At 47.6% G+C, this 105,257-nt stretch carries 83 protein-coding genes, 1 tRNA gene, 1 rRNA gene and 1 pseudogene; 58 read left to right on the top strand and 28 right to left on the bottom strand.

Features of this window, described 5'->3' with window-relative positions; genetic code table 11:
* From ACX93W_RS15315 to ACX93W_RS15305, 3 genes are all read left to right on the top strand, one after another.
* The coding region (locus ACX93W_RS15315; protein ID WP_459393247.1) for a cadherin-like beta sandwich domain-containing protein at positions 1-2,443 on the top strand (2,443 nt) is incomplete at its 5' end.
* 688 nt (positions 2,444-3,131) lie between these two features.
* On the top strand, positions 3,132-4,217 hold the full coding sequence (gene asd / locus ACX93W_RS15310; protein ID WP_459393246.1) for an aspartate-semialdehyde dehydrogenase: 1,086 nt from the start codon (positions 3,132-3,134) through the stop codon (positions 4,215-4,217).
* A gap of 231 nt (positions 4,218-4,448) precedes the next feature.
* Positions 4,449-5,159 carry a hypothetical protein gene (locus ACX93W_RS15305; protein ID WP_459393245.1) on the top strand — a complete coding sequence of 237 codons (711 nt, stop codon included), beginning with the start codon at positions 4,449-4,451 and terminating at the stop codon, positions 5,157-5,159.
* Between the two features lie 113 nt (positions 5,160-5,272).
* Here ACX93W_RS15305 and ACX93W_RS15300 read toward each other — a convergent pair whose 3' ends face one another.
* From ACX93W_RS15300 to ACX93W_RS15290, 3 genes are read right to left on the bottom strand one after another with little or no spacing between them, the layout of a single operon-like run.
* Positions 5,273-5,707 carry a sensor histidine kinase gene (locus ACX93W_RS15300; RefSeq protein WP_459393244.1) on the bottom strand — a complete coding sequence of 145 codons (435 nt, stop codon included), beginning with the start codon at positions 5,705-5,707 and terminating at the stop codon, positions 5,273-5,275.
* Complete coding sequence (locus tag ACX93W_RS15295) at positions 5,682-5,825, bottom strand: hypothetical protein (protein WP_459393243.1); 144 nt, start codon at positions 5,823-5,825, stop codon at positions 5,682-5,684. Before ACX93W_RS15295 ends, ACX93W_RS15300 begins: the two co-directional genes overlap by 26 nt.
* Positions 5,826-5,859: 34 nt before the next feature.
* Positions 5,860-6,000, bottom strand: a complete 141-nt coding sequence (locus tag ACX93W_RS15290) for a hypothetical protein (RefSeq protein ID WP_459393242.1) — start codon at positions 5,998-6,000, stop codon at positions 5,860-5,862.
* Positions 6,001-6,413: 413 nt separating this feature from the next.
* Between ACX93W_RS15290 and ACX93W_RS15285 the strand changes: the two genes are divergently transcribed.
* Positions 6,414-7,289, top strand: a complete 876-nt coding sequence (locus ACX93W_RS15285) for an ATP-binding cassette domain-containing protein (RefSeq protein ID WP_459393241.1) — start codon at positions 6,414-6,416, stop codon at positions 7,287-7,289.
* Entirely contained in the window at positions 7,286-7,993 is a 708-nt protein-coding gene (locus tag ACX93W_RS15280; protein WP_459393240.1) for a hypothetical protein, read from the top strand. The genes ACX93W_RS15285 and ACX93W_RS15280 overlap by 4 nt, the downstream gene beginning before the upstream one ends.
* A gap of 265 nt (positions 7,994-8,258) precedes the next feature.
* Here the strand turns inward: ACX93W_RS15280 and ACX93W_RS15275 are convergent, their stop codons facing one another.
* Positions 8,259-9,161 carry a LysR family transcriptional regulator gene (locus ACX93W_RS15275; protein ID WP_459393239.1) on the bottom strand — a complete coding sequence of 301 codons (903 nt, stop codon included), beginning with the start codon at positions 9,159-9,161 and terminating at the stop codon, positions 8,259-8,261.
* A 125-nt stretch (positions 9,162-9,286) separates the two neighbouring features.
* Between ACX93W_RS15275 and aroA the strand changes: the two genes are divergently transcribed.
* The 7 genes from aroA to ACX93W_RS15240 all read left to right on the top strand — a co-directional run bounded on the left by aroA (position 9,287) and on the right by ACX93W_RS15240 (position 16,268).
* On the top strand, positions 9,287-10,660 hold the full coding sequence (gene aroA / locus ACX93W_RS15270) for a 3-phosphoshikimate 1-carboxyvinyltransferase (protein WP_459393238.1): 1,374 nt from the start codon (positions 9,287-9,289) through the stop codon (positions 10,658-10,660).
* A 2-nt stretch (positions 10,661-10,662) separates the two neighbouring features.
* Entirely contained in the window at positions 10,663-11,718 is a 1,056-nt protein-coding gene (gene aroC, locus ACX93W_RS15265; protein WP_459393237.1) for a chorismate synthase, read from the top strand.
* Between the two features lie 1,369 nt (positions 11,719-13,087).
* On the top strand, positions 13,088-14,278 hold the full coding sequence (locus ACX93W_RS15260) for a GNAT family N-acetyltransferase (RefSeq protein ID WP_459393236.1): 1,191 nt from the start codon (positions 13,088-13,090) through the stop codon (positions 14,276-14,278).
* Between the two features lie 23 nt (positions 14,279-14,301).
* Positions 14,302-14,610 (top strand): YaeH family protein, encoded by a 309-nt coding sequence (locus ACX93W_RS15255; RefSeq protein WP_459393235.1) that lies wholly within the window; start codon positions 14,302-14,304, stop codon positions 14,608-14,610.
* A gap of 49 nt (positions 14,611-14,659) precedes the next feature.
* The gene (locus tag ACX93W_RS15250) at positions 14,660-15,313 is read left to right on the top strand and encodes a hypothetical protein (protein WP_459393234.1); all 654 of its coding nucleotides are present in this window, start codon (positions 14,660-14,662) and stop codon (positions 15,311-15,313) included.
* A 34-nt stretch (positions 15,314-15,347) separates the two neighbouring features.
* Positions 15,348-15,896, top strand: coding sequence for a hypothetical protein (locus tag ACX93W_RS15245; RefSeq protein ID WP_459393233.1), 549 nt, complete (start codon positions 15,348-15,350; stop codon positions 15,894-15,896).
* Between the two features lie 51 nt (positions 15,897-15,947).
* A complete protein-coding gene (locus tag ACX93W_RS15240) occupies positions 15,948-16,268 on the top strand; it encodes a cupin domain-containing protein (RefSeq protein ID WP_459393232.1) in 321 nt (106 codons plus the stop codon).
* Between the two features lie 118 nt (positions 16,269-16,386).
* On the opposite strand, the gene ACX93W_RS15235 is transcribed toward ACX93W_RS15240, so the two are convergent.
* The 3 genes from ACX93W_RS15235 to ACX93W_RS15225 are packed head-to-tail and all read right to left on the bottom strand — an operon-like array spanning position 16,387 to position 17,896.
* On the bottom strand, positions 16,387-17,148 hold the full coding sequence (locus ACX93W_RS15235; RefSeq protein ID WP_459393231.1) for a class I SAM-dependent methyltransferase: 762 nt from the start codon (positions 17,146-17,148) through the stop codon (positions 16,387-16,389).
* A 20-nt stretch (positions 17,149-17,168) separates the two neighbouring features.
* On the bottom strand, positions 17,169-17,519 hold the full coding sequence (locus tag ACX93W_RS15230; RefSeq protein ID WP_459393230.1) for a cupin domain-containing protein: 351 nt from the start codon (positions 17,517-17,519) through the stop codon (positions 17,169-17,171).
* A gap of 59 nt (positions 17,520-17,578) precedes the next feature.
* Positions 17,579-17,896 carry a cupin domain-containing protein gene (locus tag ACX93W_RS15225; protein WP_459393229.1) on the bottom strand — a complete coding sequence of 106 codons (318 nt, stop codon included), beginning with the start codon at positions 17,894-17,896 and terminating at the stop codon, positions 17,579-17,581.
* 100 nt (positions 17,897-17,996) lie between these two features.
* Here ACX93W_RS15225 and ACX93W_RS15220 point away from each other — a divergent pair, with 100 nt between their 5' ends.
* Positions 17,997-18,698: a Crp/Fnr family transcriptional regulator gene (locus ACX93W_RS15220; RefSeq protein WP_459393228.1), complete on the top strand. Its 702-nt coding sequence runs from the start codon at positions 17,997-17,999 to the stop codon at positions 18,696-18,698.
* Here ACX93W_RS15220 and ACX93W_RS15215 read toward each other — a convergent pair.
* On the bottom strand, positions 18,630-19,184 hold the full coding sequence (locus ACX93W_RS15215) for a hypothetical protein (protein WP_459393227.1): 555 nt from the start codon (positions 19,182-19,184) through the stop codon (positions 18,630-18,632). The genes ACX93W_RS15220 and ACX93W_RS15215 overlap by 69 nt on opposite strands.
* A 257-nt stretch (positions 19,185-19,441) precedes the next feature.
* On the opposite strand from ACX93W_RS15215, the gene ACX93W_RS15210 reads away from it, so the two are divergent.
* Positions 19,442-20,410 carry a radical SAM protein gene (locus ACX93W_RS15210; protein WP_459393226.1) on the top strand — a complete coding sequence of 323 codons (969 nt, stop codon included), beginning with the start codon at positions 19,442-19,444 and terminating at the stop codon, positions 20,408-20,410.
* A 73-nt stretch (positions 20,411-20,483) separates the two neighbouring features.
* Here the strand turns inward: ACX93W_RS15210 and nrdG are convergent, their stop codons facing one another.
* Both nrdG and ACX93W_RS15200 read right to left on the bottom strand, forming a co-directional pair.
* Positions 20,484-20,996, bottom strand: coding sequence for an anaerobic ribonucleoside-triphosphate reductase activating protein (gene nrdG / locus ACX93W_RS15205; protein ID WP_459393225.1), 513 nt, complete (start codon positions 20,994-20,996; stop codon positions 20,484-20,486).
* A complete protein-coding gene (locus ACX93W_RS15200; RefSeq protein WP_459393224.1) occupies positions 20,993-22,951 on the bottom strand; it encodes an anaerobic ribonucleoside triphosphate reductase in 1,959 nt (652 codons plus the stop codon). Before ACX93W_RS15200 ends, nrdG begins: the two co-directional genes overlap by 4 nt.
* A 325-nt stretch (positions 22,952-23,276) precedes the next feature.
* Between ACX93W_RS15200 and ACX93W_RS15195 the strand changes: the two genes are divergently transcribed.
* From ACX93W_RS15195 to ACX93W_RS15185, 3 genes are all read left to right on the top strand, one after another.
* A complete protein-coding gene (locus tag ACX93W_RS15195) occupies positions 23,277-24,272 on the top strand; it encodes a cell wall hydrolase (RefSeq protein ID WP_459393223.1) in 996 nt (331 codons plus the stop codon).
* Between the two features lie 147 nt (positions 24,273-24,419).
* Entirely contained in the window at positions 24,420-25,655 is a 1,236-nt protein-coding gene (locus ACX93W_RS15190) for an MDR family MFS transporter (RefSeq protein ID WP_459393222.1), read from the top strand.
* Between the two features lie 267 nt (positions 25,656-25,922).
* Positions 25,923-27,377 (top strand): DEAD/DEAH box helicase, encoded by a 1,455-nt coding sequence (locus ACX93W_RS15185; protein WP_459393221.1) that lies wholly within the window; start codon positions 25,923-25,925, stop codon positions 27,375-27,377.
* A gap of 240 nt (positions 27,378-27,617) precedes the next feature.
* On the opposite strand, the gene ACX93W_RS15180 is transcribed toward ACX93W_RS15185, so the two are convergent.
* The 4 genes from ACX93W_RS15180 to ACX93W_RS15165 all read right to left on the bottom strand — a co-directional run bounded on the left by ACX93W_RS15180 (position 27,618) and on the right by ACX93W_RS15165 (position 32,335).
* On the bottom strand, positions 27,618-28,148 hold the full coding sequence (locus tag ACX93W_RS15180; RefSeq protein ID WP_459393220.1) for a superoxide dismutase family protein: 531 nt from the start codon (positions 28,146-28,148) through the stop codon (positions 27,618-27,620).
* A 455-nt stretch (positions 28,149-28,603) separates the two neighbouring features.
* Positions 28,604-30,538 carry an AAA family ATPase gene (locus ACX93W_RS15175; RefSeq protein ID WP_459393219.1) on the bottom strand — a complete coding sequence of 645 codons (1,935 nt, stop codon included), beginning with the start codon at positions 30,536-30,538 and terminating at the stop codon, positions 28,604-28,606.
* A 488-nt stretch (positions 30,539-31,026) separates the two neighbouring features.
* Positions 31,027-31,100, bottom strand: a tRNA-Pro gene (locus tag ACX93W_RS15170).
* A gap of 125 nt (positions 31,101-31,225) precedes the next feature.
* Positions 31,226-32,335 (bottom strand): substrate-binding domain-containing protein, encoded by a 1,110-nt coding sequence (locus ACX93W_RS15165; RefSeq protein ID WP_459393218.1) that lies wholly within the window; start codon positions 32,333-32,335, stop codon positions 31,226-31,228.
* Positions 32,336-32,504: 169 nt separating this feature from the next.
* Here ACX93W_RS15165 and ACX93W_RS15160 point away from each other — a divergent pair, with 169 nt between their 5' ends.
* Together ACX93W_RS15160 and ACX93W_RS15155 are read left to right on the top strand one after the other, a co-directional pair.
* Positions 32,505-33,320 carry a polysaccharide deacetylase family protein gene (locus ACX93W_RS15160; protein WP_459393217.1) on the top strand — a complete coding sequence of 272 codons (816 nt, stop codon included), beginning with the start codon at positions 32,505-32,507 and terminating at the stop codon, positions 33,318-33,320.
* Positions 33,321-33,415: 95 nt separating this feature from the next.
* Positions 33,416-35,758 (top strand): ATP-dependent helicase, encoded by a 2,343-nt coding sequence (locus ACX93W_RS15155; RefSeq protein WP_459393216.1) that lies wholly within the window; start codon positions 33,416-33,418, stop codon positions 35,756-35,758.
* 59 nt (positions 35,759-35,817) lie between these two features.
* Here the strand turns inward: ACX93W_RS15155 and ACX93W_RS15150 are convergent, their stop codons facing one another.
* A complete protein-coding gene (locus tag ACX93W_RS15150; protein WP_459393215.1) occupies positions 35,818-36,918 on the bottom strand; it encodes a hypothetical protein in 1,101 nt (366 codons plus the stop codon).
* Positions 36,919-36,992: 74 nt separating this feature from the next.
* Positions 36,993-38,822: an arginine--tRNA ligase gene (argS, locus tag ACX93W_RS15145; RefSeq protein ID WP_459393214.1), complete on the bottom strand. Its 1,830-nt coding sequence runs from the start codon at positions 38,820-38,822 to the stop codon at positions 36,993-36,995.
* A 1,167-nt stretch (positions 38,823-39,989) separates the two neighbouring features.
* Here argS and ACX93W_RS15140 point away from each other — a divergent pair.
* The 14 genes from ACX93W_RS15140 to ACX93W_RS15075 all read left to right on the top strand — a co-directional run bounded on the left by ACX93W_RS15140 (position 39,990) and on the right by ACX93W_RS15075 (position 58,989).
* Entirely contained in the window at positions 39,990-40,880 is an 891-nt protein-coding gene (locus tag ACX93W_RS15140; protein ID WP_459393213.1) for a carbohydrate ABC transporter permease, read from the top strand.
* Between the two features lie 13 nt (positions 40,881-40,893).
* Positions 40,894-41,730: a carbohydrate ABC transporter permease gene (locus ACX93W_RS15135; RefSeq protein ID WP_459393212.1), complete on the top strand. Its 837-nt coding sequence runs from the start codon at positions 40,894-40,896 to the stop codon at positions 41,728-41,730.
* A gap of 28 nt (positions 41,731-41,758) precedes the next feature.
* Positions 41,759-43,522, top strand: a complete 1,764-nt coding sequence (locus ACX93W_RS15130) for a sensor histidine kinase (protein ID WP_459393211.1) — start codon at positions 41,759-41,761, stop codon at positions 43,520-43,522.
* Positions 43,519-45,153, top strand: coding sequence for a response regulator transcription factor (locus ACX93W_RS15125; RefSeq protein ID WP_459393210.1), 1,635 nt, complete (start codon positions 43,519-43,521; stop codon positions 45,151-45,153). The genes ACX93W_RS15130 and ACX93W_RS15125 overlap by 4 nt, the downstream gene beginning before the upstream one ends.
* Before the next feature lie 154 nt (positions 45,154-45,307).
* On the top strand, positions 45,308-46,708 hold the full coding sequence (locus ACX93W_RS15120) for an ABC transporter substrate-binding protein (RefSeq protein WP_459393209.1): 1,401 nt from the start codon (positions 45,308-45,310) through the stop codon (positions 46,706-46,708).
* A gap of 90 nt (positions 46,709-46,798) precedes the next feature.
* Entirely contained in the window at positions 46,799-48,793 is a 1,995-nt protein-coding gene (locus tag ACX93W_RS15115; RefSeq protein WP_459393208.1) for a heparinase II/III family protein, read from the top strand.
* A 32-nt stretch (positions 48,794-48,825) separates the two neighbouring features.
* Positions 48,826-51,342, top strand: a complete 2,517-nt coding sequence (locus tag ACX93W_RS15110; protein ID WP_459393207.1) for a hypothetical protein — start codon at positions 48,826-48,828, stop codon at positions 51,340-51,342.
* A gap of 26 nt (positions 51,343-51,368) precedes the next feature.
* Positions 51,369-51,689: a cupin domain-containing protein gene (locus ACX93W_RS15105; RefSeq protein WP_459393206.1), complete on the top strand. Its 321-nt coding sequence runs from the start codon at positions 51,369-51,371 to the stop codon at positions 51,687-51,689.
* A 239-nt stretch (positions 51,690-51,928) separates the two neighbouring features.
* Positions 51,929-52,681, top strand: a complete 753-nt coding sequence (locus tag ACX93W_RS15100) for a cache domain-containing protein (protein WP_459393205.1) — start codon at positions 51,929-51,931, stop codon at positions 52,679-52,681.
* Entirely contained in the window at positions 52,618-53,715 is a 1,098-nt protein-coding gene (locus tag ACX93W_RS15095; RefSeq protein ID WP_459393204.1) for a sensor histidine kinase, read from the top strand. The genes ACX93W_RS15100 and ACX93W_RS15095 overlap by 64 nt, the downstream gene beginning before the upstream one ends.
* Positions 53,690-55,150, top strand: coding sequence for a response regulator (locus ACX93W_RS15090; protein WP_459393203.1), 1,461 nt, complete (start codon positions 53,690-53,692; stop codon positions 55,148-55,150). Before ACX93W_RS15095 ends, ACX93W_RS15090 begins: the two co-directional genes overlap by 26 nt.
* 118 nt (positions 55,151-55,268) lie before the next feature.
* On the top strand, positions 55,269-56,993 hold the full coding sequence (locus tag ACX93W_RS15085) for an extracellular solute-binding protein (protein WP_459393202.1): 1,725 nt from the start codon (positions 55,269-55,271) through the stop codon (positions 56,991-56,993).
* Positions 56,994-57,072: 79 nt separating this feature from the next.
* On the top strand, positions 57,073-58,050 hold the full coding sequence (locus ACX93W_RS15080) for an ABC transporter permease (protein WP_459393201.1): 978 nt from the start codon (positions 57,073-57,075) through the stop codon (positions 58,048-58,050).
* 15 nt (positions 58,051-58,065) lie between these two features.
* Positions 58,066-58,989 carry a carbohydrate ABC transporter permease gene (locus ACX93W_RS15075; RefSeq protein WP_459393200.1) on the top strand — a complete coding sequence of 308 codons (924 nt, stop codon included), beginning with the start codon at positions 58,066-58,068 and terminating at the stop codon, positions 58,987-58,989.
* A 234-nt stretch (positions 58,990-59,223) separates the two neighbouring features.
* On the opposite strand, the gene ACX93W_RS15070 is transcribed toward ACX93W_RS15075, so the two are convergent.
* A complete protein-coding gene (locus tag ACX93W_RS15070) occupies positions 59,224-59,553 on the bottom strand; it encodes a hypothetical protein (protein WP_459393199.1) in 330 nt (109 codons plus the stop codon).
* A gap of 222 nt (positions 59,554-59,775) precedes the next feature.
* Between ACX93W_RS15070 and ACX93W_RS15065 the strand changes: the two genes are divergently transcribed.
* Positions 59,776-60,705: an RluA family pseudouridine synthase gene (locus ACX93W_RS15065; RefSeq protein ID WP_459393198.1), complete on the top strand. Its 930-nt coding sequence runs from the start codon at positions 59,776-59,778 to the stop codon at positions 60,703-60,705.
* A gap of 154 nt (positions 60,706-60,859) precedes the next feature.
* Here the strand turns inward: ACX93W_RS15065 and clpP are convergent, their stop codons facing one another.
* From clpP to ACX93W_RS15050, 3 genes are read right to left on the bottom strand one after another with little or no spacing between them, the layout of a single operon-like run.
* Positions 60,860-61,444 (bottom strand): ATP-dependent Clp endopeptidase proteolytic subunit ClpP, encoded by a 585-nt coding sequence (gene clpP, locus ACX93W_RS15060; protein ID WP_459393197.1) that lies wholly within the window; start codon positions 61,442-61,444, stop codon positions 60,860-60,862.
* A 19-nt stretch (positions 61,445-61,463) separates the two neighbouring features.
* Complete coding sequence (locus ACX93W_RS15055; RefSeq protein ID WP_459393196.1) at positions 61,464-61,976, bottom strand: hypothetical protein; 513 nt, start codon at positions 61,974-61,976, stop codon at positions 61,464-61,466.
* Positions 61,976-62,392, bottom strand: a complete 417-nt coding sequence (locus tag ACX93W_RS15050; RefSeq protein ID WP_459393195.1) for a MerR family transcriptional regulator — start codon at positions 62,390-62,392, stop codon at positions 61,976-61,978. Before ACX93W_RS15050 ends, ACX93W_RS15055 begins: the two co-directional genes overlap by 1 nt.
* A 244-nt stretch (positions 62,393-62,636) precedes the next feature.
* On the opposite strand from ACX93W_RS15050, the gene ACX93W_RS15045 reads away from it, so the two are divergent.
* Positions 62,637-64,250: a xylulokinase gene (locus tag ACX93W_RS15045; RefSeq protein ID WP_459393194.1), complete on the top strand. Its 1,614-nt coding sequence runs from the start codon at positions 62,637-62,639 to the stop codon at positions 64,248-64,250.
* A 170-nt stretch (positions 64,251-64,420) separates the two neighbouring features.
* Here ACX93W_RS15045 and ACX93W_RS15040 read toward each other — a convergent pair whose 3' ends face one another.
* Positions 64,421-65,476, bottom strand: a complete 1,056-nt coding sequence (locus ACX93W_RS15040) for a class I SAM-dependent methyltransferase (protein WP_459393193.1) — start codon at positions 65,474-65,476, stop codon at positions 64,421-64,423.
* Between the two features lie 479 nt (positions 65,477-65,955).
* Between ACX93W_RS15040 and ACX93W_RS15035 the strand changes: the two genes are divergently transcribed.
* The 3 genes from ACX93W_RS15035 (at position 65,956) to ACX93W_RS15025 (ending at position 75,864) form a co-directional block, all read left to right on the top strand.
* Positions 65,956-66,309: a BlaI/MecI/CopY family transcriptional regulator gene (locus ACX93W_RS15035; protein WP_459393356.1), complete on the top strand. Its 354-nt coding sequence runs from the start codon at positions 65,956-65,958 to the stop codon at positions 66,307-66,309.
* Between the two features lie 9 nt (positions 66,310-66,318).
* A complete protein-coding gene (locus tag ACX93W_RS15030; RefSeq protein WP_459393192.1) occupies positions 66,319-67,983 on the top strand; it encodes a M56 family metallopeptidase in 1,665 nt (554 codons plus the stop codon).
* 285 nt (positions 67,984-68,268) lie between these two features.
* Positions 68,269-75,864 (top strand): immunoglobulin-like domain-containing protein, encoded by a 7,596-nt coding sequence (locus ACX93W_RS15025; protein WP_459393191.1) that lies wholly within the window; start codon positions 68,269-68,271, stop codon positions 75,862-75,864.
* A gap of 297 nt (positions 75,865-76,161) precedes the next feature.
* Here the strand turns inward: ACX93W_RS15025 and ACX93W_RS15020 are convergent, their stop codons facing one another.
* Positions 76,162-78,036, bottom strand: a complete 1,875-nt coding sequence (locus ACX93W_RS15020; protein ID WP_459393190.1) for a stalk domain-containing protein — start codon at positions 78,034-78,036, stop codon at positions 76,162-76,164.
* A 47-nt stretch (positions 78,037-78,083) separates the two neighbouring features.
* Positions 78,084-78,632, bottom strand: a complete 549-nt coding sequence (locus tag ACX93W_RS15015) for a helix-turn-helix domain-containing protein (protein WP_459393189.1) — start codon at positions 78,630-78,632, stop codon at positions 78,084-78,086.
* Positions 78,633-78,906: 274 nt separating this feature from the next.
* On the opposite strand from ACX93W_RS15015, the pseudogene ACX93W_RS15010 reads away from it, so the two are divergent.
* The 7 genes and pseudogenes from ACX93W_RS15010 (at position 78,907) to ACX93W_RS14980 (ending at position 88,393) form a co-directional block, all read left to right on the top strand.
* Positions 78,907-79,150: pseudogene (locus ACX93W_RS15010) on the top strand (copper amine oxidase N-terminal domain-containing protein).
* Between the two features lie 564 nt (positions 79,151-79,714).
* Positions 79,715-81,328 carry a helix-turn-helix domain-containing protein gene (locus ACX93W_RS15005; protein ID WP_459393188.1) on the top strand — a complete coding sequence of 538 codons (1,614 nt, stop codon included), beginning with the start codon at positions 79,715-79,717 and terminating at the stop codon, positions 81,326-81,328.
* A gap of 94 nt (positions 81,329-81,422) precedes the next feature.
* The gene (locus ACX93W_RS15000; RefSeq protein WP_459393187.1) at positions 81,423-82,457 is read left to right on the top strand and encodes an ABC transporter substrate-binding protein; all 1,035 of its coding nucleotides are present in this window, start codon (positions 81,423-81,425) and stop codon (positions 82,455-82,457) included.
* Between the two features lie 30 nt (positions 82,458-82,487).
* Positions 82,488-85,976, top strand: coding sequence for an S-layer homology domain-containing protein (locus tag ACX93W_RS14995; RefSeq protein WP_459393186.1), 3,489 nt, complete (start codon positions 82,488-82,490; stop codon positions 85,974-85,976).
* A 339-nt stretch (positions 85,977-86,315) separates the two neighbouring features.
* Positions 86,316-87,317 (top strand): tRNA dihydrouridine synthase, encoded by a 1,002-nt coding sequence (locus ACX93W_RS14990; protein WP_459393185.1) that lies wholly within the window; start codon positions 86,316-86,318, stop codon positions 87,315-87,317.
* 170 nt (positions 87,318-87,487) lie between these two features.
* Entirely contained in the window at positions 87,488-88,015 is a 528-nt protein-coding gene (locus ACX93W_RS14985) for a hypothetical protein (RefSeq protein WP_459393184.1), read from the top strand.
* A gap of 99 nt (positions 88,016-88,114) precedes the next feature.
* Complete coding sequence (locus ACX93W_RS14980; RefSeq protein ID WP_459393183.1) at positions 88,115-88,393, top strand: hypothetical protein; 279 nt, start codon at positions 88,115-88,117, stop codon at positions 88,391-88,393.
* A gap of 125 nt (positions 88,394-88,518) precedes the next feature.
* On the opposite strand, the gene ACX93W_RS14975 is transcribed toward ACX93W_RS14980, so the two are convergent.
* Positions 88,519-88,863 carry a VOC family protein gene (locus tag ACX93W_RS14975; RefSeq protein ID WP_459393355.1) on the bottom strand — a complete coding sequence of 115 codons (345 nt, stop codon included), beginning with the start codon at positions 88,861-88,863 and terminating at the stop codon, positions 88,519-88,521.
* 241 nt (positions 88,864-89,104) lie between these two features.
* On the bottom strand, positions 89,105-89,377 hold the full coding sequence (locus ACX93W_RS14970) for a hypothetical protein (protein ID WP_459393182.1): 273 nt from the start codon (positions 89,375-89,377) through the stop codon (positions 89,105-89,107).
* A gap of 271 nt (positions 89,378-89,648) precedes the next feature.
* On the opposite strand from ACX93W_RS14970, the gene ACX93W_RS14965 reads away from it, so the two are divergent.
* The 5 genes from ACX93W_RS14965 to ACX93W_RS14945 all read left to right on the top strand — a co-directional run bounded on the left by ACX93W_RS14965 (position 89,649) and on the right by ACX93W_RS14945 (position 96,967).
* Positions 89,649-90,458, top strand: a complete 810-nt coding sequence (locus ACX93W_RS14965) for an alpha/beta hydrolase (protein WP_459393181.1) — start codon at positions 89,649-89,651, stop codon at positions 90,456-90,458.
* Positions 90,459-90,538: 80 nt separating this feature from the next.
* Entirely contained in the window at positions 90,539-91,066 is a 528-nt protein-coding gene (locus ACX93W_RS14960; protein ID WP_459393180.1) for a MarR family winged helix-turn-helix transcriptional regulator, read from the top strand.
* A 265-nt stretch (positions 91,067-91,331) separates the two neighbouring features.
* A complete protein-coding gene (gene yaaA, locus ACX93W_RS14955; RefSeq protein ID WP_459393179.1) occupies positions 91,332-92,084 on the top strand; it encodes a peroxide stress protein YaaA in 753 nt (250 codons plus the stop codon).
* 25 nt (positions 92,085-92,109) lie between these two features.
* Positions 92,110-92,835 carry a hypothetical protein gene (locus ACX93W_RS14950; RefSeq protein ID WP_459393178.1) on the top strand — a complete coding sequence of 242 codons (726 nt, stop codon included), beginning with the start codon at positions 92,110-92,112 and terminating at the stop codon, positions 92,833-92,835.
* Between the two features lie 436 nt (positions 92,836-93,271).
* The gene (locus ACX93W_RS14945) at positions 93,272-96,967 is read left to right on the top strand and encodes an S-layer homology domain-containing protein (protein WP_459393177.1); all 3,696 of its coding nucleotides are present in this window, start codon (positions 93,272-93,274) and stop codon (positions 96,965-96,967) included.
* 84 nt (positions 96,968-97,051) lie between these two features.
* On the opposite strand, the gene ACX93W_RS14940 is transcribed toward ACX93W_RS14945, so the two are convergent.
* Positions 97,052-97,699, bottom strand: coding sequence for a nitroreductase family protein (locus tag ACX93W_RS14940; RefSeq protein ID WP_459393176.1), 648 nt, complete (start codon positions 97,697-97,699; stop codon positions 97,052-97,054).
* Positions 97,700-97,898: 199 nt separating this feature from the next.
* Here ACX93W_RS14940 and ACX93W_RS14935 point away from each other — a divergent pair, with 199 nt between their 5' ends.
* The 3 genes from ACX93W_RS14935 to ACX93W_RS14925 all read left to right on the top strand — a co-directional run bounded on the left by ACX93W_RS14935 (position 97,899) and on the right by ACX93W_RS14925 (position 99,682).
* Positions 97,899-98,018, top strand: coding sequence for a MerR family transcriptional regulator (locus tag ACX93W_RS14935; protein ID WP_459393175.1), 120 nt, complete (start codon positions 97,899-97,901; stop codon positions 98,016-98,018).
* A 42-nt stretch (positions 98,019-98,060) separates the two neighbouring features.
* A complete protein-coding gene (locus ACX93W_RS14930; RefSeq protein WP_459393174.1) occupies positions 98,061-98,744 on the top strand; it encodes a Crp/Fnr family transcriptional regulator in 684 nt (227 codons plus the stop codon).
* 95 nt (positions 98,745-98,839) lie between these two features.
* Positions 98,840-99,682, top strand: a complete 843-nt coding sequence (locus ACX93W_RS14925; RefSeq protein WP_459393173.1) for a DNA alkylation repair protein — start codon at positions 98,840-98,842, stop codon at positions 99,680-99,682.
* Positions 99,683-99,765: 83 nt separating this feature from the next.
* Here the strand turns inward: ACX93W_RS14925 and ACX93W_RS14920 are convergent, their stop codons facing one another.
* Entirely contained in the window at positions 99,766-100,041 is a 276-nt protein-coding gene (locus tag ACX93W_RS14920) for a hypothetical protein (protein WP_459393172.1), read from the bottom strand.
* A 151-nt stretch (positions 100,042-100,192) separates the two neighbouring features.
* Here ACX93W_RS14920 and ACX93W_RS14915 point away from each other — a divergent pair, with 151 nt between their 5' ends.
* Positions 100,193-101,335 carry an Mbeg1-like protein gene (locus tag ACX93W_RS14915; RefSeq protein ID WP_459393171.1) on the top strand — a complete coding sequence of 381 codons (1,143 nt, stop codon included), beginning with the start codon at positions 100,193-100,195 and terminating at the stop codon, positions 101,333-101,335.
* Positions 101,336-101,424: 89 nt separating this feature from the next.
* Complete coding sequence (locus tag ACX93W_RS14910; RefSeq protein ID WP_459393170.1) at positions 101,425-102,132, top strand: DNA alkylation repair protein; 708 nt, start codon at positions 101,425-101,427, stop codon at positions 102,130-102,132.
* Positions 102,133-102,258: 126 nt separating this feature from the next.
* Here ACX93W_RS14910 and ACX93W_RS14905 read toward each other — a convergent pair whose 3' ends face one another.
* Positions 102,259-102,489, bottom strand: a complete 231-nt coding sequence (locus ACX93W_RS14905; RefSeq protein ID WP_459393169.1) for a helix-hairpin-helix domain-containing protein — start codon at positions 102,487-102,489, stop codon at positions 102,259-102,261.
* A 172-nt stretch (positions 102,490-102,661) separates the two neighbouring features.
* On the opposite strand from ACX93W_RS14905, the gene ACX93W_RS14900 reads away from it, so the two are divergent.
* The 3 genes from ACX93W_RS14900 to ACX93W_RS14890 form a co-directional block, all read left to right on the top strand.
* Positions 102,662-103,387, top strand: a complete 726-nt coding sequence (locus ACX93W_RS14900) for a hypothetical protein (protein WP_459393168.1) — start codon at positions 102,662-102,664, stop codon at positions 103,385-103,387.
* Between the two features lie 257 nt (positions 103,388-103,644).
* On the top strand, positions 103,645-104,757 hold the full coding sequence (locus tag ACX93W_RS14895; RefSeq protein ID WP_459393167.1) for a hypothetical protein: 1,113 nt from the start codon (positions 103,645-103,647) through the stop codon (positions 104,755-104,757).
* A gap of 398 nt (positions 104,758-105,155) precedes the next feature.
* Positions 105,156-105,257, top strand: a 16S ribosomal RNA gene (locus ACX93W_RS14890); the annotation flags it as partial.

Genomic DNA, 105,257 nt, shown 5'->3' with positions numbered 1-105,257 from the left:
GTTGACATTAACACCTTCGCCGAGTGCCCCGACCAACGGTAACGTTGTGGTAGGCATTGAGGCTTCTGTTGCTGGCGAGGCAGCAGGCAATAGCCTTGCCGAGCTTCGTGCAGCGAAGGGCGATCAAGCTGCCGCCTATTTCATCGGCGGTGGCGGCGAGGATGTTTTGAATACAGCAGAGTTCATAGCTGATGAAAACGGCACGTACACTGTTTATGCGCGCGATGCGGCTGGCAACGAAACGGTTGAGAGGATCACGATTTCAAACGTGGATCGAATGAAACCAACCCTGACGCTAACATCGGACTACACGGCTCCGACCAACGGCAACGTGACGATTTCCGTAAACGCATCGGATTCCGAGAGTGGACTTAGCACTGTACGTTGGTCCGCCGCTTCTCCAGAAACGGAGAACTCTTGGCCATCCGAAGAAGTGGAGGACGGAGTTTTTATTGCTACAGCCAATGGCCTTTATACAGTTATTGCTCATGATTACGCGGGCAACAGCACCGTTCAGCAAATTAATGTGATGAATATTTACCGGGATGAACCAGGACTGCAACTGAGCCTTGAGACGGAAGAACCAACAGGCGAGCGGGTTGCTGTTCTTGCGCAGGTCTCTTCTATCGGTGATGGCAATTCTATCGCGACTGTGGAATGGGCAGAGGGCGAGCAATCTATTGCATTCTTCAGCGGCGGAGCTGGTACCGATATAACGGAAGCCCGCCAATTTGATGCACAAACGAATGGCGTATACACCGTCTTCGCAAAAGATGCAGCTGGCAATGAAGCGGTCGCTACCATTGAAGTGGACAACATTCGTCGCGTCAACGCTGAGCTTGCGGTATTGACGCTGAGCGCCGACGGTCAGCCGGTGACCCTTTCTCCGGTATTCGATCCACAGCAGACGCATTATACGGCAGAGGTGACAAGCGAGGTTGCTTCTGTTCTGCTGATGGCCACGACGGATGATGCGGCGGCATCGGTGACGGTTGACGGCAAGGCGCTGCATGCAGGGGAGGAAGCACTCGTTTCGCTGAGTTACGGCGCCAATACCGTTAACATTGAAGCAACGGCGGAGCTGGCTTCGGTGAAACAGATTTATGAAATAGTCATTACGCGCGCAAGACCAGCGGTATCAGTACCAACTACGCGCAGCCCAATATTCGGATTAAAGTTAAACGGGCAAGAGGTAACGGGGCTTGCGGAATCAAGCATTGTTGATGCAAGCGGAGCGTTGCATTATGAGTTGAAGCTGGAGTCGGCCGGAGCTATTGTTTCTGCTGCCTCTGCCAGTGGCGATAATGTGCTGCGCGTTGAGTCGCCCTCAGGTGTGGCTCACAAAGCGGAGCAGGTGCTCTTTACGTTTCCGGCTGAAGTGCTCCAGCAACTCAAAGATTTGAAAATTAAGTTGGTTTTAAGCATAGGGGATACGGTATACGAAATGCCGCTTGATTTTTCTCAAAGCGTCTCAACCGGGTTGTCCGTTCAGTTAGCGGTGCCCGGAGAGACAGAGGTGGCAGATCGGCTGTTGGACCGGGCAAGCACCGGGCTGACCCGTAACTGGCATGTGGAGCGGGCAAGCGCTGCGGTATCCTTTGCAAGTGACGGCATAGAGGGCAAAGGCAGCCTGCTGCTTCCTTTGCCGGAGGCCCTTGATGCGGCCGGAGCACGCAAGCTGGCGGTTTACATGGAAGTTGAAAATGGAGAGAAGCGCCTGGTGGCCGGAAAGGTTCGCTTCGATGATCAGGGCAAAGTAATCGGCATTGCGATTGAGACGGAAGGCTCCGGCCAAGCCATCGTGCTGACAGCTGAACCTATTATCACTTCCCACGGCAACTATATGAATGGTTACGGCGATGGCCGTTTTGCGCCAGATCGGGAGGTCACTCGCGCCGAGCTTGCTGCATTATTGGCGAAGCTGTCGCCGGCCGGCCAGGCAGGGGCGGCAAACGGTGAAAGCTCAGCCTTTGGCGATGTGCCGCAGGAGCATTGGGCAGCTGAGGCAATTGCCAATGCGGCAGCATCCTCCTGGATGAACGGCGGACCTGATGGTTCGTTCCGACCGGAATCTTCTTTGACTCGCGCCGAGCTAGCGGTAGTCTTGGTCCGCTGGCGCGCTGTACAAGGTATGGAGCAGTCCAGCCGATTCCCGGATGCGGCGGAGCACTGGGCTGCCTCGGCGATTTCCATAGTATCGGAAAAAGGCTGGCTGACGGGCTATGAGGATGGCAGCTTCCGCCCGGATCGTCTAGTGACGCGGGCACAGGCTGTTGTCGTATTGAACCGGGTACTGGACCGTCCGAAGCTGACGGAGGGCGGCCGTGGCTGGCAGGATGTTCCGGCCTCGCATTGGGCCGCTGACGCCATACGTTCCGCGACACAGTCGTTCCGTGAAGAGGCTTATTTGAACGGCGACACCGAGGTCATAGCCACACAATAGCCATAACAATGCGGCGGCATAAAAACTTAAGCAAAATGGTAAGGACAGGCCGAGCAGCAAGCACCCTCTCCAAAAAAAGTGCTGGCAATATATGCTCGGCCGAATTTTCGAAAAATTGCTGAAAGACGATTGAATTTTCCCCTATGGCTTGCTATTATAAAAGCAATATGAAAAGGCAACGACGAGACGAGTAGGCGGATCAATTACATTGCAGAGAGCTCCGGTAGCTGCGAAGGAGCAGAGAATGACCCGCTGAAGAAAGACTATGAGCCGCGCATTGGAATTTCGGATTGGGTCGATCCCAGCCAGAAAGGATAGTGCGACGGGAGCTCCCGTTACAGAGCTAGAGTATAAGCTGTTTATTTTGCAGCCGTACTTGAAGAGGCGGATATGGCGACATATCTGCGAATCCGGGTGGTACCACGAGCATATCAATCTCGTCCCTGAGACTATTGTCTTGGGGGTGGGATTTTTTTTATTACGCAAGTACAGCAGTGGCGAGCCAAGCTTCCCTTTGAAGGCTGTTGGAATTGTGCGGTTTCCTTTGAAGCATGCTCCAAAAGCACACCTTTGACTGATTGCGACATTTTGACGGTGCCCTCGCAGGGAACCATTAAAGCATAAGCCGCATTTAATTAAGCAACGATAACAATAGGATAACCAGATTACGGAAAGGGAGAGAGCATTCATGACTGGAAAATTGAAAGCGGGTATTGTTGGAGGAACAGGCATGGTCGGACAGCGCTTCGTGGAGCTGCTGAACGGTCATCCCTGGTTTGAAGTAACGGCTATAGCGGCAAGCGCAAGCTCTGCAGGCAAAACGTACGAGGAATCGGTTAAAGGCAGATGGAAGCTGTCCACTCCGATACCTGAAGCTGTAAAAGGCATTATGGTGCAGGATGCTTCCAAAGTAGAGGAAGTGGCAAGTGGCGTCGACTTCGTCTTTTGTGCGGTAGATATGAAAAAAGATGAAATTAAAGCCTTGGAGGAAGCTTACGCCAAAACGGGCACGCCTGTTATTTCCAATAATTCGGCCCATCGCTGGACGCCGGACGTGCCGATGGTTGTTCCGGAAATTAATCCTGAACATATCGATGTCATCGAAGCGCAGCGCAAACGTTTGGGCACATCAACAGGGTTTATCGCGGTTAAGCCTAACTGCTCCATCCAAAGTTATGTTCCGGCGCTGAACGCCCTGCGTGATTTTAATCCGAAGGTTGTTGTGGCCTCCACCTACCAAGCAATTTCTGGCGCAGGCAAAAACTTTACTGACTGGCCGGATATGCTGGACAACGTTATTCCATACATTGGCGGCGAGGAAGAAAAAAGCGAGCAGGAGCCTCTGCGCATTTGGGGCAGCGTCGAAAACGGCGAAATCGTAAAAGCGGAAGGCCCGCTTATTACAACCCAATGCATCCGCGTTCCGGTAACGGACGGTCACCTGGCAACGGTATTTGTTTCCTTTGAAAACAAACCAAGCAAGGAAGAAATTCTGAAGCGTTGGCAAGAATACAAGGGACGTCCTCAGGAGCTGGAGCTGCCAAGCGCGCCGAAGCAGTTCATTACGTATTTTGAGGAAGAAAATCGTCCGCAAACCAAGCTGGACCGCGACATTGAGCACGGCATGGGCGTTTCCGCAGGCCGATTGCGCGAGGATTCCGTCTACGACTACAAATTCGTTGGTCTGTCGCACAACACGCTTCGCGGCGCTGCTGGCGGCGCGGTGCTGATCGCCGAACTGCTGAAGGCGGAAGGTTATATTGTAGCTAAGTAAGGAAGCTTGCCCGCTTGCTCTTCTGCAATAGCGGAGCAGAGGGATTGGTTCATGCAAAGAACTGTTGGCCCAAAGTCTGTGCTTTGGGTCGACAGTTCTTTTTTATGATGCAAGTTATTTCATAACAAATATTCAGTTATTATCCATCAAATCTTAATTTAGATGATTAATATACCGATAAGCGAATGAGAGGGATGTACAAATCGGAATAGAATGGGAGAAAAAGCAGTTATGGGAATTAAAAAAATTGCCCTAGTATTACTGGTAACAGTCATAGGCTTATTAACAGCATGTAGTACGGTGAATAAAGTGTCCGAAGGTGGAGACTTCAATCAGAAAACCTGGGGAATGACAATGAAAGAAGTCATTGAGGTTGAAGGTCAAAGCGGAAACAACGATTATTCATTAATGGAACGCGATGGTAAAAAAACAATCACCTTCCATAATGTTAGAATTGATGATCTTATGTGCGAGGTTAATTATACATTTACCAAAAGCGACGATTATCATTTAATTAATAACGGTGCAGATTACTATGAAGAGATATGGGAAGCCTTGAAGAAAGACGGAGCCAAGGCAGGAGAAAGCATTACGCTGGAAACCTATAAAGAAAAATACAATGAAATCAAAGAGGCGAGAAAGGAAAAATATGCTGTTTCGGAGCAGATTCATTTTAATGACTATGTTCTTACACAGGGCTATTTTCACTTTGAGAGTGCCGCGGATGAGCAAACGGATTCCATTCGGGATGGTTTAAAACAGAAATACGATAACAAGCAGAACTATTTAAATGTTGTATATGATGAGAGCAATCATGTTCATCAGTGGTGGACCAAGCGAACGCTTGTACAGTATTTGGACAACGGCCGAATGGTGTTCTATTATCCGAAGACTGAAGCGTTAGAGCCTTGGATTGTGGAAGCAGAGATAGAAATGAACTAAAATAACCCCCTAGGCAAAGTCCAAATAGCAATGTATACGCGGGATTCCAACAGATGCAGGTGTGCAAAAAAAGTCGGACACGTTTTCTTGTCCAACTTTTTATTTTGGGGGACTTATTGGACAACCTCGTTTGTTACAGACACGCCTTGATTGGGACTGCCAAATGTCAGGTTGAATTCGACGCAAGCACCGCCCTCTTCATTATTGCACGCGCGGATTGTCCCGCCATGCATCTCCGCCAGCTGTTTGGCAATATAGAGACCGCGACCGGAATGGGCATGACCGTCTTCCTGGGCGGAGCCGGCGCCTCTGTAGAGCTTGTCGAACAGATGGGGGAGATCCTCGTCGGCAAAGCCTTCCCCGGAATCGGTAACCGCGATGGTACAGCCATCCTTGCGCAAGCGGGCCTCTAGCGTAATGGTTCCGCCCGAAGGAGTATGGCGAATGGCGTTCAGGACGATATTGTCCAGAATCCGTTCCAGCTTGCCGATATCGACCCATCCTTTTGAAAAATGTGGACGGTCAGTCTCGTCGGTTTTGATGTTCAATAGAAGATTGATCCCTTTCCGCGATGGCCAAAGGCGTTTTGATATCGTGGGCGAGATTTTCCATCATATCCAGCCGCTCCTGCTCCATTCTCCATTGCGATAGCAAGGAGTTCTCCATCTCCCCTCAAGGTCGTGTTGATGCTGTCCCTCGGCTAGCCATAAATCGTGCCTGCTTTGATCTGCAGCGAAACGTTATCCACCACCCGCTGCTTGCCGTAGGTTTTGCTCAAGCCCTCCGTATGCAAAATAAATTTCTGTGTCATGGTTAGGGGTGTATCTGGAAACTCGCTCAAGGGCATCTATCACCGCCTTTTCGCCCCCTGCTGCGTTACTTTTCCTTGACTTACCCCCGGTAAGCCTTCGAAAAAGCGCCTTGCAGGGAACAAAAATTCGGCAATGTCTGCTCCCTGCGGAGTTTTCAGACACGCCTTAGTCAAACATCCTTTCCCGTTTTGGCGTATCTCTTTTGTATGTCATCCAATGTAGCGCACAATTTTCAAGAAGTTATAAAGGAGGCAAAACCTCCTGAATATTAACATGCGATAAACATTCATTGATTCGCCTATATTTTCAGCGGCTTATATGAGATGCTATATAAGTTGAACAAAAAATTTAGCGGAGAGAGCCGCCATGTGAAAGGTTCTTCCGATCGCTCCGCTTCTCCAGAACCATTCGCACTCTATAAAGAAAGATTGGAGCACGACTAATGTCCGACCTGTTGGTAGGCCTCAAAAACATACATAAGCGATATGGCGGATCTACGGTGTTATCGGAGGCAACTCTGGAGATTCGCAGGGGTGAATGTTTGCTGCTGAGGGGCGGCAACGGCCAAGGAAAAAGCACGCTGCTCAAGCTGCTCGCCGGATTGATCTCGCCAACCTCCGGTGAACGTATTGTTGCCGGACCGCCTCGGCCCGTGATTGGCTACGCACCGGACCGTTTGCCGGGACTTAATATGACTTCGGCGGAATATTTGCGGCATATGGGCCGCATCGCTGGCATGGAAGGCCATGCGCTTCAAACCCGGATTTCAGAGCTGCATGAGCGCTTCAAGCTGGATATGACTAACGCAACAAACATGCGTCATTACTCCAAAGGAATGCTGCAAAAAGTAAATATGATGCAGGCATCGCTGCGGGAGCCGGACCTGCTGCTGCTGGACGAGCCGTTCTCCGGCCTGGACAAGGAATCTGTGGAACATCTGCTGTCATCCTTGCATTCGGTTCAGATGAGGGGAACCGCAATTGTGGCGGCGGTGCACGGAAGCGTTCCTGTGGAGTCGCTCGTCTACCGGACAATTGTAGTTCGGAACGGGGAACTCTTCTCGAAATGGACTGAGGGTGATGAGGTTAAGGAAACAACGCAAAAAGGAATCCGCTATGAGGTGAAATGCAAGCTGGATGAGCACCAGGCGAGGCGTCTTGCGCTTTCTTATCCTTCGGTTAAGCTCGAGCTTGAAGGAGACGGAGGTTATTACGGTTTCATACCGGAATATGAATTAACGGGGTTTATAAAGGAGCTGGTGGAGAACAAAGGGGTTTTGCTTTTTGTTCAGCGGCTTGAAGGGGATGGGGAATCATGAAGGCGCTGCTTGCCTATCTGCATAAAAGCTTTATGACCTCTTACCGTTATGCGCCACCTATGTTTGTTTATCTGCTTGGCATTATTTTTGTCTATTCGGTCGTGCCTAACCCAGTGATGGGAAGTTATGCTTTTTCGGCTTCATTCTTATTTGTTGTGTCGATTGCGCTTGGTGCAGCCGTTATTGATCTGGAGAAGGCGAATCAGGAGCTTATTACTACCATGCATGCCGGAGGCTTAAGCAAGCTGAATGTAGCAAAGGTATTGTATAGCTGGTGCTTCTTGTTGCCGCTTGGCTGCTTTGCCGTAGCTTATCCCGCTTTGCTAAACAAATTCGACCGGGCTCCCACAATAGAAGAGCTGCTGATGGCAACGGGCTATCATGCCGCGGCCGCTTGGCTGGGGATATCCATTGCCTGCTGGTTTACGGTGAAGCTGTTCGCTTCAAGAGTGCAGTCCCTGATGCTGCTGGCCGCAGTTATCGCCTGCTCCCTCGGGGCGAAGGGACTTGAAAATGTGCTGCCGCAAGGCTGGAGCGCCGTGCTGCATGTACTTCCTCCGATACGGCATTCCATCTACGCCATGATAAACTACGACAGCGTGTCCTGGGCGGTGAAGCTTTGGGCAATGATCGGCTGTTTGCTGTACGGATTGGTTTCGGCGCTGTTGTTCACAGTATTAATGAATAAGCGCAAGCTGAACTGATGCAGATATATAGACGGCTATCCGAAAAGTAGTCTTTCACCACATCTACTTAAAAAAGCAAACGCCAAGAACGCTTATAATACAGCATTCCAGGTGTTTGCTTTTTGTTTGAATATGATCGAAAAGGACTCCAGAAGGCCCCTTATTCATATCCTTCTATAACCTATGACTCCTGATGTCCCTGCAACTCGGTTCCCTTAGCGTTTCATGTCCGGCTTGTATTGATGGAATCCATGGACATGTTCCAGTTGCCTGTTCACCGGGATCAGACCATGTTTTTCGAGCTTCCTTCAATCAGCAATCGGACAAAATCCTCCGCCGCCAGCGACAGCTTCAGATCGCGTCTAATGGCGAACCCGATGTTTCGCGGCGGAAGCGGCTCCGCCAGCTCCAGCTCCAGCAATTTGCCGGATTCAATTTCGGCTTCCACGAAGGAGCGGTTAATGAGAGCAATGCCGTAACCCAGCATGGCAAATTCGGCAAGCAGGTCGAGGCTTCCCAGCTCGATATCCGCTTCAACCTCAATGCCTTGCTCCGCAAACCACTGCTCCACAAAACGCCGCGTGCTGCTGCCTGCCGACAACAAGAGCAGCGGCAGCATGGCCAGTTCTTCTCTGCCGATCGGCCTTCCCTTGAGCGATGCGTATTTTTCAGCTCCGGCTACAAAGCAATAATCCTGAACGGCCAGCATTCTGACCTCCAGGGAGGGGTCTTCAAGCGGCAAATGCACGATGGCGCAATGAATTTCGCCGTCCAGAAGGCGCTCCGTCAGTTCAGGCGTCTTGCCGTGGGACAGGCGAATATGAATGCCGGGGTACTCCTTGTGAAAGACGTTTAGATAAGGCAGCAAATGATGTTTAATCAGATAGTCGCTTGCTCCGATTCGCACTTCTCCGCGCTGCAGCTTCTTCATCCCGTCGACATGGCGCTGTCCCGATTCCAAAATCGAAAAGGCCTGCTCCACATAATCCAGCAGAACAGCTCCTTCTTCCGTCAGTTCCACGCCTTTAGGCATCCGGTGAAAAAGCTTGACGTCCATCTCTTCCTCCAATTGTTTGATTGCGTGGCTGACCGATGGCTGCGTCAGATGCATATCCTTGGCGGCTTTGGTGAAATTGCCCTGCCGCGCCGTATGCAGAAAAATCCGGTACCACTCTAAATGAACCAATGTGCTCGCCTCCTTTTGGCATAGACAGTTTCTATTGATATCCGAAGATATATTGATTTAATTTATTTCACTCCCCCTATTATAATGAAGGCAACAAAAGGTTTCAACGGAAAGAGGGATTGCAAATGGAAAGCAATCATATTGAGAGGGATATGGAAAGCCGATCGCCGTGGTCGCTGCATGGGGATAAAAGCGTAATAATCCTAAAGCCTCCCGGGAGTAGGGGGGAGGCGGCATTAACGTTGTCCGGCAGCAAAAGCTTAACCAACCGCGCTTTGATCATTGCGGCATTGGCGGAGGGAACCTCCGTGATCGAGGGCATTTTGCGAAGCGATGATTCCTTCTGGTGCATCGATGCTCTGACACGGCTTGGCATCAAGCTGGAGATTGAAGGGAATACCGTTACGGTAGAGGGCGGCGGAGGCCTTTTTCCGATGGTAGCGGGTGAGCTTTATATGGGAGCGGCGGGCACCGTTGCCCGTTTTCTGCCGGGAGCTCTTGCGGTTCAACCCGCTGGTTCATGGAAAGTGACAGGGGGAGCTGCGCTGGCGCGAAGACCTCTTTCCCCGCTGCTGGATGCGTTGTCAGGTCTCGGCGCGGAGATAGAGGCTTTGAAGGAAGGCGGAAGCTTGCCATATGTGCTGAAGGCCCATGGTCTTCAAGGCGGCTCGGTCACTCTGCCGGGCGACACGTCGAGCCAGTTTATTAGCGGTCTGGCCATTGCGGCTCCATATGCGCGCGAACCACTGACGATTGCTATAAAAGACGAGGTAGTCCAGCAGCAATATGTAGAGATGACCCTGGATATGATGTCGGCTTTTGGCGTTGTTCCCCAGGTTACGAACGGCGGGCAAGCGTTGGTTATTCCCAACGGTGCATACAAGGGACGTTCCGTCGTGCTGGAGCCCGATATTTCCGCTTGCTGTTACTTCTGGGCAATAGCCGCGTTGACGGGCGGCAAGGTCAGAATCGAAGGCATTCATGCAGCGTCAACCCGCCAGCCGGATATTGAACTGCTGGGATTTCTTGAGCTGATGGGCTGCATCGTCAATGCTGGAGAAGATTTTGTGGAGGTTCAAGGACCGGATGTGCTGCGCGGGGGATTTCAAGCCAATATGAAAAGCTGCTCGGATCAAACCTTGACTCTTGCAGTGCTTTCGGTTTTCGCCGATGCTCCGGTCTCATTGATAGGCGCGGCCCATATCCGGCATCACGAATGCGACCGGATTTCCGCCATTTGCAAGGAGCTCGGCAAGTTGTCCATTACCGTGGAGGAGAAGCCGGACGGCTTGACGATTCACCCCGGAACTCCCGTTCCGGCTAAGCTGGACCCGCATGATGATCATCGCATGGCGATGGCTTTATCTTTGTTATCATCCAGGATCGACGGCATTTCCATTGCCAACCCCGGCTGCGTCTCCAAAACGTTGCCGGACTATTACGAACGGCTGCAGCAGCTTGGATTCGGCATTACTTTTGAGACATGGGGAGGCTGTTAAAAATGGCAGGAAGCACATTTGGCGAAGCATTCAGAATTTCAACGTTTGGTGAATCCCACGGAGAAGCGGTTGGCGTTATCGTCGATGGCGCAACTCCCGGGGTGGAGCTGGATGAGTCCTATATTCAAGTACAGATGGACCGGAGAAAACCGGGGCAATCCTCGGTAACGACTCCGCGCAAGGAATACGACAAGGTGAAAATTGTTTCCGGCATCTTTCAAGGGAAAACGACGGGAACGCCTCTGATGATTATTTTGTACAATCATGATATGAAGCCGGAGGCTTATCAGGATATTCATGAGGCGTTCCGGCCGGGCCATGCGGATTATTCCTACACGCAAAAATACGGAATCCGCGATTACCGGGGCAGCGGCCGTGCATCCGGCCGGGAAACGGCGGGCAGGGTAGCCGGCGGCGCTGTTGCCAGAAAGCTGTTGGAGCGACGGGGCGTTCAAGTGCTGGCGTATACTTCGGCTATTGGAGGTATCGCTTGCCAGACTTTTGATGAATCGGTTATCGAGAGCAATGCCGTTCGCGCTTGCGATCCCGAAGCGGCAACAAAAATGATCGAGCTGGTGGAAGAGCTGGGCAGACAAGGGGATAGCTGCGGCGGGATTGTAGAATGCCGGATACGCGGCGCCGCTGCCGGTCTTGGCGAGCCCGTTTTCGACAAACTGGACGCGGAGCTGGCCAAAGCGATGTTGTCCATCGGCGCGGTCAAAGGCATTGAATTTGGCGCGGGTTTCGAGGCAGCTTCCATGCGAGGAAGCCAGCACAATGATGCGATGGATGGAGAGGGCTTCCGCACCAACCATGCCGGAGGCATTGTTGGAGGCATTAGCACCGGCCAGGATATCGTGTTCCGGGTGGCGGTTAAGCCAACCTCTTCGATCTCGCTTCCGCAGCAAACGATCAACATTCATGGCGAAGAGCAGATGATCTCAACGGTCGGCCGCCATGACCCTTGCATTTGCCCTCGCATTGTTCCCGTTATCGAGGCCATGGCCTGCCTGGTGCTGGAGGATCAATACAAACGCCAAGCCGCGATGCTGGGTTAGCGTCATGCTGGGCTAGCGCGATGCAAGGCTAGAGTGATGGGCAAGAGGGCTGCGAGGCTAGAGCGGTGGAAGGCTAGAGGGATATTAGGCTAGAGCGGTGCAAGATGCAAAGCTAGATGGATGCAAGGCTAGAACGATATTAGGCTAGAGCGATGCAATGCTAGAACGATGCAATGCTAGAACGATGCAATGCTAGTGCGACACTAGGCTCTAGAAAGTCCAGCCTTGCATGACATAGCAAACTCAGTCGAATTTCCTCTCGGGCAATGAGATGGATGAAGCTGCGGTCATCACCCAACGGGGTGATGACGCAAATCAAAGCTAGGAACACCTTTTGATGGACTGGATATGCATATCAAAGCTAGGAACACCTTTTGGTGGACTGGAGATGCAAATCAAAGCTAGGAACACCTTTTGGTGGACTGGAGATGCAAATCAAAGCTAGGAACACCTTTTGATGGACTGGAGATGCGTATCAAAGCTAAGAACATCGTTTGATGGGGCTAACGTATGATGACGCATATCACATGAATGAAATGTCTTGCCGAAGCGTTGATGCGCTCTGGCGGGGCATTTTTTGTTATAAAAGCACAGCTCGAACTCGATACACAACTACGCTCTTGAATGTCAAAATGGCCATTAGCGACTTTGAGGCGGGAGGCAAATCGGCCCTGACTCTCTTGCGGTCATTTATGACCGTTAGGATGCCTTTTTTGGGAAAAGTCAATATCTAACGGACATTCGCGGCCGTTAGAGGCTATTTTCGCCTGATTTTCCCTATTTTTTTGGGCTAATGGACACTCATGACCGTTACGGAGGAGAATTTCGGTCAAATGAGGCTCTAACGGTCATAGATGACCACAAGACCGCAAGACCACAAGACCACAAGACCCCAAGACCCCAAGACCCCAAGACCCCAAGACCGCAAGACCGCAAGACCACAAGACCTCAAGGCCTCAAGACCACAAGATCTCAAGGCCTCAAGACCGCAAGACCACAAGACCTCAAGGCCTCAAGACCGCAAGACCGCAAGACCCCAAGACCCCAAGACCCCAAGACCCCAAGACCTCAAGACCTCAAGGCTACAAGGCTACCGCAAGTCATCCAAATTCTAACATCCTGGATAGGGGTTTCCTCATTTTGGGAAAATGTTATAATGGAAGTTGGTAAATTGGGTAGATAAATTGGGCTGATAATTTCGGTCAATGATTTGACTTAATCATTTGACTTAATCATTTGGCTTAATCATTTGATTTAATCATTTGACCTAATCATTTGGAAGGAGGAGATCGTTATTCCTAACCTCTTGCCCTCGGAAGAGCTGGTGAATGCTATAGAATTATCGGAAATACGCTATATGAGGGATCGTATGGCGGCGATTATGGACCGTCCGGGCAATCCGGAAGGGATCGAAATCGGGGAGTTTGGAGGGACGTTGTGCCTGTACAGCAGGACGATGCCTTGGGGACAATTTAATGCCGTTAAAGGGTTAAAAGGGAGCGACATCGGGTATCTGGACGATATTCTCTTGTTCTATAAAGAAAGGGATCGGAAACCCCAGCTGGAAATTGTGCCTTCAGGATTTGACCAGACATTGCATAAAGCGCTTGCGCAACGGGGGTTCTATTCATCAGGTGTCCATACATCCATGTATGTGGATCTCGCAGACTCGAGGCGGCCGGAAGATAAGAGTTACTGCGCTAAGACTGTAGAGACGAAAATGGATAGCAGATTGGCAGAAAAGGTGGACACAAAACGGGTAGACGGGAAGTTAGATAACAGATTGGCAGAAAAGGTGGACACAAAGCGGGTAGACGGGAAGTTAGATAACAGATTGGCAGAAAAGGTGGACACAAAGCGGGTAGACGGGAAGTTAGATAACAGATTGGCAGAAAAGGTGGACACCAAGCGTGCAGACGGGAAGTTAGATAACAGATTGGCAGAAAAGGTGGACACCAAGCGTGCAGACGAGAAGTTAGATAACAGATTGGCAGAGGGAAAGATGGATACTGAGCTGGTTGGCGAGAAGCTGGATAGCGGACTGGTGGACGAGAAGCCCAATACCAACCCGTTAGAAAAGAACCTGGACACCACACTGCGAGTGGAGAAGCCAGTTGCCAATCTGGCGGAGGAGTATTCCGGCTTCCATGTAGACATCTCCGAGCTGGAAGAGAATCAACTAGAACTGTACGCGACCATACATTGCAGGGGGACCGGCTTGTCGGATGACGGCATCCCTTACGTGCTTACTAACAATAGCGTTTTGTACAACCGTCCGGGGTGGTCGTTCTATCTGGCCAGCGTTGATGGTCAACCTGCGGCTGTTGGCGTTATGCATCGGCATGGCGACATCGCCTCCTTTACCTTCGCCGCAACGCTGCCGGAATATCGCAAGCTGGGTTTACATGGGCTTTTGCTGGAGCAACGGCTACGGGCTGCCCAAGAACAAGGCTGCAAGCTGGCTGTCGGGCAATGCGCTTTTTTGTCCCAGAGCCACCGGAACATGGAGCGGGCCGGTATGAAAATAGGTTATGTCAGAAGCACCTGGACTGAACAATAATTCGCGAGAGGTTCGGTGATTGAATGTTTGAGGGGATATTTTTTGCGATTCTCCTTGTCCTGATTTCGTTTTCGTTCATGGGCCCCTATGGCATTGTTGTAGTAGTTATTGTGATGTTTGGCATGAGTTACAGGACGTATAAAAATAATGCAGCGATTGCCGCGGATTTAAAGCACATTAAAGAAAAACTTGGTCTGCTGACGGAAGATGAACTGATGGAATTGGACCTGAAAAAAGGGATATTGGCGGAGAAAGACCCCATTGCGATGAGTAAAATCAATGCGGAAATCGAGCGGGAGCTTGAACGTAACGAAGAGGATGACAAGCGGTGAAGCAGTTGAATAAGCGGGAGCTTGAACGTAATGAAGAGGATGACAAGCGGTGAAGCAGTTGAACAAAAGGTACAAAGGATATCTCTATATCGGCGTCATAATCGCCTCCATGCTTCTATTGTCCAGTTACCACTTAGACGGATCATTCGGAGACAGCTTGTTTAGAGCTGTGGGCTTATCGCCTTGGACCGGTGACGAAAACACGGGTCTGCATATCCCTGTCATAATTGGCATACCGCTTTTGCTGGCAGGAATTATAAGCGCTGTTTCGGTCTATCGTGAACGTTACCCCAAAATAGGAAGTATTCTGGTTATCAGCTGTATTGTTTTTGCGCTTATTTTTGGCACGATAACGTCAAGTGTGATGTTTTTGGTCAAGCGAAACGCGGTGGATGCAACCTCTGTTGATATTGCAAACGGCAAATGCCAGTTTAGATCGGATGATGGCGAATTGTTGAAGCTGATATGCACGTTTACGGTCTACAACTATGGCAAGGTGGAGCAGATCGAGGTAACTCCCATCATTCCGGAAGAGATTCAGACAGACGGATTTCCCGCTTTTCATGCCAATCAACTGGATATTTCCAAACGTAAAAAAGCAACCTACACCACGCAATTCACAGTCACTCATAAAAACGATTCCCAATGGTCGGGGAGTTTAAACGAGGCTCAATTTGACGTGAAAGTGTTGAGAACGGGATAAATGGAGTGAAGAACGGGAGAAATGGAGTGAGCACATGAAAAAGAAACTGACGTTAGGCGCTTTGCTTATCGTCGTAATCATTGGTATAGCATGCGCAATTTATTGGTTTTTTCCACGAACTGTGGCGCTGAGCACCGAAGGTTTCAAATACAGGCTTGGCCAAGAAAACATGGAGTTTGGCGAGCCGCTTCAGGTTAATGTCAACGGAAAGATCTACCGGCGGTTGGGAGGCAATGTCAAATTTATGGGTGATATTCAGCTGAAGGGAGAGAATACCCCCGCTGAGCAAAATCATTGGCAAGTGGATCTGCTTATTCATGAAACAAACGGAAAAGAGCTGTATGTCAGGCAAGACGGAAAAATGTTCCCTGAAATGATTGGAACGATATTCATTAATCAAGATTTTAGCGAGATGACGATCACGGTTATGGAAAAGAATGAAGACGGTAACGGCGGAAAATGGTCGGGGGGCGACGGTTTGATGGTTTCGGCTCCTGCCACAAACAGGGAAGCGGCCTTGGCCGTATCCAATTCCATAATGAAGGGCTACCTGAAAAAAGGGGGAGCCTTTGAATTAGAGTGAGTCCAATGAAAGTGAACTAATTTAATTTTTGAAAAAGGGGCCATTGTCATCATGAACTTAGAAAAAATCAATGTGTTTGAGCGGACGAAAGATCTGAAGGAATATACCAATTTTGTTATAGGTGAAGTCAATGATCATGTTGTTCGTGCAGCTGTAATCGACGGAGAATTTCATTGGCACAAGCATGAGGATTGTGATGAACTATTTATGGTATTGGAAGGTGAGTTGTTTATTGACTTTGAGGATCGGACCGTGTCACTTAAGCCAGGCGACGTCTACACCGTTAAGGCGAATGTTATGCACCGTACGCGGTCAAACGGAAGAACCGTCAATCTTTGCTTTGAAAAAGCAGATAATGATATTAACGGGTAGTTCGTCCTGATGCGCATAAACTTCATGAGCACCCAAGGTATTGAGGCGGGAATAGCTTAGGCTAAAATGCGCCTCCCATATGGTATGATGTCCGACATGGGAGGCGCAGTTCGCGATGTTATGACGGTTTTTTGCTGCAAACAGCGATGTAATCCAGCTTGACGTCGGGATGATTGAAAAACGAAAACATCTTTTTGAACATCGCGCGGTTTTCCTTTTTGAGCCCGTTGCGAATAATGGTGATCGTTCCCCAGAGTCCCTCGTCGCGGATCATTCCGCGCGGGCTCATAAGAGTCATTTTGCCATGAGTAGTGGTTACGCTGGAGAAGCCTTGACTTGAAAAAGCCGACTTCCACCCATTCAGCGATAGGGGCGATACCTGTACATGAATCGTTTTGCGCAGCTGCTCAATCACTTGAACGTTTTCCTCTTTGACAATCATGACGTCATGAGTGAGCAGAATGCCGCCCGGCTTCAGCACACGGTAATATTCCGCAATGGCTTTGTCCTTCGCTTGGGCATTTAACATGGTTAACATGGCTTCGTTAAATACAACATCGAATGTCCCGTCTTCAAAAGGAAGCTTAAGCGCGTTGGCTTGTATAATCGTAATGCGGTCCTCCAGGCCATGAGCGCGTACATTTTCTCGGGCCTTCTCAAGCACTTTGGGATCCATGTCGACTGCGGTAATGGAGCATTTGAATTTCTGAGCCAGCTCCACAGAGGTGGTGCAGCGATTGCAGGCAACTTCCAACACTTTTGACGATGCATTCAGATTGGCTTGCCCGACCAGCCAGCTTGTTGCCGCAATGCCGCCGGGACGCAGCCGTTTTTTACCCAATCTTGCAAGGAACGTATGACCGACCTCTCGTTTCTCCATTACCGCCAGCTCCTTTGCTCTTATTTTTTGCCTTTTACAACGACCAGCAGCATTTTGAAGGCTTCTTCGTCGGCTTCCAGCGCGTGGGGAATATGAGCCGGCATGACGATGCTTTCTCCTGCAGCTACTCTGTAGCGGTTTTCGCCGATCGTAATGGTGGCCGCACCGTCCAGCACCTGTACCAAAGCGTCTCCAGGCGTTGTATGTTTGCGGATTTGCTGGCCTTGGCCAACAGCAAACAGCGTAATGCCGAGCTCCGGCAGCTGCACCAGCGTCATGCTGGATACCTGCTGATCTCCGTATGCAACTTGCTCCTTCAGCTCAATGACTTGCGACTGTACCAGCTTTTGAATAAATAAATCTTGTCCCATTATGAATCCCTCCGTTAAATTAGAGATGAACGAGTACCCACTTCATCAACAGAAATCCGTTAGACGGATATCATTGAAGTGGCGGATACTACGCTGATCTGCACGTATTTGCAGTTTTCGACGCCTTGAAGCTCATGCTCATGGTAGGCTGGTATAATCCAGGCCTCGCCTTTGCCGAGAGTGACCGCGGACTTTGCTCCGACGATACGCAGCGTTCCTTCCAGCACATAGAACCATCTCGTCGCTTCGGCGCGTTCCGGGCTGATGGTTTCATCTTTATCCATTGCAAAAATAAAACCGTCGGACAAGCCGCCTTCCCAAAGCAGCCTGCTGCTGATCTGACCGGGCTGATGTTTAATTAGCTCGTTAAAATTCATTACGGGTTCCTCCTTGTTGAAAAAAATTCTCAACTGTTATAATCATATCAGAAGGCCGTTGCAAATTCCGTTGCCGTTGCAACGAAAGAAGGGGATTTGGATGGAAAATTGGATGGAGCTGTTTCAACAGACCGCGCTGTTTCAAGGGTTTAGCGAGGATGAGATTGCGAGCGCCTTGCTTTGCCTGGAGGGAACCGTGCAGCGCTACCGAAAAAAAGGCATTATTTTTCACGAGGATGATCCGCTAAGGTCGGTTGGCATCGTATTATCCGGAACCGTTTATTTGTGCAAAAGCGATGAGGATGGCGGGCAGGCTATTTTTTCGGAAATGTCGGCTGGAGATATCGTGGGGGAAACCGCGCTTCAAAGCGAACGGGATCAAGGGGGCGACGGCGTGTCGTATAGCGCGCATGCTGCCGAAGATAGCGAAATCCTGTTTATTCAAATGGACAAAATAGTCCGGCCGATGGGCGAAATTTGCGCGCTGCGCTCGAAGGTTATTGAAAACCTGTTGACGCTGATCGTTTCCAATAACCGCGTGTTGTACCGCAAGCTTGACCTGGTCGCGCAAAAATCGCTTCGCCAGCGCATTCTTCATTATTTGGAGCTGGAGGCAAAACGCAATGCGTCAAGGTCGTTTGCCATTCCGTTCAGCCGGGCCGACTTTGCGGATTATTTGATGGCGGATCGCAGCGCGTTGTCGCGGGAGCTATGCCGGATGGCGGATGAAGGGTTAATCCGCTTTAATCGAAACCGTTTTGAACTGCTGGAGGGCGTAGACGCGCTGAACGCCAGGCAATAGCGTAACCATCTGGATCAGAAGGCCCAGCAGCATATAGATGGCATGAATGGCGTAAACGTCTTGCATAAAGTAGACTTGCGTCGAAATCCAGATAATCAGCGCAAACCCGGTATATAACGAAAACGTCCAGGACCAGTGGCGGTCCTTGAATAGATTGAGGTGTTCCCCGAGCCGCCAGCTCCAGCGGGTAATAAGGGAGCTCGCGATCAGAAGGGGTCCGACGCCCAGTGCCAGCAACAGGATGATTCCCGGAATCAGATAACTGCTGAAGGGAGAATGCTGAATCAGCGACAAGGGCATGCTTAACAAGCCGCCATCCGGGTCGAGTATCAGCGCAACTCCGCCTACAATAGCACCTGTGCCGAGAAATAATTGCAAGGCAATGAGCGGCCAGGATTTTGGCAGATTGGCTGCTGTTCTTGGCGATTGCGCCGGGGATAAATGCCGTTTCTTTTGTGGAACGGTTGCTTTTTGACTCTTTGCCATACAACATTCCTCCTGCAAGGGGAGGGCGTCTGCCGCCCATTTTATGGGCATCTTACCATAAAGTTTGCTTGCCTCAAATGAACAAAGTCACAGTTTTGTTTAAGCGTTTGTTCCGGGTCCCTTCTAGAGGGCTGCCGTGAACAGGCGTTTTTTTGTTCAAAGAGATATGGCTCACTGCAAATAACAAGCCGCTGGGCTATAATCAGCAACGGCAATTGTTGCCCTAGGGCAAGGAAAGAATGGCATGGAATGAATGAATGCCGGCAGGAGGAATAGCATTGAGTCAGTACAAATCGTTAGAGTTGGAAAGGCCGGATTTATATCGGCTGGAAGGATTGGAGATTGGCGTTACATCGAGCTGCAATTTCCGCTGCAATTATTGCTGCGCCTATCAGCGCAATGACGGGCAAAAACTGGAGGCGGCGGAAATCATCAGAATTTTGGAGGAGCTGCCGGGACTGAAGCGGGTTCGCTTGTCGGGCGGAGAGGTGACGATGCAATATGAAGATACCTTGGCCGTTGTGGAATATTGTGGTTCCAGGGGCATACAAACTCAGCTGAATACAAACGGGAGTTTGCTTAATACGAAACGAATTGGCGAACTGGAGAAAGCGGGCTTAAACGCGATCCATATTTCATTCAATTATTTGACGGCAGAGTCGTTTGCTGCCTATTATCAGCTTCCGCTCCGTTTCTATGACCGCATTCAGGATAATATCCGCGCTTGCTCGGAAACGGGATTTCATACCGTGCTGGAAACGCTGTTGTTCAAAGGCACGATGCACAGCCTGAATGACATTCATGACCGTGTCTATGAGCTGGGCGCACGGATTCATGAAATCCAGAACAGTATCAAAATGCCCCATACCGGCTGGCAAGGCATTCTGAATGAGGATGAGCTAAAGGAGGCCGTGCACGGGCTGATCGCCCATCGCAGAGAGGGTATGAGCCTGTTTTTCACCTGCATTGACCGTTTCGCGGACCGGCTGGATTTCCAGGAGCAGCCGCATGTTCATTTGACGCATTGCATCGAGGGTAAAACCCAGCTTCATTTGCACGGCAATGGGGATATCATTATTTCGGAGCTTTGCCATCCCGTTGTGATCGGCAACATCTATAAGGATCTGTCCCTGCAAACGGTCTATCAAAATATGCCCAAACCGCTTTCCGATTTTCTGAACAAGCTGCCTTGTCCCGCTTACGATGCTCTTTGCCCATCATCGTAATGCGCGACATGCAGCGCAAAACAAAGAGCGCAACCCTCTTTTCCTGGACAGAAAAGAGGTTGCGCTCTTTTGATTAAGCCGAAATAAACTCCGCCGCTAAAACGGCTTTCTTTTGGGATAAGCTTGTTTTAACATCAAGAATACGCTGGTTGGAGGAACCGCGATAAAGAAGCGTCAGATCCTTCTGCTCCTCCATAAATCGTCCATCGATGATTACGTCGCATAATTGCAGCAGCCCTAACATCTCATCTTTGTCCTGCAGCTGTTCGAAGGTAAAGCCGGTATAGGACCAAACATCGAAATGGGGAAAGCGGCTGCGGATTTCCGCTACGAACGGTGCCAGCTCTTCCGCCGAAAAGAAGGGATCTCCGCCGCATAACGTCACGCCTTGCAGCAGAGGATTGTTTCCCATATCCTCCAGCAGCTCGGCCTGCTTGTCCAAGTCAAGCGGAACGCCTGCCCTGAAGCTCCAGGTATGCGGACTAAAGCAGCCGGGGCATGCATGACTGCAGCCGCTTATAAAAAGCACCGCCCGGACGCCGGGGCCTTCATTAATGCTTTCAGGATAATAGCCAACAAGGTTCATAGATGTTTGACGCGATCCTTGACCTCGGCCACTTTGGCCAAGTTAAAGCGAGTTTGGTAATCGCCGGTCAAATAACCGGTAACGCGGCGCAAACGGCGGAAAGCGTGACGTTCCTCGCTGGCGTTGCAGTTGGGGCAGACGGAGCCGATGATGCCCTCGTAGCCGCATACCGGGCAGCGGTCGATCGGATGGTTGACGCTGAAATAGCTTACATCGTTCGCCAGCGCATATTGGACGATTCTCAGGAAAGCCAGCTGATTGTTGCGGGCGTTGCCGTCCAGCTCGATATAGGAAATCGCGCCTGCGTTGCAAGGCTCGTGGAATGGCGCTTCCAGCTGTATTTTTTTGGCAGCCTTCACATGATGATAAACCGGCACGTGATAAGAGTTTGTGTAATAGTCGCGGTCGGTTACGCCTTTAATAACACCGTAAGTCTGACGGTCGATCTTGGTGAACTTGCCGCTCAGTCCTTCGGCCGGGGTGGCGAACAACGTAATGTTTAAGTTATGCTCCTCTGCCTTGGCATCGCAGTAGCTTCTCATAAAACGAACCATGGCCAGCGCGCGCTCATGCACCTCGGCATCTTCGGCATGATGCTTGCCGTACATAGCCTTCATGCATTCCGCTATGCCGATAAAACCGATCGACAAGCTGCCGTGCTTCAGCAAATCCGCTACGCTGTCGGTTGCCGCAAGCTTCTCTCCGCCTTCCCATACGCCTTCGCGCATCATAAAGTCGGAGGCTTTGGCCTGTTGAACCGCCTGGATGTTGTAGCGATGGATAAGGCCCGTCATAGCGATGTCCAGGCATTTCTCCAGCGCGGTATAAAAGCCGGCTTCGTCAGCGACCTGGCGTTTGCCCAGAATAATGCCGTTTTCGATGCCCAGCTTGACCAAATTAATGGTATTAAAGGACAGGTTTCCTTTTCCGGACAGACGATTGCGCCCGAAACGGTCCCCGACAACCCGCGTTCTGCAGCCCATTGTTGCAAACTCCGTGTCAGGATCCTCCGGATTGTAATACGCCAGATTGATTGGCGCGTCGATGTTGGCAAAGTTGGGATAAAGCCGTTTGGAGGAACATTCGATGCTCTTCAGGAACAATTCGTAGTTGGGATCCTCCGGCGCTTGGTTAACGCCTTTTTTGCATTTGAAAATTTGAATCGGGAATACCGGCGTTTCGCCGTTGCCAAGACCCTTGATCGTGGCATTGAGCAAAGCATCTATGACTAGGCGTCCTTCCTCGGAAGTGCAGGTGCCGTAATTGATGCTGGTAAAAGGAATTTGGCCGCCCGCGCGGGAGGACATTGTATTCAGGTTGTGGATAAGAGCTTCAGCAGCCTGGTTTGTCTCCTCGATCGTTTGCGTGCGGGCATGCTGATAGGATTGCGGGCACGTGTCCTGAAGCCCCTTGTTGGAGAATGCCAGCTGATCATCGCTCAGGTAAGGCGCGTTTTCCTGCAAAACAACCAGCGCTTTGCGGAAATGCTTGCGGAACGACTTGTTTATGTAGGGAGCCAGATCCCAATCCAGCTTGTTTGCGGATACGCCGCCGTATTGGGCGTTTTGCTGGGATTGGAAGATGATTGCGACCAGCGCCATGGCCGTTGTGATGGAATTGGGCGGACGCACGCTTCCGTTTCCGGTATTGAAACCTCTCTCCAGCAATTTGCCGAACGGGATAAAAATACAGTTGGTTGTGCCCAGCACATATTGATCCAGATCGTGGACATACACATAGTTGCTGTCAACGGCTTCCACCAGCGCTTTGGGCATAATGACGTTTTTGGCATACCATTTCGAAAACTCGCTGCCCAATTTGCTCATTTTTCCGGAAAAACTTTCGCCGTTCAAGTTGGCATTTTCGCGGGCATGATCTTCGTCGTGCACGTCGATAATGCTTTCCGCCAGCCGAACCAAGGCGGCTTCTTGCAGGGTTGACTCTTCTATGGACACGTTCAGCACCTCTTTTTATGTTGAATTGACTAATCAATATATTGATCGTTTACTAGCATAATACCCGAAAACGGTCTAGGTCTAGTATTTGGTTATATTATTCATAAAATTATTCTCTATCTCGTTCACGGCTTGGAAATGTAATTGTCACACAATTTACACTTGCGCCCCGGGAGTCCGCACAGCTCCGCCAAATCATTCAAGTTCACGCAATTATGTGAAATTGTTAATCTTTCCAATCAAAGAGCTGTGATATAATGTGACGGAAGATGGCCCTTAGCACCAGAGGAATTTATTTCAATGCCTTGAAGTTCGGGAGGGAATTATGTTTACGATTGATAAATGGAACAAAACAATGGCGGGTTTGCTCGTCGTTGCACTGTTGCTGGCGATTTTTCCGTTATCCGCCGCCGCGCAGTCGCAGAATGGAAATATTGATAAGGAAATAGAGGTTACGCTGGACGGCGAACCCGTTAAGCTGTCCGACCCGGCGCGCAAGCTGGATGAGCGCGTTTATCTCCCGGTGTCGCTTGTGGCAAAAGCATTCGGAGCCAAGGTGAATTGGGATAAAAAAACGGAAGAAGCAACGATACATACCTCATACGGGGATAAAATTGTGTTAGGCAATGGCGTGCCAGTCGTCTACTTCAACGAGGGGCGCTATCTGTTGGATACTCCACCCTTCCTGGTGGACGGAAAGCTGTATATTCCGCTGCGCCATGCCGCGGAGCTGATGCATGCCGAAGTGGAATGGAACGGCGAGGAGCAGACCGTAGAGCTGACGACGGTTCAAACGGCGACGGTTACCGCCGATTACGGATTGAATGAAATTAGCAAGGAAATTGGCGCCAAGAAAGCGGTGCTTCTATCGCGCAACGGGCTGGAGGATGCCAAAGGCGTTAAGGAAGGCATGAAGCTGAAGGTTGTAGTTCCGTCGATCCTCAGTCATCCGGCAAAGCCTTTTACGGAAGAGGATTATATGCTGCTGGCCAAAATTACGCAGGTAGAGTCGGGTTATGAATCCTACGAGGGGCAGCTTGGCGTTGCAAACGTTATTTTGAACCGCGTGAAGGATTCGCGTTTTCCCGGTTCGATTCACGATGTCATTTATTCCGGCAAGCAATTCCCGCCTGCCCACAACGGAATGCTGGACAAAAGCGAGCCCAACGCCAGCGTGCTTCGCGCAGCCAAGGATGCTCTCAATGGGAAAAACAATGTGGAAGACGCCGTCTACTTCTTTAATCCCAAGGTTTCCAAGGGCGCATTTTGGTCCAAGCTGAAGGTGATTGTAACGATTGGACATCATAGCTTTGCCAAATAAATAGCGATTAAGCCATCTTAACCATACTGCAAGCTTCAGGTTGTTTTTAATCTGGAGCTTTTATTTTTGGGTGTAAAATTAATCATTCCTCCTTTCCCCCGGGTGTTGTATAATCAGAGAATTACTGTCAACGGAGGAAGGGACATCATGAGAAAATATTTGGCGTCGTTTAAAGAACATCACCCCATAGTCAATATGTTGTTGATCGGGACCGTATTTGCCCGCACGGCAAGCTCCATGAGCCTCCCGTTTCTGGCGATCTACCTGTTGGCAACAACAAATATGAGTCCGGTTACGATTGGCGCCATTATCGGAATTGGTTCGCTGGCCGGTATGGCCGGCGGTTTTGTTGGCGGCTTTTTGTCCGACCGTTTCGGACGCAGAGTCGTTATGCTTTCATCGTTATATGTGTGGGCGATCGTGTTTCTGGGATTCAGCTTAACCAAAAATCCGCTTGTGTTTGCGCTACTGAATGCAACAAACGGGTTATGCCGCTCATTTTTTGAGCCGGTGTCGCAGGCATTGATGGCGGATCTGACAGAGCGGGAAAAACGCCTGCATATTTTTTCGCTCCGTTATTTAGCGATTAATATCGGCGTTGCGGTCGGCCCCCTGCTGGGCACATTGTTTGCGGCGGTCAACGGCAGCTTGCCTTGGATGATAACGGGTTTCTTCTATCTGGTTTACGCGACTACGCTTCACGTATTGCTGATCAAATTCGGCATTCGCAGCATTGAAGGCGAGAAGAAAGAGCATGTAACCATTTCGCAATCCTGGCAGGTTATTGCCAGAGACAGAGCTTTTCGCTTTTTCATCCTGGGAGGAATCGTCAGCGGTATCGGCTACGCCCAGATGACCTCTACGCTGTCGCAATATGTGGAGGGCCAGTTTGCAACAGGGGCCACGTTGTTTGCTTGGCTGATGACCGCCAATGCCGTTGTCGTAGTGGCGTTTCAGATGCCATTGTCCAAGTGGGCGGGCAAATATTCGCCGTTGACCGCAATCGCGGTTGGCAGCGTCTGTTATGCTTTGGGGCATTTGGGCTTTGCCTTCAGCCAGAGCTGGACGATGTTTATCGTGTCCATGGTCTTCTTTACCTGGGGCGAGGTGCTGACTTTCCCGGCGGGAGCTATCATGGTTGACCGTTTGGCGCCGGATCATATGCGCGGGACCTACTTTGGGGCGCAGTCTTTTACCAGTCTTGGATTTTTTCTTGGGCCGCTTCTCGGCGGATTTTTGCTGCAAAAATTCGGAGGCTCCACATTGTTTGTTACCGTCGCTATCATTACGCTAATCTCCGTTTTGTTCTATCGGATTGGCATGCAGGGCGGAACAGCCCAAATCCAGAAACAGGCGGGACAAGCCGGCGGAAAAGCAACTTAGCCTGTTTAGGCTGCTAAGTAAAAACGTTGTAATGTGAGAGCGCAGGCCGCATGTCGGTTGTCTGCGTTCTTTTTTTGCGCAGAAGGATGTCGAACCGCTAACTGGCGTTTTGTCCATTCATGACTGAGGCTGCAGTGGAGGCAGATTGCGGGGGGCGGAAGGTTGGAAGCAACGGGGTTGGCGTCATCTCAAGCGCTTCCCTAATGCCTGCAAATGTGGTATCCTTACGAGTCAACATAAAACAATGAACAAGTTATAGGAGATATTATGAACTTCCAAGAGTTAAAGCTTATGCCGGAGCTGTTAAAGGCATTAGATCAAGAACAATACACAACGCCGACACCGATTCAGGAAAAGGCGATTCCCGTTATATTGGATGGTAAAGATTTATTCGGCTGCGCTCAGACCGGAACTGGCAAAACAGCGGCGTTTTCTCTGCCCATTCTCCAACTGCTGTATAAGGGTGGACAGGGCCAAGAGAGAGGCAAGCGCAATATCCGCGCTCTGATTTTGACGCCAACCCGTGAACTGGCGCTTCAGATTGATGAAAATATAAAGGCTTACGCCCGCCATACGCGTCTGCGCAGCGTTGCGATTGTGGGAGGCGTATCCCAATTCGGACAGGAACGTGCTTTGGAGAGAGGCGCGGATATTCTGATCGCAACGCCGGGACGACTATCGGATTTGATTAACCAAAAAATTGTTGATTTGCGCCATGTGCAAATTCTGGTGCTGGACGAAGCCGACCGGATGCTGGACATGGGCTTTATCCACGAAGTGAAACGGATTATTTCGGGTATGCCGAGAGAAAAACAAACCTTGTTTTTCTCCGCTACCATGCCGCCGGAAATTGCGGGCTGGATGGAGTCGCTTCTGCGGGATCCCGTCAAGGTGGAGATAACGCCGGTATCCTCGACGGTTGAAGTGATTTCCCAGAGTCTTTATTTTGTCGACAAATCCAACAAGCAGGTCTTGCTCCAGCATCTGCTGGAGGTACAGGACATTACGTCGGCGCTTGTTTTTACCCGCACCAAACACGGGGCGGACCGGGTAGCCAAAGGCTTGAACCGTATCGGCGTTACCGCTCAGGCCATTCACGGCAACAAATCTCAGAACGCAAGGCAAAACGCGTTATCCAACTTTAAAAACGGCGCAACCCGTATTCTGGTTGCCACGGACATTGCCGCCAGGGGCATCGATATTGACGAGTTGTCTTACGTCATTAACTTTAATCTGCCGAATATTCCGGAAACCTACGTTCACCGGATCGGACGAACCGGACGGGCAGGGCATAGCGGTACGGCAATTTCCTTCTGCGAAGCGGAGGAGCTTCCTTACCTGAAGGATATTCAAAAGGTAACGAAGAAGCAGATCCCCGTTGTAGAGGATCATCCTTATCCGATGATGGAAGGCAGCGCGCCTGTTGCATCTGAGTCAGAGACGCAACGCGGAGGCGCGGGGCACAATCGCGGCGGAGCAAGGGGAGCAAAGCCGGCAGGCCAGCGTAACCGGAGCTCAAACCGTCCGCAGCAGCATGCAAAATCAAACGGCGGCGGCTCGCAGGAACGCCAAGCTGGCAATGGGCGAGCAGGCGCTCCTCACCCGCAGCGCGCACACCAGCGCAGCAATGGCGGCAGCGGCCAAGCGCAGCGTGCCGGAAGCAGCCGTGGCGGCGCATCCCAACAGCAGCGCAATGCTCGGAGCAATAGCGGACAGGCCTAAGGAGGCAGAGACCCGCGAAGCGTTGCAACGTCAAGGCTTGGCAAGTTGGAAGCATTCAAAACGCAGCGATACGCTGTGGGCAGCAGACCTGGCTGGACGGTAGCATTTTATTGCTAAGTCTCCACGTTGCTGCAAGCGGCAGAGACTTGAAGCTAAACGCGTCACATACAGACAATTAACATGCAACAGCCCTTCAACTGCCAATCCGGCAATTGAAGGGCTGTTATTGTTTTGGGCGCGCTACTTGATTATTCCGCAAGCGATTCTGCCGCCGGAATTGCCGGACGGGTCCGTCATGTAATCATCGGCTTTTTCGTGGATGATGAGTGAAGTCCCGCCTGTTTTGCGCAAGGAATTAGGGTGGCCGGGTTGAAGTGTGACGGTAGCCGTCACAATATCGGCGGTCACTTTGCCGTCTGCCGAGACGGTAATGTTAGGCAGGTCGCCGCCATGGAACCCTTTTGGATTATGAAAGCCGTGCTGCTTGCCAAGGGGATTAAAATGCGCCCCTGCGCTTTCAAATTTGGGCGGATCGCATTTCCCGTTTTCATGAATGTGGATCGCGTGTTCGCCCGGCGGCAACCCAGAAGCCTCCACATGGATGGCTACTTTGTCGCCTTCTTGCGTTAACAGTGCCTTGCCAATCGTTTTTCCTTCGGCATTTACGATGGTCACTTCGGCGGGTGGACTATTTTCAAGCGCGGAAGCCGGAGCCGCAACTGTCATTAATGCGCTCAACATTATGGCCAGCGCCGATGCCAGCTTTTTCATCAGGATACCCTCCATTCATTATACGAGGCACTTGCCTCATTTTGGCGATATATGGGATAGGGTGCGCAGAAATGCGAGAAATATTTAAGCTACTCCAAAAAGGATCTTCCACATTGAAGTTTTTAAATCTTTTGGACAAGATGTAAACATCTTTAGTATTAGGAAAAAGTGGGATGGAGCTGGTACAGACCGATTAAGATATTCTTCAGATAATTCAGTCTGGAAACGAGGAGGCGCTCGAAATGCTAATCCGACGCTGTTACAGATATGAATCGCTATATGGTTGAGTTGGGTATCGTAGGGCTTAAGAGTTGTAAAAATTGAGAAAAGGATTAAATAAAAGGTAGGGTACTTTATTATAATTTAAGTTTATAATGCTCAAATAATTAATTTCCGTCTGTCTGAGATATAAAAAAGAGAAACCCTTTTTAATAATAGATTTCTCTTCTTATTTCCTATACTACTTCTTTAGCGTGTTGATTTATAAAGGATAGCGGCAATATATTTACTAGCATGAGGTAATAATCTTCTTCTATATCTGATGGTCTAAGCGCATCGAATACTCTATTTTTTATTTCTTCAATAATTTCCTTTCGCAAATCACTGTTTCCTTCTACTTCCTTTAATTTTTCTTCTAGTAATAAGAGTTTGGTCTTAGGAACATTAAAAGACTCCTCTTTTATTTCGGGTAAATTGCTATATTCACTTTTTAATCCAGATATTGCACTAATGAAGCATTTTGGTTTAATAAAGTCTTCCACTGTAGTAACAGTAATTCCATCTACTAATTCATCATATCTTTTCCATAAGCCACTATAACGAAGTTTATTATAGTCATTTTGTCTTTCTCGTGCAGGTTTATCATTATCACTTACAACAAGATAATGTCTATTAGCTATTTCAAGTAAATTGGCTACATTCTTAATATCTTTAACACCTTTGGCATGACATAACCCGACTTCCTTTAGTTTTTTAACTTGTTTATACTTATCAGGAACCCTCGAAAGCGCAATTGTGAATATCTTTTTATCTTTCCAACCTTCGAAAATGATATTTTCATTTTTAAGTGTTTCAAAGACTGAATAACCAAGAGCATTGTATATCACTTCTTCATCTATAATATTGGATTCATTTACTTCTTTAACTATAGTACTTTCATCTGCTTTTTGTACAATTAAATGACGTGATATGTTTTTCTTGTCAATCATAAATATTGAATGTGTACTGTATACTATATAATTATGCTTAGATATTTTAATCAACTCTTCCCGCAAAAAGCTTTGCCCCGAAGGATGTAAAGCAAGGTCAGGCTCATCAAATATAAGTAAAGTGTTTTTTAAGTTATTACTTTCCACTTTTGCGGAGATGAAAAGGAGAAAACTAACAAATCTTTTGAAGCCGTCACTTCGTTGATTTAACTCATATCTATTAAATGCATCTTTAATACTCGCATCAATATGATTGCCGTTTGGGATTAACTCAAATTGGATGCTGTCATACTCTTTCCAAACTCTTCTAAAATGGTCAGTAGTTATTGTTGCCACCCGTTCAAACAAATTTCTTAATCCATGCTTGCTTTTATTACGAGATTCTTCAATTACTTGAGAAATATTATTAATTCCTGCAAGTTCAAACATTGATTTTAATGGCAAACAATACTCAATATTTGATGTAAAAAGACTAAGATCAATATTTGAAGGTAAAAGGTACTTATCATCATATTGCCAGTATACAGCAGTTGGTCTATTCTCCGCTGCATAACTTGTTACCGTATTAGAGATACATTGAATTACATATTTCGAGGTGACATCTTCTAACTGATCAGAAGGTATATCTGGAAAAGTTTCAATATCAATTAATTGGAAATTATTCAAGGGGACTAATGCTCCATCAATTTGAATGGTGGATGTTGAATTTAATATAGGTTTTTTTAAATTGCTAGGGACTTCATCATAAATTGTGTTTATTTTCCAATAAGTGTCATTTCTTTTTCCGTTAGGGATAAAAACCCTATAAAGTGTTTCCTTAAAGTGTTTATTAATAATATCAGCGATATTAAATGATTCTTTTCCTTTCTTTAGAATTATTAAATCGAAGGCGGTAGTTAATATCTTGTTTATTTGTAGTTCATATATTTTGTTTTGATCTTCAGAGTCCATTGAGAATATAAATCTAACATTACCTTCTGTAACCACATTTTCAGAAGGTAAGCCTTCTCTTAAATCACTTTTTTCAACATCTTTTTGAGGATCTAGTAGGGACAATGCTTTAAGGATATTTGATTTACCAACTTCATTTTTACCTACTAATACTCGGCATTTACTTTCAAAGGAAATTATCTGATTTTTGATGGAACGGTAGTTGTCAATAGAGACTCTGTCAAGTTTCATATATCATTTCCTTTCTTTTTCCCGCAATACAAAAAATTAGTATAGTTCAATAATACTACTAATTTTACTTTGTTGGGAACAATAAAATCTGAAAATTGAGACTTGAAGGAAATCAAATTTCAGATATGTTAAATAGTAATGTGTTTGGCATAAGAGATAAAAGCATTTGCCTGATATAGTTTTCATGGAATACTTTAATTTTAGTGTTTCACGAGCATAATTTATCTTCTTAGTTGGTTTTAACTTTTCGTCAATATAGCTGCTTTCTGCCAAGTAATTAAAGAATGACTTTAGTACCCGTAACTTTGAGTTTTTTCCCTATCCTCCAAGAAATCTTTAATGGAAAATTTAATGAACAAGAAAAGACCACTCCCCAAATGTATCAATACATTTGGGAAGTGGTCTAAACGGGTTACAAGTGTCTTGCGATAATTATAACCTTAGTGACCCCCACGATAGCCTACGAAAGCCACTAAGATTGCCTATGATCGGAGTAACACGATTCGAACGTGCGACCTCACCCACCCCAAGGGTGCGCGCTACCAGGCTGCGCCATACCCCGATAAGCCGGACATAAAGTCCGATAGCCATTATTATAATAGCCTCCGTAATAATTGTAAAGTATGGAAGGCGGCTTTATCTATGTTTCTGATGTCCGCTTACAAAATGCCGTTAGCTGAGCCGGAATCAGCTCTCCAGCCAGACGGTGCCCGTGGAAGACAGGTCGTAGCCGGACAATGCCTGAAGCTCTTTTTTAAAGGCTTCCGACGATAAAATGTCCAAGACAGCCTGAATGCGGGGCAGGTTGTCGGGCCGTTTGACCATGACAAGATCATATCGTTCCTGTACAAGAGGAATATACCGGATGCCATCGATGCCGGATGCCGCTTTTTCCGTTCCAATGCCTACATCGGCTTCGCCCAATGAAACTTGGGCGGCGACGGAGAGATGATTGGTGAAGATACTGTCATAACCAACAATCTGATCGGCCAGGATGCCAAGCGTCCTCGCTTTTTCATCCAGCAGGACGCGCGCGCCGGAGCCTCGTTCGCGATTGGCCAAGCGGAGGCCAGGCTGCATCAGATCTTGCCAGGTTTTAATCCCTTTGGGATTGTTGCGCGCCACATATAAACCGGAGCTTCGTGTCATTACATTGACCACCAGATAACGAAACCCGGTTAGGAGCTTGCGTACGTAAGGCAGATTATATTCACCGGTATCTCCATCCAGCAAATGAACGCTTGCCGCGTCGGATTCTCCCTTATATAGAGAAATCAGGCCATCCATGCTGCCGGACTGGGAGCGAAGGGGGCGCAGACCGGGCAAGCGATGTTCCAAATGGCGAGCCAAAATATCCAGGCTTGTATCCTGTCCCGACAGCACAAAAGATCGCTGAGGCGCTTTGGTTCTGCCGCCTTCATGTTCATCCGGGAAATGTTGTTCATCAAAAGAGCCCTGGAACGATGTCTTATCCAATTGAAGGCGTCGGTTGGGAAAACCACCGCTAATACTTTCTCCATATGGGGTCTCGTTGTAAGGCACTTCACCGGTAACGGTGCTTCTTATCCTGTAGCCTTCGCTTGCCGCAGCGTTTGATTCACGAGAGGCAGCGGCCGAAGGCCCGCCTTTTTTGCCCTGCCGCTTGTACGCTTCCAGATCGCTGGCATCCACTCTCATTTGCTTTCCGACGCGATAGGAGGGCAGCTCCCCTTTTTTGATAAGCTCATAAACCTTTAACTTGGATATTTTGAGCAGCCCGGCGATTTCGCTGGCTGTGTAAGACTCTTCGTGAGACATGGTCTCATCCTCCAAACGCCGTAAGGTACTTTTGTCTCTTATTGTAACATATTCAGCTTTTCAAACGGGACAGGTGACTGAGGATTGCGTTTATAGAAGTTGAAGGGCGTATCTGCCGCTCCTTTCATGGTATACTTGCACCAAAGCGAAAGTGAAGGGGAGACGGAACATGGGGACAAAAAGAATAAAATTTGACCTGTTTCAAGGCGGATTTCGGAAAGCGGTTGTTTTCAGCTTCGACGACGGACGGGTGCATGATCGCCGCTTGGTGGACATTATGAATGACTGCGGGTTAAGGGGAACGTTTCATTTAAACTCCGGATTGTTCGGAAAAGAGGGCTATATCGAAAAAAGCGAAGTAGAGGAGCTCTACTGCGGCCATGAGGTTTCCGCCCATACGGTAACTCATCCGTTTCTGCAGCAAACGCCAAACGAGCTGATCGTGGACGAAATTATAGCGGACAGAGCGGCGCTTGAAGAGCTGACAGGCCAAGTTGTACGCGGCATGAGTTATCCGTTCGGCACTTATGACGATCGGGTGGTTGGAATGCTGCCGGGTTTGGGTATTGAATATGCCCGTACCGTGAACAGCCACGGCGGCTTTCATATGCCCGAGGATCTGCTTCGCTGGCATCCGACCTGCCACCATAAGGGAATGGCGGAAAAAACAGAGGCCTTTTTGGAATCGGCTCCGCATTTTAGCTATATGGAGCTATTGTTTATATGGGGACACAGCTATGAGTTCCATGATGACGGCAACTGGGAGCTGATGGAGGAGACGGGCAAGCGGCTTGGCTCGCGTAAAGACGCGCCGCCGGTATGGCATGCTACCATGTCGGAAATCGCTGCTTATCGGAAAGGACTGTCGGATCTTCGCTTTGGCGCAAACGGCAGTCTTGTGCATAATCCTTCGTCTCTGGATTTGTGGATCAGCGTTGATGGGGAAGCCGTTCAAATCGGCTCGGGAAAAACGGTGAAGCTATAGCATTCCGAAGCACAGATTAGGCTCGGTAAGTCTAGGCACTGTAAGGAGTGCTTGGTACTGTAAGGTATACGGTCAGAAGGATGAAAGGGGAAGGCATGAAGGCTTTACAGACATTTTTGGATCGTAAAAAGTCGGAGCTGGGCGTGGAATTGAATCCGGTGCAGCAGCAAGCCGTGGAAGCAACGGACGGTCCTTTGCTGCTGCTTGCTTCCCCCGGCTCCGGCAAAACGACAACCCTGATTATGCGAATCGGGTATTTAATAGAAGGAAAAGGCGCGGCGGCGGAGCGAATCAAGGCAGTGACGTTCAGCCGCGCGGCCGCGCAGGATATGAAGGAGCGTTTTCGCCGCTTTTTTCCGGCGCTGCCTATGGTGGATTTTTCGACGATTCATAGTTTGGCGTTCGAGGTGGCAAGAGAGCAGTTGCGGGCCGAAGGGAAGGGCTTCCGGATTATTGAAGGGAGTGAAAGCGGGGGGCAAAGCTTTGACGCAAACGGAAACCCCGCGAACAAAGCGATGATTCTTCGCTCCTTGTTCCAGGAGACGGCAAGGGAAAAGCTTGCCGACGATCAATTGGAGGAGCTGTCGACGTTTATCAGCTACATCAAAAACAAGCTGCTCCCTCGGGACAAATGGTCGACGGGCAATTGCCGGGTGCCTCATGCGGAGACCGTCGCATTGCTTTATGAGGAATACAAAAACCGTAATCCCAGAGAGCCGATGCTGGATTTTGACGATATGCTGACGATCGCAAATGACGCTTTGGAGCATAATGCGGAGATGCTTCGCCGTTACCAGAGGCGTTATGATTATGTGCTGACCGATGAAAGCCAGGATACCTCGCTGGTGCAGCACCGCATTATTGAAAAGCTGGCGCGCGGCCATCGCAATTTGTGCGTCGTGGCTGACGACGATCAATCCATCTACAGCTGGCGGGGGGCTGAGCCGGCTTATTTGCTCCACTTCAGGGATGTTTATCCCGATGCATTAATTCTGTATATGGAGCAGAATTACCGGTCATCCCGTTCCATCGTGAGTCCGGCCAACGCGTTTATCAAACGCAACCTGAACCGTTATCCCAAAGAGATGTTTACGCAAAATAGCGATGGAGATCCCATCGTCTTTAAGCAGCTCGCCAGCTATCGCAAGCAGGCCAAATATTTGGCAAAGGAATTGCAGAAGGAAACGAAGCTGTCGGAGGCGGCCGTGCTGTTCCGCAACCAGTCTTCCTCCATTATGCTGATGAACGAGCTGGACCGCGCGGGTATTCCTTTTTATATGAAGGATGCGGATAATCGTTTTTTCTCCCACTGGGTGGTCGAGGATGTGCTGAACTTCATGCGTATGTCCTACACGGACAAAAGGCCGGATTTGCTGGAGCGCATCCATCTCAAATTCAAGGGCTACATCTCCAAACACCAGATGGCGGTATTAAAGGAAATCAACAATAACGAATCCGTCTTCGACAATCTGGTTCGTTTCGTGACGCTTAAGGATTATCAGGAAAAGCTGCTGATGGAGTGCAAGGATACCTTTAAGGAAATAAATGAGATGCCGCCGCTTCACGCCATTAGAGTCATCCGCGACCGTCTGGGATATGAGAAGGCGCTGGAGGGCATGTGCGAGCGGCTTGGCTTCCGTAAAGATTATTTGATTGGCATCCTGAACAGCTTGGAGGATATTGCGGAGGGTCTGGAGACGCTGGCTGATTTTGCGGCCCGCCTTAGTTATCTGGAGCAGCTGTTGAAAACGGCAAAAGGCCGGCGCGGCCAAAATGCCGTGACGTTATCCACCTTCCACAGCTCCAAAGGCCTCGAATTCGATAAGGTCTATATGGTGGACCTGATTGACGGCATTATTCCTGGCGCGGAGGACGGCAAGCGCGGCCCTGACGGCAGCCAGCCGCTTATGGAAGAGGCGGTTCGCCTGTTTTATGTCGGCATGACCCGGGCTCGCCATCATTTGGAGCTGATCGCCTACTCCAGCAAGGACGGAGAGCGGACAGCGCCTTCTCCCTTTATGGAAGCGGTGCGGACTATCGTTGAGCCGGAGCGTGTCTCTGCAGGAATGCAATTCGGAACCGATCGACACGGGGGCAAAAGAGGACTGGTCGGAGCATCCGCTTTATCGGATGCCGCTTCGCCCAAAGGCGTCAAATACGCTTCCGCCGCAGCCCGCGCGGCGGAAGCGGAGGATGGAGTAGCCCCGGTTAACCCGGACGCCATCACCGTCCGCTCCGGCCTGATTGCCGGCGCAGGTGTCCGTCACCGCGTGTTTGGACGCGGCGTGATAGAAGAAATCGGCGAAGACAGCATCCATATCCGGTTTGGCGACAAACCGGTAAAATCATTGTCTATCGCCATGTGCCTGGACAAAGGGCTGCTGGAGCCAATGGACGACGACTCCGATTCCATTGAATCGGAACAGCAGCAGGGGTGAAGCGGCGGCGTGGAGCCGCGTGGATAGCCGGCAGCCGCGCTTCCCCCATTCAACTCCACTTAAGACGTTGGCAGTAGACGGCTGGTCTCGGAAGGAATGCTGTCATAGAATGTTTTGACGGCAGGCATGGGGACATTTACTCCGGATTCGTCTTTGACCATCAATTGCTCCTTTGTCGAGGCAAGAATCTCGAGCAATCCGGAGATCAACTTTGCGGTAACGGAATCGGGAAAATCCTTCATTGTTTTCCCATAACTTTTTTTTACTTCGGCGTTCAGTTTTAATGTGGCTTGGTCATAGAGCGGGGTATTTGGCGTATTGGCATTTCCCAGATACGTATTCACATACATGTCAAACAGCTCTCGCACACTGCTCACTTCAGGAGTATCAGAATACCGCTGAAGAAACGACTCGGCCCGTAAAGCGCGTTCTGCCAATTCATCCCATGCAATCAGGAGGCCGCCATCTTTTGCATACGGTTTTTCGGCCTCTTTCCATTTAATTTCGATATATTGGTTCATCCCATCTGAAAGCCATCCCCCGAACTGCTGCTGATGGCTATAATCAATCAACGGCTGGTAAGTTCCTCCCGCTAGTCCGAGCTTGTATCCATCCATGGATAGCTGCAAAATAAATGCTCGAGCATCCTCATCCGGTATCCCAGCCGCTGCTTCCTCATCGACAGGCCATTGCAATTGGTAATGCTCCATCCCCCAATAGGGCAGCTTCTCATGATAACGGGTGCGAGTTTCCTCCAGGTTGTGCCCGTAGTAGGTCTGGAGCTCGCGAAGCATGGCGTCGGCTGTTTTGTGGTCAGCGTCCTGGATATGCCCGCTTATAAAATCAAGGATAGAAGCCGCAGAATCAGCTTCCTTAACTATGGCTTGAAGCTGATCCAACAGCGCAGCAGCTTCAATGACCGGACTCTCCGCTGGTACAACTGCGTCTACGGTATCCGTTCCAGAAGCATTATTTTCGGAACCTTTAACGCCGGCAGCGTCATTTTTAGAAATGGCATTGCGGGATTGTCCGGTATTGCCGGACTTTTCATCTTTAATTGTTGTCCCGGTCATGCTGCAGCCTGAGGTTGCCAATAAGGCTAGAATGGCGCCGCCTGCTACAAATTTCAGCCCCCAGTTTTGCCTAGAGAAAAGCTTCATCAATCGTCACACCCCTATCCATTTTTCGCTCTATTGGATGGACGATGCATGAATGACAAATGTTTCAAAATAAATCAAATTTCCTCTGGCGTTTTTAAGCCAAGCAGGTTTAGTCCCCGGCCCAATGTCTGGCCAACGGCGCGAACCAGCTTTATTTTGGACGCTTGTTCACCTTCGGTTCCCGAAAGCACCTTGATATGGTGGTAAAAGCGGTTGAAGGATTGGGCAAGATCCAGCAAATAACGAGCCAGCACGGAGGGTTCGTAACGGGATGCGGCCTGGATCAGCGCTTCCTCGTATTTGCCCAGCGTAACCGCCAAATCCCAGACATGATCATTGTCCATCAGGCTGTAGTCGGCAGTGGTAGCGGACGTCGTTGCGTGATTGGCAGCTGCTGCACCGTTGTTCATGGATGCAAGAGTGGAAGCGGTAGCCCCTTTGTTTATCAGAGCATCATCGGCAGTTGTCACGGACGTTAAGTCTACTGTGCCCGTCATGGCGGCATTTCCGGCTTTTCTGACAATGCTTGCCGTCCGGGCATACGTGTATTGCAAATATGGCCCTGTTTCGCCATCGAAGTTGAGCACCTCTTGCAAGGAATAGTCCACGTCCAGCGTGCGTGTATTTTTCAGATCGCCAAACACGACGGCACCTACGCCAATCGCTTCTGCAACGGCATCCGGATTAACCAGATTCGGGCTTTTGCTCTGGATCAGCTCTTTGGCGCGGTCGACGGCTTCGTTGAGTACATCCTCAAGAAACAGTACCTTGCCCCTGCGGGTGGACATTTTTTGCCCCTCCATGCGCATCAAGCCAAACGGAATATGCTTGCACTGGCTGCTCCATTCAAATCCCATTTTGCCCAATACGTGAAAAACCTGCTTAAAATGCAGCGCCTGCTCGCCGCCAACCACATAAAGCAGCGTATCTGCTTTCATCTCGTTGCGGCGGTACAGGGCAGTTGCAAGATCGCGCGTTGCATAGATGGATGTGCCGTTGGATTTAACCATAATGCACGGCGGCATGCCGAATTCCTCTAACCCTACAACCATCGCGCCGTCGCTTTCCTGAAGCAGTCCTTTTTCCTTCAGTTGATCCAGCACGGGCTCCATCTTGTCATTATAAAAGCTTTCGCCAAGATAGTGGTCGAACGAAACGTCGAGTCTATTGTATAGCTTGCGGAACTCCTTCAGGCTTTCGTCGACAAATCCGAGCCAAAGGCTATGGGCTGTGTCGTCTCCTTGCTCCAGCCGTTTGAACCATTCCCGCGCCTCTTCTTCCAGTTCCGGCGTGTTTTCCACCTCATCGTGAAACCGGACGTACAGCTCCAGATATTTTTTGATGGTGGAGGGAGCTTCATCCACGGCTCCGTTTGTGTTTAGAGGATTTCCGCCCCAGCGCAGCCAGGCCGTAATCATTTTGCCAAATTGGGTTCCCCAGTCGCCCAGGTGGTTGACGCTGATCGTTTCGTGGCCCGTTTCCTTCAAGATACGATACAAGGCGTTGCCGATCATCGTGGACCGTAGATGTCCGATGCCAAACGGCTTGGCGATATTGGGAGAGGACATGTCGATGATGACACGTTCGCCCTTGCCGATATCCGGTTTGCCAAAAGAGCTGCTTTCGATCTGCTCCAGCAAAGCGGAAGCGTAGTTCTGGCGTTTCAGACGGAAGTTGAGGTAAGGCCCCGCCGCTTCGGCGATCCACTCTGGATGAGCCAATTCTCCCGCCAGGTTCATGGCGATTTGCTGCGGGCTTTGTCTCATTGTTTTGGCCAGCGTAAAGCAAGGGAGTGCGGCGTCGCCCATTTCCGGGTTTGGCGGATATTCCAGCAGCTTGGCGATTTCGGCCCGCGACAGCGGTAGTTTCCCTTCCAGCGCCTCGGCGATTTGTTCTCTGATCATACTATAACCTCCTATATGGAATATGGCGTTGTACAACACGAAAAAGTAAATCCGACACACAAAAGCTAATCCGTGCGGGGCGAATTGGTCCGAACGTGTAGACTGCAATCCGCACGCAAAAAAGCCCCGTCTCTAGTCAAAGAGACGGGGCTGAACCCGCGGTGCCACTCTAATTATTCCGGGGCCAATAGCCTCGGAATCGCTCTGTGCGGTAACGGCGCAATGCCGGACCAACCTACGTGCAGCTGCGCTGTGGCGAGCAAGATTGCCGAGCATGGTCATGATCACTGCGCATAGGCATAATTACTATGCATAGGCATGATCACGATGCATGAATGCAATCGCGGCTATTTCGGAAAGTCATCTCCCGGGTCCTCTTCCTTTGTCGCTGGTTGACCGGCTCCCACCCTCCCGGCTCGCTTGGCAACGCCTGCGGCAAACTACTGTCCCGTTCGCAGATATTATTCATCATTATAAGGGTTTGGCAGAAGAAAGCAACTAGGGCGTGTCATAAATGTCTGGATGTAGGGGTTACCCGAAAAGTCAAGTGTAACGATTCATAGAACGAATCCCCTTTTGTCAAGATGGAGAACGACAGCTGCCTTTTGCCCGGCTAGCGGTCACCGATGACCGCTATGACCCCAAAAGGATGCATTGGCTAAAGCTAACGGTCGCCCGTGTCCATTAGACGCTCAAAAGCCGCGTTTTAGGGATGAAAATGAGCTTTTACGGTCATGGATGACCATTAAAAATGGACATTCTATCAAAACAAGGCTGTAACGGTCATGCATGTCCGTAACGTACGGAATGTCTGTAGCATACGGAATCTCCGGAGCGTGGGGCTAGCTTCCCGGTTCAGGCACTTCACAAAGACGCCGCTTACCGTATACAAGCCGAATCGGCAATCGGAATTTCCTTGTCCCACAATACCTTTACAGACTTTTCGGACAGCCCCAAAAATGGACCTGAATCGGTACAGCCGCAACAATAGTTGTTTTATCCCCCCTGCATCATGAATTGTCCCGTCCCGTCCATGAGACGCTCTCCTTTACAATGAAGACACGACATTAAGGGGTTGTTCAAAAAGTCCGCTTTCCATTACGCAACCATCTTCTCGGTACTGAAAAGCGAACTTTTCGAACAAGCATATTAAGGGGAGATGAGGGCATGCATAGAAGTAAACTCGGAGCTTATTTGTTTAGCTTTCCCAGCTTTTTTCTGACCGTGGCGCTAGGCCTGTATCCCATCGTTTGGGCGCTTCGATATATGTTTTTCGATTATCAAGGCTACGGCACGCCCCGGTTTATCGGACTCGACAACTTTGCCCGCGTGGCAAGGGATACGGAGTTTTGGCATTCTGTGGGGAATACATTCGTCTATGCCGGTGGCAAACTGATATTAACACTGCCCCTATCGCTCATTCTAGCGGTTATCCTCAATCGGAAACTGCGCGGCAGACATGTATTCAGGGCGATATTCTTCCTGCCAACCATTTTTAGCGCATCGGTTATGTCTATCGTATTTTATATCGTATTCAACTCGTATAACGGCGTTATCAATCAATATTTGATCAAGCTCGGCATCGTTTCTGCTCCGATTGACTGGCTGGGAGCAGGGATGGCGATGTTCACCACCATCATTATCGCGGTGTGGGGAGCGGTTGGCAACTATATGTTATTGTTTCTCGCCGGATTGCAAAGCATTCCCGAGGATATCTACGAAGCGGCATCGCTTGACGGCGTAAATCCCGCTCAACGGCTTTGGTACATTACGATTCCGATGCTGGGGCCAGTGCTTCAGATGATTGTTATGCTGGCGATTACGGTTTCCCTGAAAGGCTATGAAAGCATCATGGTACTTACAGAAGGCGGACCGTTCGGCAAAACAGAGGTTATGTATCTGTACCTGTACAAGATGTTTTTCCCGCTTACAACATCCGGAGCTACCGTACAAAATGTTGGTTACGGAAGCGCGGTCGGCTTTACAACGGCCGTTATCGTGGGCCTGATTACATGGATGTACTTCTGGATGTCCAAAAAGCTCAACAACATTTATTAAGGGGGAAACCATCATGTCCATTCGCAAATTCCTTCTCCGCGTACCGGTTTGGCTGCTGCTGCTGTCGACTTCCGCACTGATGCTGTTTCCGATCGTTATTGCGTTGCTGGGATCGTTAAAAACAAATCTGGAGCTTACGACGGGGGCAACTTTCTTGCCCTCCAAGTGGGAATTTAAAAACTATTTTACGGCATGGACGCAGGCTGATTTTTCTTCATTTACCTTCAACAGCGTGTTTGTCTCGGTGTTTGTTACAGTTGGCACGTTGCTCGTGGCGGCCATGGCCGCTTATGCGGTGGACAGGGTTGCCTTCAAAGGGAAAAAGATTTACATTTTACTGCAATCGTTTACCCTGTTTATTTCCATCGGAGCGGTGGTGCTTCGCCCGCAATTTGATTTGATGGTTTCCATCGGATTGCAGAAATCATTATGGGGTGTCATAATCATTCTCATCAGTGCGCACGCAACCGCCTTCTTTATGGTCATCGGCTTTTTCCGGGGCATTCCCAAGGAGCTTGACGAGGCTGCGCTGATTGACGGCTGCAATTTCTACTCCATCTTCTGGCGCATTATTCTGCCGCTGTTAAGGCCTGCGCTGGCTGTTGTGGCATTGTTTACCTTCAGAGGAGCCTGGAATGAATACATTTTGCCGCTTGTGTTCTCGCTGACCCGTCCCGAAATGCAGACGCTGCCTGTTGGTTTGGCAAGCTTGCGGTATGGAGCCGGCGCTGCGGTGGAAAACCAGCTGATGCTGGCCGGCGCTTGTATCTCCATCCTGCCGCTTTTGATCGTATATCTGTTCGCGAACCGCTCCTTCATGCAGGTGAACGTAGGCGCCGTCAAGGGTTGATCAATCCACATATAGAGGCGATGAACGGATGAAACGTTTTTTTCTGAAAATGTCGCTAAAACAGCGGCTCTGGGTATCGTTTGTTTTATTAACAGTTGTTTGCATATCCGCCACGGGAACTTATGTTTCCGTGTTTTTTTCTCATGAAATGGAATCGCAGGCGACCAAGACAAGCCAGGAGACGCTGAACAAAACGGCGCAAGTGCTGGATGAACGGTTAAAAAATATCGTGGTGCTTGTGTCAACGCTAATGATGGGCGAACCTTTTCAGCGAACGCTCAAGGACGTTCAGGGAAATAACGGAAAAAATTATTATTATCATCTTTCGCAAATGCAGACCTCCTTTGCCCAGCTCATGGTGGCGGAGCAGTCAATCGATACAGTGCTGCTGTACACGCCAATCGGAGAGTTTTATCCCACGGAGAACTCCCGAAGCGGACAAGACTTTAAGGATACGCTTTTATATGAAAAAATCGATTCCATGAATACTCCTTGGAGCATGCTATGGGTACCCGGCCACAAGGAAGAATTGTTTCGCAGAGGCAATCCCGTGGTAACGCTTATTATTAAGCCGCTGTTTGATAATCCGGTTTCATCAACCTATGTCATTGTGAATATTCGCGAGGAATATCTGGAGAAGCTGATTATGTCCACGATGAGCGAAACCAGCATCCATCAGGTTGTCCTTGACCGTAAAGGGCAAGGGGTATTGTCATCTGTGAGCAATCCTGCCAGCGACACTTCCCGCATTTTTGACCAAGCCGGCGATGAAAGCCGGGGCAATTTTGAATACCGAAACGCTGATGGCAAGCCCTATCTTGTCAACTACGCTGCGCTTGGCATGAACCCGGACTGGGTTGTGCTTGGCTACCAGTCCAAGTCCGAGCTGCTGGAGCCGGTTAGCCGGATGCGCTGGACGATTCTTACCATTATGGGCGCATGCGTCCTGCTGGCGCTTGTTATGTCCAGCATGCTGTCGGAGCTGCTGCTCAAGCCGCTGTTCAAGCTTCGCAATCTGATGATGAAGGTAGAGCGGAACAAGCTGGATGTCCGTTTCGAAAGCGCTTTTGAAGATGAAATCAGTCAGGTGGGACATAAGTTCAACCGAATGCTGGAGCAAATTCAGGAGCTGCTGGAGGAGGTCAAAGTTTCGGAGCAAGACAAACGCAAATCGGAGATCAAGGCGCTTCAAGCGCAAATAGATCCTCACTTCCTGTACAATACGCTCAATACGATTTATTGGAAAAGCGAGATGGAGGAGAGTCAGGCCGTTGGCGAAATGATTGTATCGCTGTCGCTTCTGTTCCGGCTGGGGCTGAACAACGGCAAGGAAATAACGACGCTGCGGCAGGAGCTTGAGCATGTGGAGCAATATTTGAAGCTTCAGGCGATGTGTTATCCCGATTTGTTCCACTATGAAATCAAGTCAACCGAGGACAAGCTGCTGTCCTATCCCGTTCTCAAAATTTTGCTGCAGCCTCTGGTTGAAAACTCCATCCTTCACGGTTTTCAGGAGCTGCCGCATCAGGGACATATTACGGTTGAAGCCATGGAGGTCGACGGCATGCTGGTGCTTGCCGTAACCGATAACGGGACGGGCATGGACGCCGCGCAGGTGGAGCGGATTTTGAACGGTCCCCCCGAACAGCGGACCAGCTATGCGCTGGCAAATGTCAGGTCGCGGCTCAAATTGTATTACGGGGACAGAGCCGCCACTCTGCTGCAAAGCGAACCCGGCGCAGCAACAACCGTCAGACTCACTATTCCCATTCATGAGGTGATTCAGGAATGAGCGCAATCCGAATGTGCATAATTGATGATGTAAAAGCGGTAATCGACGGTCTGTTAAAAAAGATTCCCTGGTCACAGCACGGCATCGAAATAGTGGGCACGGCCGGAAACGGGCAGGAAGGACTGGAGCTGATCAAGGAACGCAAGCCCCATATTATTATGACGGATATCCGCATGCCAAACCGGAGCGGCATTGACATGATCCGCGAATTGCGTGAAGGAAGCGAGCCCGAGGCCAAAGTGATTTTTTTCAGCGGATATTCCGATTTTGCTTTTGCCCAGGAATCGGTTCGGCTTGGGGCGTTTGATTATTTGGTCAAGCCGTTTACCTCCGCTCAAATTCTGGAGGTTGTGCTGCGGGCAAAATCGCAGATCGAGGCGGAGCAAATGGAGCGTACGGACCGAATGGAGCTGGAGCGCAAGGTGAGGGAAAGCTTGCCTTATTTGAGACAGGAATATTTCCGTTTACTCATACGTCATGGCGAGCTGCCGGAGCGTGCCAGCGAAAAGTGGGATTTTCTTGCTATTGATATGGAGAAAAGCGGCTTTGTCGCCATGATCGCGCAGATTGACGGCCTGATGGATGAAAATGCCCGTTTATCCGTGCGAGAGGTGGAGATAACCCGGTTTGCGGTGCAAAACATTATGGAGGAGACGTTCCGCAAGAGCACAAAAGGCATTATTTTCAGAGAGCATCTGGGGCAGTTTGTGGTCTTGCTCAACCTGAAGGATGAAAAAGAGGTGTTGACGCTTGCGGAGGATCTCCGATGCAATGTAAGGCAATACGCCAAGCGGGAGCTATCGATTGGAGTAGGCGGGCCAGTGTGCGATATCGGCGACATTCCGTTGTCATACGAGCAGGCGAAAACGGCGATCAGCTATCAATTTTACTCCGGCAGCGGATGTATTATTCCTTACAGCGACATCGTCAGCCAGTCCCATATTACTCCCCAATATTCGCCGGAAAAGGAAGTGGAGCTCCTTTATTGCCTTCGGTCGGGAAACCGAGAAGGCGTTGAAAAGCTGCTGGACAGCATTTTTGAAGAATGCCTGCGTTACCCGGCTCCCCCGGACCCGGATGTCATGACCAATCTGTTCTATGGCTTGGCGTTTTCCATCTATCGTGTCGTAGCCGAAAAAGCGGACGACAAACAAAGGTTGTGGCTGGATGAGCGGCTAAGCGGCATCAAAAAAGGAAGGTATTCCTCCACTTCGGACCTGATTCAGGATGTGAAGAAGATTGGATTAACGGGCTGCGAATGGGTGCAAACGCGGCAAAAAAGCAGCGTAGGGCAGTTGATTCACCAGTCTCTGAGCTATATCGCCTCGCGGCTTGGCAGCGACTTGACCGTTCAGGAATGCGCGGGAGCCGTGCATCTCAGCCCCAGTTATTTCTCCAACCTGTTCAAAAAGGAGACCGGCATGACCTTTATGCAATACGTCACATCAGCCCGCATGGACAAGGCGAAGGAACTGCTGCTGGAGGGCATGCAGGTGCAGGATATTACGTTCGAGCTGGGCTATAAGGACCGGCCTTATTTTACCGAGCTGTTCAAAAAGCATACCGGATTAACGCCGACGGAATTCCGCGGCAAATACGGGCAATCCTCACCTCAGGGAGAATCAGAGTGATTTTGCCCTCCCTAAATCGTAACTTTGTCCTTCATGGGCACGAGGGGTTCGATGCTACAATGAGGTCAGCAAGAAGGGCTTGACCGATGCTCTCGCGAGAATGCTGCGGGCTGCCGAGAGGCCCACGCTTGTCAAACAAAGGGAGGTTAGACAGATGAAAAAAAGAATGCTTGCACGTAGCTCGTTTCTGATCTGTTGCTTGCTGGTGACTGCGCTTACACTGGCGGCTTGCTCCACAAATAAGGGATCCGATCCGGCGCCTGAGGAAAGCGCGGGTTCGACTGCAAAAACAAAAATCGCTTATTGGACAGCGGACCGGCACGATATGGATTATATGCAGAAAAAAGTGGATGAATATAATGCGACCAATACAGATAATATCGAAGTCGAAATGAAAGTAATGGCCGATAACTACAATCAGGCAGTAGAAGTAGCGTTTGCGAGCAACCAGGCTCCCGACGTGCTGAAAATTTACGATTTCCAAACTTATGTTAATAAAGGCTACCTGACTCAGCTTGACGGTTTGCTTAGCGACGAACTGATGGCGAAGTTTGACGGCTTGCTGGTTGATAACGTTTACAAACTGAACGGTAAAGTGTATACGCTACCCAATACCGGTCAGTTCTGGCGCTTGCTCTACAACGTGGATTTGATGGAGAAAGCGGGATATTCCGAACCTCCGAAAACGTTGGATGAAATGGTAGACGCAGCTAAGAAAATTACGGAACAAGGCAAGGCTGAAGGCATTTACGGCTTTGCAAGCAATTTCAAATCCGGCTCAGGCTTCACTCGCCCGGCTTTTGCCAGCGGCACGCTTGATTCGGAAACAAGCCATGAAGGATTCAACTTCCAAACGGGAGAATTCGACTTTGGCATGTACCGCGACATTAGCGAAGCGCTTCGTCAAATTAAAGTAGACGGCAGCTTGCTGCCCGGAGCCGAGTCCCTGGATATCGATCCATTGCGCGCGCAATTCGCCCAAGGTAAAATTGGTATGTATGTGAACCACTCCGGCGAGCCTGCGGTATATTCCTCGCAGTTCCCGACCGACATTAACTGGTCGACTGCGCCTGTACCAACAAAAGACGGCGTGATTGACGGCGTAACCTGGGTTAATGCAACGGGTTATGTAGGCATCAGCGATAAGTCTGCAAATAAAGAAGCGGCAGCCAAGTTTGTTGAATATCTGTACAGCGAGGATCTGCGTGTAGACTATCAAGAAAAAGGTCTTGGTTTATCGGTACTGCCATTCGTTAACGAAAAAGCCGGCAAACCGGAGCTGAAAGGAATCGACGGATTCCTGCCGACTCAATACGACGGCATCTATCCGGCAACCCCTCTTTCCATTACAGAAACCAAGCTGGAAGGAAAGAAAGCAGCTGATCTGTTTACGGAGTATATTTTGACCGGAAATCAGGATATTGAAGCCGTTATCTCCGATTTGAACAGCCGTTATGGCAAGGCGCTTACTGCCGCTCGTTCCGAAGGCTTGACGGATATTAAAGCCGATCCTTCGTTCAGCGCCAAAAATCTGCAAGGCACATTGGGCAAATAAGCAACAGGGATTACCAATTATAATGTCTAGTCAGGAGGCTGTCCCCTTGGGGCAGCTTCTGCTGCTATAAGCAAACCGGAGAGGGAGAGGATGGGGGCAGTGGCAAACTACTTGTTTTTTGAACCCGGACAGAGAGAGGCATGGGGGGCGGACTTCGCCAAGACTTTTCCTTCGCAAACAAGGAAAGCCATAAATGAGGCGGATCGTTGGTGCCAAGGCGGAGAAATCGTATGGAAAAATATGAATATCGATCTGGGCACGCCGATCAATTGGCTGCACAACCCAACGGGAGACAAGGAATTTACTTGGGGAATCAACCGCTTCAAGCATCTTCGCTCCCTTGGCATCGCCTATGCCTGTACCGGAGATGAGAAATACGCCGCCAGGGCGCTGGAGCATATCCTGGGCTGGATTGAAACGCAGCCTTGCCCCCATGGCCTGCCTGCCGAGGAGTTGACCTATTTCCAAAGGCCGGGTCCCTGGCGTCTTCTGGAGGTAGGCCTTCGCCTTCGCCAATGGACTTATGCCTATCATTTCTTCGATGGATCGGCTAGCTGGAGGGAGGAAGGGAGGTCGCGTTTTCTTGCATCGGTCAAGGAGCATGCCCACTTCCTCGCCGACTACAAAGCCAGCATCGAAATCAACCATTCCATCATGCATATGATCGGTCTGCTCAGCGCTGCGTTAACCTTTGCTTCCTGGGAGGAGAGCGGCGAATGGACCAAAACGGCCGTTCAGCGGCTGGAGGAATGTATTGCCGTGCAGGTGCTGCCAGATGGCGTGCACGCGGAATTGACGCCCCATTATCATATGGTGTCTCTGGAGCTGTTCGTCGATTGCGCGGTAATGCTGAAGAAACGCGGATTGGCTTTTTCGGAGCGTTATGAAGGAATATTGGCCGGAATGGCCCGGTTTGCTTATTCTATGAAAAGACAAGACGGCAGCATGGCTCCGTTCGCGGATTCATTCGCCAATCAGCCGCCGGATCTCAATGCCGCGGCTTTGTATTACAAACGTCCCGAGCTGCTGCTGCACGATCAGCTTCACGAACAGATGTGGACGGTGGGGCCGGAGGCCATTAATGATCTGGTCGCGGCGGAAGGAGCCGAGGCGATCTCGGGCGGTCCGCTTGTGGAGCTGCCGTTTTCATTCCCGCATGCAGGTTATTACGGCCTTGGCGGAGGCGGCCAGCAGATGATTTTCGACGCAGCCGCGCTGGGCGGTCCGCATGGACATGCCGATGCTTTGTCCTTCGAGCTGTGTGCGTTTGGCGAAGCGCTGTTTGTTGATCCCGGAACGTACACGTACATGGAAAATCCGTGGCGGCGTTATTTCAAAAGCACCGCTGCTCACAATACCGTTCTTGTCGACGGACAGGACCAGACGCCATATGTGCGCACGCAGCGTTGGGGCACGCCTGAAGCCTCCGTTAACCTTATCCGTTGGGAGCCGGAGCAAGGTTTGATCTGCGCGGAGCATGACGGCTACGCGCTGCGCGGAGTGAAGCACCGGCGGGCCGTCTGGTTCCTGGACAGCGGGGAATGGGTCATCCTTGACCGCCTTGCGGCGGAAGCCGGAGCGGAGCATGTCTATCAGCACAGACTGCATGCCAGACTGCTGGACTGGGTAATCAAGCCGCTGGAGCTAGGTGTGGATGGTTCGCCAGGGTTAGGAGTTGGCGACAGCTTCGGCGTGGACGAGAGACCGTCGGGCGAAGGCTCGGCGGGGACCGGATGCCCGCAAGCTGCCTGCTACTATGCGGACGGAAGCGGCCTGGAGGCAGGGGCGGATCAGTCTCCGCTGCTGCAAGGCTGCGAGCTTCTTTTGTTTGGTCCCCGCGGCATGGAACTGGATGTGGAGGATAGCTGGGAGTCGGTGCATCAATTGACCATGACTCCGCTCAAGGTCGTTCAGGGGTTGACGACTTCATCGGAAGGGACCTGGTTTGCAACGGTGATCAAGCCTCATACCGGGGACAAGGCTCTGGAGCCTTCCCATTGGGGAATTTTGAAGGACGAAGAAGGCAACCCGGTGCTGACTTTAAGAAGGAACGGCGAGGAGAAGCGGTTTGTAATGCCCCAATAAATAGGCCTGGTTAAGGAGAAGGAGCGGAGAGAATGGACAAGCAAAGCGGCTTTTTGACGCATTATCTGGTTTCGGGTCCAAGAATCAGTCCGTTTGACGGGTACGCCAATCAGGGTCAAAACGGTATTGAATACGAGCAATATTTGAGATCGCTGGTTGCCGACAGAAATCAGGACCTTCCTGTCCGCGCCGAGGACATTGCTTTGGGCAAAACAAGCAAGCTCGGGAAGCCGTGGGACTATTTGTATCCCTGCAGCGGTTTTGTGAACGTCAGCCATTTTGCGCTAACGCTTGGGAAGGTGGAATTGCTGGCTTCGACCGTCCTGCTCGTCGAGGAAGACCTGGACGTTGCCGCCTTGCTGTGGACGTATGCGGCAGTGGATGTGTGGCTGAACGGCGAAAAGGTTGTTTCGGTGCAAGAACCCGTCTATAAGCCGATTAGCAAGACGGAGATGACGTTTAAGCTGCGCAAGGGTGAAAATATAATTGTATTGTCCTTGCAAAATCTTGCGGTGCGGGATACCCGCAGTATCTTCGGCATTCAACTGCTGGAAGGGCTGGATCAGGTAACGGCTGGCGTGCCTGATGCCGCGGCTGCCGCTCCGTTCCTTCAGCTTGACCGCTGGCTATCGGGTCTCGGGTTTAAGGATGGTCGGCTTCTGCTTCCCCGAAACCCTCCATGCAAGGTGTTTTTAGCTTATGGCGAAGAAGCGGCCGGTGGCCAGGAGCTGACGGACATCATTGGAGCGGCAGGTGCGGCCCTTGACGAAGTTGCTCCCGACAGGGACGGGGCTGCCCCCGACAAAGCTGCCCCTGACGAGGCTTTCCCAGTCGAAGCTGCCGGAAGCGCTTCGGTTGCGATAGAGATTGACGGAAATGCTGCATTTGCTGTTGTCTACGGAGTAATCGGGGAGAAAAAGCTAAGCCGCAAAATCGAGCTTCTCCAGAACCAACGTCCCGTTTACCGTGCAGGGGCCGACCATGAAACGGTCAGGAACGAGCTATTCCGCGAGCTGGCGCAAATTGGGTCGGAGGCTGAGTTCAAGCCGCTGCGCTTTGGCCTGTTTTATGTGCTGGCGCGCTGGAATCTTGGGTTGAACGCTCCATGCGATGAACAGCATATCGGACGGGCGCTCGGTCAAATCGAGCAGCGCGAGGATTGCTCGGATTTTTTCCTGGCAGGTTTGCTTCGCCTAATGGAGCAGCATGACTTGCCAGAGGAGCTGGAGCAGCGGGCGGAACGCGCGATTCTGAACTACCGGTATTGGATGACCGAGGAAGGCTCCGACGCCATGTGCTTCTGGAGCGAAAACCATGCGCTCATGTTTTATATTTGCGCCTATATGGCAGGAAAGAAATATCCGGACCGGCATTTTGCAAGATCGGGACGAAGCGGCGTTGAGACCCAAGCCGTTGCTTTGGGCAAAATCCGCGAATGGCTGGAAGACGTGGAGCGTTGGGGATTCGAGGAGTTTCTTAGCGCCGACTATATGTGCGTTACGCTTGGCGCGCTGCTTAATGTGGTGGACTACATGGAAGTTGAGGAATCGAACCGGGCTTCGGCGCTGATCGACGGCATGCTGAATGCTTTTGCCCGCCATACGTTCAGAGGTTCCATTATTGCGCCTCAAGCCCGCATTTATCGCTCGGTCATCCTGCCGTTTACACAGGCAGCACAGTCGCTTATGCATCTGTTGAATCCGGAAATTCCTGCTGGAAACAGCGAGTGGCTTGTCTTCCTGATGAACAGCCGCTATCGTCTTCCTTATTCCGCCAGCGAGCTGATGGATCAACCGCTGGAGGATGCATACCGGACAGGGAACGCTTTGGTGAAGCTGAACAAACAGGAACGGTACATGCTGACTTCGGTCCAATCGCCGAGATGGGACGAATCGCAAGTATTTTGGGATAATATCAGCTTTGACGAAGATGTGGACGTAGAGTCCAACGATTACGTGAAGTCGTTTAACGAACGGTTTCACGGAACTACCCGATTTGAACCCGGCGTGTATGGCTATCAGCAGCATATGTGGTATGCGGCTCTTGACAACGACACGGTCATCTACAGCAATCATCCCGGCGAGCTTGCCGATGACGGGGGCATGAGACCCGGCTATTGGTACGGCAACGGCATCATGCCGGCCATCCGGCAGGAAGGCAGCGCGTTAGGCGCCATTTACGAAATCGCGGACGATCATCCTGTTGCGTTTACGCATTTGTTTTTCCCGGAAGACAAGCTGGACGGCTTTGAACGGGACGGGAGCTGGCTTTTCGCCCATAAGGACGGCGGCTACATCGGCATCTGGTGCAGCGAAGAGCTGACGCCTCATGACGATCGTTTGTTCCATTGCGAATACCGGGCGTATAACAGGCTGTCCGCGTATTATTGCAAGCTGGGTTCACGGGAGGAGCACGGGGACTTCAAGACTTTCCGGGAGACATGCAAGGGGCTTGCGCCGCAGTTTAACCGCCGGACGATGGCATTGGAGACGACCGATGGGTACAAGCTTTGTTTTGTCCGGAGCTACAATAAAACGCAATACGTATAGAACGTTAACCACGGGAGGATAACAATATGAAAAAGCTGAATGAATGGGAAAACGCGGAGCCAGGCGTCAAAAGAAAGATTTTTAATCCCGGAGAAGCCGTGATGATGATGGAGGTTCATTTTGAGGAAGGTGCCGAGGGGTATCTGCACAGTCATCCGCATGAGCAAATGTCTTATTGCCTGGAAGGGCAGCTGGAGTTTTCGATCAATGGCGAAAAAACGGTCATTTCCGCAGGCGACACACTTGTCATTCCAAGCAATGCCGAGCATGGCTGCCGCGCGCTGAAGGCTAGCAAGCTGCTGGATACCTTTACTCCGCTTCGTCTGGATCTGCTTGGACGTTTATAGGGTAACGGGCTTTCCGCTGAGCTGGCGATGACAGGCCGTTTTAGCTCATGACCTGATAGAATGCGACACCCTGATGCCATAGACGCTCTGATTGGTTTCGATAGTCTCCGGCCGCCTTTTAAGGAGCCGGAGGCTTTTTGCCGTTCCCTGGAAAGTGGAAGAGAGGGCGCAGGCGCTCATATGGATTTAAACCTGATCTAAGTGTATGCTATTGAGCATGCACTGAAAGGAGGGGCAACATGAGGTTAGGGCAGAAAATAAAGCAAATGAGCCTTTTTCGGCAGCTTTTGTTCCTGAGTGCGCTTATGCTACTGATTCTGCTGCTGTCTTACTTGATCACCAATATGTTCGCCAAGCGGATTATTGAGGATAAGGTAACCGACACCGTTAATCAAATTTTTTTTCAGGTGGAAGAAAAGATGAAAAGCTTCGATGCAGATATCGAAGGCATCTCCAGCTTTATTTATTACAGTCCCACTATCCAGGAATACTTAAGCACAGACGATCCCATAACAAGGGTGCTTGCAAATCGTGAAGTATTGGCTGTATTTGCGAATGCGATGTTGTTGAAAACAAATATCCGGGGAGTTCAGTTATTTGATGAAGAAGGCACTTACTTGGCTAACCTTGGCATCGGGAGTGTGGAGCAGCTTCCGGTTCAAACCAGTTCCATTCAATATTCCGGTCTGGTTGATATCGATATCTCTGATCCTCGCGACAGCAAACGTGTTTTTTACACCATTACGATTCCGATCTACAAGCTGGACAACAACCGGATCGCAACCAGGTTTGTCGGGATGGGGCGATTCTTCATGGATGCTTCCAACTTCACACCGATTTTGCAAAGCGCCAAAGCAACGGAATCCTCTCAAGTGCTGCTTTTGGATCCGGATAACCGGCTTATTGCCGCAGAAGGCAATAAGCCGGGGTGGAGTCTCCTCTGGATATCGGGCAATGGGAAGGCAACCCGAACTATATTGTCCAAACGTTGACGCTGCCAAGCTCCGATTGGAAGCTGGTCAGCATCATTCCGCGAGGAGAATTGCTGGAGGAATTGGACACGGTCCGCCGCTTTAACTTAATTGCGTATTTGCTAATTGCATGTATTGTAGGTTTGTTTCTGTTTATCTTTTTTGCGCGCATCTTGAAGCCTGTCCGGCAACTGATCGATTTTATCAAGGCTTACGCCAGGCGGGGAGGAGAAATCCGCTTTCAAATCGTGCACAATAACGAAATTGGAGTATTGGGCATGAACCTGAACAAAATGCTTGATGATATCGATAACCTGAGCAAGGAGATTCAAGAAACGCAGGCCCGCATGTATGAAATTGAGCTATCCAAAAAGCAGATGGAAATTATTGCGTTCCGCAATCAGATCAATCCTCATTTTTTGTACAACACGCTGGAAAGCATTCGGGCGGTTGCGCTGCATTATGAAGTCGAGATGATAGCCGATATTTCCAACTCATTATCCAATATGTTTCGGTACGCTGTAAAAGGGAGCCATATGGTTCTTATCCGGGATGAGATAGCCAACATCAGGGAATACGCAAAAATTATCGATTTTCGATTTATGGGGCGTTTCTCCATCGCAATCGAAGCCGAGGATGAGGTGCTGGAGGAACAAATGCTCAAGATGCTGCTCCAGCCAATTGTGGAAAATGCCGTTTTTCACGGCCTGGAACGGAAGGTTGGAAGGGGTTCGGTCGTAATCGGCATCCGCTACACAGAATACCGCGATATTCAGTTTAGCATTACGGACGACGGGCAAGGGATGGATAAGGAGAGGTATGACAAGCTGATGGAGACGTTCCAACAGCTTGATAACGGCTTCTCGCACCAGGCTACGGATAAAGGAATTGGCCTGCTTAATATTTATCAGCGCTTGCGGCTGTTTTACGGCGATGATGCAAGCATGGCAGTTGAAAGCGAGCCGCAAAGGGGAACCGTTATTACGCTGACGTTTCCCGCAGACAACAAAGACCGGGAGGAATACGCCGATGTTTACCGTATTGATCGTGGATGATGAACCTTGGGTGGCGTACGGCCTGACCCGATTAATTGATTGGGAGCAGTCGGGCTTTACTATAATCGGACAAGCTCATGACGGCTTGACGGCGCTTCGGATGATACAGGAGGAGGAACCTGACGTTATCATTTCCGATATTCGCATGCCCGGTTTGGACGGCATCGCATTATTGGACCGAATGGTTCAAGCCGGCATTGATGCTGAAGTGATTTTTGTTAGCGGCTATGCGGAATTTGAGTATGCGAGGGACGCTTTGCGGCTTGGCGCCTTTGATTATTTGGTCAAGCAGGTTGAACGGCCAAAGTTGGTGGAGACGATGAGCCGCTGTTTGGAAAAGCTTCAGGAGAAACGGCGGCGGAGCGGAAAAGAACGCGAGCTGCTCGTGGAGCTGTTTGAGCTGTTCGATCCCAAAAGTGAAGCAGCCGTCGGCGATCTATTGCGGAGTAAAGGGTATGCCTCCGAAATGGCTGGCTGCCGGTTTGCGACGGCGTTGGGTGCGCCGATGGACGGCAGAGAGAAGGATGTTTTGCTGCGCTTCAGAAACGAGGGAGTTACGGCGCTTTCTTTTCGGACGGGGATCGATAAGCTGTCATATTTGCTCCTGTTTCACCATGCCGATAAATTGAAGGACAATGAAGCGTCCCGGTTGGTCTCACGTTGTCTGGGAGAATTTGATGCGTTAGGTATAAGCGGGATCGGCGATGCCCAAGCTTCGGTCGGCAAGCTTTATCTGGAATCCGATATCGCGTTGTTCAGCCGTTTGACTCTGGGCAGTAATTGCACTCTTTACCAGCCCGCAGAACCTGCCAGCGACATCGGAAAATGGATGCTGCAGCTGGAGCTCGCCGTCAAGGAAGGCAAAACCGGCTTGATTTTTGACAGGTTGGACAAACTGATGGAGAACTGTAAGACGAATCGGTTGTATATCGACCAATTCTCCAAGCTCTTTAATCAAATGGTATCGGTCATTCACAAGTATCAGAACCAATCTGGGGAAGTGCCGGAGCCGGAATATATGAACTACTCCCAAATCGGAAGGAGCTTTGAAACGCTGGAAGGATTGTTTGAATTCCTAAAGGCTTGTTTCGAGCAGCCGGCCAAACCGGAAAGTGATTTTTCCAATGGTCAAATCCTCAGCATCATTCAACAAATCGAGGTGGCCTATACACAAGATATTTCCCTGGGCCAATGGGCAAAAGAGTTTAATATCAGTCTTGGGCACCTGAGCTATCTGTTCAAGAGGGAGACCGGACAGACCTATTCCGAATATGTGACTGACAAACGCCTTCAACTAGCAAAGGATTTGCTGGGCGATCCGGAATTGAGTATACAGGAAGTGGTGGATCGAGTGGGGTACAAGGACTATTTTCACTTCAACAAATTGTTCAAAAAGCATTTTGGCGTTACGCCTAGCAAATATCGAAAGATATAAAATGAAAGCGCAATCAAAATTTAGACCAAAAAGCCAAAATGCAACCATATGTCTTGCCTGCAAATAGCTTTAATATAGGGGGGCAAGCCTATTAAACGACACAGGGGGATGAATTTGCATGACAAGAAACATCAAGGCCTGTTTCATTTTTTTGATGGCTGTAGCTTTGGTTCTGGCTGGTTGCAGCTCGAGCGGAAATAGCGAAGGCGAAAATGCAAGCGGTAACAAAAATTCTGAGGCGGCTGCGGGAAGCGATGACGGAAGCCCGGTAATGCTTAGCTGGTTTTCTGATGTTAGCGGCTGGAATCCACCTTCGCCCTGGAGCCTTGATTCCAAAACCGTTGAGGGTGTTATAACTGAAAAAACCGGGGTGAGCTTCCAATTTGACATTCCGGCTCAAGATGGCGGTACAAAGCTTAGTCTGATGCTGGTTTCCAACAAAGACCTGCCGGATATTATGACCATTACCGACGATACGTTGATGAAAAAGCTGATTGATGCGGGCAAGGTATGGGATCTTGATGAGTTTCTCAAACAATACAGCAGCGACTCGCATTTGCTGAATGGCTCTTTCCCGGAAGACATCAAGACAGCGCTGATCGAACGGGATGGCGGCTGGTATGCATTCCCAAGCCATATGGACTCACTTGATGCACGTGAAATTTATCCGCCATCCAGCGATTTTTACGCAGATGCCGCGAATTTTCGTGATAACGGCTCCATCATGTTTAATGAACAAATTATGGAGCAGGCCGGAATTACGGTTGATGATTTGAAGACGGAAGCGGGCGTACTGGCCGCAATGGAGAAGGTCAAGGGACTTAAAGTAAATGGGGTTCCCGTGACTCCCCTCCGCATTGATGGTAAAAATTACAATTCAATAACAATCGGCAACCCCGGGCATGGCGGTACAACGCTAGGCGTATTGCAAAGAATGTTTGGCGCTATGGCTGTCGATAAGGATGGGAACTATCGGGATATCATTCTTGCGGATGAGTCGAAAGATGCAATTGCGTTCCTCTTTAAAGCAGCGAATGCCGGCTATTTCGATCCGAGCCAGATGACAACTGACGATTCGAAAGAATCCATTAAAAGCGGAGCTGTATTCGCATTTATTGGAAACTCTGCAAATACTGGTTTTGCTGATGAGGACTCCCCATCAACATGGGTAACGCCTGGTCCTGTCATTTCCAACAAAGGCGCAACGCCAGTTCACGGCAAATCGCTCAAAGCGGGAACCGGCTGGATGAATACGGTGATAGCGAAAACGGCGAAAAATCCAGAACGTATTGCCAAGTTTTTGAATTACATGACCAGCGATGAAGGCCTGCTGCTTAATTATTACGGTTTCGAGGGTGAAGGGTACACGCTTGATGCAAATGGCTTGGCGATTCAGACTAAAGCAGACGCTGAGCAAGCTGCCGAGTTTTCAAAAATTGGCGTTTTTGCCTTCTGGCCATTCCACAATATTGCGTGGCATGACCATGCAACTGTAGCGCCGACTGACATTCGTGGCGTGGACAGCATTATGGCTATGCAGGTTCAGACTACGCTGGGTAAAGAATCTCAACTGTACGATTTATCTCCGCTCGCGATGCCAAGCAACTTTATTGAAGCAGGCAGCTCGCTGGATAACGCCAAACTTGAAATCAAGGCTTATCTGGAGTCGCAAATTTCAAAAATGGTGTTGGCCAAAGACGAGGCGGCATTTAATCAACTGTACGATGACATGATTGCTCAAGTGAAGAAGATGGGCATAGACGACATCAATGCTAAAATCAACGAGCAATTCCACAAGCAGGAAGAAGTTTATGGAATCACGCTTAAAGGCATCAACTCGTAGGAGAGAATAGGGAAGAATCCCGGGAAGTGCCGAAGCAATCCTTCGGCACTCTCCGCTTCTTCCGGGGAGGAGTGTCAGCATGAAACCCATACAGATACCGCCCGCTGAGGCGGCCCCGGGCTCCGGGAAGAAAAAAAGCTATGCGCTGCAGCGGGACTTGCGTACTCAATCGCAATTGATCGTCATGCTGTGGCCGGCGGTTCTCTTTATGCTTGTTTTTAATTTCATTCCATTGTTCGGCCTTGTGCTGGCTTTCGTCAAATACGATCCCATCACTGGCGTTGCGGGAATATTCACCAGCCCTTGGAACAACTTCGAAAATTTTACCCGAGTCTTCGAAAGCTTTCAATTTTGGCCGATGGTCAAAAATACGTTAGGCATCAATTTGATCGGATCGCTGGTGGGCATTCCGGTGACCCTGATTTTTGCCCTGCTGCTCAATGAGCTGGTCAGCGCACGCTTTAAATCAACGATTCAAACGATTACCTACATGCCGCATTTTTTATCCTGGGTCATTTACGGCGGTCTGGTCATTACGATCCTGAATCCGGAAAATGGGATCGTTAACTATTTGCTGACTAAGCTGCATCTCGTAGATTCGCCCATTCAATTTCTGGCTGATCCCAAATATTTTTGGGGCTTGGCGATTGTAACGAATTTGCTGAAGGACTTAGGCTGGGGCGCCATTCTTTATCTGGCGGCGATGGCTGGCGTTGACCAATCTCTGTATGAGGCGGCAGCGATCGACGGCGCAGGCCGTTTCAAGCGGATGCTGCATATTACGATCCCGGGCATTATGCCAACCTTGATGATCCTGATTATTTTTGCCGCCAGCGGCATGCTCAACAATAACTTTACTCAGATATATGTTCTGCAAAACTCGCTTAACATGTCGGCCAGCCAGGTCATTGACACCTATGTCTATCAGACGGGCTTGCTGAGATTCCAGTTCGACCTGGCTACGGCGATTGGACTGATGAAGTCCGTGCTGGCGCTGGTGCTGCTGGTAGGAGCGAACTATGCATCCAACAAATTCACCAAATCAGGGTTATTCTAAAGGAGGCGGGGCGTAATGGTTGGAGGTAAGTCTGCCGGAGACCGCGTCTTTAATGTTACAAATACGTTCATTATGCTGCTTATTATTTTCGTAACGGTTTATCCGGTCTGGTATGCGGTCGTCAGTTCTCTTAACAGCGGAATCGATCTCCAGCGAGGCCCAGTCTATTTTTGGCCGCGGGAGTTTACATGGGCAAGCTGGCGCGCGGTGTTTGCCGATCCCGGCTTGCTGCAAGCAACCTGGATCACGACAACGCGCACCGTCATTGTTACGGTTGTCTCCGTTTTGTATACGGCGATGTTTGCGTACGCGTTCTCCCGGTCCTATTTGTTCGGCAGGAAATGGTACATTGCCTTGGGCTTCACGAGCATGTATTTCAGCGGCGGCCTTATTCCAAGCTTCCTGTTGATGAACTGGCTCGGGCTCTATGACAGTTATCTGGTATACATTATTCCTTCTCTGTTTGCAGGCTTCTGGAATGTCATTATTCTGAATGCCAATTACAAGGGGATTCCCGAGGCGTTGTTCGAATCCGCCAAAATAGACGGAGCAAGCGAGTTCGCCGTATTTTTCCGCATCGTGCTCCCGCTATCCAAGCCGGTTCTTGCCGCTTTGTCAGTATTTACGGCGGTTGGCGTGTGGAATGATTACAGCACAACCTTGTATTTTACGCAAAATGTTGATTTGCAGACTCTGCAATATATGGTCTTGAAAATATTGCAAACCACTTCTGCCGCCCAGCAGTTGTCCAGCTCTGCCGCTTTTTCCAACCCGGCAGTAGCGGAGCTGCTGACGGCGGCCCAGGGCAAAGGGGAAGTGACCACGCGTACAATCGAATTGGCCGCTATGGTTATCGTTTCGATTCCGATGATCGTGATGTATCCCTTCGCGCAGCGTTTCTTCATTAAAGGCGTATTGCTGGGATCTGTAAAAGGGTAAAGGCCGACGGTCAGGCAGCCTTGGCTGTGGATGACTGGCTAGCCTCGGCCCTGGAAGAACAGCTAGCGTTAAATACGGAAGAGGAGCCCTTCACCCCGCTTTTGTCGCGGCAGTGAGGGCTCTTCTTTTTGTCGCGTAACGCGCTCCTAAAAGTCTCTTAAGCCGTCGACATGTTCCCAAACGGCATGTTCGTTGATGTCGACCGAAGCCGTTTTTAATGCATCAAAAACTTCTTTAAGGGCCTTCTGCGCTGCGTCGATAATATCCTCGCGTTCCTCGGTATACGGACAAATCACCAATATAGATGTAATTGGAAGGCACGGGGCCTTCCGTTATGTAATGGTCCGTTTTATCATTCCAAAAATAAAAATTAGTAATTAGCGCTCTGGCGGACCGAAGCTCTTCAATATCCGGAAGCTTGCTGCCTGTCCAATCAAGCAGCAAAACGGCGACGCTTTGCGCCTTTCCTTTTTTCTCGGGCTGTAACACATGTGTAATTTGGAATGCTGTATAGAGTTCTAACTTTGGCTCCCATGCGCAATAGATACTTCCCGCTTTCGTCATTGTCGGCCGACTCCTCCCGGAATACGAGTGTGTGTTCGTATCATTAAGTATAGCATGGCGATGAGGCGGTAGAGGAGGAGCCTTTTCCAAAATAATCCTTTCTTCTCGCAGAATCGCTATTTTAAGACTAATGAAATGTTGCGGACAGCTTTCCCTCTCTGTCTGTGATATAGTGGAGAGAATATCAGGTTGAGCACTTAACTGAAGCAGGAGGTCCCGATTGTGCATAAGAAAAAAACGAACGACTCTAAAGTCAACCGTCCCAATTTCAGTCAATATACGGTTAAAGAACCGACGGAGCTGCTGCTTTTTTTATTGCAGAAACAATCCAAACTCGGTCGAAACTCCGTGAAAGCTATATTAGCTCGCGGACAAGTATCGGTCAACGATCGAGTCGTGACAGAATACAATTGCCCCCTTGTGCCTGGACAAACGGTTATCATACGAAAGGATAAGGTTGTCGAAGAACCGATATTCGTCGGGCTATCTATTCTGCATGAGGACGAGGATATCATCGTCATCCAGAAGAATGCCGGTTTGCTGTCGGTCGCTTCTCCCCAAGAAAACGATATGACAGCCTACCGTCAGCTAATGGCTCATGTTCGAATTAAAGATCCTAAGAGCAGGGTTTTTGTCGTTCATCGTCTGGATCGAGATACTTCCGGTGTAATGATGTTTGCCAAGAGCGAGAGGGTTCAGCAATTGCTTCAGAACTCCTGGCAGGATACCGTAAAGGAACGTGTATACGTTGCATTGGTTGAAGGAAAAATCAAGAAAACGGAAGGCACGATTTCGTCTTGGCTGAAAGAAAGCAGCACGCTAAAAATGTATTCCAGTCATCGTCCGAATGACGGTCAACACGCTGTGACACATTACAAAGTCATTCAGTCCAATAGCAACTTTACCTTATCTGAGGTTCGACTTGAAACAGGGCGAAAAAATCAAATAAGGGTCCACATGCAGGACATAGGACATCCCATTGTAGGGGATAAAAAATACGGCTCGAAGTCAAATGCAATTAAACGACTTGGTCTTCATGCTCAAGTGTTAGTTTTTATACATCCTACAAAAGGTCATCTATTGCGTTTTGAAACAGACATTCCCAAGCCGTTTCTGACTCCTTTTCGACAATCTTCTCCTAAATCAAATTAACCGTTGATAGGATATCAGTTTGTTTAACCGTCTGTAACCATGTTAAGCTGCGTTTGTTACGTGTAGTTTTTTTAAATTGAAGTGCGTACAAAAGACCGCCAATACATGCGCGGTCTCTTTTAGTTGAACTTATTCATCTCCACCAATCCGTTCTTTATTGTGCTACATGTATCACTTTGTCAATTAACCCGTATGTCTTTGCATCGTGGGCATCCATAAAGTTGTCTCGGTCGGTATCTCGTTCAATCTTCTCAAGTGCTTGGCCTGTTTGTTGAGATAATATCTTGTTTATTTTGTCTCGTAATCGAATAATGCGTTTGGCGCTTATTTCAATATCAGTTGCTTGACCTCGCGCTCCGCCGAGAGGTTGGTGAATCATGATTTCACTATTTGGAAGTGCAAGCCGTTTGCCATTCGCTCCATTTGCCAATAAAAAGGCACCCATTGAAGCCGCCATTCCAACACATAGTGTTGTTACATCAGCCTTTACTAAATGCATGGCATCGTAGATTCCCATGCCTGCAGTAATGGAACCGCCCGGTGAGTTGATGTACATATTAATGTCCTTTTCCGAATCCATGGCATCCAGGTATAGAAGCTGTGCTATAACGCTATTGGCAACATCGTCGGTAATTTCTCCGGACACGAACAAGATTCGGTCTTGCAGTAGCCTGGAGTAAATATCGTAGGCTCTTTCGCCTCTAGAGGATTGCTCGACAACATAAGGAATCAAATTCATGGCTATACCCCCTCCATCATCAGTAGTCAATACGATATTTTTTTTCTAAGTACGAAAATTCATTTTTCCTTTTCTCCAGTATCCTTGGTTGAATGGATACAACATTTGTTACTGCGTCGTAGGGTGGAGCGACATTGCTTAACTCTTTGATTCGTTCGACAACTTGTTCGTCAATCTCAACCATATCCATTTCATCCTCTTCGACAACTTGAAACGAAACTTCTTTGCTTACCGTAGTCTCGGCTGTCAGCAAGCTTACTACGATTGTCATTTCACCACATTGAATCGCATCCTGGGTAAAGATTTCTATGATCACATCTTGGTCGGAAACATCAATTACAATGTGTTCTCGGTCATTCTCAACAAAGCCATTAAGGTTAATTGAGCGGTAGATACCTTTTGGTAGTTGGATTTGGATTTCCGACTTTTGCGATTGAACTTTTTCATCCTGATCCTGCAATAACTGAACCCAAAGATGATTCATTCCTTCTTCGTTCTCCATCTTTGACTTGGCTAATTTAATGTTAAGCATTATTGGTTTTCACCCCTTAGTGCTTGAGATACTGAATCAATAACTCTTTGTTTTAACTCCGCAGAAATTCGAGGACTAATCGTTATAATGACATCATCCGTTATCTTTAGAGTTTCATTTTCAATAATACGGCTAGGTTCATACCATGTTAATTGCTGACTTATTTTTTGTATGTCCTTTAAGGATAGTTTTTTTAACGTCTCCTGAATGGAAGCCAGTGTTTCCCCGGTTCTTGACAAAGTAATAATGGCACGAAAGAAATGGATGTGATTATCCGTGTAAACCCGTTTGTTACCCACTAATTCAAGGTGCGGTACCATACCAATTTGAGTGTAGTACCTTACCGTTCGCAGATTCATACGCGGGTCATCTTGTTGGAGAATTTCAGCTATTTGTTTAGCGGTATAGCTATTCATGGCACACCTCCTATGACATTCAACTGTTTGTATTACAGTTTACTGTATTATTTACAGTTTACTGTAATGTAATTCGTTTGTCAAAATAAAAAGTTCACCCCAAGGGTGAACTGTAAAATCGCATTAGATTGGCGTAAAATAATAAGCGAATACTGCCACATCTGAACTGCCCATATTACACAACCCACACATGTGGAGTGCTGTTTGTTGTTAGCTAGGAAATAGAGAAAGGAGCAGCGCCTTTATGGATCAAGATGTTAAACAAGCGATAATGAATGGAGAAACCTCGCTTGGCATCGAGTTTGGCTCCACTAGAATCAAGGCGGTACTTATTGATGGCAATCATCGAACAATCGCTTCCAGCAGCTATATGTGGGAAAATCAATTAATTGACGGTTATTGGACCTACGATCTCAATGAAGTCATTAGCGGGTTACAAGAAACCTATCGCCAATTAAAGCAGGGGGTTGAGAATCATTACGGTGTAACCTTGCAAAAAATCGGATCAATTGGGTGTTCTGCCATGATGCAAGGTTATATTGCGCTTGATCAGGCAGGAGAACTGCTTGTTCCCTTCCGTACATGGCGCAATGCGACAACGGAGACGGCTGCATCAGTACTAACCGAAACATTCCAGTTTAAAATTCCTCAACGTTGGAGCATAGCACATTTGTATCAAGCGATATTAAATGATGAACTGCATGTTGCCAATCTAGACTATATGACGACACTATCTGGTTATATCCATTGGTTATTGACAGGAACGAAGTCTCTTGGTATAGGAGATGCTTCCGGTATGTTCCCGATTGATAGTTCTAACCATCAATATAATGGAGACATGATCAAGCAATTTGCCGAATTAATTGCCGGTAAAGGCTACCGGTGGAGTCTTAACCATATTTTACCTAAGGTTTATGCTGCAGGTGAACATACTGATTATCTCACTGAGGCCGGCGCCATGTTAATAGATCCATCAGGTAACCTGCAAGCTGGTATTCCGCTATGTCCTCCGGAAGGCGATGCGGGCACAGGCATGGTCGCTACGAATAGTGTCAAAAAACGTACCGGCAACCTTTCCGTAGGGACATCAATTTTTGCCATGTTTGTACTGGAACAAGATTTATCCGCGGTGTACCCTGAGGTTGATATCGTGACTACACCAGATGGCAGCCCTGTCGCCATGGTTCTTGCTAACAACTGCTCCAGCGATATTAATGCATGGCTCAGCTTGTTCCATGAATGTTATGCAGTAATGGGGCAGAAGGCCGATATGAACCAATTATTCAGCGTCCTGTTCAATAAAGCGCTGGAAGCAGATGCTGATGGCGGCGGCTTGCTGAGCTATGGCTACTATTCGGGCGAAAATATTACCGGGTTTGCAAAGGGACGGCCGCTGTTCGTTCGTTCTCCGGAAAGCCGCTTTAATTTGGCTAACTTTATGAGAACACATCTGTTTGCCGCCTTTGCAGCGCTAAGGCTTGGAATGGATATTTTGACACAGAAGGAGAATGTAAGGATTGACGGGATTTTGGCGCATGGCGGATTGTTCAAAACGCCGCTAGTAGGTCAAAAAATGTGCGCGGCGGCATTAAATGTTCCGGTTTCTGTCATGTCGACGGCTGGCGAAGGCGGCGCATGGGGGATGGCCATTTTGGCATCTTATATGGTTAATAAGAAACAGCACGAAGCTTTGGCTGACTACCTTGCCGCTAAAGTGTTCAATGATGAAGAAGGGCAGAAGGTTTATCCCGATAGCTCGGATGTAAATGGCTTTGCCTTGTTTATGGAACGTTATACGAAGGGACTGGCCATTGAGCAGGCAGCGGTAGAGCATTTGGTGGAAAACTGGAGGAAATGATAAACATGCATAGGCGTAAAGCCCCCTCTTTATTCGGAGGGGGCTTTTTGATGAAAATTAAATTCCTCTTGCTAATCTTTCTTTCCAGTCCAGCCATAACCTACTATCCCAGTTTAACCATGAACTTTTTATTTTATTGATCAGCCATGCACCCTCTATCGTAATTTAAATCAATTAACATGTGAATCTAACATCAGCTGAAATAAATTGCCTCCACAGTAGTATATATCGGTGTACCCTTTTGCCCGAAGAGTACTTTCGATATTCTTGTGAAAAATATCATTTAAAGAAAGAACAAACCGACAGTCTTCTGGATGATCAGATACCTCATTCATTTGGATTATAGTAATACCGTCCTTAGAAGCGGCTGTCTTAGTTTGATCATCGGAGATAACAAAGGCGGTTACATTCCCTCCAAGATCCCTTATGAATTCAGAGTATAATTCGCCAAGTTTACCAGAACCGTAAAGGTAAAGCTTTTTATCTGTACTTACGAAATCTTTGATTTTTGCAACCTCAGTGTTAAAGGAAGGAAGGTTTTCTTGCTTCATTTCATTCTTCACACAGACGCCGATTCCCATCCATTGATTTGGGAAATGAGAAAACGTTAGGGTAGTGAAATGTTTGGACAGAATAGAAACTTCTCTCCATGTTCTAGCTATGCCGCCATTGAATTGATCATATTCTCGACCATGTATATCATGGAAACAAACAACCTTGTTTGCGAATTGCCCTACGTTAAGGAAATCAAGCATAGAAGCGTCATAGGAATGATCAGCATCGATAAATACAAAGTCAAAGTGTTTGCCCTTAAAATCTTCCGATGTTGCAGGTATTACTTTAACGCATGGAATAATCTTACTGTATACTTCAAAATTGTCTAGATGGTCACATATGTCTACCATTGTATATTTTAAATTTTTATTTTTCCTGAACAACAAAGCGGCTATAAAGTATGAGCTTCTGCCTCTATGAACCCCAACCTCAATTGCACTCTCGACTTGCAGATTAGAGATGAAATTGCAAAATGCTGCAAACTCGCTAGGCACCTGCATCATTCCATTTTTGGTATATCTAGAGTTAGGATAATAATGCATAGTCACATCATATGGATATAGACCGTATGCTGAAATACGCTCCATCATCCAATTAAAATTATTAACCTCAGCGTCTGTTGCTTCTAATAAACTCTTTAACACGTTTACTTGAATCTCCAAATCAGTCATCACAAAAGCTCCTTTTGATCTTAATTTTTTTGTAATGTATTTATGCTCATAATATATTAGTTGAGGAGACACCATAGAAGGGGGTACCTGTGTCAAAAAATATATGTAAAAATATTGAAAAATTAATCAATGCTCGTAAACATTGCTTTCATTAATTTATGAGTGTAACCCCCTCTTAGTGTTCTTCTAGTTAATATATTACTAATTGAGTACTTGTTTCAATAAAAATATTTTGAGATCGGTTGTGTCATGGGTATATTTAAGTGATATGAACCGATGGATTGACGTCGAATAATCGGCGTCTTTTTTGGTTTGAATATTAAAATTCAAAGACAATCAAGAAGGACTACATGGGAAAGAGAAAATTGGTGTAAAAAAATCACAGGACGATATCGACAAATGCATTCTATTCCAGTAGAATATAGATGTGTGATTCTACAGTAGTAGAATGTCGATGGAAGAGGTGTATTCATTTGGTTATGAAGCTATTCGATAGCGAACTTAATATTATGGATATCTTGTGGAGAAACGGAGATACCCCCGCAAAAAGAATTGCAGAAATAGCAAAAGAAAAAGTAGGTTGGAGTAAAACAACAACGTATACCATCATCAAGAGATGCCTAGATAAAGGGGCGATAGAGCGGCATGAGCCTAATTTCGTTTGCCATGCGGTTGTTACACGAGAGCAGGCGCAAGAACACGAAACAACAGAACTGATAAATAAAATGTATGATGGCGCTCCCGACAGACTGATTGCTTCATTGTTAGGACAGAAACGACTGTCGCCGGACGAAATTAGCCGCTTGAAACGCCTTATCGATAGCATGGAATGAGGTGAAGGAATGTCGTTGCTTCAAACAAGTATCTCGGCTTCAGTCTTTATACTTGCAGTTATTTTCTTGCGTTTCTTGTTTATTCACAAGCTGCCCAAAATGACCTTTATGTTTCTTTGGGGTGTTGCATTAGTTCAATTGCTTGTACCTGTTTCGGTTCAATCGCAATTCAGCATTTTTACGGCAGTGGAACATTTAAGCAGAAAGTTAGCAGTGCCAAAATGGTCACCCGTGTCAGAAAGTTCAACATTTATTGATGGAACTAAGGTAATCATGCCACCAATTACAGAACATGTGACTGCGCCGATTATCCCATTGGAGTCGGCTTCACAAATATCGCCTTTTGTATGGGTGTGGTCAGTTGGTTTTACGTTATGTGCAATATTTTTTATCATTCCACATGTAAGGCATCGCAAAATCTACAAAATGGCTGTTCCTATTAGTCATGATTTTATAAGAACATGGCAGCATTCAAATTTGTTAGGGCGAGATGTTCAAATCAGGCAACTAGAACATATTTCCACTCCTCTTACATATGGTATTTTTCGGCCTGTTGTACTCTTGCCGAAAAATTTAGATTATGACGATGAGAAGCAGCTTGCGTTTATCCTGACCCACGAATTTACGCATATCAAGCGATTCGACATACTAAAAAAATGGATTCTTGCCACTAGTGTATGCGTCCATTGGTTCAACCCCTTTATATGGGTCATGTATTTCCTTGCCAACCGTGATATCGAGCTATTCTGTGATGAAACAGTCATACGAAAACTAGGGGAAAACACGAGACCTGCCTATGCCAGGGCGCTTGTACGTTTGGAAGAAAAGAAAGTCGGTTTGTCGCCGATGATTAGCGGTTTCTCCAAAAACTCAACTGAAGAAAGGATTATATCGATCATGAAAACCAAAAAAATCACGATCACCTCGGTGCTTCTCGCTATTGGGCTTGCAGCAAGTGTCGTTATCATCTTTGCGACTTCCGCATTGGACAAAACGGAAGCTTATACGGGTGACGACGAACCAAAAGCCTATAGTGTGTCCTCACTATATCAAGGTGCCATCACAACCGATATAGTGCCCGCATTATCTCAAGGGGCCACCATTACAGATTTAATGCCGAACGATTTAACATTTAACAAGAAATATGATGTGCCGAAGCTGATAGACAATCTTATGTCTTCAAAGTATCGTGCAGTTTATACGGACAACGAAATATATCTTCGTGTCATGATGGATAACGCAGTACAGATAAGCAAAGATAATGGAGCAGTTTGGAAAAAATACGATACAGATGAAGTCGATGCAATAGAATTTGCAAAATGGCTGCTGATAAATGATCCGAATCCAGGCTATTCAATGAAAGAAGTTCAGAGTCGCTTGGCAAACGGGGCAGAGGTAAAGCATTTGTTGTTTGAAAATGTGAAGGAGATGTATTTCATAATTGACAGGAACGGCGTGCAAATTGAACTTGTACAGCCTGAAAAAATATCTTCTGTTCTGCTCGACAGCCAAAGAATGATGATTACTTCCGCTGTATCAGCAGAGATGCTGAAATCATTTTATGACTTGTTAGTGTCGAGCAATATACTTTCGGAAACTCATGCAGAGCAAGATTATTCGGAAAGAATGAATTATCTCGAAGAAAATTTTCCTTTCTTTATCATGGCGAAATAAAGGGGGGTTACCGTGTTTTGAAAGACTAATCGGCGTCGGTCTAAATGACCGGCGTCTTTTTGATGGAATAAAGCATGCTGCTAGATTGCTAGAATAGGTTTGTGCAGTTCATAAGTCCTATTTTCTCCAATTAAGAAAAATACAATTTTTTTTGCAGCTTTATGTTCACAAATGCCTGAATAACAGGCAGTGTTTAGAATTTGTTCAACGTGTAATGGTACTATAGGAAAAAAGTAATAGAGAAATGAACGACTTCGGCAAATTCAAACAACAGGAGGGAAACCAGTGAGTAAACGGTGGCTGAAAAAGCTAGGCGTTTCCATGCTTAGCTTCACGTTGATTGTGTCGCTAATATCAGCGGCAATACCATTCCATGTTAGCGCAGCAGACGCAGTTGAGATTGGAATTGATGTACGGAAGGCCTATGATGTAGATGTCGTACTTGCGGTGGATAATTCTACGCAAAATATTGACACCTACAAGGAGGATCTTCAACGTGCATTAGAGCTTAGAGGCGTAAATGCCAGTAATCTTAACATTCAATCTGTGCAGGTAAACGAAACAAATATTTTAGAGGGCGAGTTTAAGCTTAATTTAAAATGGGATAAGCCTGCCTCGGGACAGATAGACATGGATTCTCATGTGGAGTTCTGGAATGAGACTACAAAAGTAGCAGAGCTGTATTATGATAATCCAGAAGTATATGAAAGCACGTTAGACTATGATGACCAAGTTGGTGGAATTGGAGAAATTATTGCGTTAAGTCTAGATACAGTTCCAGTGGCAGTTAAAGAGCTTAAAGTCTATATAAATCCATATAATGGTTCGGCGTTGACGACCATGTATCTGTTCAAGACATTAAATGGAGTAGACAACGAAGTTTTTAGTCATTCTAGCATGGTGAATTTTGGTACCAAGTTTTATTTTGGAAGCTTTAAGCGATTTGAGGATTCATGGGATTTTCACGCCTACAATGGATCGATTTTTAAGGGTAAGGAAGTAGAGGTTATTTCAAAGGATTTCATGGAGGTTCTTCGCGAACCGGATTGGAGACCTTCAGCCAGAAAATACATCGTTAACCTGAATGACCAAACGGTGCCTGATTTTGATGACTCCATTGCGCTTGGCGAAATTATGACGAGAATGGACAACGACCAAATCCATTACATTGGATGGGGTGAAGACACCGATGGTGCAGGAACGGCCGATTTAACACAAAATCAGGCAGAATCCTTTATTAAAAAGAACAACGATAAAGGCACATTTGTTAATCGCACAGGCTCAACCTATCAGCAGCAAGTAGATGCAATGGCCGAATATATCGCGAATCAATCGCGTAGTGAAGCTAACAATGAATATTTGGAGCTTGGCCAAAACTACGATTTGATCGTTTCTCCAGCATCTGAGCTTACGAACACGAAGGATGAGAATTGGCCGCAAGGCAAATGGAAAATTCAGCATGACCCAAGCATTTATGAAAATAACACAGGGGTTGTCCCATATAGCGGACAGTACTTAGATGACTTCCTTCCTACTTTCAATAAAGTTGGACAGTACGATATTTATTATTGTGACGTACTTGTGAAGACGCTGTATGTGCACAGAAAACCAGTGAGTCGATTTGATGTTGAGGTTGACGGTAATCATGAGGTTACGTTAACGAATTTATCGTATGACCTTGATCATTCAAGTCAGAATAATGGCATCCAAGAGGCGATTTGGAAGTGGAAGCTTACGACTGACGATGTATGGACAAGCGGCCAGCCTGTGAGCTTTGTGCCTAACCTGGATTATATTATTCAGCTTATGGTTAAGGACTATCAGGGCACATGGAGTACGGCTCGTTCACGTTATCAATCGACACAATCAGGTGCAGGAAAGCCAATCGCTGATTTTGAGCTAAGCGCAAATCAGCTCATATGGCCGGAAAGCACGATACAAATTGAAAATACAAGCTATGATCCTCGTAGTGCGGACATAACGGAGCAGCAATGGACCGTAACTAAAGATAATGTTGTTGTTTATACAGGCAACTCGCCAAAGCTTGATTTCACTAGCGATGGTGTTGGGACGTATAAGATATCGCTAAGGACCAAAAATCAAAGCGGTGCATGGTCAGAAACCTTTAGTCGTTTTTTGAAAATACTTCCTAACAGTGAACCTGCGATTACCAGCATTGGCAATCAATCGGTTACGGAAGGCGTAACGAAAGAAATTCCATTCCAGGTAACGGATGAAGAAACGGGTCCTTACAGTGTAACGGTAGTAGGCTCCTCTTCTGATCAAACCATTATTCCGAATGGAAATATTGTTGTGACTGGAAGTGGAAAGGATCGAGTTGTATCTATCACGCCAGTATTTGGACAAGCGGGTGTTGTTACAATCACATTGTTGGCTAATGACGGTGATTTAACTATCCAGCAAACCTTTACAGTTACTGTCGTTGAAAAGACAGCTCCAACAATAGGCACCATTGAAGATCAAAGTATAAACATTAGTGATCCTTCCGAAGTCATTGACTTTACGGTAGGCGATGAGTATTATGCGGCTAATTTGATTTCGGTTACAGCTGCTTCCTCTAATCAAGAGCTGATAGCTGACGCCAGCATTATTCTTGGCGGAACAGATGAAAATCGTACAATTAGCTTTACTCCAGTTGCTGGTGCTTCTGGAACTGCCGATATTACGATTGAAGCAACTGATCCAAGCGGTAAAAAATCAGTTCAAATTTTTACGGTTACGGTAAGTGATTTAGTACCGCCTACTATTGTTAGTGTTAATGTTGTTGATCCTGAGACTCGTTATAAAGCAGGAGACGTCATCCTTATTAAGGTTACTTTTGATGAGGAGGTTAACGTTACAGGTTTGCCTGAGCTCGTACTGGATTTTGGCAACCCAATGCCTGGTTATGCGCCATATTCAAGCGGCAGCTCAACGAATGAGTTAATCTTTGAATATACCGTACAAGATGGTGACGATACGGAGAAAATTCGTATTGCAGCTGAACAGGCTCTACAACTAGCTAATGGAACGATTAAGGATGGAAATCACAACAATGCGAATTTAGATTTGCCAGAGGACTTTGTTTGGGACACGCTCACGATTGATACGATAGCTCCAGATAAACCGAGTATAGAGTCTCAAACGGTTAAACCGGGTACAAGCATTGAAATTACATCTGCTGCACCAGTTGCAGGAGAAACAGCGTGGTTAGCGCCAGGCGGCACAACAAGCTTTCAAGAAGGCTCAACCATGACGAAATTAGATGGCGATGGATCAGGTGATACTATACTAGCGCCTCTAGCAGAAGGAACATACTATTTGTATGTAATTGATGCTCATGGCAATGTATCGGATGCTTCTGAAAATGCAGTTATTGTAGATAACACGCCTCCTGATATGGCAGTTATTCATGTACCAATAGCTAGAGACAACGTTATTAATTCATACGAGGCTAAACAGCTCATTGTTTCCGGTACATCTGAAGAAGATGCAAAAGTTGAAGTAACGTTCATTGATGAAGATTCAGAAACAATCGTTATTACAACATATGCGGATGAAAACGGTGATTGGACCATTGATCCTAGCGATATTAGCGCATTAGCTGATGGAGCCATTACGGTTAGCGTGAAAGTCATTGATGCAGCAGGTAATGAAAGTACAGAGATCGAGCAAACCATTCAAAAAGACACCGTTACGCCTATTAACCAGGATGATGTGCTTTCCAGTAATCAAGCTGTTAAAGGCAATGCTGTCATTACGCTGGATGCAGCAGCTGGTGAAGGTTCGACTATCTTTGTAGCGCCGCATGGAACAGCGCCAGAAGATTTAGTCGCAAACGGGACTGCGATTACGAGTGTTGCAGGAACTTATGATGCGATTCTTGCACCAGCAACTGACGGCGTCTATCATATTTATATTATGGATGCGGCTGGTAATGTATCAGAGCCTAGCAATGCCACCATTGTTGTTGATAATATTGCGCCAACGATTCATTCATTGGATCAAAATACAACAGACTGGGTGAATGATTCCGTTGTAATATCGATTGATGCTACGGATAGCGAAGGCAGTGGAATTGCTGTAGTGAAGTATGCATATGGCCTTCAAATCGCTAACTATTTTATAGCAAACGGTATTTCCGTCGGTAATGGCGAGTTTGAAGTTACCATGAATGGTATTTATACGGTTTATGTTCGTGATTACGCAGGGAATGTGAGCGTACAACTTATTACAATTACCAATATTGATAAGGGAAAGCCAACTTCACCTGGCATACAGCTTCAGCCTAATCGCGATTTCTTTAACGGTGAATACACGATTTCAATTACGCCTGGTCAAGACACAGCGTCAGGAGCAGCTTATACCGAATATCGTGTAACGGGCGCTGCCCAGGAAGATTGGACGGTATACGATGAAGCTCTAGTGTTTACTGAAGCGGGTACGTATACAATAGAAACAAGAACCTTTGACAATGCAGGAAATGTTAGTGATGTTGCTGTACGTACAATTGTTATTAATCGGGAGCTTACGGTGTTTCCTACGGTAAGTATTTCTCCTGACCGAGTATTCAGTAATGAGAATATAACGGTAACCATTACAAAAACATATGATGAAGAGCATCAGGATGAAGGCGAAAACTCTGTTATATACTACAAAATTCCTGGCCTTGGTGTAGATGAATACGTGGAATACACGGGAGCATTTGACATTACGCAAGAAGGAGAAACCGTAATTGAAATTATGGTTAGAGATAGGGCCGGCAATGAAGTTACGACAACAAAAGTTGTAAATATTGATAAGACGGCGCCTATCAATCAAGATCAAGTTCTTGAAGAAGATGTAATTGCTCAAGGAAACACGTTGATTACGGTTCAGCCTTCTGATGATAGTGAAGATACCATCTGGTTAGCGCCAGCTGGAACAACTTCGTTTGCCGAAGGCGAAACGATGACAAAAGCTGCTGGTAACTCAACTGGAATTGTTACGCCATCTTTGGACGGAGAGTATAAAATCTATGTTGTTGACAAGTCAGGAAATATTTCAGCAGCTAGTGAAAAGACTGTTACCGTTGATAACATCCCTCCAGCCGTAAACGGTGTTGAGGATGATGAGATTTACAAGGAATATCCGACGGTAAGCTTTGAAGAGGGGGTGGCTACATTAAACGGCGAGCCGTTTGAGAGCGGCACCAAGATTGAAGCGAACGGAGAATATACCGTTGTCGTAACGGATGCTGCGGGCAATAGTACGGTTATAACGTTTGTAGTAGACTACGACAAAGAATCTGTTGATAAGGACACAGCTGCGTTAGAGCTGGGCTTTGCTCCTGGTGATCATCCTGAATGGGTATCGACTGATATTTCACTAGGCAATAAAGGATTTTTTGATAGCGAAATCCAGTGGACTAGCAGTCACGAGGATATTTTATCCGTTGACGGAAAAGTCACGCCTCCTTTGGTAGATACGGAAGTCACATTAACAGCAAAGATTACTAAGGGCGATTTTACGCTAGAGAAAACCTTTACCGTGCTCGTTATGGCAGACCCGGTTAAGCCTGTTATCGCACTAAAGGGCAGCAGTAACGTCATTGTAGAACAAGGTCAAATCTATGTAGAGCAAGGCGTTCAAGCCATTGACAACATAGACGGCAACATTACGGATAAAGTTACGATGAGCGGATTTATTGATACCAAAACGATTGGTGTATACACATTAATCTATACCGTATCAGATCAAGCCGGTAACATTACGCAAGTACAACGTACCGTTACTGTTGTGAAACCATCCGTTCCAGCTAGTACAATTATTCAAGTAGATGGCGATCAAAAGTCTACAGATAAAAAGGTTAGTAACGCATTGGAAGAAGCTAAGAAGCAAAAGGCAGGCAAGATCGTACTTGTTGTTAATGAGTCAGTCGAGAACTCTGCTCCTGTTGGAGTTAGCATTAGTAAGGATCAACTGAAAACAGCACACGATCAACATACAAAAATCGAGCTTCGTACCGATAATGCTTCCATTATTGTACCGATTCGCGACCTTGATCTAACCGGATTCACAGGAAACTCCAGATTAGAGCTCGTCATCGAGAAGGTGGATGTTGCTCAAGCAGAAAACCAAGTATTAGTAACCGCTATTCAAAACATGAATGCGAGTTTTGCTATTTACGATAATAAGGTTTTCGACTTTAAGATGAGGGTGATCGAAGAAGATTCCCAAGGCAATGTTACTCGTACCGAGGATATTAAAAACTTCCAAACAACAGAGGATATCGTTTTAACGATTTCTGTCGGTACGAACATTGATGAGCAGCTGAAATTTATGACCTTCTACTTTAATGAGACATCAGAAGAGTGGGAGTACATTAGAAGCAGCTATGACGGGCAGTCTGGCAACATGACCTTATTAACCAATCATCTTAGTATTTACTCGGTTATGAGTGCGACTAAGGCTCAGAAGCAAGCAGAGCTAACTCATATTTTGAACAAAGCAACGATTACGATCCAAGAAGTGCGCAGCATTATTGAAGATCCGGATATGGACTTTGATCAAGAAGCAATGAATAAGTATGATGTATTTACTGATGTTCATAAAGACGCTGTAGCTCAAGACATAATTAATAAAAAACCGAATGGTGGCTATACGTATCCTTCGCTTAGCACGCAAGTCATTTCGAGCGTAAATGATAAGCACAACGCAATTATTACGGATACAGTAAAGCCTGTCATCACCCTTTCTGGTCCTAGTACGGTGTATGTCACTAGAGGTAGCGCGTATATTGAGCAAGGCGTAACAGCTACTGATGATCAGGATGGTAATATTACTGGTCGAGTCATTTTGATAGGTTCTGTAGATACAACACAAACCGGAACCTACACTCTGCGGTATCTCATTACGGATGTGAATGGTAACCAATCTGAAGTTACGAGAACGGTTATTGTACGTAATCCTAGCTCCCCTATCTCCGTTGAAGGAGAGGCAGAAGAGCCGGCATTGCCAGTCGTCATTTTGGATAGCCAGAAGGATCGTTATATCATTAAAGAAAACAAAGATCATACTATTGTGTCCAAGAAGGAACCACAAATGAATATTGTGGGTAACGTCTATACAATAGAACCTGCTTCCAATGCAGCGATTGGACAAATCGTCGTACAAATGAAATACGATCCAAGTAAGATTACTAGCTTGAATCAGCTTGCTGTTTACATGTACGATGAGGTTGAACAACGTTGGGTATCCGTTGGCGGCATTATTGATGCACAAAACCATACGATTACGATTACACTGAATTCCCAAGCAACAATTGCTTTAATGGAAAACAAAAAGGCATTTAAAGATCTTGATGGACATTGGTCAAAGAATATCGTTGAATTCCTGGCGGCGAGACAAATTATTGCAGGCGACAGTGAAGGAAACTTTAATCCTAACATGGGTATTACGAGAGCTGAATTCTCTACACTAATTGTAAGAATGCTTAATCTTCCAATTAACGAATCAGCAAGTCAATTTACCGATGTAACCGACCAATGGTATGAAGCATACATTACAACCGCCCAACAGTCTGGAATTGTTAAGGGTGTAAGCGATACTAGCTTTGAGCCTGAGCGAGTTGTTTCCAGACAAGAGATGGCAGCTATTATTATCCGAACACTTAGGAAATATAAGGATGTAACTTTTACCGAGGAAGATCTTAAGTCTATAGCTGAGTTTGCAGATACAGATAACATAAGCGCTTGGGCGTTTGAAGATGTATACGTTGCAAGAAAGCTAGAGCTAATGATCGGTAGAGACGGTAATAAATTTGCACCTCGAAAACCAACGCTAAGAGGCGAGGCAGCTTCCGTTATTTATAACTTGCTGAAGGAGCTTGGACTCATCTAATCATTAATGAAAAAGGCATTCTATCTGTCCTTTGTGGACAGGCAGAATGCCTTTTGATGTAATTGACCGTATTTCAATGAATGACTAACCTGCCTAGCGGTCACCGATGACCGCTAGAGTCCCAAATGAATACATTGGCCTCAGCTAACGGTCACCTGTGTCTTTTAGACGCTCGAAAGTTGCGTTTTGGGGGTGAATGCAAGCTTTTACGGTCATGCATGGCCTTTAAAAATGGACATTGCCTCAAAACAAGGCTTTAACGGTCATGGATGTCCGTAGCGTGCTGATCATGGACGCTTATCTGTCGCTAATACTGGCGATCCACTTCTCGGCGTTCCAATTTACTTTGGCATCGAGTGCTTCGCTAACAAACCTTAATGGGACAAAGGTGTAGTTATTGTTTAAAAATGGTGCGGTCGAGAGAGTGATTGCATTGCCATTAACATAGGCGGTTTTACTATTGATCGTAAGTTTTATAATAGTAGAATCTTTGGTAACTGTAATCGATTTGGTCTTGGAGTCCCATTTAACAGTTGCTCCTAATTCTTCGAAAACTCCTCGTAATGGTATGAATGTCTGTTTATTCCTGATCATCGCGTTTGGAGTAAGAGTTACAAGCTGTCCATTAAGCATAATACCGATATTTTCCTTGTTAAAAGAAGATTCAGGTCCGCCCCCGATAGTATCCTGACTTAAGGGTGGCATTTCGGTGGTAAAAGACCAAGTTTGCTCATACAGCGGTTCATCTTCATATTGTCCGCTAAAGGACACCGTATATTGCGTTCCGGGTGACAGCGGCTTCTTAGGTGTAAGGATAACGCCTGAACCTGTGGTCAAATAGTAGTCAACTGCTGTTCCTGAAGCATCAGTGATCATTGCGGAAACTACATCAAGCTGCTTCTGTTTGGCAGACGAACCGGAAATCGTAATCGGATAGCCAACGATTTTGGGAGCGTCCGGGAACCTCGCTAACGGGTTCGGAATTTCATTATTTGTCCAACTTATCGGTACATCGATCTGCTCCTTATAAGGGTAGTGGACAATAGGCTGCAAATCGTCCTCATCAATGCGAAGTACACCAAGATCCGCTACCGTGTTTTTGTATTGACCAGTAGAATTAACGGCGATACCGATATCACGAAAAACCGGATCAAGTAGAGGCATACGATGTAATGGTGCATCAATTAAACTCATGAGCGAGCGGATTGGATCGGATAAACCGAGAGTCATAACCTCGCCATCCCAGCCATTGCTGATGAATGAATCATATCCTGCATAATGAAATCTCGAAGTAACGGATTTGCCAAAGTAATTAGATTTGCCTTCAGATTCAAAATGTTCTTCGTTAAATCCATTAACACGCATGTAATCTGCATGTGCTTGGGCGGCAAGATGAAGGTTCTTGCTAGTCGTTAAAGGCATTAGACCCAATACAATTCTAATATTATTGACATATTGTAGACCTTTATCAAATTGTTCGAGCAGATTTTTATCGGTTGTCGGGCTAGGCACGGGAACCCGCACATAGAATTCTGTCTCTTGGTTTGAATGGCCGGATTGTACTGAAATGGTTGCTCTTCCGGGCGCAACGCCTACAAGTTCCCCATTCAGTACCTTGATTATCGACGGATTTGAGGAGGTTACGGAAATGGTATCTGTGAGTTGAACCGATCCTGCGCTCGACGTAGCAACTACCCGATAGGGATAATGCTCACCGACTCCTAAAGTATTATCAACGATCTCGTATGACGTATTGCCTACCATGATTTCCTTATTCAAGAGCAGATGGATATCATCCAGGGCAGGTACAGAAACCGTCACGGATGCAGTCAAGTTCCCGTATGTAGCTGTGATAGTTGTTGTACCTATACCGATTGCAGTAAATATGCCGTCTTGTTCAATTGTACCCACGGAAGGATTGGAAGAAGAAAAAAAGGCTTTGCCATTAAGAAGTTCATCTTCCTTTTGTGTATGATAATTGAAGAAAAAGTATTGCACGGAGCTTCCGAGGGCAACCTCAGTCTCGCTGCCATCTACATTAACAAGATAGGGACCTTCTAAGGTGACTTCGACATTGTATGGAATCAAAGCAGATGCGACAACCGAGAAACTTAATGAGGCGGCTGCGACAAGAATCATAATGATCGGAACTTTCTTCAAACCTTTGAACATGCTGTTTCGACTCTCCTTGTAAGGTATTAATGAATACAATGAGCATTTTAGCAATTACTGCTTTGAAAGTCTGTCGACTTTGAGTAACAGTACTGTTGTAAAAAATGATGGGCATCTACCGCTTCTACGACATCAATGCCATAAACGGCTGGCAAACCATCGTTTGTTCGCATGCTTCTATGGTCGACAAGTATATCAAGCCCATCCGGATATGCGGTACAAACTCCGATAATTTTGGATTCAACATGTTTGACTTCCTGCTTGGTGGCTAACAGCCCTTCAATGGTGAAGGTGAGTAGTCTCCTGTCAGGGTCAAGGTGCCACCTGAATCGTTCTGTAAAGTCAGGTGATTCATCTTTTTTTTGAAAGAATGGAGTGGTTGACAAGCGCTCTGCTGAAAATATGTATTCAATAGAGACGCGAAATGCGGCTGCAATTCGTTCTATGTTTTGAAGCGTGATATTCCGTTTGCCCCGCTCGATATCGCTTATGTAGCTCCTGTCGAGATTAGCCCTGGCGGCAAGTTGCTCTTGCGTAATACCAGTTCTAGCTCGAAGCTCCCGGACACGTATCCCGAAGTCGTGTAGTAATTTCAAAATTGGCTCTCCTTTCCGTATTCTATTTTTTGTATCGGCTAAATAGGTCAAAGGAATTAGAATGCTCGTATAATGCTAAAATTCAATATTGATGTAACATTACTCCAGTAGCTTTAAAGATGGGGTTGCTGAATTAGCGTTGTTCATAACAGTGAGTTCAAATTAAAGAGTCGGTTTTATCTCCAATCCCTTGGCACCTAAAAGCAAAGGTACTGTACCTAAAACAGTTCAAGTTATTATTGACGGCGAAGCTCAGACATTTGAGCAATCCGCAATGATCCTTAATGGCAGTACGCTTGTTCCTATGAGGGGGATCTTTGAAAAGCTGGGCGCTACAATCTCGTGGAAGGCCGATACACGCACAGTAACAGCGGTTAAAGATGATACAACGATTATTATTCAGGCCGGAAGCAAGACGGCAAGCATTAACGTTGGCAGCGCCTGCTACTATTATTAATGGTTTTACTTTTGTGCCATTGCGCTTTGTCAGTGAGGCTTTGGGTTCTGGGGTAGAATGAGATGGCAAAACCAATACCGCTACAATTACATCAGCAGAAGCCATAGAACCAACACCAGCACCTTCCTCGACAATAGAGGAAATGCCAGTGTTCGAGATAGCTGCTCTGGACTTCCCGTTTTTATAAAAGCTGTACAGGACTGAGCTGAGCTGACGGGTGGCTCTTGGCAATGAAACACGTCAATTGATTTTAGTTGTGCTGGCTCAGCAGTCGCAGGACATAGGCATGCGGGTAGGTGAAATTGATTGATACAACCATTTGTCTCGTCCTACTTTATGTGCAATGTTGCACGGAATCAAGCCTTTGAAACGCGGAAGCTTGGTCTGCGGATCGAAAGCACGCCGGGAGCAGGCACAACTGTAATCATCACCATTCCTAAATTTTCGGAAAGGCAAATCAAAAGCCACCTTGGGGAGTCCATATAGATTCAATTTCTCTGACTAATAATCGAGTTTACGATTTCTCGAGGACCAGGAAGGGATTTGTGCTATGATGGCGATAGGATGATCGCGAAGGTGCGGGGTGTCATTTTTGAACGGTGAAAAAGGAGCTGGAGCGGAAGTTATGTTCCGTTGGCGTAGATATCAAAAGCTTGATGATTATATGGATTACGCTGTTGATCGTGTTGGGCTTGAAGAGAATTCGTTGTTCTATATTACGGGCGGACAAGCCGTCTGGCAATTGAATGATCAAGAGGTGTTATTGCGATCGGGCATGGTGGTTGGAGTGCCGGCATTGACATGGATAGAACCGGATCGCATGCAGACGTTTGGGCTGGAAGGATGGGTAATTGAATTTCGTCAATTTGAGTTAAAGGATAATCGCGGGGGGAATCAGGAGCTAGTCCAATGCCGCTGGCAGCTGCCGGATAATCGCGAGTTCCTTATAGGCACAATTGACGGTCGACAAATGAGAGATCAATTGCAGGCGCTCAGTATGCTCGGGGATGAGGCTGTGGAGAGAGAAGTGCGCCATCATCAGGTCCTGTATACCATCCTTGATTTATTGTACAAACCTGTCAGATGGGATTCACAGACTACGGAGCAAGCGATAATGCGCTCAATAAAGTACTTGGAGCAAAATTACTACAAGCCTATTACACGGAATGAACTGGCGAGAGTGGCGGGTCTCAGTCCATGGCACTATTCGCGCAAGTTCAAAGAGTTGACGGACAATTCTCCGCTGGAATATTTGAATCGGTATCGCATTTATCGTGCAAAGGAGCGGCTGATTCAACATGCTGGTCATATGCACGATGTCGCCAAACAAGTGGGGTTTGAGGACTCGGCCTATTTTAGCCGCAGATTTAAGCAGATGGAGGGAATCACTCCAAAACAATATGTTAAAGTTGCTGCTGACCGACATCTGTGCGCATTGTCTCCACTGTATGTCGAAATATTGATAATGCTAGGTATTGTGCCAAATTCGGTTGTTACGGTTCCGATGCTGCTTCCACCGCATCAACGTTCGTTATTAGAGGAATATCGCGTGCAAATGATTCCAACTTCGCAATTTGCTCTTGATCTGGAAGCCATTGTTGAATCGAAGCCTCAGCTTATTGTAGGCCAAACGCTTCATGGGGAAGCCAGGAGAGTCCTGATGTCAACAGCGCCTCTTTTATCCGGGTTGTCGCGAGACTTGCTTCCGGCTATTGCGCAACTGGCGGCATTGTTTAAAAAAGAGAGGGAAGCTGAGAAAGTATATCGCTATTTGCAGGAAGTGGACGCTAAAGCACGTGAGGAATTAAAGCCGTTTATTCGAGAGCGTCGCACCGTTATGGTCTTGCGTATTGAGTCGGATGGTTACCGATATCTTGGCGCGCATTCGCTTGGCCTCTCGCGCATGCTTTATCGGGAATTAGGGTTGACCATTCCTGCGCTGTTAAACCGGGGGCAATATTGGTTTAATCCACTAGACATAGAAGCGTTGCCGGCAATTGATCCTCATTTTATATTTTTGGAGGATCGGGTGATGGATGGTAACGATACGGGTTTAATGAGAGAAGCGCTTATGAATCATCCAGGCTGGAGACAGCTTGCGGCTGTTAGGAACAATCGTGTTTATAGGATTGATACCAGTTTGTGGATTGGCTGTGGCCCATTTGGTTATCCGCTTGTTATGGAACAAATTGTAGCCGCATTAAGTGATGCTGACAGCACAAATGTCCAGAAAACATAGCACTATCCCCTATAGAGAGCGAAACAAGAATTTGATAGTATTTATCAGTGATAAACATTCTCAAAAAAGAGCCGATTTAAGGGGAGATTAAAGCATGTCGAAGAAATGGCTGCAATGGATGGGGTTATGTTTAGCAGTAGCACTTATGGTTGTTTTGGCAGCCTGTTCAGCAAATGATGAATCAAATCAACAATTGCCTGGAGATAAAGTGGAGGATCAAACGACGATAGAGGAAAATCAAGAGAATACGAGTGCTCAGACACGCACGTATACAGACCTGTTCGGGGAAGTAACAATCCCGCAGGAGCCTGAGAAGCTGCTGATCATTGGGACAAGATATACCGAATATTTGATTTCCATGGGGATAAAGCCTGCAATGGTAGCTGGCGTAGCGAGTGTAGAGCCGGAGTATCGCATGGAGTATTTTAAAACCAATGGGGTAGAGTTTATTGACTACCCGCAGTATGAGCATAATTTTGAACTGCTTCTATCGCTTGCTCCGGATATGATTCTGGCAATGGGCGCCGGTATGGAGGAAAACGTCTACGAGCAATTATCGAAAGTTGCGCCAACTGTCGCTATTAATTCGGGTCCCTCGATGGAAGAGGCAATGCCGCTCCTGGCGCAATTATTTGATAAACAGGCAGAATACGAAACCGTTAAAGCTGCGTTTGACAGCAAGGCGGAAGAGGCCAAAATTGCCCTGGATGAAGCGATTGGGGATAGCACCGTGCTGGTATTGCGGGCGGAACCAAACAATTATCGCGTATTGGGCCAAATTGCCAAGATGGGGAGCAGCGTATTGTTCTATCATCAGCTTGGCTTGACTATTCCTGAGAAATTGGCAAATGAAGAAGCTTGGTTTACGCCTGTATCGCTGGAGGTTTTGCCAGAGCTCAATCCCGATTACATCTTTATTGAAAACCGACTGGCCGCTAACTTTAATGGAGATGAGTCAACCAAGGAATTAATGGAGTCAAGCATATGGAAAGGTATGAAAGCCGTTCAAGCAGGAAATGTGTTTCCATTGGACACACGTGACTTTGTTGGCGGAGAGGGCCCGATTGGATACGCCAAGTTGATCGATTATATCCTAAGCTGCCTCATTCCAGAGAGATCAAACCAGTAAGAGCGACATGAAAAATTAGGAGGCTCCATCATGGCATTGAAAAAGATGACCGCAGCACTGCTTGTGTTTTTGCTCTTTACGACATCGCTTGGCGGGATTCAGGCTAATGCAGCTTCGCCAACGACTACAGGATTGAACTTGCCCCTGGTCAAAACGTATAAAGCCGGCGAAAAGCTTGACTTCACTGTTGTATTTACTGAAGATGTGAACGTGACGGGCGGAACGCCTAGCTTAAAGCTCGATATTGGCGGAACAATGAGGGAAGCATCTTATGTGTCCGGCTTCTCGAAATATTTGCAGTTTTCTTACACGGTTCAACCAGGCGATAATGATGCGGACGGCATTCAAGTGGTAGGCTCCATTCAATTAAATGGCGCCTCCATAACGAATACGACTGCGGAGGCCGCTGATCTCGGCAACGGTTTTGGTCCAAGCGGTGCATCGGTGCTGAATACCGGTATAAAAATAGATACGGTTATTCCGAGTATTGTTTCCGTCAGTTATCCTCCCGATAAAACGTATAATGTAGGCGAACCGCTCTTATTCACTGTCGAATTTTCTGAGAATATCGGCGTTAACACCCGGTATGGCAAGCCCTATCTCAGTCTGAATATCGGTGGAACGAAAGTACGCGCCGAAGCGGCAGTGTATGCATCAAACGGGTCCAATCAGATTGGTTTTCAATATACGGTAGAAGCTGGACTTGAAGATATTGACGGGATTACAATCGACAATGAAGTGAAGATGTATGGCGGCGTGATTGACGATGCCGCACATAATTTGATCAATCCGGTTTTCCCGAATGGAACGGTTACAGATCTTTCCGGAGTACAAGTAAGTGCCGGTGGAGCTTCGTTCGTAACGGAGATCCCTGCTGACGGCTACTATAAAGAAGGCGACGTCTTGAATTTCGCATTCTTATATCCATCGGACGTGGCCGTTATCGGCGAGCCTTATCTCCCATTGTTCTTCGGAACGACAGAAATACCGACAGAACACCAGGCAAAGGTTTCGGAAGTATCCGGAAACAAGGTTATATTCCAGTATATTGTTCAGAGCGGGGATGAAGCCTTAAACGGTATAAGGGCAGGCAACGCAATTCAATTGAACGGCGGAAGCATTAATGAATCGGGTGGGTCGACGTCAATGCCGAGTATTGTTCACAAGCTTGCGCTTTCGGACGTAGTAGTTGATGCCGTCCTCCCTAAGGTACAGCATTTCTTTCACACTCCGACCAATCGGAATTACGTTACAGGAGAAAGCTTCGAGTTCAAGGCTCGCTTCACGGAGCCCGTAAAGGTTAGCGGTACTCCGAGTTTGTCGTTAATGTCTGGTTCCCGTTCCGTAGCTCAGGCTGTATATGTGCCCGATGTACCGGGCTTGGAACCGACGGATCTCGTATTCCGTTATACCGTTCAAGATACGGATAAAGATGTCTATATTGACGCATTAGGACTGCTTGACAGCACGAACGGAACGATCGTTGATAATGGAGGCAATGCCAGCCAGGCGAGCGTGGTCAGTCAGTCGAGTGTTCAGATTCTTCTAAACGCACCGACTCCGACGATTACGTCGGTCGAAGTGCCTGCGGCAAAGACTTATTATGAGGGCGACGAATTGCTCTTTAAGGTTCATTTCTCGGAAGCGGTATGGGCGTATACAAATCGTGCAATTTTGCCGGTTACGATCGGCAGCAACACGGTTGATGCGATTTATGCCAGCGGTTCACGTTCCAGTATCCTGACATTCAAATATGTGGTACAGGCTTCTGACCTACATACCGATGTCATTACCCTAGGTAGCTCTTTGCTTCCCAACGGAGGAACTTTAATTAGTAAAGCCGGCACCGGCCTCCAGGCTGATCTGGCGCTGAACAATGTTGGAAGCACGTCCGGCATCATCATCGGACAGCTCCCGCCGCAAGCGCTCCACGTGAGCATCGCGGGAACGGCTCAGGTTGGCTCAACCCTAACCGGAAGCTACACCTATGACGATGCAAATTCGGATGAGGAGGGTGTGAGCTTATTCAAGTGGTACCGATCCGACGATGCGCTCGGGGCGAACAAATCGGCAATCTTGGAAGCAACGTCGACCTCCTACACCTTACAGGCGGCAGATCTTGGAAAGTACATTAGCTTCGAAGTGACGCCGATTGCGAAGACAGGCACGACTACGGGATCGGCAGTGGAGAGCATATTGGCCTCAGCTGTCATAGCAACACCAGTAAACGTCCCTGCACTGCCAATTTACGCAAATCCGATTTTTACGACAACAAGCGTGGATGTGCTCGTTAACGGCAAAGTGGAGAATGCGGGAACAGCAACAACATCCACAGTTAATGGACAAACCGTAATCACAGTTACTGTCGACCAGAAAAAGCTGGAGGACAAGCTCGCCACGGAAGGTCCGGGCGCGACTGTCATCATTCCGGTGAAAGCTGAGTCCGATATCGTCGTGGGCGAACTGAACGGACAAATGATTCAAAGCATGGAAAGCAAGCAAGCGGTTCTGGCAGTGAGAACGAATCAGGCGGTGTACACGCTCCCCGTACAACAAATCAACATCGGTTCTATCTCCGATCAGCTCGGTAAATCGATCGCGTTGAAAGATATAAAGGTGCAGATTGAAATTGCCGAACCAACTGCGGATGAGATAAAAGGGGTGGAGAATACAGCGGATGAGGGAGCCTTCACCATTGTTGCCCCGCCGATTAAATTTACGGTTAGAGCGATATATGAAGGGGAAACGGTTGTCGTATCAAAGTTCAACGCCTATGTTGAACGGACAATTGAAATCCCGAACGATGTTGATCCTGAGAAGATTACAACAGGCGTTGTTGCCGAAGGGGATGGCTCTGTTCGTCACGTACCTACCAAAATCGTCGTAATTGACGGCAAATATTACGCAAAAGTAAATAGTTTGACCAACAGCATCTACCTGATCATATGGCATCCGATAGAGTTTAGCGATGTTGCGAATCATTGGGCTAAAGAAGCTGTCAACGATTTGGGTTCGCGCATGGTTATCGACGGCAAAGAAGACGGCTCTTTCCATCCGGAGTCGAATATCACTCGTGCTGAATTTGTAACTATTCTCGTTCGCGGACTGGGACTTAAGCTGGAAAACGAAGTTGCTTCTTTCTCGGACGTAAAAGCTTCTGACTGGTATAACGGCCCGATTAATACCGCCTATTCGTATCATTTGATCAACGGATTGAAGGACGGTAGTTTCCGCCCGAATGCTAAGATTACTCGCGAAGAAGCCATGGTCATCACCGCTAGAGCGATGAAAATCACTGGATTGATAGCTAATTCTGGTGGATCGATCGACACGATACTAAGTCCGTATGCAGATGCGACAAAAGCATCTAGTTGGGCGCAGAGCGGCATCGCCGACAGCATACAAACGGGCATCGTAACGGGAAAAAGCGGCACAAATCTGGCTCCGAAGGATTATATGACCAGAGCTGAGGTTGCTGTGATTGTTAAACGGCTGCTGCAAAAATCAGATTTGATTTAGAATAGTCCATTATACCTCGTCAGAAAAATCGCCCGGTTCCTTCTCTTCTGGAAGGGACAGGGCGATTTTTTGTTGTGGTACGTCCAGCATGGGCGTCATCTCTAGGCTGAGAGCCCCGAATGGGGGTTGACGGAGTGGAGTCCTGCCGTTAGCCAAACTCAAGCGGTTGCGGGCAGGCAGAACGATGACATTCTGATGCATCATAAACTCTTCTTGATTGAAAATGGAATTTGCAGCTGGCGGGTATGCTGCTCTCAGGCTTATGTTATACTCTATAATGTGTCTGTTTACTATTTTGGGGACATCATTGTTCCGGCATGTATAGAGGAGTATGGAGTGATGAAAGAGAATTTTTGGCGTGAGCTGCCAAGACCATTTTTTGTACTGGCGCCAATGGAGGATGTGACGGATGTTGTGTTTCGTCATGTCGTCAGTGAAGCTGCCAGACCGGATGTGTTTTTTACCGAGTTTGTAAACACAGAGAGCTATTGTCATCCGGAAGGGCATAAAAGCGTGCGCGGGCGCTTGACCTTTACCCCCGATGAACAACCTATGGTAGCTCATATCTGGGGAGATAAGCCGGAGTATTTCCGCGAGATGAGCATCGGCATGGCGAAGGAAGGCTTTAAGGGTATCGATATTAATATGGGTTGTCCTGTACCGAATGTAGCGGAAAATGGAAAAGGAAGCGGCTTGATCTGCCGTCCCGATATTGCAGCGGAGATCATCCAGGCGGCCAAGGCCGGCGGGCTGCCCGTGAGTGTAAAAACCAGACTTGGCTTCACCGACGTGGATGAATGGCGCGATTGGTTGACCCATATTTTGCAGCAGGACATTGTGAATTTGTCTATTCATCTGCGAACGAGAGAAGAAATGAGCAAAGTGAATGCGCACTGGGAGCTCATTCCGGAGATCAAGAAGCTTCGCGATGAGGTAGCGCCCCATACATTGCTGACCATTAACGGCGATATCCCGGATCGCCAGACGGGTCTTGAACTCGCGGAGAAATATGGTGTCGATGGCGTTATGATTGGTCGCGGTATATTCCAGAATCCGTTTGCCTTCGAGAAGGAATCGAAGGAGCATAGCAGTGAGGAGTTGCTAAATCTGCTTCGGTTGCATCTGGATCTCCATGATCACTATTCAGCACAGGTACGGCGTTCGTTCAGCGCTCTTTCCCGTTTCTTCAAAATCTATGTTCGTGGTTTTCGGGCCGCAAGCGAGCTAAGAAACAGCTTGATGAACGCCAAATCAACAGATGAAGCGCGTGTTTTGCTAGATGAGTTTGGACGCAATAAAGATGAGGGTATAGATGATAAGGAAAATCCTAAAGAGGGGTGATAACCCCTCTTTTTTGATCTCATTTTGATTCAATGCATAGACATTATTGTGAATTTCAGTTGTAACCTTTTCGCCTGGTTCCCGTCTGTATATAAGGAAAGGTAATGACTGGTAATTTGCGATATTACAAATTTCATTGTTGAGAAGTAAATTAAGGGGGAGGCCTTGCCGTGAAGAAAACAGCGGGTACAATTATCCTTGTCTTCGTTTGCTTGGTTTTTGCGGGCTGCAATGAAAAGGGGAATTTTAAAGCTGAACTTGAGAAAATTGTGGTGCCGGATATGTCTGCAACCATTTTAGACTTCAGTGAATTGGACCAGCTTGCATGGCTTGAGGAGATTTACCAATTTGAAGTGGATACCATGAGAAGCAAAACGTCAGAGCTATCCGAAGAGGACTTAAATGCAATTAAGGCTCATTTATCTCAAGTATTTAATTCAGAAGAAGCAGGCTTATTGATTGATGGTTTTTATCATTATGACGGAGATAAACAAACCTATTACGTGCCCGATGGCGACTGGTTCACTTATAGCAGAGAATGGCCCTCCACTAAATTCACTCTTTCAGAACGGTCGGAACAATCTGCGACATTTATGCTGAGTGGCACTGATTTAACCGAGAATGAGCGGAACATCCAATTTGACTTTTCAATTTCGGATGGAAAATTATTGGTAGATGGAAGGACGTATTTGAATTAACCTGTGGAGAACTAAATGATGCAATGGATTAAGATAAACATGGTATACTACTCTAATCGTATTGGATGAAAAATAGTATCTGGAGTGGAGTTGATTGCAATGAGTGAAGCGTTAAACGAGCAAGAGTTAGTTGCCTATATCGTGGAACAGACAAAAGCAAAGCCGGAGCATGTTCGTTTAGTGCTGAAGCATGAAGCTGCGTACATTAATACTGCGCATAAGAGCGGACAAAAAGAGGTCGATATTGATTTTGACGATCTCGTGGACTATATATTAGGCCGCAAGGATGTTACGGTCAGCGAGCTGATTGTTGAGGAAATTTTAGAAGCAGAGATGGATTATTTATTGGACAAGGGCTTGGCAGGTTATGAGGATTAATCATGTAAGCAAGCAAAAAGGATACCCATTGTCGGGTATCCTTTTTACTTCGTATTTTACCGATTGTTTCCGTCGCAGTATTTAACTTCTTTGACACAAGCAATGAAGTTTACAGCAAGTGTGTATTAGTCTTTACTGTGAAGGGTTACCAGGTAACCGTCGGGGTCGGCAAATGTAAAGGTTCGCCCGAATGGTCCATCGATTGGTGCGGATGTAATCGTTACGCCTGCTGCAATAAGCTTGTCGTGGATTTCTTGCGTATCAGGGGCATGAAGCCACAGAGCGACGCCAAGTCCAGGCCGGGTACCTGAACCGAGTTCTGTTCCCGGCATAAGGTCACGAAGAGCAAATGCAATAGGTTTCGTTTCAAAGACTACGGCATGAGGGGGGCCCGCCTGTGAGCGGACAAGTCCGAGATAGTTTTGATAAAATTCCGCAGAGCTTTCAAGATTAGTCACTTGAAGTGAAATGAAGTCGGGTCCAATGTTAAACAGTGAAGACGGTTACCTTTTTTCAAAAATGGACATCGTAAGTTGCCTTTTGCTCGCCCAGCGGTCACCAATGACCGTTAGAACCCCAAATGGTTGCATGGGCTTCAGCTAACGGTCACCCGTGTCCTTTAGAGTCTCAAAAACCGCGTTTTGGGGATGAATGTTAGCTTTAATGGTCATGGATGACCTTTAAAAATGGACATTGCATCAAAACAGGGGTTTAACGGTCATGGATGTCCGTAGCGTACAGGATAACCGTAACGTGCAGGATAACCGTAACGTGCAGGATAACCGTAGCGTACAGGATAACCGTAACGTGCAGGATAACCGTAGCGTACAGGATAACCGTAGCGTACAGGATAACCGTAACGTGCAGGATAACCGTAGCGTACAGGATAACCGTAACATACAGGATAACCGTAACATACAGGATAACCGTAACATACAGGATCTCCTTATGTTCGTAGGTGCGGCTAGCATTCGGCTTTGGCACCACAAAGACGCCGTGTCCCGTTTTCAAACCGAATTCGGCAATCGGAAGCCCCTTGTCCCATAGTGTTTAACCTCAATCGAAGTCAAGCACTAACTTCTGTTTTGATCCGAAATGAAACCGCTTTATTTTCTTACGGACAAACTACTAAGATGATGATAATATTGTTTCTACAGGAAACGATATTATATTAATCGTAAATCAAATTGAGCAAATGAATGATCGTATCACCCGGCCAGCTAAAAATCGCACAGCGAAAGGAATGGGAATGATTATGGAGAAAACAGAAACAATAATCGCTTCCTTTGACGGGACAAAGCTTTATTACAGCAAAAATGTTGTCAGTCATGCCAAAGCTGCGGTTGTCATCGTTCACGGCTTATGCGAGCATGCGGGACGCTACGATTACGTGACGGAAAAGCTAAATCAGCGCGGCATTCATGTATTCCGCTTTGACCATCGCGGCCATGCCAGATCCGAAGGCCCGCGCACCTTTTACAACGATTTTCATCAACTCATTGACGATGTAAATGTCATTGTGGAGGCGGCATTGCAAGAGAGCGGCGACCTTCCTCTTTTTGTCATCGGGCATAGTATGGGTGGATTTGCAGCCTCTTCCTTTGGAACCAAATACCCTGGCAAAGTAAAAGGCATTGTGTTGTCGGGCGCGCTTACCCGCTATCATACAAAGGTTGCGGGAGAGCTGCCGATGGAGCTTCCCCTGGGTACTTACTTTCCAAATGAGCTTGGGAGCGGGGTATGCAGTGATCCGGAAGTAGTAGCTGCTTATGCCAATGATCCATTAGTCGAAAAACAAATTTCAGTCGATTTGTTCAATAGCTTGGGTTGCGGCGTTGAGTGGCTGAAGCAGCATGCGGAGCAATTTGTTGATCCGGTTCTGGTTCTGCATGGGGCTAACGACGGGCTGGTAAGCGAGCGGGATTCGCGCGATTTTTACGGAGATATTCCGTCCGCCGATAAAACGTTGAAAATTTATGCCCATCTCATGCATGAAATCTTGAACGAGCCAAGCCGCGACGTCGTAATTGAAGAAGTTATTGCATGGATACAAGAAAGAATTTGATAGGCTCCGCTGTTAAAAAACACGTCTGATTATGGTATGATCCTCTCTATAAAAGGATTTTGAGATGAAAGGGATTACCGATGAAATTAGAATGGATGGGCAACCATCGGGCACTTATTGAAAAAATCATTAAGTACGGCAATGCGTATTCAAATACCTACAAGCTGCAGCGGAGCTACGGAACCGATGTCATGTTTTCCGCCTCGCAAATTCAGACGCTGGAATATATTCTGGAGGCTGAGGACAAAGATGAAAAGATGTCGGAAATGGCAGCACGACTTGGCGTCAGCCGCAGCACCTTTTCAAAAAACGTTAAAAACTTGCAGGAAAAAGGTTTATTGGAGAAATACCATCTAAGCGGCAACCGAAAAGATATTTATGTAAAACCTTCGGCTAAAGGGCGCGAGGTGTATGAAAAGTACACCGCTTTTGTTCGTGAAATTTGCTTTGATGATATTTTTCAATATGCCAACAACATTTCAGAGACGGACAAAGATAACTTTATTGCCATTCTGGATTTATTCGCAGATGTTTTGCTGTGGTATGGCGAAAAAGAACAAGAGCCGCGCAAGCTGATCAAAATTAACACCGACGCTGGAAGCGAATAAAATTGACCCATCTATGAAAAGAAGATGGTTACTCTATGAAAAAGGAGTTTCCCCTATGGCTGTTCATTAGCCGGGAGGAAATTCCTTTTTTTTGCATTAAATGAAGGTAGAGGAGTGTTCCGCCGCCCTTCCTGAATCAAAGGCAATCGTCTCTGCGTCAGAAAGAATACACCTTTGAAATGAATATTGTATACTTGATCTATGTGTAACAAACTTGATTTCTATTGAAGTTCATAGCAAAATTTGCAAAGGATGAATCAGCAAGATGAGAATCATTATATCGCCCGCGAAAAAGATGAAGGTAGACACCGATTACATAGCATGCCGCAGCTTGCCCCCATTTATGGAGGAGTCAGAATACCTGCTGGCCCTGCTTCAAAAACTAACCTATGACGAGCTCAAAACGTTATGGAAGTGCAATGATTCAATCGCGGCGTTGAATATGGAGCGGATTCAGCACATGAATTTAAAGGGCAATTTGACACCCGCCATCTATTCCTATGAGGGTATTCAATATCAATATATGGCGCCTGGCATTTTTGGGAATGAGGAGCTGGAATATCTTCAGCAGCATTTGCGGATATTATCCGGATTTTACGGAATGGTAAGCCCTTTTGACGGAGTGGCTCCGTACCGGCTGGAGATGCAAGCAAGGCTGAGTGGGCAAGGCTTCCATTCGCTCTATCAATTTTGGGGCGGCAAACTGGCGGATCGGCTTACTTCCGAAAGCAGCTGCATTTTGAATCTGGCATCCAAAGAATATAGCAAAAGCATTACCCCTTACTTAGACAAGGAAACCCGGTTTATTACATGTGTGTTTGGACAGATAATAGACGGAAAGGTTATCGAAAAGGGAACCCAGGTCAAAATCGCCAGAGGAGAAATGGTGCGTTTTATGGCGGAGCGGCAGATTGCTGAGGTGGAGGGCATCAGAGATTTTGATCGGCTAAACTATGGATTTTCAGAAGAGTTGTCCGACGAGAACACGTATGTCTTCATACAGGCACAGGGGAAATAGAATCGGGAAAAGGGAGATGGCAGCAATGGATCAACAGGAATACGGGCGTTATTTGTTGGCGATGGGCGGAGAGGAAATGGAACGGGATGAAGATGAAGAGATTGAAGCAGATCATCTTTACGGCTTCTTTCAATGGTTCATGCCGACGGGAGAAGGGGTTGAACGCGTGTTTGCGCCGCTTCCGGACGGTGACCGTTTTTTGAACAAAATACGTCCCATCTACGACATGCTGAATCCGGAGGATTTTGCCGGTGAATCCGTACCGGGATATTTTATCGGTGGAAATGAGGATGTTTCGGAACAAACCTTGCTCAGCTTGGGGCAAGAATTGATTGAAGGCTTAAAAGGGTTGTTCACTCTGGTGCCGGAAGATGACGAAGCAGCGGATATAGCCGAGGAGGCGCTTCAGGAACTGGCAAGTCTGAAGGAGATCGTCGTATTGCCGCCGGGCGACATCAGCAAGCTTGAGCAAAGGCTGATTCAAGGCGCCGATGAAGAGGAAGGCGAGGCTGTTTACGAAGCGCTCGCAGAGCTTGTCAGCTCGCGGAGCGATTACGATGGAAACATCGAGCTACTGAACGAAGCGTATTATTCCATCGCATGCGATTATTGGGTAGCCTATTACTTGCAATGGCCCCGCTACCAAGGTTTACAGGAGGCAGAGAACTGCTTGCGACCTTACTTTGATCTGTACCGCTATGGCTATCGTATTCATTGGGCTCAGAATAAGCTGATGATTGGAAGAAGTTAGAATAAATGTCGGTGACGGACGGAGCGTGCCGGAAATGATTAGGGAAGACGCAGTAATCCATCATATTTATATTGCTATAAAATAAGCAACAGAAGCAAAGCGGATTGCCTAGAGGTCCGATTAACGGTGTCTTGCACCATCAAGGCGGCGGATTGTTTCAATGTGCATCCCCGTATCTTTTATAACCGTTGGTTCGGCGCAGGCATAAGCCTGCGTTTTTTGTTGTCCGCGGAAAAAGAAGAATCAGGGAGGAAACACAAGGAGGGTCCCGTTATTGGGGAAAGCAACTCAATTTAGAAGAGAGGTACGGCTAGCTAGGAGTATATCCTATAGTTGACAGATACATATCTAGTGATATCATAGAATTTGTATCTGATTTGGTACTATTTTCATAGTTCTTTTATCCCGAAAATAACTTAAATTAGGAGATGAAAAAGTGGTAAAAAGACTTAATCGTTTAAAAAGCAGCATTGCATTTATGACTGCAGTCATTATGCTGATTGGATTGCTGCCCTTGTCAGCGGCAGCGGCTGGCTCCAATGGATTTTCTGACGCGAGGGGCCATTGGGCGGAAGAGTCCATTGTGAAGGTTGTAGACGAAGGACTGTTTAATGGAATCAATGAAAATACATTTAATCCCAATGGAGCAATGACACGGGGCATGTTTGTTACTGTCCTCAATCGTCTGGCAGAAAAGCTTGATGGACCAGAAGTATCCGGAGCTTCAAAAGCCTTTTCAGACGTTCCTTCAGACGCATGGTATCGTTCCGCTCTTGACTGGGCTGTTAAGGCCAAGCTGACAGATGGGTATGGAGATGGACGTTTTGGTCCTAACGATCTGTTGAATCGTGAACAAATTACCGTTCTTATGATTAGATTTTTAACCGTTTACATGGGATTTGATTTAGCTGTTTCCACAGAAGAAGTGGTATTTGCAGATGATGAGGTTATCAGCTCATGGGCAAAAAAGGAAGTGTATCAAGCACAGGCGCTAGGACTTATCCAAGGTGAAAAAGGAAATGTATTCAACCCTAAAGGCACTGCTGCTCGCGCTGTAGTTGCTGTAATCACTGAGCGTTTGTTGACACAAGCAAACGATTTGGCGAATGAGCAGCCTACTGCATCGGCAACGCCAGGCGCATCGCCTTCGGCATCGCCAACAACCACGCCTGCTGCAACGGCGGCGCCTGGAGGCGGCGGTGGTGTTGGTGGTGGCGGTAATGGAGGCAGCGGAACGGTCACCTTGACTGATGTAAAAATAAATCGCGGCACAACAGAGATGACAGGCCAAAAAGTCTACTCCGGCGACTTGTTATCTGTGTCTGTGGCTCCCAGCAATGCAACTACCACAGTCCGCTGGCTGGTAGATGGGGTAGAGAAGTCGACGGCTTCCACTTATACCGTTCAAGCCTTTGACGTAGGAGCTGTTATCACAGCGCAAGTTACCGGAACAGGCAGTTATTCCGGGACTCTTGCAAGCAATGCTACAGGCAAAGTATTGGCAAAAGTGGATCTTTCTGAAACGAATGTTAACAACACGCCTGTAATTATTGGCAGCGGTTCAGTATTTAAAGACGCAACAGGAAACGAAGTGACCATACCGGAAGGCGCTGCGTTGTCTTTTGAAGTGAATCTTAAACAAGAAGCAATTCCGGCAGATGAAAAGACTTCTGTTAACGAAAAAATCGTGGATCTATTTCCTGGTGTAGACCTTGAGGAAGTTTCCATAAATTATTTAGTGCTGGATGCCAATCTGCAGCTTGAAGGACCAGATGCTTCGACCACAGAAATTCATCCGGTGGGAACAACCACATTGACTCTTTCAAAAGCAAATCTTGGTTTTTCGGCCAATGCTGATATCTCTCAACATGTATTTATGGTTAACCATACCAATGTAGAGGGGATTTCAGAGAATGTTTTGGGAGAAGTTGTTAGTGTAGAAAACGAGCAATATGTTCGTTTTGTTCTTAATGGATTGAGCCGAGTTTATATTGGCAATATTCCGCCGCTTACCATTTCGTTCGATACGCAGGGCGGAAATGAGATTGCGCCGGTGAAAGTTAAATTGGGGGAATTTACACCGCCAGTTGCCGCTCCCGTTAAAGATGGATATTTATTCATTGGCTGGGATGTCGATCTCAAGCTGCTGCCTGTCCATGTTGATCGTACAGTTGTGGCGGTATGGCTTGAGGGCAGTTATATCCCTCATTATAGATTATCCGTATGGGGCCAAAATGATTATATAAATTACGATAGAATGGTACCAGGCGAAATCAAATTACAGTTATCTGAAACTATGCAATACGAAGCAAACCTTGTATATAAACTTGATATTGTACCTTTTACAAACAGTGCAAAATATGTGATTGGCTATTCTGCAGAAGAGGTTTATCAGGCTAAGGCGTATACCGAGGTTAGCGATTCGATTGAAACTCCGATAAAGGTAACGGATGACGATGGTAAAGTGGTTACCGGGGTATATCCAACGTATATCAAATGGTTGAATGAAAATGATGAAATTCTGTCGATAGAGGCCGTAAAGGTATTTGTAGAAACGGAAAAACGCTCTGCTTATAATGAATATACATTTAATGTTGATCGCGGTATCGGGACATTCGAAGCTATGTTGACAGGTGAAGACCAGGAAGATTATTACGCATATTTGAATGGAAATTTACAGGGAAATGCATTGGAAAATAATTTCAACCTATCTATTAACGCAAGCCTATCTGAATATAGAGAAACGAATTCTTCTACTAATCCAATCAGGATGGATTTCGAAAATTACACGAGTTTGAAGCTGTTATTTACCCCATTCGCCGGAGAAACATATCAAGGTATCACGCCTAGTGCGGATGCATATTATTGGGGCAAAAACGGCCAACACTTTATACCTTTTAATGCTACTGTTACGGAACAAGGGAATATAGAGGTTGTTATCGATGATAGTTATGATTTACAACAACTGATTACAGCTAATAATTATACTTCCATTTATGTAACCGTTCATGCAGGAGAACACAGTCAGACAGTTTATGTTAATTTAGATAATTATTCTGACAATTCAATGGAGTATGAGCATGTGAGTGCCCAGACTTGGTCAGAAGTAATCTCTGCACTAGAGACTTACGAAAAGGTATATATTCAGTATTCGGGTGAAGATGTAATTGTAGATAGCCCTGTAACAATTGGCGAATATCAGCGATTGAATCTCTATGCTGGACTGCGGATAGTCGATAAGGGAATCGTTACAGTTGAAGGCGGGCAAAGTGGTGCCTATCTTTATACAGGCGGAAGCATTACGATCGAATCAGGCGGTATGTTGACGACAAATGCACAATCGGAGAACCAGAGCGTTTATTACCACACTTCTGTCCACGCGGAAAAAGGAGTAAACGTTGCTTCAGGCGGGAGAATTATAGTTCCATCGGCTGGCTTCCTATCTGTTAGTACAAGAGATAGTGCGTTTATTATCGGTAAGGAAGGCTCTCTGGATATAAATGGTCCTTTGTATGTTTACGGTAATATGCAAGTAGATGGAGACGTTACTCTATCGGGACAGGATCCATATCTACACAGTTACCGTAATGGCGGTCTTAACGTTCAAGGTAACCTGATCATTAATAATGTAGTGAATGCTGCGAATAAGAGCGTGATTAGCGTTCATGGCACAACAACCATTTTTGAAAAGGGATTGCTTCAATTAACGGATGGTCTAAGTGAGCTTTATGGCCGTTTTCTCAATAAGGGAACGATAAAGATTAACTCTGGACAATTATCGCTTTCTAATGCTGGCACGGTATTGACAAATGAGGGTGAAATCGAGCTTGCTCCTGAAGCGCTAGTTAGCATTCGGGGCTCTGTATTATTGAATAGCGGAGAAATAAGCGGCTCAGGACGTATTCAGTTGGAGGATACTACTGATATTTCCTCTCGTTATGATAATGGAATCCAGTATGTCGTCGTTGAAGGTGAACAAACGGTTAGCAACTATAGCCGCTATAAATTTACATCTGATCCAAAAACGTCTGTGAAAGCTATCATTTACAGCAGCAGAATCTCTGGAGAAGGAACTATTGCTGAAACTATCATTATTCAAGAAGTTCTGGTTCAGAAGCCCGAAGATAAATAAGTAAAACCAATAGGCTATTTAGTCTATGCGTTAAAAAAGGTATCCCCAAATCCATCATCATGATGAAGGGGATACCTTTTCTTCTTAAATCCATTGTGCAATTTTATCGGTGGCTAGGCGCATTGTGGGGAATCCTTCGTCCGCTGCTTTGCCTAATGACAGAAGCATGACGGGGACATAACGTTTTTGGTCTAGCCCGAATGCTTCATTAATACGAGACTTATCATACCCGTTAATGGGATTTGTATCGTAGCCATGGGAGCGGGCGACCAGCATAAGCTGCATGGCAACAAGGCCGCAGTCCGTCATAACAATGTCGCGTCGCTGCTGCTCCGTCTTTGTGCTGTTCCATTGCAATATACCGGCCAATTGGCGTTCTTTCACTTCCTGAGTCGCGTAGCCAAGCTCGACATTGGCTTGGTAGATCTCCTCGGCTCTTTCAATGCTCTGCAAATCTCCAAAAATAGCAATCGCAGCTGATGAGGTTTGCAGCTTGGTATGATTTGTTGGAGAAGCGACTTCAAGCAGCTTTGCCTTCGACTCCGCGCTTTTAATAACGAGGAAATGCCAAGGCTGAAGATTGGTTGATGAGGGAGCACGCGTTGCTTTTTTCAACATTTCGTCCATCTCTTCATGGCTGATGGTTACGTTTGGATCATAGCTTTTGATGGAACGGCGCTCTAGTATGATTTTTTCAAAATCATTGGAAGGTGTAACGGTAGTTGTGGACATTGTCATTCTCCTTCAAGGTGCTTGAATGTGAATTAGAATTTAGCCCTAGCTTAAGCCGATAGCATCTGTACATATCATATCAATATTTGGCTTTTCAAGCACCATAGTCTAGTCAAAAGTGATTTATCGCCTTTACATTGACGCAACGTCAACGGGTATAATCCAGATAAAGCCAATTGAAGGGAGTGCGGAAGCAGGTATGGAACTGCAAAAAATCACCGGCATTATGGAGAAGTTTGGCGTCACCTCACGTACGCTTCGCTATTATGAGCAGATGGGCATCCTGCAAAGAATGTTGAGCCAAAAGGCGTTATACTAAATGCGGGGCCGTTTTTATTGATATAACGGAAGGAGGGGGAGCATGGACCGTATTGACTATTTATCGCAATTTAATTTGCTGCAATCCCTCTCGAGGCAGGATTTAATAGAAATGGACAAGTTGACAATTGTCACGACCTTCCCAAAACATGCATTCATCCAGACACCGGACTCTTTTGTCGAGATGCTTTATTTTGTGAAAAGAGGAAAGGTGCGTTTATATCGCCTTAACGAGGATGGAAAGCAATTTACCATAGACCTTTTGAACGAAGGCAACATATTCGGCGAAATGAAGGATGTTTCCCTGGGAACCCGGGGATTATTTATCGAGGCGGTCCAGGAAAGCGATATTTGCATGATGGATCGGGAACGGTTCGAAAATTATTTGATTCGACATCCTCAATTTATGATGAACATGATAAAGGCTATAAGCGACCGATTATCGCATATGAGCAGCTTGGCGCAGCATCTGGCACTTGGCAAGCTGCATGACAAAATCATTCATATTCTGACCGAGTTGTCCGGACGTTTTGGTGTACAGGAGGAAGACGACGGGTTTAGCGTAATCAACATGGCGATTTCCCATCAGGAGATTGCCCATCTGATCGGTGTGACGCGGGAAGCCGTGTCCGTTGCTCTAAAGGAACTTGGGGAAGCCGGCACGATCCGTAGCGGATTTCGCACAGTCGCAATGAGGAGCGATATGCTCCCGGTACGGCATAATTGATTTCTTCGGCAGATGCTGTAATCTGCATTACATCTTTTCCTCTTGTCCATCTCTTATGATGAATAAACTATGGGGCATGATGGAGGCGAAGCGAAATGAAATCAAACGGTAACATCTCGTTGCCGGAAATCGACGTAAATCGGAAAGGGCCGGTCAGGGCGAGCGAAATTAGGCCGGAAGTGTTGCAGCTATTGAATAGCGGTCAAATCGAAACCGTAAACCTGACAGAATGGCTGGCTGTTGATCACTTCCGGCTGCTGGGCACAATTCTAAACGAGGTGGGAATGGGGTTGCACGCCGAACCCATGCTGCTGGAAACGGAGCGAATAAAAGGGCAATCGACGATGAAGGCGATCCCTCTTGTTGCCGAAGGATGGCTTGCATTATTCCGTCGCCTCGGCGAGAAGGAAAAGGCCTTATTATTCCATCAGCTGGCGACGCATCATTCGGACAGTGTACGCTGCTGGGCAGCTTATATTGTTGGTTTGGAGACATCTCTACTGGAGCAAAAGCTGGAGGGCATTCGCCGATTTGCTGCAGATCGCCACTTTGGCGTGCGTGAAATCGCATGGATGGCCATACGCGATTCAATTTCCAGTAAGTTAGATCAATCCATTGCTTTGCTGGAGGGTTGGGTGCTGGATGAGGACGCCAATGTCCGGCGCTTTGCCATTGAAGCGACCCGCCCCCGTGGTGTCTGGGCCCGGCATATCATGGAGTTGAAAGAGCGTCCCGAACAGGCGCTTTCTTTGCTGGAGCCGTTAAAGTCCGATCACTCCAAATACGTTCAGGATTCAGTAACCAATTGGTTGAATGACGCTGCAAAATCGCGGCCGGACTGGGTGGCTGATGTATGCAGGACATGGCTTGAAGCATCAGATGAACGATCGACAAAACGAATCGTATCTCGGGCGCAAAGGAATTTAAACAACGGGTGAGCTTTCAGGGGGCCTCCCCATAAATGCTCGCCCGTTTTTTAAGTCATGCGGTTAATAGAGTGCTATACTGGAGGGCAGTTTCGTTACAACTTAAATTGAGCGATCTGCATACGCAGCTTTTCCGCCATGTTCGCCAGCTCCGCCGAGGAAGAAGCGATCTCTTCCATGGACGCCATTTGCTGCTGTGCTGCTGTGGACACATTCTGCGACTCCGCTGCGGTTTCGTTGGCTGACCTGGCAATGAGCTGAATCGAGTCCACCAGGCTGCCGGTGCCGGAAGCAATTTCATCCGCGGCTGGCGATACGCTGTGGATGCTGTCCGTGGCCTCTTCAATGGAAGCTCGGATTCTAGCGAACATCTCGCTCGCCGCGTTAGGCATTATATCGGCGCGGAAAGCCCCCGTCTACACTGGTAAAATCAGATATTTAGGATTGAAAGTTAGAGAGGCATATGTAATGCTATTTTTAAAGAAGGTAACGCCAGCATCAGTTGGAGATGGGAGCAGGGACATGCCGAATATGATGGATTATTTGGACTGGCGGGGCGATCTTACGCTGGAGCAATCTCCGTTTAATGAAGTCGATAATCTGATTTTATCCCAGTTGGTATACGGGAACGTGGAATATATAGTCCCCGCCAAGTGGAGCGATGCCTCCATTACAATTCGAGAGGCGTCGAAGCGGTATTTTTCTACATATAGCGAGGAGCAAATCGGGCAAATCAGTTACGTGAACCGGATATCGGTTCCGCTGCTGCGCAAGCTGGGACAATGTCCGCGGTTTGCAAATGCCAAGCTTTCCAAATTCGAAAAAATTACCGATCTTGACCGGGTCAAGCAGTTTGCGGCTATGGTAGTTGAACTGGACGACGGATCGATTTTTTATGCCTATCGAGGAACGGATAATACGATTGTGGGATGGAAAGAAAATTTCAATATGTGCATTTCTACGCCGATTGCCGCCCAATACGAAGCGCTTCGTTATTTGGAGGAAACAGTGGGGGAGGGCGATGCGCCGCTTAGGCTGGGCGGTCATTCCAAAGGAGGGAATTTGGCCATATACGCAGCGATGATGTGCCGCGCCGACATTAAGGATCGGATACTGCAGGTTTATAACAACGATGGGCCCGGCTTTGACGCAAAAATTATAAAAAGCGCGCCTTATCAGCAAATACTGGATCGGATTGTAACCATTATTCCTCAATCATCCGTTGTCGGGATGCTGCTGGAGCACGAGGAGGCTTATACAATCGTACAAAGCAATGCGCCGCTTCTTATGCAGCACGAAGCATTTTCCTGGGAGGTTATGGGCAACGCTTTTGTCAAAGGCGAAAGTGTGGAGAAAAAAAGCGAGCTGCTGGACATGACGCTGAAGTCATGGCTTGGCCAACTGGACAAAATGCAGCGGCAGCAGTTCGTTTCCGCGGTGTTCCATGTCTTCGACGCCGGGGATATTCGCACCTTTGAGGATTTGGGCAAAGCCAAGTGGGCAAAAATCAATGAGATGATTACCGCTTTAAATCAATCTCCGCAATATAAGGCTATTTTGGTCAAGATGCTGAAGCTTTTGTTGAGGGAAGGCCGCAAGGCCATCATGTCGGCAAACAAACGGAAAGCAAAAAGCAAACCCGGTGACATTTATTTTTTGGAATAAAATGAAATGGATTCCGGGGGATTTCTTCTGGCATACGCGCTGGTATACAATGAAACAGTTGATAGGATAATCGAAAGGCGGGATCTGCGATGGATTTGGAAGCAGTGATGCAGGAGCTTGAAGCGCTGGGCAAGGAAAGAACAAAAAAAATTTATATGTCCAATGGCGCACAGGAACCACTTTTTGGCGTAGCCACGGGTCAGATGAAGCCTATTTTCAAAAAGACCAAGATCAATCAACCGCTGGCCGAACAGCTTTATGCAACGGGGAATTATGACGCGATGTATTTTGCAGGCATCATAGCGGATCCCAATGCGATGACGGAAGCAGATTACGACCGCTGGATGGACACGGCTTATTTCTATATGCTCTCCGACTTTGTAGTGTCGGTTACGTTGGCGGAAGCGGATATTGCGCAGCAAGTGGCCGATAAATGGATTGCCAGCGGAGACGAGCTGAGAATGTCGGCAGGCTGGAGCTGTTATTGCTGGCTGCTTGGCAATCGTCCCGACAGCGAGTTTTCCCCTGCTAAAATCGCCGATATGCTGGAAATGGCAAGGGACAGCATTCACGGAGCGCCGGAGCGGGCGAAATATTCCATGAATAATTTTGTCTATACGGTAGGCGTATCTTATGTGCCCATGCATGAAAAAGCCGTAGAAATCGCAGCGGAAATCGGGCCTGTGGAAGTGCAAAGCGACAAGAAAAAAAGCAGTTCCCTGGTTGCTTCGGAACGCCTCCGGGAGGCTATCGAAAAAGGAAGACTAGGCTTTAAACGCAGGCATGTAAGATGTTAATCACCCTCAACCCCCATTCCACAGCGTAAAAGCTGGCGTCGATTTATCGGCGTCAGCTTTTTTTGCTGCAAAATGCAAACAAGCAAACAAGCAAATATGTGCAGATTACGTTTCGCCCTATTACGGTTATTTCAAATTTGCAAAAGCCAATCCTTTTTCAGCCAAAGCTTCCCGCAAAATACGAATACCCTTTGGTCCGACGCCGTGAAGCTTAAGCACGTCCGCCTCACTTACCTTCGTGAACTGCTCCAGCTTCAAATAACCGGCTTCGGCAAGAGCGCGCTGAGCGGGCCTGCTAATAACGGGAAGATCGCTTTCCTGATCTGGCGAATGGTTTTTATCAGAAGTCCCCTTCATAGACACTCTCCTCAACTTCTATTATTACGACGCTTCACAGTAATCCTAAGCCCTTGTCTGTTCAACGGATATAGGCTGATTTAACTATTCAGCCCATTGTTTCATTGCGTTAAACTGGAATATGGCACCAAAACATGACGTTTGCAAAACCGTGGCAGAGGAGGAACTGTTCATGTATATAGTATCCCGGCCCAAAGGATTGTTACATACCCCTAACCTGTTCAAGCAGGAAGGGATTTTTTATCCGGCAGGGTACCAGCAGTTTTTGGAGCAAAATGGAGCAGGGACATTTAGAGGGTGGATGGATGTATATCCGCCTGACGGGGAAGTGCTGAAGCCTTTTGCTCAATATGATTTGTGGGAGCATGATGAGGATAGCCCGATTTCACAAGAACAAATCCAACAGTGCATCGCGATTGGCACCTCGGTGGACGGCGATTTCCTCGCTGTCTATCTCGGATCAAACCAGCTGTTATGGCTGCCGAGGCACGGGGAGCGTATAACTGCGTTTCATCCTGTGGCCGAAAATGTGGAGGACACGGCTGATTATGCGCTGCTGCTGGACGAGCTTTACTTTCAGATCTATGGGGCAAGGCCAATGGAAGTTGCCTATTATGAACCATGGTCGGAAACGCGGAATCATTTCTTTTTGCGTTTGCCGCCAGGAGACGACCGGCCCTCGCTGCAGGAGCTTTCCGCGATGTGCGGCGCAGTCTTTCCGCCTGATTTGAAAATCGAAAATGAATATGGATGCCGATTATTCCACCGTGAGCTTGGCGGCTATATCCGGTTTAATTATGCCAATCGGCAAGAAGTGGCGCTTTTTTACGAAAATAGTGCCTTAGAGCTGTTCGAAACCATCTCGCAATGGCTCATCTCCAAAGGATGCCAGGTTTGATCGCGCAGCTCTTGAATCCGTTTGCAGGATCGTTATAGAACGAAAGGCGGCATAGTCATGAATGTGATTGATCAGTTATGGACGTTAAAGCAAATCTATGATCAAAGCATGTATTGGGACAAGGAGAGAAACGTGTCGGCCCATCCCATACCGGAAACCATGTCGGGTGATCGGTTGCAGGAGCTGGAGAAGGCAGGACATCCGCCTAATCATTTTCAATTTCTCAAACACGACGAGACAATAGCGGAGCTTAAAAAATGGCCGGACAATGGACATTGGGCGAAGCGGCCGGGGCCTTTATCTCTTCCCTGTGGTCAGCGCCGATCATTTGGCGTTCCCTTCTGGCCGGGAAACTCATTGCGGAAGCCATGCCGGAGCATGATTATACGCCGTACCCAAATTCGGACACCTGCCGGATATGCGGTTTGAATGCTGCCAGTGGAACGGATACCACCCGTCAATGGTATTGGCGGATGACAAGCGGGACGCCCCTGGACGGAGATCCGTTCGGATATGTGCTTGCGTTCAGGGAGCTTGCTTCAATCCGTGAAGCGCCGACGCCAAACGATTACGACCGTTACACATTCCGCGCGCTCCTGACCGCTATCCGTTCTTTGCCGCCCCAAATGAGGTACAGCAAAGCGGCGCCAGCTCTCAAAAAAATCGGTTTGCTGCCTACGGGCAAGGAATATGGCTATCGGGACCTGCTCGAAAATATGGGGTTGATCGGCCTGTTGGACACGGAAGAGTACCCCGGCATGTCAACAGCGTTTACCTCGTATCAAAAACGCGATGAGCGGCCCAGCATAAGAGTGGAAATACAGGCGCCTCTGGCATGGTGGGATTCCTCCATAGGACTAAACGAAGCAACGTTGAGCAGGCTTTTCAACGGATTCGAGCTGTCTGACGTTTCCATAGCGGAAAAGCCGATTCCGGAGCCTGCCGCAAAAGAAACGGTGGCAGGTGCTTTTGAACATAAAAAAGCGCCTCGCGCAAAAGCGCCCAAAGCGTCGCCCCATGCCGGTACAGGTGCGGCTCAGGGGGGCGATGTATATGCCGTTCGCATCAGGGAAGGATTGTGGTTGACGGTTTATTGCCATGAAATCAAGGATAACCGGGTCAAAGTGGAATATCTGGACGGTATATTTGAGGAAATGCCGGGAAAAGAGCAACTAATAATGAGCTTCCGCCCCCGAAAGGATGGACGCTGGCAAAGCTGGGCAGCCTCCATGGATTCCGCAAGCTGGGTCAGACGGGTGGCGCGTGATATTCAATGTCCGGCTTCATCCATGCCTGAGCCCGACCGGATACCGTATGATAATGCCAAAAACCTGAAGTTTATGGCGGATTGGTGCTTCCCCGAAATATAGCTGTAACGCTATATAGATGTATTTCTCCATAAAAAGCGTGTCGAACAATTTCTAGGAGCTTGTGCCGGTCAGGGTTTATGATTCTCGGAGTCAGACTTTAGGCCGGCATCTGGGCTACTCCTGGAGCCAGCGAAATGCCTGAATGGCAGGCGTCAGCGTTCGTAATCATAGCCGCATATTGGCGGTAAAAAACTTTTTTTAAAAAAGGTGTTGCAATTCCTTGGACAGCTGTGGTAAGATAAATCTCGCCGCTGAAAACGACGGCAAACGACAAACAGAAATGATTGTTCCTTGAAAACTGAACATTGAGCGAGATGTTGAAATTATGAAGATTTCGTTTCTGGCTTTGCCAAGAGCGAGAACTTCTAGCTAGTTAAGTAATGAGCAAGTCAAACACTTTTATGGAGAGTTTGATCCTGGCTCAGGACGAACGCTGGCGGCGTGCCTAATACATGCAAGTCGAGCGGAGTTGATGAGGTGCTTGCACCTCTGATACTTAG

Source organism: Paenibacillus sp. CAU 1782, from assembly GCF_054551715.1.
The sequence above is the reverse complement of the archived record's forward strand: the minus strand, read 5'-3'. Positions and strand labels throughout refer to the sequence as shown.

Bases quoted from the DNA above. Each gene is read 5' to 3' on its own strand.
- ACX93W_RS14925 (WP_459393173.1), top strand. From the start codon at position 98,840: ATGAAATCAAACGGTAACATCTCGTTGCCGGAAATCGACGTAAATCGG.
- ACX93W_RS15090 (WP_459393203.1), top strand. From the start codon at position 53,690: ATGTTTACCGTATTGATCGTGGATGATGAACCTTGGGTGGCGTACGGC.
- ACX93W_RS15005 (WP_459393188.1), top strand. From the start codon at position 79,715: ATGTTCCGTTGGCGTAGATATCAAAAGCTTGATGATTATATGGATTAC.
- ACX93W_RS15220 (WP_459393228.1), top strand. From the start codon at position 17,997: ATGGAAAATTGGATGGAGCTGTTTCAACAGACCGCGCTGTTTCAAGGG.
- ACX93W_RS15230 (WP_459393230.1), bottom strand. From the start codon at position 17,519: ATGGGACAAGATTTATTTATTCAAAAGCTGGTACAGTCGCAAGTCATT.
- ACX93W_RS15105 (WP_459393206.1), top strand. From the start codon at position 51,369: ATGAAAAAGCTGAATGAATGGGAAAACGCGGAGCCAGGCGTCAAAAGA.
- ACX93W_RS15085 (WP_459393202.1), top strand. From the start codon at position 55,269: ATGACAAGAAACATCAAGGCCTGTTTCATTTTTTTGATGGCTGTAGCT.
- ACX93W_RS15080 (WP_459393201.1), top strand. From the start codon at position 57,073: ATGAAACCCATACAGATACCGCCCGCTGAGGCGGCCCCGGGCTCCGGG.
- ACX93W_RS15110 (WP_459393207.1), top strand. From the start codon at position 48,826: ATGGACAAGCAAAGCGGCTTTTTGACGCATTATCTGGTTTCGGGTCCA.
- argS (WP_459393214.1), bottom strand. From the start codon at position 38,822: ATGATCAGAGAACAAATCGCCGAGGCGCTGGAAGGGAAACTACCGCTG.
- ACX93W_RS15155 (WP_459393216.1), top strand. From the start codon at position 33,416: ATGAAGGCTTTACAGACATTTTTGGATCGTAAAAAGTCGGAGCTGGGC.
- ACX93W_RS15280 (WP_459393240.1), top strand. From the start codon at position 7,286: ATGAAGGCGCTGCTTGCCTATCTGCATAAAAGCTTTATGACCTCTTAC.
- ACX93W_RS14980 (WP_459393183.1), top strand. From the start codon at position 88,115: ATGAGTGAAGCGTTAAACGAGCAAGAGTTAGTTGCCTATATCGTGGAA.
- ACX93W_RS14965 (WP_459393181.1), top strand. From the start codon at position 89,649: ATGGAGAAAACAGAAACAATAATCGCTTCCTTTGACGGGACAAAGCTT.
- aroC (WP_459393237.1), top strand. From the start codon at position 10,663: ATGGCAGGAAGCACATTTGGCGAAGCATTCAGAATTTCAACGTTTGGT.
- ACX93W_RS15075 (WP_459393200.1), top strand. From the start codon at position 58,066: ATGGTTGGAGGTAAGTCTGCCGGAGACCGCGTCTTTAATGTTACAAAT.
- ACX93W_RS15240 (WP_459393232.1), top strand. From the start codon at position 15,948: ATGAACTTAGAAAAAATCAATGTGTTTGAGCGGACGAAAGATCTGAAG.
- ACX93W_RS15305 (WP_459393245.1), top strand. From the start codon at position 4,449: ATGGGAATTAAAAAAATTGCCCTAGTATTACTGGTAACAGTCATAGGC.
- ACX93W_RS14895 (WP_459393167.1), top strand. From the start codon at position 103,645: ATGGCCGGACAATGGACATTGGGCGAAGCGGCCGGGGCCTTTATCTCT.
- ACX93W_RS15215 (WP_459393227.1), bottom strand. From the start codon at position 19,184: ATGGCAAAGAGTCAAAAAGCAACCGTTCCACAAAAGAAACGGCATTTA.
- ACX93W_RS15125 (WP_459393210.1), top strand. From the start codon at position 43,519: ATGAGCGCAATCCGAATGTGCATAATTGATGATGTAAAAGCGGTAATC.
- ACX93W_RS14900 (WP_459393168.1), top strand. From the start codon at position 102,662: ATGTATATAGTATCCCGGCCCAAAGGATTGTTACATACCCCTAACCTG.
- ACX93W_RS15195 (WP_459393223.1), top strand. From the start codon at position 23,277: ATGTTTACGATTGATAAATGGAACAAAACAATGGCGGGTTTGCTCGTC.
- clpP (WP_459393197.1), bottom strand. From the start codon at position 61,444: ATGAATTTGATTCCTTATGTTGTCGAGCAATCCTCTAGAGGCGAAAGA.
- ACX93W_RS15260 (WP_459393236.1), top strand. From the start codon at position 13,088: ATGGCGGCGATTATGGACCGTCCGGGCAATCCGGAAGGGATCGAAATC.
- ACX93W_RS15190 (WP_459393222.1), top strand. From the start codon at position 24,420: ATGAGAAAATATTTGGCGTCGTTTAAAGAACATCACCCCATAGTCAAT.
- ACX93W_RS15140 (WP_459393213.1), top strand. From the start codon at position 39,990: ATGCATAGAAGTAAACTCGGAGCTTATTTGTTTAGCTTTCCCAGCTTT.
- ACX93W_RS15245 (WP_459393233.1), top strand. From the start codon at position 15,348: ATGAAAAAGAAACTGACGTTAGGCGCTTTGCTTATCGTCGTAATCATT.
- ACX93W_RS15055 (WP_459393196.1), bottom strand. From the start codon at position 61,976: ATGCTTAACATTAAATTAGCCAAGTCAAAGATGGAGAACGAAGAAGGA.
- ACX93W_RS15185 (WP_459393221.1), top strand. From the start codon at position 25,923: ATGAACTTCCAAGAGTTAAAGCTTATGCCGGAGCTGTTAAAGGCATTA.
- ACX93W_RS14940 (WP_459393176.1), bottom strand. From the start codon at position 97,699: ATGTCCACAACTACCGTTACACCTTCCAATGATTTTGAAAAAATCATA.
- ACX93W_RS15135 (WP_459393212.1), top strand. From the start codon at position 40,894: ATGTCCATTCGCAAATTCCTTCTCCGCGTACCGGTTTGGCTGCTGCTG.
- ACX93W_RS14910 (WP_459393170.1), top strand. From the start codon at position 101,425: ATGGATTTGGAAGCAGTGATGCAGGAGCTTGAAGCGCTGGGCAAGGAA.
- ACX93W_RS15165 (WP_459393218.1), bottom strand. From the start codon at position 32,335: ATGTCTCACGAAGAGTCTTACACAGCCAGCGAAATCGCCGGGCTGCTC.
- ACX93W_RS14960 (WP_459393180.1), top strand. From the start codon at position 90,539: ATGAAATTAGAATGGATGGGCAACCATCGGGCACTTATTGAAAAAATC.
- ACX93W_RS15180 (WP_459393220.1), bottom strand. From the start codon at position 28,148: ATGAAAAAGCTGGCATCGGCGCTGGCCATAATGTTGAGCGCATTAATG.
- ACX93W_RS15100 (WP_459393205.1), top strand. From the start codon at position 51,929: ATGAGGTTAGGGCAGAAAATAAAGCAAATGAGCCTTTTTCGGCAGCTT.
- yaaA (WP_459393179.1), top strand. From the start codon at position 91,332: ATGAGAATCATTATATCGCCCGCGAAAAAGATGAAGGTAGACACCGAT.
- ACX93W_RS14950 (WP_459393178.1), top strand. From the start codon at position 92,110: ATGGATCAACAGGAATACGGGCGTTATTTGTTGGCGATGGGCGGAGAG.
- asd (WP_459393246.1), top strand. From the start codon at position 3,132: ATGACTGGAAAATTGAAAGCGGGTATTGTTGGAGGAACAGGCATGGTC.
- aroA (WP_459393238.1), top strand. From the start codon at position 9,287: ATGGAAAGCAATCATATTGAGAGGGATATGGAAAGCCGATCGCCGTGG.
- ACX93W_RS15210 (WP_459393226.1), top strand. From the start codon at position 19,442: ATGCCGGCAGGAGGAATAGCATTGAGTCAGTACAAATCGTTAGAGTTG.
- ACX93W_RS15130 (WP_459393211.1), top strand. From the start codon at position 41,759: ATGAAACGTTTTTTTCTGAAAATGTCGCTAAAACAGCGGCTCTGGGTA.
- ACX93W_RS15295 (WP_459393243.1), bottom strand. From the start codon at position 5,825: ATGGAGAACTCCTTGCTATCGCAATGGAGAATGGAGCAGGAGCGGCTG.
- ACX93W_RS15035 (WP_459393356.1), top strand. From the start codon at position 65,956: ATGAAGCTATTCGATAGCGAACTTAATATTATGGATATCTTGTGGAGA.
- ACX93W_RS14995 (WP_459393186.1), top strand. From the start codon at position 82,488: ATGGCATTGAAAAAGATGACCGCAGCACTGCTTGTGTTTTTGCTCTTT.
- ACX93W_RS15255 (WP_459393235.1), top strand. From the start codon at position 14,302: ATGTTTGAGGGGATATTTTTTGCGATTCTCCTTGTCCTGATTTCGTTT.
- ACX93W_RS14935 (WP_459393175.1), top strand. From the start codon at position 97,899: ATGGAACTGCAAAAAATCACCGGCATTATGGAGAAGTTTGGCGTCACC.
- ACX93W_RS15070 (WP_459393199.1), bottom strand. From the start codon at position 59,553: ATGACGAAAGCGGGAAGTATCTATTGCGCATGGGAGCCAAAGTTAGAA.
- ACX93W_RS15045 (WP_459393194.1), top strand. From the start codon at position 62,637: ATGGATCAAGATGTTAAACAAGCGATAATGAATGGAGAAACCTCGCTT.
- ACX93W_RS15040 (WP_459393193.1), bottom strand. From the start codon at position 65,476: ATGACTGATTTGGAGATTCAAGTAAACGTGTTAAAGAGTTTATTAGAA.
- ACX93W_RS14930 (WP_459393174.1), top strand. From the start codon at position 98,061: ATGGACCGTATTGACTATTTATCGCAATTTAATTTGCTGCAATCCCTC.
- ACX93W_RS14905 (WP_459393169.1), bottom strand. From the start codon at position 102,489: ATGAAGGGGACTTCTGATAAAAACCATTCGCCAGATCAGGAAAGCGAT.
- ACX93W_RS14920 (WP_459393172.1), bottom strand. From the start codon at position 100,041: ATGTTCGCTAGAATCCGAGCTTCCATTGAAGAGGCCACGGACAGCATC.
- ACX93W_RS15235 (WP_459393231.1), bottom strand. From the start codon at position 17,148: ATGGAGAAACGAGAGGTCGGTCATACGTTCCTTGCAAGATTGGGTAAA.
- ACX93W_RS15225 (WP_459393229.1), bottom strand. From the start codon at position 17,896: ATGAATTTTAACGAGCTAATTAAACATCAGCCCGGTCAGATCAGCAGC.
- ACX93W_RS15120 (WP_459393209.1), top strand. From the start codon at position 45,308: ATGAAAAAAAGAATGCTTGCACGTAGCTCGTTTCTGATCTGTTGCTTG.
- ACX93W_RS15175 (WP_459393219.1), bottom strand. From the start codon at position 30,538: ATGAAACTTGACAGAGTCTCTATTGACAACTACCGTTCCATCAAAAAT.
- ACX93W_RS15160 (WP_459393217.1), top strand. From the start codon at position 32,505: ATGGGGACAAAAAGAATAAAATTTGACCTGTTTCAAGGCGGATTTCGG.
- ACX93W_RS15050 (WP_459393195.1), bottom strand. From the start codon at position 62,392: ATGAATAGCTATACCGCTAAACAAATAGCTGAAATTCTCCAACAAGAT.
- ACX93W_RS15020 (WP_459393190.1), bottom strand. From the start codon at position 78,036: ATGTTCAAAGGTTTGAAGAAAGTTCCGATCATTATGATTCTTGTCGCA.
- ACX93W_RS14915 (WP_459393171.1), top strand. From the start codon at position 100,193: ATGCCGAATATGATGGATTATTTGGACTGGCGGGGCGATCTTACGCTG.
- ACX93W_RS14990 (WP_459393185.1), top strand. From the start codon at position 86,316: ATGAAAGAGAATTTTTGGCGTGAGCTGCCAAGACCATTTTTTGTACTG.
- ACX93W_RS15115 (WP_459393208.1), top strand. From the start codon at position 46,799: ATGGGGGCAGTGGCAAACTACTTGTTTTTTGAACCCGGACAGAGAGAG.
- ACX93W_RS15030 (WP_459393192.1), top strand. From the start codon at position 66,319: ATGTCGTTGCTTCAAACAAGTATCTCGGCTTCAGTCTTTATACTTGCA.
- ACX93W_RS15285 (WP_459393241.1), top strand. From the start codon at position 6,414: ATGTCCGACCTGTTGGTAGGCCTCAAAAACATACATAAGCGATATGGC.
- ACX93W_RS15000 (WP_459393187.1), top strand. From the start codon at position 81,423: ATGTCGAAGAAATGGCTGCAATGGATGGGGTTATGTTTAGCAGTAGCA.
- ACX93W_RS15150 (WP_459393215.1), bottom strand. From the start codon at position 36,918: ATGAAGCTTTTCTCTAGGCAAAACTGGGGGCTGAAATTTGTAGCAGGC.
- nrdG (WP_459393225.1), bottom strand. From the start codon at position 20,996: ATGAACCTTGTTGGCTATTATCCTGAAAGCATTAATGAAGGCCCCGGC.